Origin of the sequence: Paenibacillus sp. FSL A5-0031, from assembly GCF_001956295.1 — a bacterium.
Taxonomy (GTDB): domain Bacteria; phylum Bacillota; class Bacilli; order Paenibacillales; family Paenibacillaceae; genus Pristimantibacillus.
Window position 1 is genome coordinate 57,672 of record NZ_MRTD01000015.1, and the last position, 115,343, is coordinate 173,014.

Genomic DNA, 115,343 nt, shown 5'->3' on the forward strand with positions numbered 1-115,343 from the left:
TTTTGAAATTCGAATCTCGCTCCAGCGTCTCAAGCAATCGATCGATAAGCGCAATTAATCTAACATGGTGCTTCTCATATGGCAAGTACCATTCCCTGTCCCAATGGGTGTGTGAAATGATATGAACAGTAGTAGATGATATCAAAGTATCCTTCTCCATTCTCTGTTTGGGATGAAAGCAAAGACGCTGCTCCACGTGCTTGCCTAATGCCGATTAATGCTCACTTTGCTTGCGTTAGCCTACGATGCCTGTACGTTCTACACTTTCGACGAAATAGCGCTGTACGAACAAGTACATAATAATAAGCGGGAGCATAAGCAGGAGAACGCCCGTATTCAGCAGCATGGATTGATACACAAGATCAGGTTCTTTGCCAAGCACAGAGCCCATGTCTGCTAACTGAGTTGACAATACTTTTACTTTGCTGAGAAACAACGAGACATAATAGCTGTCATTCCACTGCCATACGAAGGAAAACAGCACAACCGTAACAATTGCAGGAACGGCATTCGGCAGCATGATCTTATAGAAGGTTTTAAAAACACCTGAGCCGTCAACAACGGCCGCTTCTTCAATCTCCTTCGGAATGCCTCGGAAAAATTGCCGAAAAATATAAATATAAAGACCGTTTTTGAGCCCCATTCCCGTTGCGGATGAAATCAGGAAAGGCCAAAAGGTATCAATTAGATTAAAGCTGTCCCTCTTCGAAAACAAACCTACTAAACCGAACATATCAAAGTACCTATACGTTAAATATAGCGGAATCATAATCGTCTGCGGCGGTACAACAATGGTGAATATAACGAATCCAAAGAGGATGCCGCTGCCTTTAAACTTCAATTTTGCAAAAGCGTATGCCGCTAGCGCACAGGATGCGAGTTGAATGGCAGTCGTTCCCGCCGATATCAAAAACGTATTCAGTAGAGTAGCCCAGTAGTGGGTCGCTTCCATCGCAATTTTAAAATTATCCAACGTGAAGTTTCTAGGAATCCACAGCACCGTCGGATCATAGATATCAATTTTGTTGCGGAATGCGACCGAGAAACGAAGAAATAGCGGAAATAATATAATAAAACAAAAACCAGAAACGAGTACTGACCTTAGCAACGTCCATAACAATCGCTTCGATCTCTCGACCGGATTATAGTGGCGGTGAAACCTTTCCGCGTGAATGGCCGGCAGCTTCATGGCCTCTCCTCCTTCTCAATCGTAGTAAAACACTTTTCTCGAAATGATGCCCGCTGATAGGCTAAGTACTATTGCGACAACGATAAAATACACCCAAGACATCGCTGCGCTCTGCCCGAACTCAAACGTTTTGAATGCCGTTTCTGAAATAAGTGCGTTAACCGAATTGTTATTGAATGAATCAATAATGGAATAAATTAAATTCGTCAGAATAAGCGGCGTCATCATTGGGAATGTAACTTTCCAGAAAATCTCATAGCCCGTTGCCCCCTCAATTCTTGCAGATTCGTACAGTGAGGGAGAAATGGATTGCAAGCCCGCAAGAAAGATAAGAATTTGGACGCCGGAGGAGCTAATAATTTCATAGATTCGGTCAACCGCATCCGAAATATAATTTACGAATACAGGCGCCAAGCCGGACTCCATCATCATCTTTTTCAGCTCAAAGCTTTGCATGAGATTTCCGCTTCCGCTAGATGAAGAAGAGCTTCCGACAAAGCTGCTAATGTCCATATTGGCTATTGCCGCAGATGCTAGAATGACGGGTAGAAAAAAGACTGCCCTTGCCATCGCTCTTCCTCTGAACTTCTGATTCAGCAGCACCGCTGCAAAGAGACTGAATACGATGATGATTGGCACATTAACGATCATATCTGTAACCGATTCAGTCAGTCTGCGCGGAAAATCCGCATTGGTCAGAAATAAATGACGAAAGTTTGCGAAACCCTCATACTTTACTGCGAAGCCGCCTTCAACCAAACTTATTGAGCTTAAGCTGAATCGTAAGGATTGAATGAGCGGCATGATAAACAGCATGACTAATCCCAGCATTAATGGCGTGGCGAACAGCACGCCGCACCATGCTTTTTTCTGCGCCAAGGTCAATGGCTTATTGAACATCTGCCTCACCGCCTACCTGATAACTTTGAGCTGCAAGCTGCATGCCCTCTACTGCTATCGCCTTATTATTGTAGTTGATCGTAATGACATAACCGTTCTGAAATGTCGTTTCCACGACGCCCGGCACGATTTGTCGATGCTTCACAATGACCTGATTCCGAACCTTCGACAATACGCCATTCGCTTCCTTATAGAGCTGCACCGCTTCATCAAGCCAATCTTTGTAGTTCAAAGCATAAAGATTATCGTAGTCGGTGTCCTTCACTTTCGTTGAGTCACTGGCGTACCATTGATAATATAAGCTCGAGCCCGTTTCCAGCGCCTTCAGCATCGATAGACAAGGATTTTGTTTATCATCCATGTTGTAAGGTGAGCCAGCCAAATCATAATAGCCATGCAATGCAATTTGATAAAACGGAATATCCTGATCTGTAATATTCATCAGACTGCTCTTGGTCGGTGCGTTAACGATTACATCTGCATAAGGCAAGCTGTATGCGTTGCCGCCATTCACCATGATCGATTGCGCCTGAAGGCTCAGCTTATTCGTCTGTGTCTTGATCATTTCCAGCGCTTCCTGACGGGTTATCGTTTTATCTGGATTGTAATCGGAATTAACCTGATTTCCCATATCTCTTAGCGATAATCCCTGCAGCCCGAGCGCTTTGTAATCCGCCAAAAAACCGTTTATTTGCTTCGGCAGCGCAGCAGGCGATAAGATATAGTGGGAAAATTTCGAAGTATCCTGATCGTACATAACCGGATTATATTGATAAACCTTTGCTTCTCCGCGATCAAGCCATGTAGCCGATCCGCTGGAACCTTTGTATTTTTCCAAAAAGGCTGTATCCGGGTAGAAGCCGATCCCGTTTTTCTGTGCAAAATCAGCTAGCTCACGAAGCCCTTCTTTGCCTCCCAGCTTATTCACTACTTTGATACTTGCTGGCGAGCTGTGTCGAATACCATCATTAAACCACCCGACATAACGCAAATCGATATGTTGGATATCCGTATCCATCAGCTCTTGCAGCAAGTTTTTCGCTTCAGCAAAGCTGGTTAGCGATTGTGTTGCTTCATACGGTATTCCGAGGAATGATTTATCTACCCGGAATGCTCCTACCAGCTCCATCACAAACGGCGAATCCTCGACTTTATCCAGCTTTTGTATATTGAATTTTTGGATTAAGTAATTGCGATATTCAGCAGCCATTCCTACATAATCGGATGTTTCACCGCTAAGAAAGGAATATCTTATGGATAAGTCGCCTTCGTACCTTTTCTTTTGGAACATCGGCACGGAGCTCGTTTTTGTCCCCGACGTAAGCGTGTAAAAGTCCATTGATGAAATTTGAAACTTGCTGCCAACGGTATTATAGGAGTCGTTTCGTCCGCTTACATCTGCTGTGATGCTTGCCATCGCATCTCCATTTTCAATGATCCCAAACAAAGCATGGTCGGATCGCTTAAGCCCAAATACCGGCAGCCTTGTCATCTCATTCGTCTGTATTTTCTCTTTCACATTGTACGTACCGTCATTGCCGTACACAGGCAAATTATAGGGTTCCGCTTGGTGCTTTCCGCTGTTCAGCTCAATTAGAGCGCCTGCGCCGTCAGGCACGAACAAGTATCCCGACTCCTTCACACCAGCAGCGCCAAAATGTTTAAGCACCTGTACGCTGGCAATTGGATATTCCGCATTGAATTGCAGCTCCTTGCCCGGAATCGTTACCACAAGCTGCTCATTATCCAGCGTGTACTGAATTGGAATCGTAAACTCTGCCCTTGCGGCTGATGCAGCGTCGGCTGCGCCGTTCTCTTCGTTATCCTGCTGCGCATCCTCCGCTGTGTAGCCCGCAGCTTCCAGTGCCGCAGAGATTTCCTCCGCTACGTAATCCTGCAGCTTGCGGACGACATAAATTTGTTTTGCCTCATCGAAGCTGAATTTGTATTCAACACTTTTCCTCAGCTCTTCATCGGCAATCTGATCCAAGATTTGCTCTTGAAATCTTTTTTTGCTGATTACCTTTGGAATATTAGCGAAACCTTTGGCAATATTGCCTAGTCGATAAACGACTTTGATCCCGTTCTCTGCGTCCGTTATTTCAAATTGCTGCTTTGCGACGCTATCATCATAGCTGTTGAAAGCGTTGACCTGCCCTTTTTCATTGTAGTAAGTAAGCAGCACCTGTGAGGATAGCTCTGAATGGTACAAAGGCGAAGCTTTCTGATCCTCGCTTCTCTCTACCGGGTTTGAAAACCAGACGTAGCTGTCGCGTTTGTCCTTTAGGGCAATTTCTGCCGTTTCACGGTTGATATAGAGCTGAAGCGCGTCATTTTCTTTCACTAATTCCATCGCTGACAACGCTTGCAGCTCTTTATCCGTGTTGACCGCAGTTGATTTACGTCCTGCCCCAATCACCCGGTCTTCCTGCTGAGCAGAGACGGCCTCGGCTTCATTTGTACCGAGGTTTATCTGCACTCCAGCTTCTTCCTTCTTGCTGCAGCCTGCCGCACTTGCAGCAACAACGCTCGCAAGCAGTGCCGCGAACAGGATGCTGGACATCTTCCTCTTACCTGTCACGACCATCTCTCCTTCCCGCACGCTACAATCTGAACGATAATTCCTTATAGACAGAAATGGCGAAGCTGATCATCTGCTGAAGCATGCTGAATAATAATACCCCGATAAAAACAATAATTCCGATGACAACGAGTGTAAGCAGCATCGTCATAACCGTTTTCCCAGCTGAATATTGATGCACTGTCATCGTACCTGTGAACAGCAGCCATGCTGACCAAATCAGGGCAACCCCATCAAGCAAATAATAGAACGAGCTTTCGCTGCCTGTAATTAAATTGCTGTACAGCGTTTGAGGCAAATAAATGATAACTAATGGCATCATCGCATAAGCTGTCGCCATCACAATTTCCTTGAATTTACCTTCACCATCCATCAAGGTCGTTAAGGACCAGTTCGCAACACACCACAGAACAAAAGGCAATACGATAAAAGTTAATTCGTTCAAGCTGTTCAATTGGCTTGGGTTGTTGAAATTGACGACGAAGCCGCTGTATTGCCGCTTAATAATGGTGAAGATGACAAGCAGAAACACAATGCCGAAAGCGAGCTTGAGCCTGCCCTTCTGCTCGTATTTCATTTCCCAGAAGCCATTAAAGGGATGCATCATCGTGTAGAAAGGGTTTTTGATAATGCCGAACTCCTGAAAGTGCTGGCCATTCACCTTTCTCCGATTCCACTTCATGAGGGCATAACCAAGTACAACAGCTAGTGCAACAACGAGAACAATAGTGCCAAAATGCGCGAGCACGATGCTTTTTCGATAACCCTTAAAGGCTTCGGAGTAATACTCCCTGTTGTTCCCAAGCTTGAAATAAGACATCGCCTCATGATATTCGCCTTTTTTGAGCAACGATTTGCCGATACCTAAATAGGCCACCTCCACATTTCCGTTTAGCTGAAGCACCTTCTCCCAAGCGGCTGTGGATTGCTCTGTTTTGCCATGATAAAGCGAAATAACGGCTTCCCTAATCAAGCTGCCATACCGGGTTGGCTCGAATGCCGTCAACCGTCCGTTATCTTTATCCAGCACAAGTATATGATCATCCATAATTTCAATGGCAGAGGGGGTACGGAAATTCTCCTGCTTGCTTCCTAATCCTCCAAACACGTACAGCAGATTTCCATCCTTGTCGTAAGTAAATATCCGTCCCCGCTTAGAATCAAGCGCACTGTACATGCCTGCTTGATCCGCAGCCACATCGATGAATATGGAACTGCCCGGATTGGTCCCCGTCTTCAGAGTGCCAATATCACCCTTGGGCGGAAAATAACCCTTGCTCCGCAAAATATCAGCTCCCGATGGATTCAGCCGTTTGATCGGCCGGTTCGAATCCTCTTCTGAGGTTGAGGTGTAGATGAACCCGTCCTCATCAAGATCGAGATTGTTAAATTCAAGCGGTATGAACTGCTCCATTTGCTGTCTCTGTGCTTTGGTCGATATCCGTTTCCAGAACAGATCAATTGGGCTGAACTTTACGCGGTTCGTTCCAATAAAGCCGATAAACTGCCCTTCATCGTCAAACTCCATCATTCCTTCGTAAGACCCGCGGCTAACGACTAATATTCGCTTCGCTTTATCAACGGCCACCTTGATTGGCGCGTACTGAAACCCTGGCCGCAGCAGCGTTGATTTAGGCTCGCCTATTGCTCGTATGAACTTACCCGCAGTATCAAATACGGCAAGTCTTCGGTTGAGTGTATCTGCCACATAGATGAGACCATCGTTTGTGCCAAATACCCCCTCCGGCTTATTCAGCGCATCCTCTTTTCCTTCATTATCAAATTTGGAAATGACCAGTTCTTCTTGAAATTCCTTGTTTAATATAATGATTCGGTTATTGCCCGTATCCGCAATGTATATTCGCTCATCCTTGCCAACGAACATATCCATTGGCGAAGCAAGACGCCCACTGCTCCAATTGTCACCGTAAATGACTTGCTCCATTTTGTATGCATTCGGCGAGGGCACAGCATCTCCCCAATAGGAATACTGATAGGTATCTATTGCGGCTTCTGCAACAGGAGCGGCCGCACCGATTATGAGCGATGCGATAAATAACGCGGCGATGATTCTCTTCATCCGTTGCTTCCCTCCTGTTATTCCTTCAAGCCTGATGTAGACATGGTTTGAATAATATTGCTCTGCGTTACGATAAATACGGTGATCGGCACAAGCATCATCAGCAGTGTAACCGCAGCTACCGGTCCTGTTCTAACAAGTCCTCCGCTTGCGATTTGGCCAAAGACATAATCAACTGTTTTTAATTGCTCGCTGTAAATATATTTGTGGCTCGTTACTGAACCATTTGTCCATAAGCTTTGCAAGGAGAAAATGATTAACGTCAGCCAAGCTGGCTTAACGATCGGCATAATAATTTGCCAATAAATTCGGTATTCACTCGCTCCGTCAATTTTGGCTGCTTCTAATAGAGCATCCGGGATTTGCTCCATGAATTGCTTCATGAGATACAATCCTAGAGTCATGCCGAAAGCAGGCAGCAAGATCGCCCAATACGTATTAATCAGACCAAGCCACGATATGATCATGTAGTTCGGCACTTGTGTAACATAGGCGGTAAACATCAGGGAGAGTACAACGAGCGAGAACAACACTCGTTTCCCCGGAAATTTAAGCTTGGCAAGAGGATACGCCGCTGCCGAAGCAAAAATGACATGCCCCACGGTGCCCACGATAGCAATGAAAAAAGTATTGAATACGTATCTTGAGAAGGGCACCCACGAATCACTGAATATACCAAGCAAATCTCTGAAATTTTTGAAAGTAGGATTTCGAACGAACAGCTTTGGAGGAAAGGAGAAAATTTCATCCAACGGCTTAAATGCATTGCTGATTGTGAACACAAGCGGCAATGCCATAAAACAAGCGACGCCGCCAAGCAGCAGAAACAGCAGTATATCGACTGACAAGGAACGATTCAGCCTCTTTGACACTTTAAAAGATCGTTTCATCCCTCTACTCACCCACTTTTCCCAGCAGCTTCTGCGTTAAGAGATTTGTAAGGAGCATGATACTGAACAATACCGTGGCAATCGCCGACGCATAGCCCATCTCATACCGAATGGAGCCGTAATCAACCAAATGGGTAACAATGGTGTGTGCTGCGTAATCCACACTTGGGAAACCGATCATATAGATGGAGATCTCTGCGATGGAGAACGCCAACGTAATTTGGATAACCGCACCAAACATCAGCTGTGGACGCATAGCAGGCAGTGTTATGAACCACAATTCCTGCCAGCGGTTGCGAATGCCGTCAATGCTTCCCGCTTCGTACAGGGTGCGATCTACATTTTGCAGCCCTGCGATAAAGGCTAGAAAGGATGTGCCGAGGCTTAGCCATAGCTGAACGAGAATAAGAATGCCCAGCACATACCTTGTATCTTGCAGCCACTGAATCGGCTCCATAATGAAGCCCCACTTCATTAGAAAAGAATTCGCATAACCATAGGAGTCGCTTGCGAACAATAGCTGCCAAATCAAATAGGTATTGCCCGCAATCGATGGCGCATACAAGACGAGCGTTAGAAAAGCTCTTATCTTCGGCCTTAGCTCGTTAATAAGCCATGCAAACAAGAAGCATGCCAAGTAACTAATCGGCCCCGTAATGGCCGCGAACAAAAACGTGTTTTTTACCGCAATTAGAAAAATATCGTCTTGAACGAGTAGTCTTGAATAGTTTTGCCAGCCAATCCACCTAGGCTTCTCAAGAAAATTAAAATTCGTAAAGCTGAGCAGCAGCGATAATAGCACAGGGAGTACAGTAAATGTGCAGAAAATAATAAAGTATGGTGCCAGCAGCACATAAGCGTGTTTACTTTTTTTCATTTCAACAAACATGCGCGTTAATTTTGGCTTCAGCTCTTTCCCGTGAGCTAGAATACGTGAATCGCCTTTCCCCCTTGTTACGGGGCGGGCTGCTACCTGCTGTTTCATTTAAGCCCCTCGTTTCTAATAAGGAAGATTAAATTCCTTGCGCTTTAATGTAATTTCCTCATTCATCGCCCTTACATATTTGTCCATCGTTTCACGCGGATCTTCTCCTTGAACGACAACACGGCGGAATGCATTATCGATGTTTCTGCCTGTCAAATATCCACCCGGAACCTCTGGAATGCCCTTAACCCATTTCATTTGCTCCTGCAGCATTTGAAAATCCTTCGTTGGCCAAGGAAGTGAAGCTAACGCTTCCATATTTGCCGTTGGGTATCTAGCAGCAGCACCCATTCGAATTTCCATTTGTCTGCCAAAAGCAACCTGCGTATCTTTGCCTGTCCACCATTTCAAGAAGGTCCACGCCTCTTCTTTGTTTTTCGCTTGCTTGAACATAATCGATGCCGAGCCTCCGCTGCCTACCTCGCGGTGGAAGGAACCATCGGCAGCAGCAACGCCTGGAACGGGTGCAAATGACCACAGCCCTTTGATCTCAGGTGCAAAAACAGTCAGCTTGTTATACATCGTATAATCGACGATACCGATTGGCATTTCGCCTGTTCGGAAGCGGTTTGCGAAATCAGCTGCGATTGGAATCTTATAATTGACATAAAAATCGGTCCACTTCTTGAACTCCGAAATCGATGTCTCTGAATCCAAATCACTCGATTTACCACCGTCCTTATAAAACTGGCCGCCTTGCTGAAGCAGAAACATCGCAAATGCAGGATTGGGCGGAAGCGTCATAATATTCGTCGTTGCAAGCTCATTGCCAATGGAATCAAGCGGTTTTTGCGGTAAACCAAACTGCAAGTTATGCTTCTGGAGCGTAGGCAGCATATCATAGACATCCTGCCAAGTTTCCGGCACTTCCAAATGCAGCTCATCCTCCAATATATCTTTTCGGAAAAACATCATCGGAAACGTTTGCTGCTCAGGCAATGCGTAGTAGCTTCCTTTATATTCATAAGGCACCATGGCGCTGGCTAGAAACTGCTGCTGTACTTCCGGATAATCTGGAAACGCAGATAAATCCTGAAGAGCGCTGCGGCTCGCGTAATTCATCGGCAAGTCGTTGCCAACCTGCAAAGCAACATCCGGCCCTTTCCCCGAGACGGTTGACGGTAGAAGCACATCCGCGCTTACGAGTTTTAAATTCACATGTATGCCCGTCGTACTCGTAAAACGATCATCTATCAATCGTTTAATGACTTGTGCTTGGTCACGAGCCGATGTTACCCATACAGTCACGCTTTGCTTCGTCTCTTCTTCATCCGAGAAATCATCGTAGTTTTCACTAAATGATGCTGCGAACGATTTGATCCCTGTTAACATCTTTGCCCATCTGGTTGCTTCGGGCTTCGGAAGCTTTACTTCTGGCGAGCTAACGATTAAATAATCCAAGGCAAGCGGCTGTTCATTGATCGTAAGCATCCATGAGCCAAGCGCGCCTACATTCGTCTTAAATGCTTCGATCCGTGATGGTACGGATTCCGGGCGGCCCGCCATGTCCTTAAGCTGATACGCTAGTCTATTAATAATCGCTGTACGGTCATTTCCACTCTCGGATGGTCCTTCCATACTGCTCGCAATGCTATAGAGCAGCTCGCTTTGTTTCTCAAACACTTCAATCATTTCAGGGATGCGCTGTTCCAGATTGTAATCACGGAAGGTATCCGGAACGGTACCTGTATAGCTGATGATTTGGCGATACAAGGCATTTAACTCAAGAATGCTCGTTTCCACCGATCGCAATATTGGCGCCAGCTCGCCCAACGTCACTTCCATCCGCAACCGATGCTTGCCTTTAGTAAGATGGAATAAATAAGGCTCATCTTTGCTCGTTCCCAAAACATTCATTTGCCAAGAATGGTTATATGGAAACTGAACCTCTTTCAACTCCTTAAAGGGCAGCTTCCCATCTATATAAATGGAGCGCAGCGCAGACATGCCATTCAAATAGTTTTGACGGTTTTTCAAAGCGATTTGATAGAGCCCTTCTTGCTCTACTTCAATTTCCCATTCCATCCATTGTCCCGGCATTCTCCATGCCCATCCACCCATTGCATTATTGCGAAGCTTTGATACATGGTAAGGTTCGACCGCGGGAGAAGAACGATCATTATAAGGCAGCAAGCTTGGCGTAGATTTGTATAAAGCTTGCTCTGCTTGAAGCTTGATCGAAACGTCTGCAGCCGGCTTTAGCCCATCTTCTTTATACTTGCTGGCAACCTCTGCATATGTAGGAGCAATTTCCGGTGCAGACAGCTTTAACCAATCGATGACGAGCGGCTCTTTAACCGAAGTCAGCGTCAGTGTATGCTGGCCTCTCGAGAAATAAAATAAAAAAGGCTCATCATAAAAGCCCGTGTTGTCTTTAATTAAGCTTTCCTGCCACATATACTCTTCGATTTGGTTAGGCAGCAGATCATTTCCCCTTGCATCGCGATCGAAGCTTTGCTTCTCGTTTTTCCATATTCGATTGAAGGTTATGCTTCTAGCTTCATTAAATGGCGATTGCCCATCCACTAACAGCTCCCGTTCAATATCTGAATCCTTGCCCGGCTCGCTATAAAAATGTATACCGAGATTGTATAGTCCTTCTTGCTTAACCTCGAATGCCCAGGAAATCGCACCTGAATCCTCCGTGAGAACCGCTTGCCCCTGATTGCCCGCTCTATTCTCAACGATAGAAACTTCCATTCCTTTAACTTCGCTGTAGCTCTCTCCTTCGATTACAATCGTATCGCTAGACGCCAGTTGAATAGGATCATATTTAGACAAGTATTCGTCATAACCACCCTTTACATATGGCGTATCTAAAGCCGTCGGATGGGTATTCCGATTGCTTGCCGATGTTCCTTCAGCAGTAACCGTGCCGTTTAGTGCGGACTCTTGAAAAAACAAGGAGACGCAAACAGCTAGTGACAGAAGCAATAACGAAATGACTTTAACGCTTGGTCGCCGCATCGTTTCCCCCTCCTCCCTAGCAGGCTCTCTATTAAAATAGGAGCCTGCTGAGAGTTTTTGACAAAATTTTATTTGTTGTCTTGAAGCAATTTATTCATGTTCGCTTCAAACTGCGGTTTAATTTTGTCAACTGCAGTAGACGGCGATACTTTGCCTTCTGTAATTTCTTTGACGACACCTTCAAAGAGCTTCTCGCCATCTGGAATGCCATAGTAGGAGATATACTCAATGTTGTCGGCCATCTGTTTCCGAGTATCGAGCGACTCTTTGCTTGGGTAAGAAGTTTCCCATGACTCATTGGCTAGCTTTCTGCCCTCTTCATGAAGACTAATCTCATCAAGAATTTTCACAGCAACCTCAGCATTTTTCGAATATTTAGCTACCATGAACATATTGCCAAACGGTGTGTAGGAAACATAACGATCAGCCTTAGGGCCTTTCGGGAAGAAAACATAACCAAGTTGTTGATCCTTCATGCTATCGACAAACGTGCCAAGCTCCCAGCTGAATCCTGCATAGATAACGCCTTTGCCAGCGATGAACTCTTTCGCTGCATCCTCAGGAACCGGCTGCATGATCGATTTATCTGTGTTGTAGAGATCAGATATGAACTGCAAGGACTCAATCGCATTTTCACTGTTCATAGCGAATTTGTATTCTCCACTGGCATCCTTGTCCAGAGCCCCGTTGTTCGTGTAGACCATCTGCTCTGCAAATGCTTTAACTTTACCGTAAGCGCCGGTTACGCCAAATACATCTGTTTTTCCATCGCCGTCTGTATCCTTTGTTGCGGTTTTTGCAAATTCACGGAATTTATCCCATGTCCATTCGCCTTTTTGTTGAAGCTCGTATGGATCCTCTAGGCCAAGCTTCTGAACGAGCGTTTTGTTATAAAACATGCCGTACGGAGAAGGAGCTGAATCCGTCATCCCGTATTGCTTGCCGTCATAACTTCCTCCAACCTTCATCCAGCTAATATATTTCGGATCATTCAAATCCAAAAACTCATCAACTGGCTGAATGAACTGTTTGTTCACAAGCTGTGGAAACGCCCAGAAAAGCTCGATCCTAACGATATCCGCAAACGGTGTGCCTGAGAGAGAGGTCGTCGTGAAATTTTCAATATACTTTCCATAGTCGCCGAACTTTACAAATTCAATTTTGCCGTTATATTTTTTCTCCGCATCTTCAATCAATTTGATTTGCGCTTCTTCTGCGGGACCTTTTTCTTCTACTAATCTTGGATCAGCTCCGTCGTACCATACGCCGATTTTAATCGTCTGACCTTTTAAATCGTATTTGTTCTCTTCCGGCGCCACAGTCGCTTCTGTTGTTGGTTCAGCATTTGTCGGAGAAACTGCATTCGTTTCTTTCCCTTGATTGCTGTTAGCACCATTTTTTCCGGAGCATCCTACAATCGAAACCATAAGTATTAAAGCAATGACTGCAAACGAGCGTAATTTTAGCTTTTTCATTTAAAATCCCCCATCATTCATATTGGATTGAAATTTTAAAAAGACATGATTACGAAACGCTTTAACAAAGCTCTAGACAGAAATACCGAACAGCCCTCCTTAACGGCATAATAAAACCAGTTATAAAGCGCTTACATTCTTCGCAAGCAAAAATAACCGATATATCCATTGTTGTACAATCGGTTCGTTCTCAAGGTGCATCACTTCAATTACAAACCAACTTGGCTATGTAATTAGATATACCTTTTAGCCTGCTTACAAAAGTTATTATAATCGCAATACTATTTTTTGTAAACAATGAATATACTTAATATAGTAAAATACATTATTGATTATACCAAATAAAAAAGCTGGCCATTAGGGCCAGCTTTTTACACTAAAATGAATGACGCAGAACAATAGATTGTCTATACCGATTTGACCGAGGCTTGATCATCTGCCGTCTGCACGCCAATGGACTCTCTCTCAACCACACGAATGGGAACCTGTAATTTTTGCGGTGAAAAATCAGCTCGTTCAATTCGATTAACGATTAATTCAGCCGCTTTACGGCCTATTTCGTTATAATCTTGGGCTACGGTCGTAAGCGGAACCTCCACATGCTGCGCAATGATATGATCGTCGAAGCCGGCAATTGAAAGCTGTCCTGGAACTTGCAATCCCATTTCAATCGCATTTTTAAGAAGTTCGACGGCAAGGTGATCATGCTCAACTTGAATCGCTGTTACTCCAGCCTGAATCAGCGAAGCAATCATTGTTTTATAAAAGGTTTTGCTATTTGTTTCATCTACTTGTCTATAGAAATCCGAAACGATTAAGTCAGGATCAATCGGAATTTTGTAATCCTTCAGCGCATTGCAGTAGCCTTGATACCGATCGCGCACCGAACTGCGAAATTCGATGCTGATGCTGGAAACAAAAGCAATTCGCTCATGACCAAACTCAAGCAGCTGCTTCGCGATCTCATAACCGCCTTCAAAGTTATTTGAAGTAACGCTCGTAATCGGAATGCCTTCAAAGTACTGATCAATCGTTACAATCGGATAGTCGTTCCAATAAATAGCATTGATCAAATCGATATTGCTAATGGTGCTGATCGGATACAATATGATGCCGCTTGAACCGTTCTTAGGAATTCGAACGAGGAGTTCCTTCTCTTTGTCTCTGCTCCAATTGCTGTTATGAATGCTTAAATAATAACCTTTATCGTCCAAATAGTCCGATGCTCCGGTTATATAGTCCGATTCATGTGTCGCCATATAAGGAAGAATCATTGAAATAATCCGATTGGCATTTGAGGTGCCTGTATCGGATTCAATATAAATCTCTTGTTTTTTGACGAAGCTCCCGCTTCCGCGTTTCCTGTATATTAGGCCTTCCCGTTCCAGCTCGATTAATGCGCGCTTCGATGTAATGCGGCTAACCCCTGACTTCTCCGCCAATTCCACTTCTGTTGGAAGTTGTTGATCAGGCAAATATTCTCCCGATTTTATCTTTTCCTTGAGATCCTCAAGAATGACCATATACAAAGGTTTGTTATCGGACTGCATGTTCATTCACTTCCAGTCTATCCGTAATGCATTTCTTGTATTGATTATACCAAATCAATTCTTTATAATGCAAATTAAATATACCAACTTCATTCGAGTATACCTGCAGTATTTAGGAGAGGAATGATCATAATTATGAATTCAGACTGGACAACACAGGTTCTAGAAAAATTCGCCTACAAAAGGAGCCTAGCCAGCTTGCGTGAAGAGCAGCTATTTAGCGTTTTTCAGCAGCCCTTAAGCGCGGATGAGCAGTTTGCGCTGCAATTTTTATATGCCTACATGCCTCTTAATGACTTAGCTGATTATAACGGTGAACTTTTTCTTAGCCATGTACGGGCTTCTCTTGCTATTCGAAATAAAGTGCCATGGGGCAGCACGGTGTCCGATCATTTATTTTACCACTTTGTCCTCCCCTACCGTGTCAATAACGAGAACATCGAAGATATTCGAAACTTGTTGTTTAATGAATTGTTCGATCGCGTCCGAGGACTGTCCATGGAAGATGCCATTTTGGAGACTAACTACTGGTGCCATGAAAAAGCTACCTACATAGGAAACGACCAGCGCACCGTATCTCCTTTAACCATTATCCGTACCACTCTCGGACGCTGCGGAGAGCAGTCCACACTTGCAGTTGCTGCACTCCGCAGCATCGGAATTCCTGCAAGGCAGTGCTATACACCACGCTGGGCCCATTGTGATTCCAATCATGCTTGGGTTGAAGCTTGGGCTGACGGTCGATGGCATTTTCTCGGTGCTTGCGAGCCAGAAGCAAAGTTAGACCAAGGCTGGTTTAGCGCCCCTGCAAAAAGGGCTATGCTCGTTAATACGAGAGTTCCCTCCAACTATGCAGGCCCCGAGGAAATTACGCTGCAGCATCCTTGGTATACCGAAATTAATTTACTAGATAACTATGCCGTAAACAAGACCATTACGATCAAAGTACTTAATCAAGCTGGTTCCCCATCTAGTGCTAAGGTACACTTCCAGCTGTATAATTACGCCGAGTTTTCTACTATTGTGACAAAGACGACAGATCAAGCCGGGCAAGTTACCCTTACAACTGGACTTGGCAGCTTATATATACATGCTGTTGGCGAAGAAGGCTGGGGCTCTATACTTATCCATACGGGAGACGCGAACGAATTTACAATGGTTATGAGCAAAGAGGAAGTTCGAGGCGGCATTTCAGATATTGATATGATCCCCCCGCTATCTGTGGACAGCAAGCTGACTTCAGCCGCCACTGAGCAGGAGAAACAGAAAAATAGTGAGCGAATTCAAGAGGGTTCCCAAATTCGTGCTGCATATGAAGCAACATTTGTTAGCTTGGAGCAGTCTTCTCAGCTAGCTGATCAGCTCTCCCTAAATGGAGATCGGGTATGGAATGTCCTCCAAAAAGCTAGAGGCAACAGCCATGAGATTTATGCTTTTTTACAAAATCAATCGCCTATATATGGAGAATGGCCGCTTTTGCTGCTGGAATCACTTCATGAAAAGGATTTGACAGATACGTTTCAGATCACGTTAGATGATCATCTACTTGGTTCTTTGCCGCTGATTGAAAGTCAGGATACCGATTTAGATAAATCTTTTACCAGCAAGTATCTTCTTTGTCCGCGTATTCATTATGAGATGATTGCACCCTACAAGCATCGTTTCCAAGAGCGTTACTCGGAAGCAGAAAAGGAACTGTATCGCGGTCAACCTGAGGCCATGTACGAGCGGCTTGCGGGTGAATTTGAAATTATCGAAGGCATGAATCATTATAACGGCTCTGCCACGCCGCTAGGCAGCTTTGAATTACAAAAAGGCGATCGGCTTTGCTTCCACATTCTTCTAATCGCAACAGCAAGAAGCTTAGGAATACCAGCTCGCCTTGAACCAACTGATTTAAGGCCACAATATTTTATGCTAAGCCATTGGACTGACTTTTGTTCGGAGGGCACCTCAGCACCAGCTCTAGGTTACGTTCATTTCATCAAAGACATAGCAGCAGATGTAGAAGAAGCAGCCTATTTCCATAACTTCACGATTGCACGCTGGACGAAAGGCATGTATCACACACAGATGCTCCTTTTTGGCAAAAAGGACGTATTCGACACGCCAATCGAATTGGTGTGCGGACAATATCGGCTAATAACCGGAACAAGACTTCCAAGTGGTACTGTAAAGGTCCGGCTTGCTTATTTCGACATTTCTCCATCAACTACAACAAAATTGACATTGAGCTTCCGCAGCAAGGATATGGAAATTCCAATTCTAGCCTCACTCTCCGCTGATGCCATGGATAAGGAGTTATTCTTTCCACAGATTAGCATGAAGGCAGCCGTTCAGCCACGAGGCGCAGTCATCGCTTGGATCGAGCCAGACCGTGAGCCTTCAAAACATCTGCTGAGAGAGCTTCGAGAGCTGGCTCCTGCATTTGAGGCATGGAATGGCCAAGTTATATTGACAGCGGGTGAAGATAAGCTGACCGCATCCTTCTCATTAGAACAAGATGCTGCCTTGCCACGAAACGCTTCTTTCCACCTTGATCAGTCATACGCTGGCCTTAACCTCTTTCAGCCCTTGGTCGTGCCGAAGAGGATGGAACAGTTTCCCATCCTGTTTGTTTTGGATAATGTAGGACGAATCCGTTACATGTCAGAGGGATACAAGCTTGGAATCGGCAAAGAAGCGCTTGATGCCATTCATGCGATTGCTAATTCTCATCAGGAAATAGATTAAGCCGATCCTCTGATGCTGGTGTATAACTATATGTACGGCTTAGCTTCACTACCCGGCGATTTGGTCTGCGAATAACGACAGAGGACTCGTCCCATGCTACAACGATACCTTTAACGTCATTTGCTTCGATTGCATCTCTTACAACTCTTATCGTCTCACCGCTTACGCGATATTGATCCAATTGCTCTTCACTTATCATTGCAATTCCTCCTGCTTCTATTCTAACCTATATGATTATTGAAAAACCTCAATGGATGCTTACGCATCACATTGAGGTTTACTTCAAAATATAAAATAATAATAAGGTTTAACTTATAGTTATATCAATCTTTAAGTTAACCTGCATGCTCTTTCGCGTCATTCGTTTCATACCACTCATCCAGCACGCGCGATGACATCACTCGTTTGCCGATATATTCGCCTTGACGGTCAGTGAATTGCTCCCGCCATTCAATAGACAATTCGTCGCAAAGCTTCACGATGGTGAGCAGCTCTGACCATGCGACATAACGTTTGTACCAGAAAAATTGCGGATGCTCAATCATATAAGGATATAAATCATCAAATTCCGTATGTTTACAATCTAGTGCACGCTCAAAGTGGACTTTAGCATCGCTTAGCTTTGTATACATAAACTCTGCAGACATTTCCCCCATAATATGTGCCTCCCCTCGATCACTTCTGTACCATTATAAGCGATAATGCCGGATGCGAAAAGAACATTTGTACTGGAACTTATTACTCAAATTTAATTTCACCGTTATCAAGCGATGAAATGCGAACGAGCGGCTCCACACGAATTCCTTGTTCCCGCAATGTTCTTCCTCCAGCTTGAAATGACTTCTCGACAACGACGCCAAGTCCAACTAAAGCTGCTCCCGAGCGCTGAATAATTTTTATCAATCCACGCGCTGCATCGCCGTTGGCAATAATGTCATCAATAAAGAGTACCCGATCTTCAGCCGTTAGAAACTGTTTGGACACCATAATATCAGTCACCATTCCCTTTGTAAAGGAAGGAACACGTTCTACATATGCATCCGGATCAGCAATTAATGTCTTCTTGCGGCGAGCGAAAACGAGCGGCACTCCTAGAGTATATGCGGTTGCAAAGGCAGCGGGTATTCCCGACGACTCCACCGTTATCACCTTCGTAATTTGCTCCTCCGCGAAGCGCCTTGCAAACTCTTGTCCCATTTCCATTGTCAATGCTGGGTCGACCTGGTGGTTGATCAAAGCATCCATCCGCAGTACATTGCTAGACAATACGGATGATTCTGCTAAAATACGTTGTTTTAAACTTTCCATCTTTCATTACCTCCACCAAAATCCTTTTTGATACCGTACCATAGGTCAGGCAAAAAGTGCAACCCTATTGAAGGGATCGTTTTTAATCCCCAAAAAATCTAGCGAATTCGAGCGGGAAATTTCATATCTACAGTAAAATAGAGAAACTTTTACCACATTTTACACGTCTAATTTAATAACCTAACTTTTGAACGAATTTAGCTGCACATTTATAAATATTGTTCATTATACCGATGATATTTCCTATAGGGAAAGGAGTGTAAACCTTGAAAACCAATCGATTATTTACGAAAAAAGCGGCTATGCTCGCGGCAACTTCAACGCTTGCCTTATTGCTTGCCAGCTGCCAGAGCGCATCGACGATCACGCCCGATACTTACACGGATGACACAGCTCCTCTTCTGACCAAGCAGACGAGCAAGCCTAACAGCCCTCAGAACTCTTACTCTGAGCTAACGGAAAATGAGATTCAAATGGACGAGCCTCATGTGAACAAAGTGGATACGAGCAGCAATACAAACGCTGAAACCTCAGCAGTCAGCAAGCCAGAGAATCCCAAAGCGCCGGTAAAAACCGAAAGTGAGGATGCATTGTGGCAAGCAGACGCACCTCTTCTCCATGGCGTAGCAATTGGCGATACCCATGCTTCTGTTGTTAAGCAGTTTGGCAATCCGCAAGACAGCTACAAGCTTGAAGAAGATACGGATCCTGTTACAGTGCTTGAATATGACGGATTTGCAGTTGGAATCAATGCTAAGAAAAAAACACAATTTATAGAGCTTTTTGAAAAAAACATTCAAGCCGGCCTAAGCGGCCTGCAAATTGGGGACAATCCGGAAGCTGCACTGCTTGCACTTGGCAAGCCTGAGAAGCAAACCGCCTATTTGCTCACTTACAAAGCAAACAAAGCGCTGCTTAAGCTGGATCTTGATCCCGAGCATAACGAAATCATTTCCATTAAGCTTCTCGCTACCAGCTAGACAGAATTTAGCATACGTAACTAATATAAAGAGCAAACCAAGGCTCCATTGAAGAAAATACACCACAGCACTACCGCCGCTACTAAATTAAGGCCCTCTCTGCTTCTAAATATCCCGTAGAAAATCGTAATATTTTGAAAAAAGTCATGCCTGTCCCCGTTTGGACATACCTTCTAATTATAGAGGGTTTTCGAACGGAGGACGGTAGACGATGTGGAAACGTACTGGGAAAGTATTGCAAATCGCTTCAACTTACATGGGGACAATCGTGGGGGCCGGTTTTGCCACCGGCCAAGAAATACTTCAGTTTTTTACCCGCTTCGGTTACTGGGGTACGGTCACGATTGTTATATCTACCATTTTGTTCATTTGGCTAGGCACCAAGATGATGCTCATTGCAAGTGAAATTAGAGCAAAGTCGTACGAAGACTTAAATAAAGCATTGTTCGGCGACAAATATGGACGACTTATCAGCCACTTCATGTTAGTCGTACTCCTTGGCGTAACCGCTGTTATGCTCGCAGGTGCCGGCACCATCTTTTATGAGCATTGGAATATTTCATATCAATCAGGTCTGCTTATTACGATTGCCGCTTGTTATTTTTTGCTGCGCAAAGGAATGAATGCTATTCTAACGGTCAATGCGATCGTCGTTCCTGTTATGCTGCTGTTCACTGTACTCATCATAATCAATACATTTCAAACGCCAGGCGCAGACAAGTTCATTACTTTATCAAGCGACCATTCCATCTGGGCCGCTTGGGCTTCACCTTTTTTATATACCGCCTTCAACCTCTCAATGTCGCAAGCTGTGCTTGTACCGCTGGGAGCAGAAATTCGTGACCGCAAAGTCATTATTGCTGGCTCATGGGTCGGAGGAATCGGTATCGGGTTCATGCTGCTGGCTGGTCACATCGCGCTTTCCGTTCATATGCCAGGCATTCAACAATTCGCAATACCGATGGGCGGGATTGCTAGGCAGCTAGGGCCTAGCGTACAGTTTATTTACGTTTTCATTATTTTCGCTGAAATCTTCACGACACTCATTGCAGACATCTACGGCCTCACCCTTCAGCTTCATGAGCGTTTGAAATGGGCTCGGAGCTTGATTGTACTTCTTATCCTCGCGATTTGTTATGTAGCCAGCCAAATCGGATTTGGTCCGCTGCTATCAACTCTTTATCCGTTATTCGGCTTGGTCAGCTTGGGCTGGCTCATCTTAATTATCCGCAAACGTGTTATTACTCATTAGAGAGCAGCTGGCTGCTATAGATCATCATATTTGTACGAGTAACGCACCCTCGCAATGCTCAAGCATTGCGTCTCGAACATGCTCATGACAAGTCATAACTATCATTTGCCTTTCACTCGATAAGGATGCGAGCAGCTTGGTTACTGCATGCAGCCTGCCTTTGTCGAAATTAACAAACACATCATCCAGCATAAGAGGAAGCTTCGCTCCACTTGTTGCTTCCTCCGCCAAAGCAAGGCGCATCGCCAAATAAACCTGCTCCGCTGTTCCTCTGCTTAACATTCCGCTGTCGATGAGACGGTGCTCCGCTGTTTCCAGCCTGATTCCCTGTTCGCCTGGCGTTGTAAGTACCCGAATATATTTGCCACCTGTCAGCTCCATCATATAGCGCGACGCATTGCGAAGCACGACAGGCTGAAGCTCTTCTTCATAAACACGTTTTGTTCGGCTAATTAATGCTGCACTAATAGAAAGGACCGCATACCGCTCTGCATCCTTCTCGATCTGGGCAACCGTCATCGCTTTATCAGAAAGCAGCCTTTGATGCTCCTCTTCCTGCAAAAGATGGTCTAACGACTGCCGCACTCTCCCCCGCTTTTCTAGCTGCTCCTGCTTTTGCCGCTCCAGCTCTTTCAGCTCCGTCTGCGACTCCAAATGCAGCTGCTGCAGCTGCTCTTCATCATAGCTGCCAAACAAATGCTCGAGCTCGGAAATTCTCTGCGCTGACATGCCTGCCGTTATTTCCAACGCAAGCTTTGAAAGTTCAAGCTCAAGTGCCGTCCATATCCTATGATGCGAAATGGCCAGCTCATATTGAGCTTCACTTGATAGACCAGCCGCTTCCACTGCAATCAACACTTGGCTCTCTAGCTCAAGCTGCCGGGATTCAGCAGCCTGCTGCGCCATGCGCAGCTCATCGCGGCGCGCAATAATAGCGCGCGCTTCTTGTTTGGCTGCAGCATGGCGGCGAATTTCGGCATGCAGCAGGCGCAGCGCGAGGGCTGGGTCAGCAGCCGCCGCTGCGGCCGCTTCCTTGAAATGCCCGCACAGCTCAGCTGCTTGCGCAGCGAAAGCAGCCAGCTGTTTGCCTGCGGCGGCTTGTTTCGCCGACAGCCGGTCATAATGCTGCAGCCGCTGCAAAGCTTGCTCGGCAAGCTCGAATGCTTCGAGCGCAGCGGCCGGCGACATTCCCGCCGGCAGTGAGCGAGCTGCAAGCCAGTCAGCCCACTGATGGGCGATGGCTTGCCTTGCTTGTGCAGCAGCAGCGGCAGCCTCGCTGCGTCCTGCAGCGTGCGCGCGCAGCCGCTCTAGGCGGCGGGCGAGCTCGCTGCTATGGTCGATGAGGCGCTCGCTGCGCTGCAGCGCCTCGAGACGGGCTTCGACTGCGGCGCGCAGCTGTGTGCGCGCTTGTTCCGCAGCGAGCAGATGCTCTGGCGAGCTGTAATGCTTTGCCGCAAGCAGGGCAGCAGCTGCCTCTTGCGGATTATGTACAATCATCTCTAAAGCTTGATGCACTCGTTTCTCTCGTTCATTAAGTTCCGTACCAGTGAGCGGAGCTGCTCCGCCGCGCCCTCGCGAACGCCCGCGTCCACGCAGCTGATCGCTGCTCTCGCCTGCTGCTGCACTCCCAGCGCCGCGACTCCGCAGCAGCGCCACAACAACAAACGCAAGCGCCGCTCCCGCCAGCGCCAGCGCAGCAATACCTGCACCGCGCCCTGCTCCGCCAAGCGCGGCAGCTCCAAGCGCCAGCGCGGCTCCGCCCGCTCCTGCCGCCGCAGCCCACCAAGGGCCGGCTCCGCTTCGGCCCGAAGCTGCCGCGCCGCGGCCAGCCGACTCGCTATCGCTTGCGGCTGCAGCGGCTCCGGCAGAGCGCGCCCGCTCGAGCTCCCACTCGCGCAGCGCGCTATCGAGGGCGTTCCACGCCCCCTTCAGCGCATCTCGCGTGCGCGGCAGCACCTCAAATCCGGTGCTGCCCTCCTGCTCGCTGCGCTCCTTCTCCCGTGCGGCGGCTGACCTCGCCTCCTCCAAAGCGATAGACGCTTCCTGCTCCTGCTGCTTAAGCGTCTCAAGCTCAGCCGCGAATCGCTCCTCTCCTCGCGCATGCTCCAGCTCCTGCTGCTTAGCGCTGCGCACAAAGTCACGATCGGCTATCGTAACGTGAAGCTCCCTCAACTGACGCTCTGTCCATTCCGGCGCGATGCTGGTAACGAGCCTCGCAATCATCTCATCATGCTCGCGCAGCTCTGATTCCAGCTCCATGCTGTCCTGCTTCAGCTGGCGCATGCTCTCAGCTGCCTGAAGCAGTGCTTCCGTCTCATCTCCAATACGAAGAAGCTGCTCATCATAACTTATCGCTTCAAGCTGCAGCTCCATCAGCAGCGCTTTCTGCCTTTGCTTCTCAGCTTCTTCGCGCAGCTCAGCTCTTTGCCTTTGCAGCTCGTCCCATTCCTTCTCCGCATGCGGCGACAGCTCTGCAGCGTAAGCGACTTGCTCGCGCTCAATCATCAGCTGCTGCTTGCGAATCCACAAAGGCCTAGTCGTGCAAGCTTTATGAAGCAGCATTTGCCTTGCTTCCTTTGCTGGCAGCTCCAATTCCAGCTGCTGCAAGAATGCATCCAGCTGGCCCGTCTGCTGCGTCAACTGATTGTAGGACACAATGGCATCTGCGCGCTTCCGAAGCTGCACATCTATTTGCTCAAGCGTTTTCAAATGCTGATTAATTTGTTGATTAGCTCCGCGAGGCTTAAAGAGAAGGTCCATCTCCTGTGCTAAACGCTTCTCAGCTGCTGCTATCGATTTTCCGTTGTCCCACCCTGCTTGATACAAATATTGTCCAAGCTCTTCTCCCGACAATGCGCCGATTGCTTGCAGTTCAGTCAGCGTAATGGCGAATAACTGTCGATACAATTTTTCGCTAATGCCTCCTAAAAACTGCCGTTCCCATTCCGTTTGTGTGAGTGCTGCTTCTTCGAGAGCTTTATCTGCTGCAGCAATAACGCTAATGAATGGTTCATTTAACAATTCGTCATTGCCAGCTGCATGGCTTAGAGCGCGAAGCTTAAGCTTGCCTAATCCATCAGCCGCATACCGCTCAACAACGTATGCTCCATCTTCTGCACTTTGAAAAAACATCCGACCGCCATGCTTGCCGCCATTCACCGGTTCTTGCCGCTCATTCGACTGTCCGCGTTTGGCAAAACCAAAAAGCATCGATCGGATAAAGCCGAATATCGTGCTTTTTCCCGCTTCATTTGGACCATATACGATAATGACCGCCGCATCGAGCGGTATTTGCTTCCTATATAGCTGTCCGAAACCGTCAATTTCAGCCTTCAAAAGCTTCATGCTACCTGTCATCTCCTATAGGCATTTGCAGATACAAGCTGCAGTAGCCCTATCATCATCCGCCACGTTCATGATCATGAAGCAAACCAAGCGTCAGCTCGCGCGCTTGCTCTAGCCAGCGCTCGGGTGGCTCGTCCCATTGGTTAAACATAAGTCTGCCAAGCTTCGCATGCCCTGCTGCCGGGCTCACAGCATTTTTGGCAAAATCCTGCCATAACTTCTCATCCTCCGTTAATGCTGCGCTAAATCGAACGAGCTCTCCGGTAAAGCTGTCTTCCACCGCCAGCTCCTCCCAGTTGATCGCAGCCCCTGTATTCACCTCTAGCCCATGCATGAAGATCCATGGTTCAGTTGACGATATCGCCCTGCCCTCCTGCAATTGCTCAAGCAGCGTTCGAACAACCGCTGGCTCCGATAGCTTCTGATGCAGCAGCCCGCGACCTGTCAAGCAAAGTCGAAGCATAACCGAGCGGCCTTCCGCTTCAGCTAATATTCTGTCAATCAGACCTTCCAATTGCTGCAAAAGCTCCTGTTCTGTACTCAGCTCAGAGATGGAGCAGTCATACTCGTGCCACCTGACTTCATCCAGCGGCATAAAGGTCAGCTCTACCGCTCTTGCAGCGGTTACCTCCACCAAATAACAGCCCTTTGCTCCTACTTCACGCGGATTTCTTCCTTGTGTGTTGCCTGCGTATACGACGTGAGGGTATTCATGCAGCACCCTTCGTTTATGGATATGGCCTAGCGCCCAATAATCAAAGCCCTTGCCCCCGATAAGCTCGCCCAGCGAGCATGGAGCATACGGGTCATGCGTTCCATCGCCATCAACATTTCCGTGCAGCAGCGCGATATGAAAGGGCGCTTCCTGCTGTATTTGATAAGCCGCAGCTATATTTTCCGAGACGACGCGTTTTCCGTATGACCTGCCGTAAACAAATGCAGCCAGCTCACCGTTAGTACGGTAAGCCGGCCGATATTCCATTTGATCCGCTCCAAATATATGCACGTTTGTCGGCAGTTCTAAGTCTGCTCGCTCGCCATTTAACGGGTCGTGATTTCCATGGATCACATATACGGATATTCCGTGCTCCTGCAGCTTTTGCCACTCTCGTACGAGCATAAGCTGTGCTCTAAGCGAGCGATCTGCTTCATCGAACAAATCGCCAGCCAGCACGATAAAATCCACCTGCTCGCGTATGGCGGTCTGCGTTAGCTGACGCAGCGCTGCAAAGGTGGACTCGCTGAGCACCTCTCGCACTTGATCCGGAGCCTTCGCAAGCCCTCGGAAAGGGCTGTCTAAATGCAAATCTGCTGCATGGATAAATCGAAAAGGTACCGACATTTTATAACCGCCTATTCCGATAGAATGAGCCGTTATTCCGGCTTCATATGAATATAAACTTTTTTCAGCTGTGCAATCACTCGTTGAAGTGAATATACCTTTTTGGCTTTATCCGAACCAGACCTTGCCAGATGATAACGATAAGTGGGATCGGTTACGACCTTCTCCAGCGCATCAGCAAGAGCTGTCGCATCTTCCGGCGGTACTAACAATCCATTAACGCCATCTTCGATTTGCTCGGCGATGCCTCCTACATTCGTGCCGACAAGTGCAAGCGAGCATAAAGCAGCTTCTGCGAACACGGAGCCGAAGGCCTCAGCGCGAGAAGGCAATACAAATACATCAAAAAACGGCATAAACTCTTCCGGATGCAGCATATAGCCGTAAAAGATAATATCGTCATACAAATCAAGCTCAACTGCTAATGCTTCAAGCTCCTCGCGAATCGGTCCATCGCCAATGATATGAAGGACAAACGGATGACCCTTTTGTTTAAGCTCTGCGCATGCGCGCAGCAGTACATCGAGCCCTTTGGCAGGGACGAGCCTACACACCGTAATGAGCTGCGTTACCGCATTCTCATGGGATATTGGTTTAAATCGTTTCTCGTCAAAACCATTTGGAATAACCTTTATTTTCTCTGGATGCTTGATATGAGGAGCGATATAGGTACGGAAGGACTCGGAAACGGTCAGCAATTGATCTGCCTTCGCTTCCAGCTCGCCATAAAGACTCATAAGAAATCGGTGTTCAGGCCCGCCCTCTTTAATCTTGCCGTTTAGAATCAGCTCCCGTTCATAGCTGGAATGGATCGTCATCGCAAGCGGAGTATCTGGAAATAGCTGCTTCATGACAAGTCCAGCTATGGGATGATGCGCGTGTATAATATCGTATGGCTTTTTGATGCGCATCTTTGTCCACCATACGTAATCTTTATACGTTTGAATATATTTATCGACCATTACATTTCCGCTGTAGATCGTGTGATCAAAGGTTTCGAATGTCACTTCATCCTGCCCTTTGCTTCTAACCCGCTTAGGCAGAGAGAACAATTCCATTTGCCAACCAAACTTAATGAATCTATCTTGAATATACGGGATCATGGAAGAAACTCCGCCCGGCTGCTCCGGTGGAAAAAATAACGCTTGTAAAATATTCATGTGTCCCATCCTTTCAACGTAAAACATGTATTCCAACTATTCGTTCACCGTAAAACATGATATATTAGAACATATGTTTCTGTAAAGCTATTGAAACTAATACTAGATAACGGTGGGTAACTCATGACTCTTACACAATGGCTTTCAGGCCCAAATGGACAACTGCTCTCTTCATCGGCGGTCATCGTCATTCTGATCTTAATGCTCTTCATGTCGGTTCGGCTTTATGTAAGCTACCGCAACAAACGAATTTATCGCTTGCTCATTACAGCCATCCCAATCATTATTATTAAGCAATGCCTGCTCGTCGTGCTCGCTTATCCAGGCTGGTCATTATCACCATTTCTACATTTAGCCTTTACCATACTTCAAATCCTATCTTTTATTATTATAAACTTTGTTTTCATGAAATTATATACTCATCGAACGGCACAGCTTAAAGTCATTCCCTTTATCATTATGAGTATGATGACATTCGTTATTGCAGGCATACAATTTGCGATTATGCCCAATTCAATGGACACGGTCGTTCATGCGCAAGCTTTTACATACCCGGCACTCGATTTCTATGGTTTGATCGTTATTTTCATGATTATGCTTGATACAAGAAGCGCCCACATGAGCTCCAAATATTACGCGAGCTTAATCGTGTTTTTTGCAAGCGAGCTTGCTAGGCTGTCGAATGCCTATGTATTTCATGGCTCATTGACTTGGTTGCTGACGATTAGCCAGCTGCTGCCAATTGTATATTATACCCTGTTGTTTATCCTCTTGTTCGAGTGGGTAATCGAGAGGTTGATGTTTACCTATCAATCGTCAATTATGGATGGTTTGACTGGATTGTATAATCGGCGCCATTTCTCTTCAAAGGCGGAGCAGCTGCTTCAAAGCAACAAGCCGATGGCTATTATTTTTTGCGATATCGACAACTTTAAGAAATTGAATGATACCCATGGCCACCATAAAGCCGATGGCGTACTGAAGCAGGTTTCCGAGATTATTAAGGAAGAATCGAGCGGCATCGGATCAGCGGGCCGTTATGGCGGAGAAGAGCTGCTAAGCTGCATTAGCACGGAGCGAGTAAAACCTGAAATTGTAGCTGAATCCATTCGGCGCAGAGTCGAGCAGGAAACGATGGTTACGATAAGCGTCGGCTTCAGCACCTCCAAAGAAAGCAAGGTTGTTCAAGAAATGATTAAGCAGGCTGACGAAGCGATGTACTATTCCAAAACGACGGGCAAAAATAAAGTAACCCCGTTCAAATCATCAGCTGCTTCCAAAAAATCAAAAGCATAAACAATGAAAAGGCACTGATCATGAGGCTTATAGCCTTGATGATCAGTGCCTTTTCATTGTTTGCTTCTGGGAAAAGCGTAAGTACTCAATATTAGTCATATGCTTACCAATTTCAATAGCTGTCCTGCCTTCTCGCTGTACCTAACAGCTGCCAAGCCCAATCGTTATCGCTTTGCCGCAGTTGGCTTCTCTAGTGAATAAAGCTCGTCTTCCAGCGTTTGCATTCGCTCAAGCACCGTTTGGCGTGCATCTTTAATCGCATGATTATAAACATGCGGCCCAACCGCTTGTATCATAAAATCGAGCAGTTGCTCCGCCGCAATCGATCCAAGCGTCTCCGAACGCTCCAGCTCGAAATACTGCTGAATGCTAGCAATCAATTGCTCCTTCTGCTCTTTTGGCAGCTTCAACATTAACATTTTATTAACCCTCCAATTGCCCTCTCAGAATAGTCACTGCTTGTCCTTGCAAATACACTCGCTCGCCATCCGGTCTTACCTTCACAATCCCTCCGCGCTCCGATGCCTGATAGCCAGTTAACTCCTGCTTGCGGAGCCTCTTCGCCCAATATGGCGCGAGCGCGCAGTGGGCCGAACCCGTTACGGGGTCTTCATCGATCCCTGTGCCAGGAAAAAATGCCCGCGATACAAAGTCATACGCAGCATTTGTTGAACGGCTTGTAACGATAATTCCTCGAGCGCTCAAACGGGCAAGCATCCCAAAGTCAGGCCGCAGCGTACGCAGTGTATCCTCACTGTCTAGCTCAACAAAGTAGTCCATTCGATTGCGGCCAACATATCTCGGAATGAGACCCAGACCTTGAATGAGCTCCTCAGGTGCAACAGCTGCTTCCGGCGGCTCGGATGGGAAATTCATCTCCATCCAGTCCCCTTTATGCACAGCGGTCAATAACCCGCTTTTCGTCATAAATCGCGCTGTTTCGTGCTGTGGCAGTCTTCCCGTTTCCCATAATATATGTGCTGTCGCAAGCGTAGCATGTCCACATAAATCAATCTCAGCAATCGGTGTGAACCATCTTAACTCATAATGCTCTGCTCCCTGCTCAATAAATGCCGTCTCTGAGAGATTCATTTCCGCTGCCACCTGCTGCATCCAGCGTTCAGACTTAGGTTCGTCTACAATGCAAACGGCGGCAGGATTGCCTTTGAATTTTTCATTCGTAAATGCATCTACAATATATAACGGATAATTCATTTTTCCAACATTCCTTTCCTACTCCATGTCACGCCAAACAACGATAGTACAGCGCCATATAAGAGATGACCAAGCAACCACCAAATCAGTGCTTGTACATCGCTAGTCGCTGGAGTACGCAATGAGAGCTGTGTAAGTGGAATCCACGTACAGCATGCGACTGCTATACTCATGCCAAGGCTTAGTCCTATCGGAGCTCTCCAAAGCGACAACAGGGATAAATAAATAATACCGAGTGGAAGTGCAACAACCATATGAAGGATAAATTCAAGCGTCTCCGTTCGTTTATAAGGCAGCCATTCTATGAAATCAATATTAAGAAGCAATACATATACCGCTGATCCGGTAAGGTGCTCAAGCAGCTTCATCGTAAAGCCTAACACGATTCCACTCACAGCACCAGCCGCAATACCAGCAATTACTAGCTTGCTGGCATACTGCCAATACGAGCGCTTATTCCAATCTCTCATAGCTGACATTTGAAATCCTCTTCTCTAAATCTGTTTCAACCACAAACAAAAAAGTGCTTGCTGTCACAAAATGATCCGGCTCGAATGTTATCCATTCCATACTCCGATTCGTTTGCGTGCAAGCACTTCATATAGGTTATCCTTTGAGCGGAATAAGCAGCTCTACCGGCTCTTCCTCCAAATGATGCTCGTCAATATAAAACAACTCCAGCGATACGGCGTTTTCTTGCTTCTCTAGCCGCAGCTCATTTATCCAAGCATGAAGTTGCTCGTACCCTTCGCCGATTCTTTTATTGGAGCAAGCGACCATCGCATAACGATGTTCAGGAATCGTGAATTGTACCATGCCAGGAGGCAATTCCTCCAGATGCTGGACTTCATAACAAGCCCAGTAGGTAGCAAACACTTCATTGCCGAAGTACGGACTGTACAATACGGTCGATTTTGTTGCATCATTCAACTCGTGCTTGCGTGTCAAAAACTCGGTTTGCAGCCGAATGGCTTCATCCGGAAAGGATGAATATGGACCGCAGTAGCTGATACCCGCCAAATGAAGCGCAGGTTTTGTTACGATTGAGCAGTTTTCCACGCGATTTCCTCCTTCGAATCTGTCAGGACTTGTGCGCTAGGATGAGCTTTCTCTGCCCATAGTGTAACATGATTTGCAAGTATTTGGATAGTCGTTTGCATGTTAATCCTTTATCCGGATTATTGACAAAGCCGCTAGCCTTGCTCCAGCCGCTTCATAAATTCTTCTACCGCACTATAGCCTTGCTGCTTTAAGTACCAATTATTCGCGGCTGCCTCAATTAAACCTGCAACGTCTCTGCCCGGCTGCACTTGGATTTCAATATGAGGAATTTTCACGCCCATATAATCTGTAAATTTGGTTTCCAGCTCTAAATCATTATTGAGTTCATTATCACGCCACTTCGTTAATTCAATATCGAGTACAATTCTCGTCTCATCTTGAAACGCCTGTCTGCCATACAATCTCACAACATTAATAAGACCAATGCTGCGCAGAGCTAGAAACTCCTTTGTTTTCTCATTATGCGTGCCAAGCAGCGTTTGGGAGCTCAGCTTTTTTAGTACAACGATATCATCAGCAACTAACCTAGAGCCCCGTTTGATGAGCGTATGGGCTGTTTCGCTTTTGCCAATGCCTGACTTGCCGCGCAGCAGCACGCCAATGCCAAGCACATTTAAGCAAATCCCATGAATCGATATTTCCGGAGCAAGCGTTTTGAGCAGATAAGCATCCAGCATGCCAAGCAATTGCACCGTTGGAAGCTTCGTTCGCAGCAAAGGAATGCCTTCTTGATCGCAATATTTGGTCAAATATTTTAGACCTTCCTGACCCGCAGTGACTACAAAGCAAGGCGGATGATATTTAACAATATTGCCAATATGGTGATTGCGTTCTTCTTCACTTAAGGAGTGCAGGTATGTAATTTCCTTCCTGCCCAAAATTTGAACATGCTCCTGTGGGAAAAAATCGTAGTATCCAACAAATTCAAGTCCTGGTCGATAAGCTCTTGCTTTAACAATCTGTCGATCGAGCTTATCGGCTCCTGCTAATATTTCTAATGATAATTGCGCTGCTAATTCCCGTACCGCTATTGATTTCATAACATTACGCTCCTTTGCTGTTATCATAAAGTGCTGTTCATATTAAGAGCCTGTCGAGCGATAATGACGAACACCGATGTTCCATACAAGCAGACAAGGCAAAATAAAGAGGATGCCGGCTATTGGCGAAATCATATAGAGCAGTTCATTCCCAGAGGTTCTGTCTAACAAGTAGAGCAATGGCAAATAATTGACACTTCCAAAAGGGATGACGAACGTAAAAAAACGAGTCACCCATTTCTTATAAATGCTTAACGGATACTGGGCCATCTCCCGCCCTCCGTCCGTAAATATATTTGCAATCTCAAGACCTTGAACCGTCCAAAAACACATCGTTGCAGCCAGTATAAAGATACCAGAGAAAACAAAGACACCGCTCAAAATCATAAAAATAAGAGTTATTGTTTTAAGCAATGTCCACTCGATCGTAAGCTCACTTAAAGCCCACGTCAAGATGATTACGCTTTGCAGCAGCCGTCCCACACGTGAAAATTCGAATTTCGAGCCGAGCACCTGAAGCACGGTACTGCGCGGCCTAACCAGCAGACGGTCAAAATCTCCATTAACGACCAACGTAGAGAACGAATCGAAACCGCGTGCAAAACATTCACTAATCGCAAATGACATATGAATAATAGAAAAGCATAACGCTACTTCTTGAAAATTCCAACCCTCAATTTGACCAAAACGCTCAAACATAAAATACAATCCTGCAAAAACAGAAAATGGGACAAAAAATTGACCTAAGGAGAGCAGCCAAAATGAGGTTAGGTACTGCGTTTGCGACTTAAACATGATCAAAATATATTTACCGAACAATCTCATAAGGGTTACCCTCCATTCACAACGACTCTACGTAATGCTTTTGCCATTGCCAGCCTGCCTAAGCCCACTAGTACAACAAACCAAACCAGTTGAACACCGATACCGATGAGCGCTTCTTCCTTAGCAATATGTCCCGAGTAAACCCGAAATGGGAAATCCGCCGTCCATCGAAACGGCAGCACATATACAATGTTTTGCAGCCATGAGGGCATAAGCGGCACGGGTATAACCATGCCTGCCAGAAATTCGCCGATTACACCAAACATGAGAAGCGAGCCAGCCGGCGAAAGTGTAACGAACACGGATATGTACATCAACATAGAAAGGGCAACAATCATAAGCAGTCCAAGCAATAATGCAACGATAAACAAAACAAAGGCTGCTGGATCTTCCGGCAGCGGCATCCGGTAAGGCTCTGGCAGAAAAAAAGCTACGATTAAAACAGGGATACTTTTTAGAATGGCGCTCGCGAGCCGCTGTGCAATAAGCTTGGCATACCATAATCCGTAAATGCCGCTAGGTCTGCAAAGCTCGTAAGCAATATTGCCTGTCGTTATAAGTCCGAATAGCTCATTGTCACGGAACCACAACATAACGAACGAAAGAAAAGCCTGCTGCAGCCATACATATGTGATAAGCTGCTTCAATGAAATCGGAGGCGGAGTTGTTGTGCCGCTATAAAACGCTTCAAACACCATAATGATAATGAAACCCCAAAAAAATTGAGTCGCAACTCCCGCCAGCGCTGCGGTACGGTATTGCAATCCGTATGTGAGACGCAGCTTAAATACCGAAATATACGCTTTCATTATATTTGATGCTCCTTATACAGCTGAACGATCATATCTTCAATAGGCAAGGTATCAATCGTGACATCGAGAAGCTCCACCTGCTCGGACAGACGGATGAGCACATCGCTTATGACAACCTGAGCTGTATCGACGCTTAGCACTGCACGCTCAGGCGACCATTCTTCAACGACAGCACCAGCAATCTCAAGCGGCTCAGCGCGGTGGCTGTATACGACTGTAATCGTTTTTTGTGTTCCGAACTGGCTGCGTATCGCACTAAGGCTGCCATCATAAAGCAACTTTCCTTTGCCAATGAGAATAATCCGGTTCGCCAGCGCTTCAATATCATTCATGTCATGTGTGGTCAAAATGATCGTTACGCCTTTCTCTTCATTAATCCGCTTGATGAAGCTGCGTACAGCGATTTTGGATACGGCATCGAGGCCTATTGTGGGCTCATCCAGAAATAGTACACTTGGGCTGTGCAGCAGGGAAGCCGCAATTTCGCAGCGCATCCTTTGTCCAAGACTAAGCTGTCTTACTGGCATTTGAATGATTTCCTGCAGCTCAAGCGTTTCTGTAAGCAATGCTAATGTGCTTTGATACTCCTGTTCTGGCACCTTATAAATATCCCGCAGCAGATCGAAGGAATCGATGACGGGCACGTCCCACCACAGCTGAGAACGCTGACCGAAAACAACACCGATATGCTTCACATACGCGACCCGATCCTTCCACGGCGTAAAACCCATGACCGTACATGTACCGCTGTCTGGCACAAGAATACCGCTCATCACTTTAATGGTCGTTGACTTGCCCGCCCCGTTAGGTCCGATGTAACCCACAATCTCACCCGGCTCAATCGTGAAAGAAATATCGTTAAGCGCTTCCACAACTTTGTATTCCCTTTTGAATAATGCCTTTACTGCTTGCTTAACGCCTGAAGAGCGTTTAGCAACCTGATACGATTTACTTATCCCATGAACTGTAATCACTATTTTTACCTCCGCGCAAGTTTTGAGAGGGAAATACTAACATCGAAAGAATAATGTGTCAATTGTTTCCTCAATAAAAAAATCAAAAATCGCTCTTTTCCTGCCTAGAAGGCTGAATAAAGAGCGACTCGTATGTTGTATTTACATTAAGTTTTATTAGAAGTTGAAAACAAAATCGTCATCATTAAGCGGCTCAACGTGAATTGTACGTACGTAGCCATTACCTTTTTTGGAGAAGAAATCATGCTGCTTCGTATGCGTACTGATACCATTGAACACGATTGGATTTACCGCTTCCTCAGGGAAATGCGGCTCCATACCGAGATTCATAAGCGCTTTGTTCGCATTGTAGCGGACGTAAACATTTACTTCCTCAGCAAGGCCAAGCGGTGCATAAAGATGCTCTGTGTACACAATCTCATTCTCGTATAGCTCGTTAAGCAATGCATAAATTTCGATTTCCAGCTGTGCTTGCTCCTCAGGGCTAAACGTTTGGAACAGCTCTTGTGCTAGAACGCCAACGTACAAGCCATGGATGCTCTCGTCACGCAAAATCAAATCGATAATTTCGCCGCTGCTCGTCATTTTACCTTGTCCAGCCAAGTAAAGCGGATAGAAGAATCCGCTATAGAACAAGTAGCTCTCCAGGAATACAGAAGCAGCCATCGCTTTGTAAAGCTCTTTCGGGCCAGTGATGTTCGAATACCAAGAAGAAATCAAGTTTGCTTTCTTCTGAAGCTGTTCGTTCTGCTCGACCCACAGGAAAATTTCGTCGATCTCTTCGCCAGAAGCAAGTGTAGTGAAGATGCTGCTGTACGATTTGGCATGGATTTGCTCCATCATCGACATAAATGACAATACTGCTTTGCGCTGCAAGCCATCCACATGCTCCAAAATCTTCGGCATGCCGACGCCGCCTTGAATCGTATCAAGCAAAGTCAGACCGCCGAGCACGTTTTTGTACAACGTGCGCTCCGCGTCCGTCATTTCCATCCAGTCCATTTTATCATCTGATAACGGAATTTCTTCATCCGTCCAAAATTGCATTACATTTTGCTGCCAGAATGTTAACGTGAAATCGTCATCTGGGCGGTTCCAGTTTACTGCTTTCATTTGGTGAGCTCCTTCTTTGCTACGTAAGCGTCATTTAAATAGTACTCAAGCGTAAACGGCTATGCCGTCTTTTAGAGGCATAGCTTTCGTTTCGCGGAGAAATATAAGAAAAGTATATGAAAAACATATACTTTCTTATATTTTAAACTGCGCAGCTCGTGCATTCCTCAACGGAAAGCCGCTTCGTTCTTGTGTAATAAAGCGATTTAAGACCTTTTTGAGCAGCATAAACATAGAAGCGCGCCAGCTCACGTGTCGTCACATTGCTGTTAACATGCAGTACAGTCGAAATACCTTGGTCAATATGCTGTCCGATCTCTGCAATAAGATCAATCAGCTTGAACTGATCAATGTTGTAAGCCGATTTGTAGTAGAAGTAATTTTCCTGCGCCAAATAAGGCATTGGATAATAAGTAGTTGAGTTTGCATACGTACGTGTCTCGATATGCTCAACAATCGGCATTACGCTTGAAGTTGCATTTTGGATATACGAAATGCTTTGTGTAGGCGCAATCGCCAAACGATAAGCATGGTACAAGCCGTGTTCTTGGACTTTTACTTTAAGTGCAGCCCAGTCCTCAGGTGATGGAATTTCCATACCGTCGAACAATTCCTTCACGCGGTCTGTTTTTGGGCGGTAATCATTTTCCACATAACGAGTGAAGTATGTGCCCTTCGCATACTCCGAACGGTCGAAGTCTTTGAAAGTAATCCCGCGCTCTTTGGCGATCTCCATGCTTTGCTCAATGGAGTAGTAGTTCATCATCATAAAGAATACGCCGGCAAAATCTTTCGCTTCTTCACTTTCGTAAGCGATTTTGTTTTTCGCAAGGTATCCATTTAGATTCATCGCGCCAAGTCCTACGGAGTGAAGCTCCTCATTCGCTTTGCGAACGCCTGGTGCATTGTCGATATTAGACAAATCACTAACCGTCGTCAAAGCTTCGATACCAACATGTACCGATTCCTTCACCTTTTTGTGCTCCATTACGTTAACAATATTAAGAGAAGCAAGGTTGCAGCTAATATCACGGTTAATGACATCCTCGTAGCCGTAATCCTTAATTTCAGATGTCTCCTGAAGCTGGAATATTTCTGTGCACAGGTTGGACATTTTGATAGAGCCGATATCCTTCAAAGCGTGAACGCTGTTAGCATTCGATTTGTTCATAATATATGGGTAGCCAGATTCTAGTTGAATCGAAGCGATTTTTGTCAACATGTCGCGTGCGTTCATTACTTTTTTCTTCGTTACAAGCTCATTAGCCAGCAGCTCTTCGTACATCTCGTCCATATCCATATCGTCGAGATGCTTGCCGTATGCTTTCTGAACGGAATGTGGACCGAACACGAATAGCGGTTTGTTTTGAGCAGCTAGCTCATAAAATTTATTCGGAATAATTAGGCCGATCGAAAGAGTTTTAATGCGTGCTTTTTCGTCTGCGTTAATTTTTTTGCAATCTAGGAATTCGATAATATCCCAGCCGAAAATATTGTAGTAGCCTGCACCAGAACCTTTGCGTTGTCCCATTTGGTCTGCGTAGGAGAAAGCATCCTCCATAAGCTTCAGCACCGGCATAATGCCTTTTGCTGCGCCTTCTACGCCTTTAATAGGCTCACCGCGTCCACGAAGCTTCGATAGGTTGACGGCTACGCCACCACCGATTTTGGAGAGCTGCATACATGTGCCGAGTACATAGTTGATGGAGTTAAGAGAGTCGTCCATTTCTAGCAGGAAGCAGGAAACCATTTCTCCGCGGCGGCTCTTGCCTGCGTTGAGGAAGGTAGGGGTAGCTGGCTGCAAACGTTGGTCAATCATCGCTTCCGCAATTCGAAGTGCTCTAGCTGCATCGCCTTCGCCCAAATGCAAGGCAACGATAGCTACACGATCGGAATATTGCTCCAAGTATTGCGATTTGTTGTTGGTCTTCATCGCGTAGTCCTTATAGAACTTCGATGCTGCCATGTAGGATTGGAATTCAAAGCCGCTGTTTGCCGTTAGTGTAAATACAGCTTCAACCTGCTCATATGTATACTTTTCGTATACATTATCGTAATAATCGTTTTCGATTAAGTATTCTAGCTTATGTTTGAGGGAGTCGAACTTCACGCTCTTCTCAGCCACTTCTTCCATAAAAGCAGCGACAGCCTCTTTATCTTTATCAAGCTGGTAAAATCCGTCTGCACCGCGCTGCATCAATTCGTTATTCAATTCAATATGCTTCAATGGTTCGCACCCTTTCGACAAAATGTTGCGTATCTTGATTCGTACCTGACAATTCAAACTTCAAAATCACTGGAACATCGTACATTTGTGAGATCGTATCCGCGCTTTTAGCGAACCCGGTTCCCCAGTTGCGGTTGCCGCTCGCCGAAACGCCGCGGAGCATGCCAGAGTTGCTTTCTAGAAACGAAGTTACCTTCTCTGGAACTTGGCCGAACCCTGTTGTGTATGTTACTAGCACGAACGGCTCGTCAACTTCTTCCCTCTCATCAATCGGCACCGCCCGCATATTCAATTTTTTAATGAAACGCTTGACGTTGCCTGTTTTGGAATCATAGACGACTAGCATAACACGTTCGCTCCCTTACTGTAATCAAGCAATTAAAAAGCGCTTCTGACTAGCAATTCCGTCAGCTGCGCTTGTTCAAGATATACCGCTGGTAATCGTTGAAGGCACCAATCCACATCAATATGTAGTTGATGTTTTTGATTCTACATCAATATATAGGAGTAGTCAATGAAAATTATGGAGAAAATATTAATCTATTTTTTTGGCGCACTCGACTATTTTAACAGATGAGGATATGATGTGATAGTGACATTTTATTGCTATTTTGGGGGTCCTGAAAATCGTAAACACAACTGCAGAACAAATAAGAGCATTGCTAGAAAAACTGTTTAAAGATGCTGGATATACAGTGCCGGAGCTGCTTGAATACATCGAAAAACTTGAAAAAGATCAAGATCTAATGGCCGAAACAATCAAGAAAATGAAGCTTGAATCGATACGAAAAGCATCTGCTTCCACAGGCATGAACACCCGATTAAAAGATGCGCTTCGGGAATAATCGGATATACGAGTCACAAGATCTAGATATATACAAGCGAATAATTCAAGAAATCGATAGCACTTCTCGTTCACCAAAACGCTGTTGATAAAATTTTACAATCAGAATACTTTTCGTCAATCTTCGACACTCACACTAGATATAGATGTCGATTGCAATGTTTCTACTTCGACATTGCAATCGACATCTATACAGACCAACTCATACTTCGATCCTACTCATTAAGCACATATCTGTGCTTAACCACCACAAACCAGGGTTGCTTTTCCTTTATAAGCGCATATGTGTTATTACAGCGAACTTTCGAGCATACTCTCACCACGATCCCACTCTGTAAGCACGTATGTGTTCTTACAGACCACAAACCAGAGTTACTTTTCCCCTATAAGCGCATATGTGTTCTTACAGCGAACTTTCGAGCGTGATCTCACGACGATTCCACTCTGTAAGCACGTATGTGTTCTTACAGACCACAAACCAGACTTACTTTTCCCCTATAAGCGCATATGTGTTCTTACAGCGAACTTTCGAGCGTGATCTCACGACGATTCCAGTCATTAAGCACATATGTGTGCTTAACCACCACAAACCAGAGTTACTTTTCCCCTATAAGCGCATATTTGTTCTTACAGCGAACTTTCGAACGTGATCTCACCACGATTCCACTCATTAAGCACATATGTGTGCTTACAGACCACAAACCAGAGTTACTTTTTCCCCTATAAGCGCATATGTGTTCTTACAGCGAACTTTCGTGCGTACTCTCATGACGATTCCACTCTGTAAGCACGTATAGGTACTAACGCACCACAGTCACCTATTGTCGTCTCTTATAAAGCGACGTTTTCTGCGAATAGCCGGACAGATCAAAAAAGGGTTTCCCATAAAGTCTATTAGACTCTATGAGACACCCATCTCTAGTGGATCATATTATTTGATTGCTGCGAAGAACAAACGCTCTGATTCGCTGTCAGCTGGCTTCAGCTCAAAATCTGCGTAACGGTCAACCGTTTTAAAGCCCGCACGGTACAGAGCTGACTCGATCCAGTCTGGATCGTAAGCGCGCTGCACATGTGATTCTTCAAACCGATAAAACTTTGAATCGCGGTCACGCGAGAATATCGTTAGGTTATGCTCAATCTCGCAGCGCTCCTCTTCAAAGTCGCATGTCCATATATAGGCTACATCGCGCTCATCAAGCACAAAGGGCTGTTCTTCCGCATAACGAATGAGCTGCTTTGGCGGATGCATATCGAATAAAAAGGAACCGCCGCTGCGAAGGCCCGCATAGGTAGCGCGGAAAGCCGCCTCAATATCCTCTTCCTCCGTCAAATAGTTCAAGCAATCACAAAACGAAATGACCGCATCAACGGGCTCTTGCAGCTCCCATTCACGCATGTCCTGTTGCAGCCACCGAATCGAACCGGAGCGCGGTCTCGTAACAGCCTGAGGCGTCTCATCCCACTTGCTGCGTGCGACGGTAAGCATGTCCGATGACAAATCGATTCCATACACATGGAAACCCGAGCGTGCTAACGGAATCGAAATGCTCCCTGTACCGCAACCAAGATCTACGACAGTAGCAGGCATGCCATAGCGCGACCAGCCGGCCCTTGCGAAGCCCAGCCACTCTGCATAGGGCATATCCTCCATCAGCTGATCATAGACAGTCGCGAACTGTCCATAAGAGCGTGTCATTGCCCGTCAGCTCCTTCAGCTGAGGAGCCCTTCGCTTGCTCTCCTGCTTGCTCCGTCGTCTCGTCAGACGGTTCAGCCAAATATGTCCAGCTGCCTTTCTGAGTGACAAGCCTTTCTCTCATCAGCTTGCCTAAAGCGCGTTTGAAGGCACCTTTGCTAATCCCGAATTTTTGTTTAATAATGTCGGCATCTGTCTGATCAGAGTAAGGCATTCCGCCGCCTGGTCTTTCTTTAATGAAGGCAAGCAGTCGATCAGCATCCTCCAATCGTCCTACTTCCTTACGCTGCGCCATGGAGAGGTTAGCTCTGCCATCTTCACGAATAAAGGTTACACGAGCGCTTACACGCTCACCAAGTCTAAGCGGACGGATTCGTTCCGCGCTTGGAATAAGCCCATAAACGCCAAACCCTACAACGCCGCCATCAATCATGACGAACGAGCCGAGCTGCAGCGTTTTTGTTACCCAGCCTTCAACCCATTGATTATTCCAGCTCTCAGGTGCATGGAAGACAAGCTCCGAGAGTTCCTCTTCAAAAGCAATTTTCGCTACAAGTCTTCCTATTTTGTCATGCTTCATCACAACAAATACTTCATCGCCAGGAAGAGGCCTGTATTCTATACTCTCTGGCAGCTCCGATAGCGGAAGCAGCAATTGTCTGCCAAGCCCCATTTCTAGGAAGCAGCCAAGCCTCGGATGAACATCCGCTACTTTCAGGCGAGCAAGCTCACCTAACTGGAGAAGGGGCTTCTTCATCGTAGCAGCCAATCGATCCTCTGAATCGTAAAAAATGAATACTTCCACTGCATCGCCGATTTTCGGCTTAGAGCCTACAAGCTCGGTATAATGCATGAGCACATCCGATTCTTCATCGCTCAAAAAATAGCCGTAGGGCGACACCTCGCGTGCCACCCTTAAAGTCAAAGTTGTTCCGGCTACAAAACTCATGCAAACTCCACAACCTTCGCATCGGACCATAGCCGCTCAATGTTGTAATATTCACGCTCATCGCGATGGAATACGTGAACGATAACGTCGCCGAGGTCAATCAGCACCCATCTTGCCGAATCCATACCTTCGATTCCGCGCACGCGATTGCCATTTTTCTCAGCTTGTTTCCGAATTTCGGTTGCGATAGCTTGTACTTGTGTATCCGAGTTACCGCTGCAAATGACGAAGTAATCCGCCACCAAGGAAATTTCTTTTAAGTTCAAAGCAACAACGCGCACCGCTTTTTTGTCTTCTGCTGCTGCGACTGTGATTTGAAGCAATTGATCCGAATGTAACGCCATAGCTCAGCCTCCTGTTAAATATTATTCTAATAAACTATTTCTTGCTTCTATTGTTAGCGGAAATATTCGTTTTCCTTTTTCTAATAAGAAGGAAATTGTAGAGTTAAAGCCAGCAAGCAATGCTAGATCCAATGAATGCTCGCTAAGCTCGCGAATTTTGTCTACTCCTGGAAACTCTCGCCCTGGTTCCATATAATCGGCAAGGCAAACAATTTTCTCAAGTTTCGACATGCCGCGGCGACCTGATGTATGGTAGCGAATAGCGTCAAGCACTTCGGTGTCCGCCACACCAAATTCATGTTCGGCTACCCACGCCCCAACAGGGGCATGCCATAATTCTTTATCATAAAGCAAAAGCTCTGCTGGCAATGCTTGATCGCGAATGACCTTCTGCATACGATCGACATTCCAGTACTTAGAAACATCATGCAAAATGGCAGCAAGCTCAGCTCGTACAGCATCTTCGCCAAACCTATTAGCTAGTATGACCGCAGTTTCCATAACTCCCTGTGTATGCAGCCATCTTCGCTCAGGCATTTCCGCTCTTACTTTTTCGATCATTTGCTCACGATTCATACAGGTTGTACCTCCTCATGTAGCGATTCACCGAATCAGGCACTAAGTATTGAACAGACTGCCTAGCTTTCACCTTGCTCCTAATCGCTGTTGAAGAAATCGCAATGGCAGGCATGTGAACCAAGCTGACCCGCTCCTGCAAATAAAACGGCAGTGCAGAAATATCGACCGGATTGCCTGGACGCTCTAATCCAATAAATGATATTCGAGCAGCTAGCTGCTCAATTGCATGCCACTTCGGCAGGTCGTTGATGCGATCTGAACCGATAATATAGGAAAAAGAATGGTTCGGATAACGTCCCTGCAGCTCTACGATCGTATCGTAGGAATAGCTCACGCCACCACGCTGCAATTCAATATCAAGCGCTCGAAAGGCCTTGTTGCTCTCGATAGCATCGCATACCATTTCGTAGCGCCGCTCTCCGCTAACGCCTGGCTCATTCGCTTTGAGCGGTGGTCCGTATGACGGGATGAACCACACCTCGTCCAAGCCGCTCTGCTCTCGTGCAGTTTCTGCAGCAATCAAATGACCGATATGGATGGGATCGAAGGTGCCGCCCATAATTCCTATCTTACTCACTTGTTGAACGCCTCCCTATCAAGCAAAGTCGAAGCGTTAACAGCTATCGTGTCTTCTAGTATGCCCTTTATGACAAAAAGCTGCATTCGCCGCGCAAGTCTCGGTCCATATTATTTGCGAGCAGCTGTAGGAAGCTCGATTTGTTTGTTGTCCTTGGATTCTTTGTATAGAACGATCGTTTTGCCGATCACTTGTACAAGCTCCGCGCCCGCTGATTTAGCAACTTCAACGCCGATTTCCTTAGGATCGTCTAGACAGTTGTTAAGAACAGAAACTTTGATAAGCTCGCGCGACTCAATCGCCTCCTCGATATGACGAACGAGGTGATCGTTAGTGCCGCCCTTTCCGACTTGGAAAATCGGTGTCAAATGATGAGCTAGCGCTCTTAAATATCGTTTTTGTTTGCCTGTAAGCATAATAAGTGTTCCTTCTTTCATCTCAATAATTCGTCTGTTTGATTGCTTCAATAAATACGTTTAACCTTGCAATGATGCAAGTACCGTTTCGCGCATCGCTGTGACGGGTGCTGGCTGGCCTGTCCAATATTCAAAGGCATATGCGCCCTGATAAATAAACATGCCAAGCCCGCCATGAATGCGGCAGCCGCGCAGCTCTGCTTGCTGCAAAAATTTCGTTTTCAAAGGATTGTATATTAAATCACTTGCAACCGCGCCCAGCTTCAGCCAGCTTGCATCAATTGGCGTCTCCTCCGTATGAGGGAACATGCCTACTGATGTCGTGTTAATCACGATATCGGCTTGCTTGCATGCGGTTTGCAGCCCATCATTCGAAATCGCTTCAATATCTACTTTATTTTGCAATGAATCTACAAGCTCTTTTGCCCGGTCTACGGAACGGTTGGCCACCGTAATTCGCGCAGGATTCTCGCTTGCTAGAGCATAAATGATGCCGCGGGCTGCGCCGCCTGCGCCGATAACGACGATTCGTTTCCCGGCAAGCTCACGCTCCGCTTCTTCCTTCAACGAACGCACATAACCAATGCCATCGGTGTTGTATCCGATTAGACGGCCAGCGTCGTTGACAATCGTATTAACCGCGCCTATCGCCTGCGCGCTTGCATCGATCTCATCAAGCACGGACATAATGTCCAGCTTATGGGGGATCGTAACATTGACACCGCGAATGCCCATTGCACGAACACCAGCGGCAAAATCTCCGATTCGATCGCTCGTAACATGAAAAGCAGTGTATACACCGTTAATTCCCGTTTCCCGAAAGGCACGGTTCATCATAATAGGTGATTTCGAATGCCTTATCGGATCGCCGATGACGCCGAACAAAAGAGTATTGCTGTCAATCTGGTTTCCTGCGCTCATATTCGTCACAGTGAATTCCCCTTCCAAGTGACATATGTTTAGATCATCGAGTCGCGAAGCATGACCTTAACGCCCTTCGGCGCATAAATGTCAATAACAGCTCCACCAGTACCGTTCACTTGAATCCAGCCAAGACCGGATATAAATACGTCCTTATTCAAGCCGCGCTTAACGCGCAGTGAATGCCTAGTCCAAGCAGGAATCGTTTCTAGTTCTTCAAGCGATGGTCCTCCGAGCAATTGCCCACGGTGATCTGCATACAACTCATCTGCCCGCTCCAGCTTCGTACGATGCATGTTGAGCGCGTTTGAAACATAAAACGTAAAGGATTGGCGATCACCCTCGACAAAATCGAATCGAACAAGGCTGCCAATAAACAGCGATTGACCCGAGTTCAATTGATAGACGAGCGGTTTAATTGGCTTGTCCGGCAATAGCGAGCCAAGGAAGCTCCGCGGTACAACCTCTGTCATACGTGTCGTATAGACTATACCTGGGGTATCAATAATCGCTTTCCCATCCTCAAGCGGAATATGAACGGCATCAAGCGTTGTTCCCGGATAACGAGAAGTAGTCAGTTCACGTTCCATGTCACTGTAATCTCGAATTAGACGATTAATCAAGGTTGACTTACCGACATTCGTCGCGCCAACCACATAGACATCTCGGCCATTCCGGTACTGCTCAAGCGCTTCAATAACCCGCTCGAAGCCCATATTCCGCTTCGCGCTGCATAGGACCACATCGACTGTGCGCAGTCCCTCTTCCTTTGCTTGCTTCTGAACCCAATTCCGAAGTCGATTGACGTTCATCGCTTTCGGCAGCAAATCGATTTTGTTCACGACAAGCAGCACTGGATTGTTACCGACAAAACGCTGCAAGCCCGAAATCAAGCTTCCTTCAAAATCGTACAAATCAACAATATGCACAACGAGGCTATCCGTATTTCCGATGCTGCCAAGCAGCTTTAAGAAGTCATCCTGATCAACCGCTACGGATGAAGCTTCATTATAATTGCGAATTCGGAAGCATCGCTGGCAAATAACCGGTTCGCGACCGACAGCCGCCTCCGGCAAATAACCTGGCAAATCAGAACTTTTAATCTGAAGCGCCACTCCACAGCCCGCACATGATCCATATGCCTGACTAAGTTGTTGTTCCATCACTTTGTTTCCCCCTCATACCATAACCCTTTTTTCCTTAAACGCACTAACGCTATTCGTTCAATACGACGATTCACTCGTGTCATTATACCTTCATCAGCAGGAGCGATTGGCGTGACAAGGATGGTGTATAACCCCATACGGTTACCCCCAAGCACATCCGTCAGCATCTGATCTCCGATTACGACGGTTTCCTCAGGTGCAAGGCGGAGTACACTAAGCGCTCTCTTGAACGATTTGCCAGCTGGCTTGCGAGCAGCATGAATATATGGAATATTCAACGGCGCAGCAAACTTCCCGACGCGTGTCTCGTTGTTATTGGATACGATAACAACCTGAAAGCCCCGAGAACGTACGTAATCAAGCCACTGCACAAGCTCAGGCGTAGCTAACGCCTCCTTGGCACCGACAAGCGTATTATCCAAATCCGTAATGATGCCGCGAACGCCTCTTGCATGCAGCTCATCTAAGTTAATTTCATATACTGTATTGACGCGCATATGCGGCAACAGCCGTTCAAACATAATGGATATCCCTCTGCTTTCTGCTTGCTATCTTACGAAACTATACCATACAAACTAATTTTGTTGCAAAAAAATACCGCTACCAATTTCTCTGGCGAGCGGTATTTGTTCGTATGTTATCTTAATTGATCAATGAGTGAGCGTACTTTAACGACGAAACGATCTGCTTCTTCGGATGACGCCATAACGGGGCTATATTTCGCTTGTTCAAACCCATTCAGCACAATCTTAAAATCTTCACGCAGCCGCTTCTGATTTTGCGACCAGCGCAACACTGCCTCGCGCAGCGTCTCATGGTCTTCGCGCTCCATTCCACGCTTTTTGCAAATGCGCAGCAGTTTTTGCGTCTCAAGTACGATTCGATCATTTGTTGTGTACGATCCATGGCGGAGCTTTCTCCAAGAAAAGATAAGCTTGTCACGACGAATAATGAGCCATGCAATTGCAGCAACGATGAGTAGTGATATGGAGCTCCATAGCCAAACCTGCGAAGTTGATGAGCCTTCTGTATCTCCAGCTGCTGCAGTATCGTTATCGCCGATTTCTAGATCCGGCAAAGCAGCAACCTCTTCTTCAGGCAGCGTATATGGGAATGAGAAACCCGATGTTGCTTCGAAAGGAATCCAGCCTGTACCTTCAAAATAAATTTCTACCCAAGAATGAGCATCTGAATTTCGAACGGTGTACGTGCCTGCACCGCTTGGATTTACTTCTTCCTCCCTGTAACCGCCTGGAGGACCGAAGTCGCTAGCAGGAAGCGCACCTGGAGCAAATCCTTTAACCCATCTCGTCGGAAGGCCTAAGCTGCGCGCCATAACCGCCATTGAGGTTGAAAAATAATCGCAATAGCCTTCTTTCAGCTCGAACAGAAATTGATCAACGAAATCGCTGGTAGCTCCTGTGAGCTTCGATTCATCAGGCAAATTATTGTAGTTGTAATTGAGCCTTAAATACGACTCCAACAATCTAGCCTTATCATAATCATTAGCTGCCCCTGCGGTGACCTGCTCTGCAAGCTGTCTGACTCGATCAGGCAATGATTCAGGCAATTGCAAGTAAAACGCATTGCGTGAAGCCTCTTGTTTATCTGACCAGCCAGCTTTAGATGTCCTCAACAGCGCTTCATCTAGAACAGGTACAGACGACGTGACCGAATACGTTTGCGGATATTTACGGTTTTGCATGGACCAGTTCAGTCGCAGCTCGCCTGAGCTAGGCTCCCATCTGAAGCTAGATGGAATAGCTGCCTCTTCATTTTCAATCCAGTTGATCTTCGAAAGTGGAGCCGCTGCAAAAAGAACCGGATAAACATCCTTTCGAATCATCGTAACAATCTGATTGACTTGCTTAACTCCAGCTTTTGGCGGATCATCTAATGAAGCGAATGCCTCACCCTTCACCACACGAATATTTTCTTCGCCAGCAAGCCCGGGATCAACATCGACCCACCCGTTACCCGTGTATAAAGCTTTGGACTCGCCGCGCCAGTAGCTGCGATGCGAGGTCGTAACGGTCATCATCGGTGAATAATCAAATTCAAATCCACCGCCAAGCTCATTGTCGTCTCTACTGTATCCGGAGCTCGCATTGCCTGAACGGTTCGGCGATATAACATCTGTGCCTTTATCGCCTAAAAACACCTGAACCCTCTCCCCTTTAGCTTCCTTCCAGATCGTATAAGGATCCTGAAGAATAGGAGCAATTGAAGGCATATTCAATCCTACAATCATGAGAATCGATAATACGAGTGCAATCGGCACCATTAATCGAAGTGGATACTCGATTAGCTCTTTCCAGCTGTTCGGATGCTCTCGCTTCAGTCTAGACAAATGGCCAGCGACGAGCCAGAGCAGCCCGATAAAGACGACCATCCCCACTTCATCCCACAGCCAGATCGGCGTAAAGGAATCTGCGATAGTTAAAACCAAAATGCTTACGCCTACAAAACCGAACATTCGAACTCTAGTAACCGTCCACATTCCAAACAGCACGTAGAGCAGAAGCATAGCTCCACTTATCCATATAAATGGATTAAGCTGAACGAGATGTACTTGCAGCCACCACAGCCACTCTTGCCAGCGCTGCGGACTTGCAACGATCCATTCCATTCTGGCCCATTGCGATGTAATGAAAATAGCTGCTATCACTTGAAGAAGAAGCTTCAAATATTTCCTGCGCATAGGAAGCAATAGATCAATTGCCGCTGCCGCAAATAAAGTGTAATAGGCAATGGAGTACGTTTCGTCCCACCAATAACCTTCAAATATAGTAATTACATTGGCTAGAATAATTGCAATAAATATGAATCTAAGCTTCTCAAACCAGTCCGTTGTTAAATACACACCAATTGATCGTATCAGCTGTTTCATGCAATTCCACTCCCTTCTAAAACTGTTGGGAGCTCTTGCAGCTGACGAACTTCAAATACCGGCCAGCCTCGTTCGCGCAAGACACGTTTCCAAGAAGTATTATGGCTTAATAAATCAACCGACGAGGAGATATGAATCAAGCAAGGGGTAATTCCTTTTCGTGAGAGCCACTCCATGCTTCGAATGACATCCGCGCCAGTCTCGGGAGTAATAAGGACTGCAAAACTTCCGGCTTCAATCGTAGAATCAGCTTGCTGAAGCGACGGATACAATGGCCGCGCTGCATTTGCATCTACAAAGGTTAAATGCCTCATCACCATATTTCGTTGATCAATGCCTGATTTGGGTGTAACGAATGTCATGGCGTCTCCAATGGAGAGCAGCCCCATTGCCGTATCACTTTTGAGACCGTTCTCGAGCAATGAAGCAGCAACAGATACAGCTAATTCGAAGCGAGTCGCGAGTTCACCTTTGTAGCTGCTTGAATGTCGATCAAGGATGACTAGCGTACGCGGCAATGACTCACGCTCGAAAGCTTTCGATTTCCACTCGCCCGTCTTCGCCGTCGCATTCCAATGGACACGTGATAAACGGTCTCCGTATAAATATTCACGAACGCCGTTAATCTGTGTCGTTTCCTTCGCTGAGCGTGACGCGATGGCATGAGAGTAAGGACCGCGAATCCCGCGCTGAATGCCATTCCACTGCCTAAGCGGAACTGTCTGAGGCAGCACATTAAGCACTGTCTCTGATCCAAATTTACCTGAATGCTCGAACAAACCGAATACATCATAAGACAAGCACTCTGTATGAGTAAATCGGTACTCGCCGCGCTGCAGCGGAGGCGTTTGATAAACGACATGGCCCGCACGCTTCCAATTCGGCACAAAGGAAGTCTCGAATGCCAGCCTTTGTCCATTATGACGATGCAGCTGATCTCTAACAATGACGTATGGAAGCGGATAATAGCCAGGAATTTTCATGGAAAGGCTTACTTCTAGCGTGCTGCCTGCTGATAAAGATTGATCGATTGTTGTTGCTCCAGGCATCGCATACACTCTGCTGCCCGTCACCTTGTTAATTCCGCTCCACCTGCCAAGCACTAAATAAATAATTAATAAATTCAAAATCATGAAGAGCATCATCGCGGTTTTGCCGCCTTGAAATAAAAAGTAGAACAGACTGGTCAAATAAATGACTGCGACAAGCTGCATCCGCAGCTTCGAAGATTTGGCCGCTGTCATACGACTAACGCTCTAGCCGAACCGGTACTTTCGTGGACTGAATCACCTGCTCGATGATATCCTCCGCTTTAAGACCGTTCATTCTAGCTTCCATTCTGAGAAGAAGCCTGTGCGAAAGCACGTAAGGAGCAAGTTCCTTCACATCATCAGGCGTTACAAACTGTCTCTGCTGAATATAAGCACTCGCTTTAGCCGCTCTTGCCAGCGCTAGCGCTGCACGAGGACTTGCACCGAGCATTACATTCGCGTTTTCTCTCGTTCCTCTTATTAATGAAACTAAATATTTGCCTACGGCGTCATCAATATGCACTTTAAGCGCTTGGTCCTGAATTTGGATCATATCGGATATATTAATCATTTGCTGAATGCGATCAGATGGATGTATTCCTTCATTAGAGAGCACCATTTGCTGCTCATCTGTTTCACTAGGATAACCGAGCGACAGCTTCATCATGAACCGGTCCAGCTGCGCCTCTGGGAGCGTATACGTGCCTTCAAATTCAATTGGATTTTGGGTAGCAAGCAAAACGAACGGACGAGGCAGCTCATATGTATCCCCATCAACCGTTACATGTCCTTCTTCCATCGCCTCAAGCAAAGCAGATTGTGTCTTCGTTGTCGCGCGATTGATTTCATCAGCTAGCAATATATTAGCCATAATTGGACCTGGACGAAATAAAAAGGTTTCTTGTTTGGGATGGTAAATGGAAACGCCTGTTATGTCAGTTGGCAGCAAGTCGGGATTGCATTGTATCCGGCGGAACTGGCCGCCTATTGACTTTGCCAACGCTTTCACTAATTGTGTTTTGCCCGTGCCTGGCACGTCTTCAAGCAGAACATGTCCACCTGCAACGACGGCAATTAACAATCTTTGGATCTCTTCCTGTTTGCCGAGGATACAAGATTCTAAGTTTCGGAGAATAGTAGAACATAATTGCATGTCTGCAGGACGAATATCCATATCATAACCTCCCGAAATAACGCATGAGTTAGTATTCAATACTACTATTTTACAGTACTTCCTTTACAGTACACAAATTTTTTCGCTACAAAAAAAATTGGAAGATCCCACAGGACCCTCCAACTTAAGTGCATAAATGGTTATCCTTTTGGCCTAACGACAAGTGCTGCCAAGAAGGAAAATATAATCGCTGCCGAAATGCCGGCACTAGTTACTTTAAAGATACCCGATATAACGCCAATCCAGCCTTGCGTATGCAATTCGGTTAATGCACCGTGTACGAGAGCATTACCAAAGCTTGTTATCGGAACCGTAGCTCCCGCTCCAGCAAACTTGACGAGCGGTTCATATAAGTCAAAACCATCAACGATAGCGCCTATGACCACTAAGGTCGACATCGTATGAGCAGGAGTCAGCTTAAGAACATCAAACATCAGCTGACCGATCACACAAATTCCTCCACCAACTAAAAAAGCCCACAAAAAGATCATATATGCTTGCTCCCTCCTGCGCTAATGGCAACAGCATGTGCTATACATGGAATACTCTCGCCTTGCTGGAACGAGAGCGGCGATAATAATGCGCCCGTGGCCACGACTAAAATTCGGTTTAATTCGCCTTTCTTGATTCGTTTGAGCAGATGCCCGTAAGTAACGACGGCTGAACAACCACATCCGCTGCCGCCTGCCTGTACCTTCTGCTTCTGAACGTCATATACCATAAGGCCGCAATCGCCAAACACTGTTTCGTTCATCGGAACGCCATTTTTCATAAGCAATTCCTTGGCAATGGGATGCCCTACTCCAGCCAAATCACCCGTTACAATTAAATCATAATCACGAGGAGATCGGCCTGTATCGTTAAAATGGGCTTGTATCGTATCTACAGCCGCGGGCGCCATTGCTGCTCCCATATTAAATGGATCTGTGATGCCAAGATCTATGACTTTCCCGATGGTTGCACATTCCACGACTGGGCCGTCACCTTCTGCCGCGACAACTGCTGCGCCAGATCCCGTAACCGTAAATTGTGCGGTAGGCGGCTTCTGTGAGCCATATTCCGTTGGATAACGAAATTGCTTCTCAGCTGTGCAATTGTGACTGCAAGTGCCTGCCAGCACATGAGTGGCTGAGCCAGAGTTCACGAAGAGCGATGCAAGCGCCAATGACTCCATCGAGGTGGAGCATGCACCAAATACGCCAATGTATGGTACTCCGAGTGATCGAGCAGCAAAGCTATTGCTAATAATTTGATTCATGAGATCTCCGCCGACAAAAAACTGAAGCTGGTCGCGTTCGATGCCGGCATTTTGAATTGCAAACTCCGAGGCTTGCTCCAGCAGCAGCCGCTCTGCCTTCTCCCAGCTTTTTTGCTGCATGTCTAGCTCAGGATGGACGAGATCAAAATCGGCTGCAAGCGGACCATCTCCCTCATCAGGACCGACCACGGTCGCTTCGCCGATTATTACCGGGCGTTTCTCAAACCACCATGATTGTTTCCCTCGCAGCATATTACTGACCCCCAGTTCCGAGAATAAGATGAGCGATACCTACGAAGAAAGCTGCCACTGTACCGAAAACAATAACTGAACCAGCCAGTTTAAACATATTGCCGCCAACACCAAGCACTAGGCCTTCGCTCCGATGCTCCAAAGCGGCCGAACACATGGAATTAGCAAATCCGGTTACAGGCACTGCTGAGCCAGCACCAGCCCATTGCGCAATTTTATCGTACACGCCTAGGCTCGTTAAAATAACGGATATCAAAATAAGCGTTGCAACGGTTGGATTGCTTGCCGCTTCTTCACTCATTCCCATCAAATGGACATAAAGCTCCTGTATAACCTGTCCAAATACACATACTGCTCCGCCGAAAACGAATGCTTTCAAACAATTTCCAAGTACAGATCGAGGCGGCTCCATCGTTTTTGCGAACGATTGATATTCTTTTGGTGACATGGACATTTTTTTGTAATGACTTTTGCTTTTGGTCGCCACAAAACCATCCTCCTTTTCCGCTACGGTTTTTCTCTATGCCTGAAGCTAAAGTTCCGTAACCGCTTTGCTTTCTTCTGGTTCATTATTTGTAATAGCAGGTTGCAATATTCCAACACAAACAAAAACGCCATCAATGTCCTCTGGATGCTGCATCAGCTTTGACGGAGATATATAAGATAATCTGGAGCAAATAATATCCTTTCTTACATTAAAAAAAGGATTGCCCCCGACTAATGATTTCGTCGCTGGCAACCCTTTATTTAAAGAAATATGGCTAATAACAAAAGAACGAGTAAAACATACAAGATGAGCACGAGCAAGCTCACTAAATGACGTTGCCGCTTCGTAGACAAAAGTGCAGCTCCCCTCACACCGGGCTTTTAACAACAGCATATGCCAAACACCCAGCTGCGGAGCTTATCCAGAGTCATTTCAATAACGATTTCAATAGGCAAATGTTTTATTGTTCAATAATCATAACGCCTTTAGCAGATAAGCTGTAAGCGCCGCTGACAATCTCACCCGTGAGAAGCTCTGTTCGCTGCTGAGCGCCAAGCTGAAGCTCAGAAGGCTCGGAGTTATGGTTCAAAATAAAAGTAAAGAATTTCCCATCTTTATTTCTGCGTGTCACCTCGACCCCTGTAGGTACGGACAAGATAGGCTCAATCCCTTTGTCCTTGCATAAGTTCGTGAGCAACGACTGCAGAAACTCTTTATCAGGACTGGAAGCTATATACCATGCTTCCCCGCTGCCATATTTATTGACGGTAACCGCTGGCATGCCTTTGTAGAAATCCGAGCCGTACTCAGCAACAACCTCAGCGCCTTCAGAATGGATTAAATCACATAGCAGACTGCATGTATAAGTGCCGCTGAGAGCCCCGTCAACTTTTTTCATCACCATCTGGTTGTGTTGGCCCGGCAGCAGCGCGTCGATCTCCTCCGCCCAAATGCCGAGAACCTTGCGCAGCTTGCCTGGATAGCCGCCCGTAGTTACGAGATCATTTTCATTAACGATGCCGCTAAAAAAAGTCGTAATGAAGGTGCCGCCGCGTTCCACGAACGCTTCAACCTTCTCCGCAAAACCCGGTTTAATCATATACATAACCGGTGCAATGACGAGATCATACTGCTCGAAATTTTCTTCAATGCTGATCATATCGGTTTGTACATTCAATTCAAACAAGGCATCGTAATACTTATGAACCTCATCCACATATTTTAAAGCTACGCTAGGTCCGCTGGATAGCTCTACTGCCCAGCGGTTTTCCCAGTCAAATACGATGGCTGCCTTTGCATCAATTCGCGAATCAAGCAGCTTATCTGAAAGCTTCGTCAGTTCATGGCCAAGCTCCGCGCACTCACGAAACACGCGCGTATGCTCATGGCCCACATGCTCAATGACAGCGCCATGATATTTCTCGCATGCTCCGATCGAGCGGCGCAGCTGGAAGAACATGACGGTATCCGCGCCATGCGCTACTGCCTGATAGCTCCAAAGCCGCATGACGCCAGGGCGCTTCAAGGCGTTGTAGGCTTGCCAGTTCTGCTGGCTCGGCGTTTGCTCCATCAGCATAAAGGGCTGTCCACTTTTCAAACCGCGCATAAGCGAGTGCGTCATTGCTGTATAGCTTACGGGAGTGTCGATCGACGGGTAATTGTCCCACGAGATGACATCCAAATGTTTTGCCCACTTGAAATAATCAAGCTCAGGGTAAGTTCCCATCATATTTGTCGTAATTTGAATGTTAGGCGAATGCTTGCGAATTTCTTCGTGTTCAATTAAATAACAATCAAGCAGAGCATCCGATTGAAATCTGCGGTAATCAAGCGATATGCTTTGGAAGTTGGTTCGATTGCCGCCCCATTCCTCGCTAAGCGCATTAGGCGGTTCAATTTCATCCCAGTCATAAAAAGTATGGCCCCAGAAATTTGTATACCAAACCTTATTCAATTGTTCAATCGTGTGATAACGCTTTTTCAGCCATATTCGGAAAGCGTCGGCGCAGTTATCGCAATAACAGTAGCCGCCATATTCATTCGAAATATGCCAAGCGACAATCGCAGGGTGATCCTTATAACGCTCTGCCAGCTTCCCAGCTATGCGTCCCGAATGCTGCCGGTAGGTTTGGCTGCTCGGACAGGAGTTGTGGCGTCCTCCAAATTTACGTTTGCGGCCCTCATAATCGACACGAGTGACATCCGGGTATCTCTTCGCCATCCATGCCGGATGAGCCCCCGTACTTGTAGCAAGGCAAACAGCGATTTGGTCGCCATGAAGTCTGTTTATTATGTTATCCAGCTCAGTGAAATCATAGGTTTCTTCACTTGGTTGAATCCGCGCCCAAGAAAAAACGTTAACCGTTGCGACATCAATGTTCGCGAGCTTAAACATGCGAAGATCCTCTGTCATCGTCTCATCATCCCACTGCTCCGGATTATAATCTCCGCCGTACCATATTTTCGGAAGTTTCTCGTTTATCATTTCTATTTCATTCTCCCTTCAGTTTATGTTAATTAACAGCAAGGGAGAGAGCTCATTAGATGAGCCCTCTCCCTGCCAATTCACTTTGAGTCTTATTTCGACCAAAGTTCCACACGATCCTGCACCATTTTTGTAAATTCAGCATTCAATTTTGCTACACCTGCATCATCAAGATCTTTTAGAAATGCATCATAGATTTTATCGAAGTCTGCTGGTTTAGCAAGAATCGCTTCAGGGATACGTTTTTTCATAATATCTTGTGTTTTTTGGAAAATAACGTTTGCTTGCGAGCCCGTCTCGAACGGAAGTGTCCAAGCTGCGCCGTATTTGCGAACTGGGAATGCATCGTCAGCAGGCCATAGGTCTCTGTAGGTTTTCGCATTGTATTTCGCTAGCGTCTTCTTGTCTTCTTCAGAATAAGCCGTTTGAATTTGCTCTGGGAATGTCGTCGTATAGTAGTTTCCAGAAGGATCCTTCACGCCATCGCCGTAGCGAGCAGAAATCAAGTAGTTGCCAATACCTGTCGTTTTCTTGAATGTATTGCCGTCATTTGATTTTTGAGCTTGAACATCTGCAGGAATAACACGTTTTCCGCCTTCTACATTGTAATGCTTGCCTTCAATACCCCAGTTAACTAATACTTGACCTTCATCAGATGCAAGGTAATCAAGGAATTTGATTAAGCGTACTGGATCTTTTGCATCCTTTGTAATTCCAATTCCATAACCAGATAGATAACCTGTGCCTTGGAAAGAGTGATCTTGGAATGTATCATTCAGCGTTACAGGAAAACGAGCGTAAGTTGATTTAAAATTGCCAGCTGCTTTCAAAGCGTTTTCTGCTTCGCCATAATCCCAGTTTTGGTCAATCAGTCCAAGCACACGGCCGGAAGCAATTTTTGATTTATATTGATCGTATTTTTGAACGAAGCTTTCTTTATCAAGCAAACCGATATCGTTCATATGGTTCAACCAACGGAAATACTCTCTTTCCTCAGGACGCTGGTAATGCATGATCGCTTCATGTGTGTCTTGATTAACGAAAAACTCGCCATCATCTGGAGCGCCTGTTGCATAGAAAGCCGGGTTTGTAACTGAAATTAGAATTTGCCATTCGCCGCCGTTAAGCGACATGCCGATTGTCGGCTGGCCATCAGCTGTTTTAGGGTTCTTCTCAATATAAGCTTTAATTGCAGCTTCATAGTCTTGTACCGTTTTGATTTCCGGATAACCTGCAGCTTCAAGCACTTGGTGCTGCAATTGGAAACCGCCGCCAGCTTCGAAGTAGGTTTGCCCTACGCCGTCTTGGGGAAGCACATAAATCGCGTCGTCATCTTTACTCCAACGAAGACGGTTAAAGTATTCGCCGTAAATCTTTTTCAAGTTTGGTGCGTGCTCCTCAATCAAAGGTCGAAGATCGATCAGTGCGCCAGCATCAACCAATTTGCCTGCGCTGCCTTTTGGCATAACCATATCGGGAAACTCGTCGCTTGCTACCATAAGGGCAAACATATCTGTGTCACTGCCGCCGACAGGGAACTCTTGCTTAATCGTAATGCCTGTTTTATCTACAATAAATTGCCCTATATCCGACTTCATATCATCCCAACTCGGGTTCGCGTCGCCAGAAGCGATACGAATCGTAATCGGATCACCCTTCTCCGGCTCTGCTGCATTTGTTGGTGAATTCGCGGAATTGCCCGGCGCGTTCGTTTCTTTATTTTTGCCGCCTTCATTATTCGAATTGCCGCATGCCGTGACAAATACGAATACTAGTGCCAATACCAAGCTTAAAGCCATTTGCATTTTTCTTTTCATTGCTTGAAAGCCTCCCTTTTTCTCGTTCATCATGCTCGTGTATATAACAGGAAACCTGCTATTACCAATATTAACTTTTTACTGCGCCAAGCGTCATGCCTTTGACAAAATACTTCTGAAGGAAAGGATACACTAGCAAAATCGGTACCGTAACGACGATCGTAATCGCCATCTTGATAGATTCCGGTGAAACCGACGCCAGCGTTTGCTGCGCATTAGGATCACGGTAATTACTGCCCGTTTGCGTGGATAGCAGCACCTTCATCAGCTCATACTGCAGTGTCGTATTCTCTGGACTCCTATTATTGAACAAGTAAGTATCAAACCAAGCGTTCCAGTGTCCAACAGCAATATACAAAGCAATTGTAGCGAGTACAGGCTGACAAAGCGGAAGGATAACCTTCCAAAATATAGTCCAATCATTTGCCCCATCAATTTTGGCTGATTCTTGGAGTGCATACGGAAGCCCGTCAATATAAGAGCGGACGATGAACACGTTCCAAACGCTCAAAATAGCAGGAATGATGTAAACCGAAAACGTACCAATCAAACCTAAGTTTTTCATAAGCAGAAACCCTGGAATGAGACCGCCTGAGAAATACATCGTGAGTGCGAATACAACGGACATCCATCTTCTTGCTTGGAAGTCTGGACGACTTAAAGTGTAAGCCATCATGGATGCCGACAACACCCCAATGAGCGTTCCCAAAACGGTACGAATAACCGAGTTTTTGAAGCCTACAAGCAGTCCCTCAAAGCCGAAAATCGTCTCGTAATTTTTGAGTGTAAATTCGCGAGGGTATATAGTTAAACCGCCTCTTACTGTATCTACCGAATCATTAAATGATATCGCTAGTACATTCAGGAACGGATACAACGTTACGATAGCAACGATGATCATGAATACATAAATGCATGTGTCAAAAACTTTATCGCTTGTACTTCTTCTCATAGCTCCTTGCATGTACCGCACCTCCTATATGATTGATTCTTTGGTGACTCGTTTGTAAATTCCGTTCGCGATAAACACTAATAGGATGCTGACGACGGAGTTAAAGATACCGATTGCCGTACCATACGAATATCGGCTCATTTGAATACCGTACTTCAGCGCATACAGATCGAGCACTTCTGAAAAATCGGATACAAGAGGATTTCCTAACAAAAACTGTTTCTCAAAGCCAATGCTGATTAAATGCCCGATCGATAAAATGAATAGCACCATAAAGGTTGTTCTAATTCCCGGTAATGTAATATGCCACATTTTGCGGAATCTTCCTGCCCCATCGACAGTCGATGCTTCATAAAGCTCAGGATCTATTCCCGCCATCGCAGCTAAAAAGATGATGGAATTCCAGCCCATTTCCTTCCACAAATCCGATAAGGTCACGACACTCCAGAACCATTCGCCCTTGGCCATAAACTGAATCGGCGTATCAATGATGTTAAGAAACATCAATAATTGATTAATCGCACCGCCGTCTGTTGACAGCATCTTCGTTACAAGCCCCGCAACAACAACCCAAGATACAAAGTGCGGCAAATATGAAATGGTTTGTACAGAGCGCTTAAAGAACTGCCCTCTTATTTCATTAAGCAATAGCGCAAAAATAACTGGAATCGTAAACCCTACGATAAGCCCCATCGTACTCATGGCCAGCGTGTTTCGCAAAACGATATAAAATCTTTCGTCTTGAAACAGCTCTATGAAATTATCAAGACCTACCCATTTTTGATTCAATATCCCGTTTTTTGGCTTATAATTCTGAAATGCGGTCAACCAGCCCCATACCGGCACATAGCTGAATAGGAAGATCCAGATGACGAACGGCAGCGACATCATGTACAAGTAACGCTGCTGAATGGCTTTGAACCAAAATCGATTCCTTTTGTTTGTCGCCCTTAACTGCTTAGGACTATCTGTTAGCGGTTTCATAGCTGCTCCTCCTACTGTTTCTGCTTCGTGCAAAAACGTCTTCGCAAGCTACCTTATGTGGTGAGTAGCTTACCCTCTCTTATCTGTACTTATCATAAACGATAGAACCTATCCTCCGGCACCCATATAATTAGACCTAAAATCATATGAAAATACGTTCTTTCAAGCGCTTTCATAACCATTGGTTACATAAAAATAAAAAAAAACATCTAGCTCGCCAGCGACTCTATCAGTCCTGTGAAATAGATGTTTGTAAGTATAAAAAGATTATAGGAACAACAGCTTCCTATTCCAAAGCCGTTCTACCAGAAATACTTTTAAAGGATGAGGGAGATACTCCTTTATACTTTTTAAATTTGCTATGGAAATAATCAACATTCGCATATCCGACCCGTTCCGACACCTGATGAACCTTCAGCCCCTCCTGCAGCAGCTCAATGGCATGCTGTATTCGCACTTGATCCAAATAAGTGTTGAAATGCTCACCCGTATAGTTTTTGAACATTTTACCTAAATAGCCGCTATTGTAATTAAATAGATCAGCCAGCGTTTCCAGCTTAATATTTTCACTATAATGACGTTCAATAAAATCAGTCATTTGTTTCATGACCGACAAGCTGTCTGATTTCGAGGTTTTCATCGCCAGCTCCGATAGACGGGTTTGCAGCTGCGCAATCATTTCCTCATAATGATGGGCAAGATACAAGGCGGTAATCATCGACAGATCCTCATGAAGCGATAGCTGCGGATTAGACAAGGCCGCTTTATTAAGTACAATCGTGAGAAGCTGCGCCCAGCTCGATTTGACGAACGGCTCGGAACAATCAAAAGCGATAATTTGCTTTGACGCCTCCTGCAGCGCTTTTTCCATTCCCTCTTTGCTCCCGATATCCAGCATATAATAAAGCTTTTGAGCAAGGCTATCAATTGATAATTGATTGCTAGGCTCAGCCTCCGCCTGCTGTCTCTCCTCGGCTAAAGACGCCATATGGATGAACTGTCCTTGCAGCATGAACCGCTGCTTCAATAAGTCGTGAATGGGCATGGACCATTTTTGCAGCTCCGTGGGTTCACGAACGGGTTCGCTTGCCGCAGCTGCAAATCTCACCTTCGTTCCGCAGCATTCCTCGATCCACAGCTTCATTTGCTCGCGCGAGCCATTTTGAAGCATATAATCTTTAAGCAATACCCCAATATAAGGCTCGGCAGAAAAAACCCAGCCGATTTGCTTCTCTTCAACAATGTCGGTCAGCTTCTTCTTAAGCGTTGCATTCAGCGTAAGGGAATGCTCCCTGCTATAGAGCTCGATCAACATCAGCTGGTAATATTTCGCCGGCTCACCCAATAAAGTTTTCAGCTCGTGGCTGTTAGCCGTAGTTGCATCTAGCTTCCCGCTTGAGAGCTGATACAGCATCTCCTCACGCAGTAAAGCAGTCGATTGCTCTGTATTTTGACGCTGCTCCGACTGACTTTGTAGCTGTGCAGAGACACGTTCGACATAGCTCTCCAGCTCATCTTCATCGATCGGCTTTAAAATATATCCATCCACATTATGCGCGATCGCTTGCTTAGCATAATTGAACTCCGCATAGCCGCTCAAAATTAAAAAATGACAGCAATTGTCTGTTTTCCTTATTTCCTCAATCGCTTGAAGACCATCCATGCCAGGCATGCGGATATCTATCAGAATCAAATCAGGACTCAGCACGCCGTGCTTCTCGACTGCCTCGCGTCCACTTGCTGCTGTCCCTGCGACGGCAAAGCCGTATTTGCTCCAATCAACTAATGTTTGCAGTCCTTCTCGAATCATCGGTTCATCGTCTACAATGAGCACTTTATGCAAGCGAATGACCCCCTATTGGAATTTCAAAAGTAATGCGTGTACCCGCTCCAAGCTCGCTCGTCAGTGTCAAGCCATATCCGTCCCCATAGATCATGACCAGCCGCTGATGGACATTGCGCAGCCCGATTCGGTATTCTTCCTCTTCTTCCATATCATGCAGTGATTCGTTGATTTCATTAATCTTTGCATCGCTGATTCCTACGCCATTATCGGATACCTCAACCCGAAGCATATGATCACTGACCTCTGTCTTTAACCATACGAATCCGCCCTCAGCAACATTTTCAAGACCATGCACAACAGCATTCTCGATGAGAGGCTGAATAATAAGCGGCGGAATTTCGATCTCCTGACCGTTCGCATCGATATCGAGACGAAACGTCAATCGATCGTTGCCGTATCTGAATTTTTGAATTTCCAAATAGCAGCGCACCATTTCGAGTTCATCCTTTAATGCAATTTTGCGCGCGCCTATTTCTAAATTTCGACGAATCATTTTACCAAGCATACGAACGATTGAAGAAATCTCTGTCTCTCCTTTGATATGAGCTTTCATTCGAATCGATTCAAGCGCGTTAAACAAAAAATGAGGATTAATTTGGCTAGCCATCATTTTCAGTTTAATTTCCTTCTGTCTAAGCTGCAGCTGTGCCTGCTGTTTATGCGATTCCGCTACCTCATCCATTAAGCCGCGAATACTAACGACCATGTTGTTGAATTGCTTGGACAGGATGCCAATCTCGTCATTGCCTGTCACATGCGAAATAACGTTCAAATCTCCCATCGCTACTTTGTTCAAATCTTTATTAAGGACCAGCATCCGCTTCGATATAATCGCAGAAAAAATATAAATCATAACGAAGGCTATAACTAAGCTTAGCAAAATAATGCCTAGCCCAAGCAAGCTTATGCGATTAGCTCCACTTACAATACTATCAATTGTAAATACCGAGACGATTTTCAACCGATTAAAGCTTGATTCAGGCTGAAGATCCTCGATAACAATTTTCGAAGGTTTTCCATCGTATTTGAATTCATAGGTGCCTGCTGCTTTATTCGTCAGTTTACTGGCAAAGTCTAATTCAGAAATATTTTTACCTACCCATTCGGGGTTTTTCGCTGCAATCATATAACCATTGTCATCAATAATCATCGTGTCAAACGGCTCTTGGCTGATCATCGCATTAAGCTCATCCTGATTCACGCCTATCACTAGTACACCGCTTGTCCGGTACGTTGGGAACGTGATCTTTCGAATCAGACTCAAATAACGGCGGTTATTTTTGGTTTCATCCTTAATGTATTCCCAGTGAATGCCGTCGCGCTCCATTGCTGACTTATACCAGTCTGTTTCCGCAATGGGATCCGTAACTTTCAGAAACTCCCAATTGTCGAGTATCGTCATATTCGTCGTATAAAAGCGTATATTGTAGATCTCACTGTATAGTTGAATGTAATCTTTAAAATCACGGTAATCCCAAAACGCCTTAACGACATCAAACGTGGAGCTGTATTGCGTGTTGACGACGTTCGTTAACCTGCTATCGACCAGCAGCTTGTCGGAAATTTCGATTGGCATGCGTATAATATCCAAGGTCTGCTTCTTAATTCGCTCGACGTTATTCGTAATTTGCTGGGTCGCTTGATCAAGTACATTTTGCCTAAAAGCGACGGTAAGAAAAATGCCTACGATAAGCACCGGTACAAAAACAACGAGAATAAAAGAAATAATAAGTTTCTTTTTGATTCGAATATTGTTCATTCTTTGCCCCATAGTTCGAATGCTCTTTTTCATACAAACGGCTCCTCCTTAAAGCTTTGCGCAGCAAACTTCATTCGTTAGTATCGGCTGAGGTAAGCGTTTACTTTTTTGCGTAAAATTTTAAGGCATCTACATTATAATGCTGGTAATCTACCGTGCCTACATCACTAATTCAATATTTTATCATATGAAAATTAGACAAAATGGAAGCGCTGCCTATACGATGCAAAAATCCCGCTCTTAAGAGAGCGGAATTCGATAGGATGAGTGCTCTTCAACGATATGCTCGCCTTTGTTGTACAACCATTTGAAAGCAAAACGATCACCTGCATAATTTGTTCTGCTGCGAATATCCGGCACAATAACCGTTTCAAAATGATCGATGATCGTCTGCTGCAGCGAGGCAAGGCGTTCTTCATTCGCATCCGCCTGCTGCGCTGCTTCCTCTTCCGATTGTGCAGTCTGCGAGAAGTAAGCCAATGCTGCCTCCCGATCGCTAATGGATTCAGGCAAAGGATGTCCTGACCCCCGGAAGATTTCTTTCACTGTATTTATCCAATCTTTATACAAGTTGATTTCAATGTCGTTTGCCATATGGACTAGCTCCTCTGTCGATGCTCATTGTTCATTTAAAGAATAAAGCTGCATTACATAAAAAGCAACCATAACCGCAAAAACGGAGCTGCAACAAGCGCTATACAGCACATGAAGACAGCTCCGTATGAAGTTGCTCTTATTATTGAAAGCGGAAGAAGCTCAGCTTCACACTTTCCGTCAAACCAATTATCAGATCGCCTCTCAGCTTGCAGCTTGGCAGATCAATACGAATCGTTTGCCATTCTTGCTCACCGCTTGTCTCAACCGAGCATGAGCCTCTAAAAACAGCGGCTGGGCTGATCATCTGAATAGACAACTCTCCGCCTTGAGCGCCGCCGCAAACGCGAGCTTCAAATACACTTGGGCCGCTTGACCAATCAACATCATTAAATTTGATCCAGCCCTCTGCTTGCGATAAACGGACTGCCGTTCCGCCTTCCTTGCTCTCATCCAAATAAACATGCGCATAATCATCATAGTTTTCCGCGCGCGTCTGCAAGGATAACTGACGTGGTGGAATGGTCTCGCCTGCGATTGTTATTGTACCCTCCGCAAGGAGATGTGCAGAGGAGGCACCAGCTGCAAACGTATAAACCGCTGATTCAAGGCAGAAACGGTCCCGTGTTACATCCCAAATAGCAAGCTCTTCTGCTGGAACTACAAGCTCTACTTGCTTCGTCTCTCCAGGCTCGAATGAAATCCGCGTGAAGCCAACCAGCTTCTTAAGCGGACGCTGTACCCTTGAGCCCTCCACTCGAACATACAATTGGATAACCTCATCCGCTGCGATGTCGCTCTCATTCGTAACCTGCAGCTCCACCGTTACACTGCCGTTCATACACGCAGCGTTATTCGTAATCTCAAGCGGACCGTATCGGAATGAACCGTAGCTGAGACCATAACCAAATGGATACAACGGTTCGCCATCGAAATAAAGATACGTTCGTTTCCCTTTCAAAATATCATAATCCATTAGATCGGTTAACTGCTCTTCTGATTTGTACCAAGTCATATTCAGTCGTCCAGCCGGGGAATAATCACCGAATAGAACGTCAGCAATGGCATTGCCCAGCTCTTGACCCGCATGTGATAAATAAACAATCGCAGGAACTTGCTCATTTACCTTATTAAGTGCAAATGGGTAACTTCCAATAACTACGACGACCGTGTTTGGATTAGCAGCGAATACCGCGCTAATTAATTCATTTTGCGAAGCGGCAAGGTCAAGGCTTGGACGATCGATTTCTTCCTTACCGTTAATAAGCGGATTATTGCCTACGAAAACGATTGCCGTTTCCGCTGCTTTAGCAGCAGCTGCCGCTTCTGCAATTCCGTTCGTGATGACATCTTTAGTGAACAGCTCGTTTGCTCCAATTTCGGCTGATTCCGTAACTTGAAGGGAATCTGCGCCGCCATTAGGGGCAGTGACCAGCTTGCCGTTCCAAGTTCGTATGGCAAATTTCTCATCAGATTGCTCATCAAACTTGAACACTTCCTTCACATACCAGCCAAAAGCTTCGCTTGCAGCAGCTGCAATATTGACATCATCTGCGCTTGTAAGCAGCTTGCCGGAATCCATGCTCTCTAGCGTATAACTGCCCCAGCCCCAATCCGTCACCTCAAATGTATCGCCTTCCTCATCCAAATCAGTCGCTTGCAGGCGGTTTGCATGGTCTGTGGATGCGCGCAATGCTTTTCCATTCGCAGCTGATTTCAATCGAACGCGATCATTGCCGCTGCTGAATGTTACTTCTTTGCCGGCAAGCTTGCTCTTGATGCCTTCGAGTGGTGTTACTTTGTATGGCAATGAACCAGAGTACCAGTCTCGGTATACAACGTCGGCAAGCGGCCCGATAACTGCTACACGGCTTAGCTTTTCTTTATTCAACGGCAACGTTTTGTTCTCATTTTTGAGCAAAACAATCGACTCTTTTGCAGCCCGCAGCGACAATTGTCCATGCTCCGGCGCACATAGTTTCGATTCCGGCATATCCGCGTAAGGATTCCGCTCAGCGGGATCGAACTCTCCCAAACGGAAACGTACACGGAAGGTGTTAATGAGTGCTTTATCCAAATCCTGCTCAGACAACAGCCCTTCTGACAAAGCTTCGCGAATAGCCGCGCATGATTTTTCTTTATCATCCGTTATGCTGTCGATGCCTGCTTTGATGGAATATGCGACTGCCTCTTTATAGGAATCATAATAGTGATGATCATTGACGATACCAAGCAAATCTCCTGCATCGCTGACGATGAAGCCGTTCATGCCCCATTCCTCTTTCACTACTTTGTTTACATCCTCGTGCAAAATAGTAGGCGTGCCATTAACCGAGTTGTACGAGGTCATCATCGAATGAGCGCCGCCCTTGACGAAAGCAGGCTTGAACGCAGCTTGATAATATTCCTTCATGTTGCGCGGATCGATGCTTGCCGAGCAGCTGCCGCGATTGATTTCATTGTTATTGCCGATAAAATGCTTCAAGGTCGCTACCGCTTTAAAGTACAGCGGGTGATCGCCTTGAATGCCCTGCACCAGCGAGGCTGTTAGCTCACCTGTCAGCTTAGGATCTTCTCCATAAGCCTCTTCTGTCCTGCCCCAGCGCGGATCTCGCTCCATATCCACCGTTGGCGCCCACAGCGTCAAGCCATTGATGGCCGGGTTTCGCTGAAAGTAAACGCGTGCTTCGTCACCGATTGCAGAGCCTACTTCCTTCAGCAGCACGGGATTCCAAGTGCAGCCAAGCCCGATGGGCTGAGGGAACGTGGTCGCTTCGCCTAACCACGCCATTCCGTGAGCTGCTTCCGTCCCATGTTTGTACGACTTTATGCCTAATCGCTTTATTTCAGGCTGGTATTGAACCATCGATTCAATTTTCTCATCCAGCGTAAAACGTGAAACAAGGTCAGTTACCCTTTCTTCAAGCGGAAGCTCTATATTTTCAAATGGAAAACGTATACTGGTCGTCATAATGCTTACTCCCCCTCTATCGTGGATGTTAAAATGCTATACCATTCATTCTTGTTTGTAGGAAATGGCTTTGACGCATCGATAGCTGTACCGTCAGAACCGACAACGGTAATGGATTCCTTCGTTCGCAAGCTGCAGATCGAACCGTGTGTAGATTGCATGCGGCCTGCCGTCAGCTTGCCATTTGTCCATTCCATATCGACAACAAACCCTCCACGCGCTTTAAGACCTTTCACGCTACCTGCCGGCCATGCACCCGGAAGCGCTGGCAAAAGCTCGATATAACCCAAATGGCTTTGCAGCAGAAGCTCTGCAATGCCCGCCGTACCGCCAAAGTTTCCATCGATTTGAAACGGTGGATGATCATCAAACAAATTCGGATGCGTAGAGCGTGCAAGCAAAGTATGGATAAAGTGATAAGAAGACTTCGAATCCTTCAGCCTCGCAAATAAGTTAATTAACCACGCACAGCTCCAGCCTGTATGGCCGCCTCCGTGGTTTATGCGGTTCTCAAGTGAAAGGCGGCCCGCTTCCACAAGCTCCTGAGATGTTTCTTGATTGATGGACGTACCTGGATATAAGCCATATAGATGGGATACGTGACGGTGCCCAGGCTCGTGCTCCTCAAAATAATCATGCCATTCCTGCAATTGTCCATTAGGCGCAATTTGCAGCGGAGGAAGCTTGCTCCTCGCTGCTTCTAGCTGCTGCTTGAAAGATGCGTCGATTCCGAGCAAGCTCGCAGCTGCTGCGCAATGATCAAACAGCTCGCCAATTAAAGTAATGTCCATAGCAGATGACTCAGCAACACTGCTAACCTCGCCTTGTGCCGTCAGAAATTTATTCTCTGGCGACGTGGATGGCGAAGTCATCAGCTGCCCTTTGTCGTTCTCCTGCAGTAAGTCCAAACAAAATAAAGCTGCGCCCTTCATTAAGGGATAAGCTTTTTCTCTCAAAAAGGCTTCACTCGGATGATATAAATAATGCTCCCATAAATGCTGCGTCAACCAAACGCCGCCAAGCGGCCAGAAAGCCCAGCTTGGATGACCCGCTGTTGGCGTTGATGTCCGCCATAAATCCACATTATGATGCGCTACCCAGCCTGCACTGTTGTAATGAATAGCCGCGGTACGGGCGCCCGTGATGCTGAGTTCCTCAATCAAGCGAAACAAAGGCTCATGGCATTCGCTCAAATTTCCTATTTCCGCCGGCCAATAATTCATTTGCGTATTAATATTCGTCGTATAGTCGCTGTTCCAAGGCGGCTGAACCCGGTCATTCCATATGCCTTGCAGATTAGCCGGCTGCGTGCCTGGCCGCGAACTTGCCATAAGCAAATATCGGCCATATTGGAAATATAGCGCTTCCAATTCTGGATCTTGTTTGCCTTGCTTATAGTTTTCCAGCCGCTCATCTGTCGGCAATTGAGCTTGTGCCGTCCGCCCCAAATCGAGCTGCACACGTTGAAACAAGCTTCGATGATCCTCTACATGGCGCTCTCGCAGCTGTTCATAGCTGAATGCTAATGCTTTCTCCAATACGCGATCGTTTTGCTCGGTCAGGGCAGCAGCAGTTTTGTCTGGCTGAACATCAAAATTCACAAAGCTTGTTGCTGCGCTTAATAGAAATGTAGCCGACCTTGCCCCTTGAATATTTATTTGCTTATTGCTGTTTATCGAAAGTTTGCCGCCTTCTATCTTGACCACCAGTTTTCCTTGAAACGTAATGCCGCGATCATTCTCATACTGTACAGCCAGTGGATGATCGCCCAAATAATTGTCCGCTGCATGACTTGGACAACGACCGTGAAGTATGATAGCGTCGCTGCCTGCTGCCTCGATTCCATACTGTACGGAGGAAGTCATCGCTGCTGTAAGCTCTAGCAGCTCTTCTCCTTCTGTTTCGTATCTAACGCATAATACTTGATCCACCGCGCTAACAAACATCTCGCGCGAGTAAACCGTTTTACCCACTTGAAACCGTGCAGCAGCGATGCCTGCATCGATATCAAGCTTGCGAATGTAATCTGTGGCCTGATCATGCGCGTGTTCAAAATGCTGCTCTATAAACAAGTCGCCCATCGGTTGATAGGACTCTGTGTTCGTTCCGAGCATCTTCGCCTCGATTAACTGTTCCGCCTCAACAAATTTTTTATCTGTAATGAAGTCCCGGGCTCGCTTTAAATAGCGCAGCGCTTCGTAATTGTTCGTATCCCGCGGAAAGCCCGACCACAATGTATCTTCATTTAATTGAATGCGTTCTTGTTCCACGCCGCCAAATACCATACCGCCTAATCGGCCATTCCCAATGGGCAATGCTTCCTCCCATCGTGAAGCCGCCTGCTTATACCAAAGGTTTAACGGATGAAGCTGCTCTGCTTTATATCCCATGTTTTTGGTCTCCTATTATCGCTCTGTTCACAGCGTTTTAAAAAACAGTTATTATTCATCATACCGGAATAGCCCTGCTCAACAGTACCCAATACATTTCATGAAAAATCATGTCAAAATTAGCGTTTTTTCAAATTCTCGCTAAATAATAAAAAATCGCTGCAAGCACGATGATATGTGCTTGCAGCGATGTAATTAACAGCCATATTATATTTGAAGAAGTATTTCTTACAGACCCGCTGCGCCAAATACTTTATCAAAGCCTGCTTTGGAGCGCTGCGCCAGCTCTTCCGGCGATTGCGATTCCGCTTCTGAAGATAAGATTTCCTGTGAAACGGCACCTTTATAGCCAATACGATTAAGGGCTTGCAGGAATCCTACTAAATCAATTACACCCTCACCTGGATATACGCGTCCGTTGTCGAGTGCTTCCTCAACCGGAACATCCGGCGCGTCATTGATATGAACATGGACGATTTGCTCTGGACGAAGCGCTTCAATATCAGCAACAGTCAGGCTGTTCGTATACCAGTGATAGGCATCAAACAACAATCCAACATTGCTCTCACCAATTGCGTCGATCCACTCCAATGTTTCCTCGAGCGTCCAAATAAATGGATTCTCCCAACGCGTCCGCAAATGATGCGGACCAACAAATTCTAGGCCAAGGCGAATGCCATAAGCGCCTAAAATTTGAGCGCAAGTACGCAATCTGCGAGTTGCAAGTGCCATGAAGCGAGCTGCTTTCAAATCTGTTGAAGGCAAAATATAGGTGCAGCAGCTTGTACAGCCTAGAGCCGCAGCCGCAGCTGCTGAGGAAGCTAGCTTCTCCAATCCTTCAAGAAAAGCTTCTTCCGTTGTTCTCCATTCTACTGGAAGACCAATAGAGCCAATTACTACGCCATTGCTTGCAAGAAGCTCACGCGCTTGCTCTACACCATAACGATTAATTAGCGACGCCGCATCCAAATCTACAGCTTGAAATCCGTACGCACCAGCGAGCTTAATTAGATGCTCATCACTTTCGATTCGACCAAGACCCGCTCCAGTTAAACCTCTCAACATACAAATTCCTCCTCATTCTACAATCAACTATGATTAATTTAGACTCCAGTCCAGCTTCACTTCATTGCCTGTGCGCGATGATTCATAAATTGCATCAAGCACAAGATTGTTCGTCAAACCAGTCAATACGGAAGTAATCGGCTGTTTACCTTCACGAATACATGCAAGGAAGTGACGGCTAAGACGAGCGCGCTCACCTTCATCATTGTCGGCTTTGCTCAAAATACTTTCAATCGGGCGATCAAATTTTTCTGTAAGCAGCTTGCCTTCAGCACCGCGGTAGCTAGCGCCACCTTCTGAGCCCATTACATGGATAAACGGTGAATTGTCCGTATCCATATGAACAGCCCAGCTCACTTCAAGCGAGAGTGTGCTGCCGTCTTCCATTTTGATTAGCGCCGTAGCCAAGTCCTCAACATCATACGTTCCGTCCCAATCCGGTGTACCCCATGTGCCAATCCCTTTACGGTTTGGGCCAAACTCTGCATAGGTTGATCCATATACGGAAACCGGCTTTGGATTGCCCATCAAATACAGCGCAAGGTCAAGCATGTGAACGCCGATATCGATAAGCGGGCCGCCGCCTGATTGATCCATTTGTGTAAACCATGTGCCCCAGCCCGGAATGCCCTTGCGGCGAAACCAGCCTGTTTTGGCTGTATAAATTTTGCCAAGCTCACCACGGTCGATTTGCTCTTTAATTTGCATCGCAACAGATTCCCAGCGCATTTGATGAGCGACCATGACGACACGGTCTGCTGCTTCGCTTGCTCTCCATATTTGACGAGCAGCATCGCTGTTAATGCCCATCGGCTTCTCTATCAATACATGCTTGCCCGCTTCAAGAGCTTGAACGGCAAGCGGAGCATGGAATTGGTTAGGTACACCGATGATGACCGCATCGATGTCAGCTCGCTGAATCAACTCTTCATTGGAAGCCGCAACATGCTCAATCCCATATTGCTTGGCTGCTTTCTCTGCTCGCTTCAAATCCAGATCAGTAATCGCCGTAATGATACACTCTTCGCCAAGCTTAGAAAATTCTCCTGCATGGACGTTGCCAATATTTCCTGCACCGATAATACCTATTCTAATCTTATTTTCTGTAGTCAATGAAATTCCTCCTATAATTTTGAATGAACCCTTGCTCAGCAATAAGCACTCGTTTTTCGTAACGCTTGATCTCTTCATTTATGTTAGAATAAACGGGATGAGAAATCGTGCTTGTTTTTCGATAAAAGTCTCAGATTTTCGGAGGAATGCATTCATTCATGACCTACATACCTGACTATTTGAAAACGTATCCAAATATGAATACCTCTTCTCCCCTCCATATTAGCCTAAACCGTCTTTACCATGGCTTTAGGCCGCATCGCCATGATTTTTTGGAGTTCTCTTATGTTATTGACGGAAGAGGCTCTGAATCGATCAACGATGCAAAACATCAAATGCTGCCCGGCACCTTTACGTTTGTGCTTCCTTATCAGGTGCATGAACTATTTACCGAGCCCGGGAGTACACTTGTTCTTTATAATTGTATGTTTAGCATGGACTTGCTGATGGAGCCTGGACAAGAGGAAGGCCTTATGGACCTCATCGATCAGAATACTCTGCCGCCATCCGTTCAGCTTAGCGGTGCTGATAATGAACGAATGAAGCATTTAATAGAAGATATGTTTCGCGAGTATGCGGGGCAGGAGCCTTGGCGCCGAACGATGCTGCAAGTGCGGTTGAAGGAAATATTAGCTTTCTTTGATCGTTATCGCCGCAATATTGCGCCGTCTGCTCCAGCCTCAAGGCTTGCTTCCAAATCGAGTGCCTCGGTTTGGCCAATCATTCATTATATTCATCAACATTATCAAGACGAGCTTGCGCTATCTGACCTTGCTAACCGCTTTTCACTGAGCATGTCTCGCATAAGTGAAGTAATTAAACAAACAACTGGGCAAACGTTCGTACATTTCCTGCATGATTTGCGCTTGCGGCATGCCTGCAGCCTGCTTGTTTCTACCGATATGAGCGTCGCTGAAATTGCGCTGGAGGTTGGTTATGGCTCATACAAAACCTTCTCCCGTATTTTCCGTGAAACCAAGGGCGTCGTTCCGAAGGATTACCGTAAAATGAAGCTTAGTCAGGAGCAGCCAGGCAAGTAGCCGAAGCTAATAAACAAACAAGGGCTGCCTAGAGTAGATCAATCTACTCCTAGGACAGCCCTTGCTCTGTTATGTGTTTAGTGAAAAATAGACAAAACGAGGAATAAGATAGCTAGCAATACATAAATGACAAGCGAAACAATCATTAGAGTCCGCTTATTCACAGCGTTACTCCCCTCCCAGCACCATTTAGGCTATACACCAACATTGTATGTGGGCGGGGAATGGGCGGAAATTGTCCTAATGAGAAAAACGTCCACTCGGATTAAACGGCTGCTTTGGCTTTGCGATCCGACGGCAGCAAAATCGTCAGCATGCCGAGCAAAGGCAAATAGGACGTGCAGCGAATGACAAACTCAATACCCATGGAATCTGCCAAATTGCCGAGCACCGCCGAACCAATGCCCCCGAGACCAAACGCCATTCCGAAAAACACACCTGATACGAGGCCAACCCGCCCAGGCAGCAATTCGTTCGCATAAACTAAAATAACGGAAAACGCCGAAGCCAAAATTAAACCGGCAAAAAAGATTAAAATAACGGAAAATGTTAAATTAGCATAAGGAAGCAGCAGCGCAAATGGTGCAGTTCCTAGGATTGAGAACCAAATCAAGCTGCGACGGCTGAACTTATCTGCGAGCACCCCGCCGAGCAGCAAGCCGATAACATTCGCTGCAAGAAAGACAAACAATACGATTTGAGCATGACTGACGGATAGTCCAAAATGCTCGATGGCATAAAACGAGTAATAGCTGCTGATCGCAGAAATATAGACGTTTTTGGAAAACACAAGAATCATTAAAATCGTGATGGCAAATACAACTTTACCGGTGGAAACATTAAGTTTGGAGACCGGCTTTGCCGCTTGCTTCGTGCTCTTGTTTGGCTCAAGTGCGAGCTGCTTGCCGTACCATTTCGCTACATTAAATTGAATGACAATCCCGATAGTTACGACCAGAGCAAACCAGATCACACCGCGCTGGCCTGTGTGCACGAATAGAACAGCTGTCATAATTGGTGCAAGCGATTGTCCAATATTTCCGCCAAATTGAAAGATCGACTGCCCTGTACCTTTTTTCGTCCCAGCAGCCAAATAGGAAACCCGCGCAGAAGCAGGATGAAAAACGGCTGAGCCAATTCCAATTAACATAACTGCGACCATAACCATCCAAAAATGTGAAGCATACGAAAGAGCAGCAACGCCCCCCATTGTGAACAGCATGCCAATAGGCAGCAGCATCGGCTTCGGATGTGAATCAGATAAAATGCCGACAACAGGCTGAAGCAGCGCTGCAGTTAAATTAATCATCAAAGAGATCAATCCAATTTGAGCAAAGCTCAGTGAAAGCGAGTCTTTCAAAATAGGAAATAATGCCGGTACGACCGATTGAATCGTGTCATTAATCAAATGCACGAAGCTAATGGCAAACAACAATGGGTATATCGTTTTTAAAGCGGACGGTGATGTTGCGATTGAAGCTTGAGTACTAGACATACAGTTTTCTCCTTACTCCAAATAGAATGTAATATGTAATATATCGCATATTATATTTCCTTAAGCAAATAAAAGCAATAAATTCCTTTTTAAAATTTTTGGCATTTGCTTCAATGAATGAACCTGCGATATATTATATATTGTCGAAACTGTTATCCTATCACTTTCATAATGAAACCAAAAAATAAAGGAGGATCCCCTCTGCCTATTCCAACTGATTATTCAACACCCGTTAGACTATCCGCCAAGGAGCGTACCTTAAGCCAGCTGCAAAAATGGATTATCGACGGCACGTTTCAGCCCGGAGAGAAGCTTAACGATTCAGAGCTTGCCGAGGCACTTGGCGTCAGCCGCACACCGATTAGGGAAGCCTTTCAGTTGCTTGAGGTTCAAGGACTCATTCAAATGTTTCCTGGCAAAGAGACGCGAGTCACGACGCTAGCCAAGGAAGATATCCTTAAGCTGTATGCACCCCTTACAGCCCTTCAAGCATTGGCAGCTGAGCTTGCTGCCGACAATATTCAACCAGAGCATATTGAACAGCTGCGTGCTATTAATGCCAGCTTTAATGAAAAAGTTAGTGAAGAGCAGCTCTATGAAGCGATGGAATATGATGAAGAGTTTCATGAAACGATTCTGCAAATTGCCAATAATCAGCATATACTCACCTTCTGCTCCTCGCTTCAATTACATATAAGAAGATACAAATATATTTTCTTCAAACGGCCGAGCTGGGAGACCCATACAGCTGCAGCGGATCATGAGTACATCATCCAAGCGCTTGAAGCACGTAATGGTGAAGAAGCCTCACGTTTGATGAAGCTTAATTTAAATAGGCCTCTTGAGCATCTGGACAAAATTCTTTGAGCGATCCGTACCACATCTGATTATAACCAAAAAAGTGATTAAGCTGACCAGTAAGTCGCTTAATCACTTTTTTTAGATAAACCGATCCTTCCACAGCGTGCTCTACGTCTGAATCCGTTGCCCCGTCTGGAATGATTCAATTGCTGCATGGGCTAGCTGAAGCGCTCTGCGCCCCGCCGCAGCGTGAATAGGCGGTGCTTCACCCGCACGAAATGCACCGAGCAAATGGTCAAAATGTTTGTCGAATGTAAGGTGGAATTCTCGCTCCTTATCATTGAAGTAACCCGCCTGCCACACTTCGGCTGTTTCGCTGCCCGAGCGTTGAAACGTAAATTTCTTCACTGTATCTTCAATGGTCACTCTGCCCTTTAAGCCATTAAGCTCCATCGCATGAGTCTGTGCGTATGCATACGAGGAGTCATAAGATCCGAGCAGTGTTCCTACTGCGCCGGATTTAAATTGCAGAGCTAATGCCATGGTAGAGAAACCGTTTCCGGTTTTATCTGTCATTTGTGCCATCACCGATGCAATCGGGCCGCATAAATGCTCAAGCATATCAAATCCGTGGCACTGGGTTTCTATTAAGTTGCCGTGCGGATGATCACTTGTTCCTTCACCGCCAAATCGCCAAGAAGCGAATATAAGCTCTCCTAACCGTCCCGCATCAATAGCTTCTTTAGCCTTCTGAACAGCTGCCGCATAGCGGTGATTAAAATTAATCGCAAAAAACAGCTCCCGCTTCGCTGCTTCCGCAAGCAATGAATCAGCTTCCCCTAGATCAAATACGAGCGGCTTTTCCACCAATAATGGAACACCTGCTTGAATAACCTGCATGGTCGCATCAAAATGCCCTTGATTCGGCAAGCATAAGCTGACGAGGTCAGGCCGTTCCGTCTCCAGCATCTCCGCGATGCTCGTATAGGCATTTGTCCCAAACTCATCTGCTCTTGCCCTTGTTCGGTCAGCATCTCGTCCAACAACGGCACAAAAATCAACATCCTTACGCGCATTAAAAATACGAGCATGATGGTATCCCCAGCCGCCAGCCCCGATTAAGGCAATCTTCACTCGCCCCTCACTGCTCATTGCTCAATGACCACCTTTCCCGTATCCCCTTTGAAAAACAACTCAAATGCTTCTTGCATCGATTGTGGTCCAAAACGGTGCGTGATGATTTGACTTAAGTATGGCAGGTGTTCACCCATCAAACGATGATTAGCCTCTAGCTCGCTAAACGGAAAATACTCACTGCCAAGCACGGCTCTCTCTGTTGCTATCAAATCGGAGGATACTTGCAAATTTAGCTGCTCGCCATGACCAATGCATACGAGTACACCACGATGATTCAGTGCATGCAAAGCTGCTTCGCGAGCTGTTGTTCTACCGCTCGTATCGAATGCTGCATCTATACGGTCCAAGCCTGCGGCTGCCAATCCTGCTTCAAGTGTTGTTTCCCCCAAATGGATCGGAATAGCACCCATTTTCTGTGCCAGTTCTAAACGGTAAGGTGTAAAATCCATAATGAATACAGGCAGCTCTTTGCCCAGCAGCAGCTTCGCCATCGCCAGCACCGCTAGACCAATCGGACCTGCACCGGCAATAAGGATGGATTCGATATCGCCATGCACAAGCTGCGCTCTGCGAATCGCATGACCGCCTGTCCCCATGATATCAAGCAATATCGTTGCTTCTGTGAGCGGAAGGGCAGCATCCACAGCAAAAAACACATTTTCGTTCACGACCATGTAAGATCCGTAACCGCCATCATGTGAGAAGCCATAATCTGCACGCTTGCTTAAGCATTGGTTCGTGTACCCTCGCTTGCAGCTGCGGCATTGCCCGCAAAAATCCATTAAAAACACAACGCCATGTGTACCTACATCCGTTTTTGTATTTGTGCCTGCTGCGACAACGATGCCTGCTGCCTCATGACCAGGCGTTGCTTCGGAACCGTTGTAGAACTGTCCACGCTCTGATCCGCATAAAGCGTTTGCTTTGACCTGGAGCAGCAGCTGGCCTGGTCCAGGGATAGGCACCGGTTTTTCGATATAGTCAATTTTCCCATTTCCCAAAAATCTTGGTGCAGTCATCACGTCAGGTATCGTTAAGCTCATTCGTACACCCCTCCATTTTCATGTCATTATCCTCGATAGTTTCTATTGCTTACCTCTATAATAAAGCTAATAATAAAGGTAATCATGTAAAAAACATTGAAATAACTTGTCAAAAACAATGATAATGATCGCACTAATCATATGAAATGGAGGCAATTAGGATTGAATGCACAGCTGCATAACTGGAATGACCATCCCGTCCTGCCGTTTATACGGCTTTGCTATCGCTTTAAAGAAACGTCATTTTTTCAAGGTGAACGGCGTCTGCTCGATTATTTGTTTTTATATATGGAAGAAGGCCGTTATTTGCTTACGGTTGAGGGGGTTGAATATGAGCTGCTACCTGGCGACTTTGCACTTATTCAGCCTGGAACGCTCTTCACAACAAGAGGATATGGGAGCTGCGTAGTACCAAACACTCATCTTGATTTCTTTTATAATCCGAACCGAGAAAGAAGCTTTGTAACGACGCCTGGTCAGACGAACTTGGAGCCGTATTCGGATTTGAAGCAGCCGCAGTTAAACGAATTTCCAAACCTGCAGCTGCCCGTCAAGCTGAAGCCGCGACATCCGGAATCGTTCAAAAAGCTGCTGAACCAAATGATTGAGCATTTTAGCCACAACGACATACAAAACGTGCTTCATGCTCAAAAGCTGGCAATGGAGCTCCTCCTTCTATTAATCGGCGACTTTGAGACGACAGGCTCTTTGGCATTCGAGGATCAGCAGTTCGTAACGAAGATGAAAGCCTTTATTTCCTTTCATCTATCTGGAACAATCACGGTAGAGTCGATGGCGAAGCATGCGGGTTATTCCGAATCCCATTTCAACGTTATTTTTCATCACTATTTTGGAGCAACGCCCCATCAGTTTCTCGTTCATTTACGTTTGGAGAAAGCAAGCGAGCTGTTAGCCACAACCGGACTTAAGCTCGATTTAATTGCGGAGTATTGCGGATTCGCCAACGCCTCGCATTTCTCGAAAGCGTTCAAGAAAAGTTATGGCCTATCACCAAGACATTTCAGAAATGCGCAAGAAAAACCCTTTTCATAAAATAAAGGCAGTCTAAAACACGATTACGTGTCTAAGACTGCCTCTTCAATATATTTATACTTCCTTGCCTTCAGTACGCTCATAATAACGTCCAATTTCGATGACTAATGCGCCCATGCGCTCCAGCTCTGGAACGATGATTCTTTCCACGCCGTACTCCTTCAAAGCTGCAGCCGTTACTTTACCGACTGCGGCAGCCACGATGTGCTGATTAAAGATGTTCAACAAAAGCTCCTTGCGGCCCGATTCAATTGCATGCTTGAACAAATAGTGCACCTGCACCGCAGTCGTGAAGCAGACCGTATCGACTGTGCCGGCAGAAAGCTCACTGAGCAGCAGTTCGACTGTAGCAGCATCCGGCGGAACATGCTTATAGGGCAACACAGCTTCTATTTGCGAGGCACCCTTATTTTCGAGAAAATGTACTAGTTTTGGAGCTGGCTCACCATGAAGCTGTATCCACACCCTTTGCCCTTCAAAATCAAAGGCTTCGAGGTTTTCTATGAGTCCATCCATCGTTCCATCATCCGTGCTAACGATCGCTTTCAGGTCTGAACGTTTAAGAAATGCAGACGTTTTGTAGCCTCTTGTCGCGATTTTCGCCTCTGCCAGTCTACCAAGCACCGCTTGTTTAATGCCGATACTGTCGGCTGTGTTGACGATCTGATCCGATCCCATGCCAGTGGTCAAAATAACCCAATCCGCGCCCTGCTCAGCGAAGTTTCGCAATGGCTCTTCCAACAGCGCCTCATCAAACATCGTCAAGCCTTGAAGCGAACGAACAATTGGAACGCCGCCCTGTTTTTCAATAACCATGCACATCTCATCCGTTTTCCGAGATCCAGCAATTACGATTTGTTTCCCTTGCAATGCGTTTATCCCCATCGTTATCAAGCCACCGTACTTTCGGTAAATTTGCCTTAGCCGACGTCATTATAACAGATGATGCCATAATACGCACCCATTATGTGACAATCTCAGTTAAGCATTTTCCCATTTCTGCTTGAAGAACAGCTCATAAACTTTGCTATAAACGATTTTCAAAATCATATACACCGGAATAATAAGTAGTATGCCTAAAATTCCTGCAATATCTCCGCCCATGAGCACCAAAATGATCGTCGTCATCGGATGAATATCAAGCTGCTTCCCAAAAACATAAGGCGAAATAAGATTATCCTGAATTTGCTGCGCTACTGTAATAATGACAATAGACCAGATCGCGATTGACGGCGCTTCAATGAAGCCAATGATGACAATCGGGATAGAAGATAAAAAAGATCCGATAAACGGAATAAAGTTCAAGATGACGGCCACTACGGTCAGCAGCATCGCATAAGGCAAATCAATAATTAGAAAACCTACATACATGAGAACGCCGAGTGCTACATTCACGATAACTCTGCCAACGATAAAGCTGCTGAGCATATGATCGATATCGTCCATGACCTCTTTACCGTGGATACGGAACCTTTTGGGTATAAAGCTTACAATTTGTTCACCAAACTTCCCGCCTTCCTTCAGCATATAGAACAGGAGAATCGGGAACGTTATGAGCACAATCGCGAAATTTGAGAAAAAAGAAAAAAGCCCGGTCAAATATTCTGTAAATACCGTAAAGCCTTTGTTCAAATACTCCGTAAGCTTAGATAACAGATTCGAATCCTGCGGCAAAAAGGACGATAAAAACCCATTATGCTCAAGCTCTGCAACTTGCTCGCTTAAAGTAGTAAACAAAGCGGGGGCATTTTCGACCAAATTATTGAGCTGCGTACGCAAGGAAGGCCATACCAAGATGCTGAAGCCAACCATCATAATGGCGAAAATCAAATAAATAAGCAAAATGGCGAGCGTACGATTAACCTTATGCCGCTCCATCACATTGACGAGCGGGCGCAGCAAGTAATAGAAAAAGCCTGCCAGCATAAGCGGAACGATAATCATACTGAATAAGGAAAGCACAGGTTTAAATATAAATGAAACGCGCGACCCCAAATAAATAATAATTAATATCAAAATAATCGTGAAACACCATCTAAAAAATCGATTATGTCTGGCCATACCTGCACCTTCTTCTCTTTTTAACTGATCTTGTCATCCATAGGTTACATAACCTTTACCCTTCCTCTCATGAATTGAATCGTTTGGAGTACTGGTCATTTCTCCCTTCTGCCCGCAATAATGCTCGGATTTATAACAAAATAAAAAAAGCTGGGTCAACGGCAGTAATCCGCCGACCCAGCTTCTTGCTTTATTTTTGGAAATAAGAAAATTCACGTTATTACATCATGTTCAAGCCTGAAATTTCTTCAAAATAATTACGGCATTATGACCGCCGAAGCCAAAGGAATTGGACATCGCTATATTAATCTCAGCTTCGCGCGCAATGTTCGGCACATAATCGAGATCACAAATTGGATCTGGTTGTTCTTGATTGATCGTTGGCGGGATAATCCCCTCCTGCATGCTCTTCACGAGTGCGATAGCCTCTACTCCGCCAGCTGCACCAAGCATATGACCTGTCATCGATTTGTTAGCTGTCACCGGAATTTGATACGCGAGGTCACCAAACAGCTTCTTAATGGCTGCCGTTTCGGAACGGTCGCCGATTTCCGTACTGGTGGCATGTGCGCTTATTAAATCAATTTGATTAGGCTCCAAGCCAGCTTCTCGCAGCGCATGCTTCATCGCCTGATAAGCACCGATTCCCTCGGGATGAGTTGCGACCATATGATACGCATCCGAGCTGGCGCCATAGCCGATAACCTCCGCATGAATGCGGGCTCCTCTTTGCTGTGCATGTGACAGTGATTCGAGTATGAGAATGCCAGCTCCTTCGGCCATAACAAAGCCGTCGCGCCCTGCATCAAAGGGTCTGCTTGCCGAAGCTGGCGCTTCATTCCTCGTTGATACCGATGTTGCATTGCCGAAGCTGGCGAGAGAAATATCCGTAACTGCCGCTTCCGTTCCTCCTGCAATAACGACATCTGCGCTGCCTGATCGAATAAGCCGCCAAGCCTCACCAATTGCCGTATTCCCGATCGAGCATGCGGTAACTGGCGCCATCGACGGCCCCTGCGTACCGAACCGAATACTGATCATCGCCGCTGCCATATTCGCAATCATCATCGGAACAAGCGTTGGACTAACACGATCTGGCCCTCGATCATGCAGCACTTCAGCTTGGTCAAGCAGCGTCTGTATGCCGCCGATGCCAGATCCTACATAAACGCCAACACGTTCCCGATCTGTCTCTTCAACCTTAAGTGCTGCATCCTCCAGCGCTTGCTCAGCAGCTGCTATCGCAAACTGGCTAAACCGATCCATTCGACGGGCTTCTTTTTTTCCAAATAAAGCTTCTCCATCAAAATCTCTTACGACACCTGCAATTTTCGATTTATGTTTGCTTACATCAAATGTATCAATCGTAGAGATACCTGATTGTCCATGCACCAATCCATCCCAAAAGCGCTCCACACTGTTCCCTAGCGGCGAGATGACACCCATCCCCGTAATGACGACACGTTCCATCTTATTTCCTCCTTCGCAAAATCCTTTATGGGTAGTAGTTTGTCATACTCTTTATCCTATTACAAGTTGTTGTTTATTATAGTATAATGAGTACTACTATAAAGAGAGTACGGAGATGGAAACCATGATTAATCGAGAGACGAGATTACAAGCATTATCATCCTTTCTAAAATCAAAGCGTGCCAAAATCATGCCGGAGGACGTTGGTTTCCCTATCGGAACACGGCGGAGAACACCTGGTTTACGACGTGAGGAGGTCGCTCAGCTTGCTGGCGTCAGCACAACTTGGTATACCTGGCTAGAACAAGGCAGAGATATTCAAGTATCGGCGTCTGTTCTGGATTGTGTTGCGGCGGCTCTGCAGTTAAATGACGATGAACGGGAATACTTGTACGCCCTCGCCCTCGGTTCCGGTTATAGCGCGCTGCCTATTAATGAGGAGCAGACCGAAATTACGCCCTCTCTAAAAAGAATTTTAAAAGAGCTCCGCTTCTGTCCAACTATTATATCGGATCGGCGCTGCCAAATCGTCGGTTGGAACGAGGCCGCCTCGCATGTGTTTATGGACTTTGACCAAATTCCAGCTGAACAGCGAAATATGATTGAGTTATTGTTCACAAGGAAAGAATTCCGCAGGCTAGCGGGAAATTGGGAGCATTTTGTAGGAGGATTTCTAGCTATCTTTCGTGCCTATTACGGTCAATATGTGCAGGATGATTGGTATGAGCGGTTTATTGATGAAATGAAGCGAAGCCATCCGGAGTTTCAATATCTTTGGGAGCAAAGCCAGGTCAGCTCTGCTCCAGATGTATTGCTGGAATTTCGACATGCACGAGTCGGAAAGATGTTGTATCATCTGACCTCATTTCAAGTAAAGGGAAATACCGATCTACGATGCAGCGTCTATACGCCTGCACCTGAAACATCAACCGAAGCTAAACTGCGCAGACTAATGGGCGGACAAGATTAGCATTCGCTTGGAAATGAAATGGTTCGATTGCAAATTTTGTTTACAAGCGCATGATCATGACTAATGATAAGCAAGCCCATTTGACGAGCACAGACAATTTCAAGCATCTTATGCCATATTTGCGCCTGCGTAATTGCATCTAGCATAGTCGTCATTTCATCTGCGATGAGAAATTTGGTATCTGGTCCGAGAGCTCTCGCAATACAGCAGCGCTGGAGCTCTCCGCCTGACAGCTCATTTGGATAACGACGCAGCCACTGCTCCTTAATGCCTAACGCTTCAAGCAGCGCAGCATCCGGGGACCAACCTTCAGTCATTGTTTTTGCCATCCGCCATTTTGGATTAACCGCGCGCTCTGGATGCTGAAAAATCATTTGGACAGGATCAGAGCCTTTATTACTTTTGCTCCGTCCATCAACCGACACCTCTCCTGCAATAGGGTTCAAATAACCAGCCAATAACCGGCCTAACGACGTTTTTCCGCTGCCGCTAGGTCCAATCAGGCCGACGACCTCTCCTGACTGTATCGAAATGTTAAAATCTTTAAACAACCAAGGACCGTCCGCATAACGCCAGCCGAGATTCCTTCCATCAAGTCGCATGAACACACCTCACCATTCCACTTCGAAGGCTGCGAGCCGCCGGCCTGCTGTCAACGCATCGTTCTGTAGCCAAGCTGCAGCGTTCAGCAAAGAGACAGCCTGAAATCGCAGAACTCCTTGCAGGCTGCGTCCCGGCCAGCGGTTCGAAACCATTTTGAGGAAGCGCACGCCACAAGGCGCGGCTGTATGGATGCCTAAGCTGCTCACCATTTCCGTGGAAATCTTTGGCCGAAGCGACCTCAACAGCGGTTCCCGCATAAAATATAGCGACCTTATCTGCAATTCGTAGAGCTGCTTCAATGTCATGTGTAATAAACAACACGGCACAGCCGCCTTCAGCGAGCTGCTTGAAGTGACCGAGCGCCTCTGCAACATCATCCGGATGCATGCCTGGCGTAGGCTCATCTGCGATGATCAGCCTTGTTCTTTCCAGCGCTGCCGTAGAGACAAGCACTTTACGAGCCATGCCTCCTGAGAGCTGAAATGGAAACAGCCTCTCCACATGTGCTCCAAGCTGAAGCCGCGCAAATAACCCTCTCCGTTCCTGAAGCTGCTCAGCGCCATCTTCGCGCGTGCGAAGCTGCTTGCCTACTCGCATTAACGGATTAAGGAAGCTTACCGATTGCGGTACTAAGGCAATTTCCTTACCGCGGTAGCGCTTAAGCTTAGCTTCATTCAGCACTTCTCCGCCGTATGAGATGCTTCCGGTCATCACAACATTTTTAGGCAAAATGCCCATAATCGCATGAGCGAGCAAGCTTTTTCCCGATCCGCTCGCTCCAACGACGGCTACGATTTCACCTTCATTTATCGCGAAATCCAGCTCATCAATAATCGAAATCTGTTCCTGCGAGCTGCCTTTCACATAGTGCATAAAGGAAATGGATAGTTTATTCACCTCCAGCAGTGGCATAGGGGAACCTCCCTCCATATTGAACAATATCGCCTTCCATTAGCGTCATAGCTGAGCATTCCGCGGGTCAATGAGCAGCCGCAAATGGTTGCCCAGCTTATCAAACGCGCGTACAGTCAGCAGCAATCCGAGTCCCGGAAATACCGCAAGCCACCACATTCCTGTCGATAAGTAACGCATGGATTCAGAAAGTATAATTCCTATTGCGGGCTGATGCGGTGACATGCCAAGGCCTAGGAAGGTTATCGCCGCTTCATGCAGCACAGCATGTGGGAACAACAGCAGAAAACCAACCAACAATTGCGGAAATAAATGCGGTGCTAAGTGCCTTGCAGCAACGGACAAACGTGATCTTCCGAGCTTCCTCGCAACTAGCACATATTCCGCTGACATGAGCTGCATCGCCTCCGCACGAATCACTCGAGCAAGGCTTGGCCAATGCGACAGCATGATGCCGATGGCTACCCCTTTAAGGCCGCCCCCGCAAACAAAAGCAATCAATATAAGCAATACGAGATGAGGTACGCTTAGAAAAATATCAATAAGCCAGGAAATAATGCGATCAGCCGTCTTCCCAAGCGTTGCCGCCATCAATCCCATCATCGCTGCAATAAGTACGCTGGAAATCGAACCGAGCAGCCCAACTTGAATGCTAAGTGCCAGTCCCTTCACAGTGCGGGAAAGCATATCCCTCCCCAGCCAATCGGTTCCGAACAAATGAGCTAGCGAGGGAGGCAAGTTCCGATTATTCAGCTGAACTGAAAGTCCCGATGAATCAAGAAGCCAGCTGCCTATGCCGATGCTTACAAGCAGAAGCGCTGCTCCTATTGCCGATATAAGCATTCGTCGCCGTTCGTTTGAACGCTTCCGAGCAGCTGGTTTCTGTAGAATTGTCAGCTGATTCATCCTTGCGCCTCCTTCCCGTACCTCAGCCTTGGATCAACCATACGGTAAAAATAATCAGCTATCGCATTGCCTGTGAATACAAAGATTGTACTGCATAAGACAAGTCCCATTAGCAGCGGCACATCACCGCGAAGACCCGCTTCTACCATCGCTTGACCGAGTCCCGGATAAGAAAACACCTGCTCTGCAAGAACGGCTCCCCCGAACAATTCGCCAAATGAAGCAAACTGCAGCGTAATCGCAGGCAATGCAATGTTGCGAAGACCATGTCTAAGAAACAAACTCACACCATATTCGCCTCGAGCTCTGGCAAACAAATAATAATCGCTTTCCATCACATCAATCAGCTTCTGGCGTGTATGGAGTGCAATCGGTGCGATGCCCACGACACTCAGAGTAATACCTGGCAAAATCATATGACGAATATAATCGGCAGCCGTTACGCTCCCTGCCAATACCCCAGCAGGAACACCGAGCCCTACTGGCAGCCAGCCGAGCCATACAGCAAATACCATCATAAGCAGCAGGCCGATCCAAAAGGCAGGCGTCGAAGCTAGTGTATAACAATAGCTTTTGATCAACCGATCCAACCATGAATCCTTCTTTATCGCTGCGGCCACGCCAGCGGCAAATCCAATAATGCCTGACAGCGTCCATGCGAACGCCATGAGCAGTACCGAGTGCAAGAAACGATCCGCAATCACCTTCGTTACAGCCTCTCTGTATATCATTGAGGTGCCCATATCTCCTTGCAGCAGAGCAGACGCCCATTTTATAAATCGTTCAGCGAATGGTCGGTCAAGTCCCCAATAAGCAGCAATCTGCTCCCTTTGCTCTGCGCCGACACGCATGACATCTGCTCCGATATACGATTGCACGGGATCAATAGGCGATAAAGCAACGAGCGCAAAAGTAATGATGCTGACCGATGCAAGCAGCGCAATTAATCGGATAAACTTTTTCCCTACAAATACTGCAACTCCCTGTAGCATGTTGACAACCTCTCCCGCCCGTTACTCTTCCCAGCGCCAGCTCTCAATATTGTCCGTTACAGGCCATCCGTGACCATGCGGCTGAATTCGCTGCTTTCCGATATTAAGCTTGTCCTTCACGAGAAACAAATGATCAATATTTACGAGCCATGCCCATGGAGCATCGCCTTTTGCACTCAGTCCCGTTTGTCCATCCCATTGCGCTTTTTTCCAATAGGCCAGTGCTTCTTCCTCCGTGCGTGCGTCCAACGCTTGTTCAAACAGTTGATCCACGGTCTGGTTGCTGTAATAACCCGTATTGTAATAGTCAACGCCACTGAATGTGCTGCTGTATAGATTGTACATTTCGAGCGGGTCATGACTTCCCCAGCCTAGCAGCATAGCATTCGAATGCATCAGCTTCTCAAGCTCGTCCCAGCTTTTACCTTCAACCAAAATGTGAATGCCGGCAGCTTTCACCATTTCTGCCGCAGCCAGCGCTAACGATTGCCGTGTAACGTCACCTGAAGGATACAGCAGTGTAAGCTGTGCTTTTAACGTCCCTTTTTCGACGATACCATCACCATCGTTGTCCACCCAGCCTCCATCCGCTAATATTTTTGCAGCTGCAGCAGCATCATTATCCTTGATCTTCGTCTCGTCATTCCACCATGGAAGACCATCATTCGCTGTAAAGGCAGGTGAGCCATGTCCGTCCAAAATGCCATCGACCAGCTGCTGACGATCGATTACCGTATTGATAGCCAGGCGTATTGTTTTATCTGCGGTTACATCATTTCCAATGGGATAACCTTTTTCCGTTTTGCCGCCAGCTTTGACATAGGGGAATGCGATTCCGCGGTTATCTACTGTTTTTACTGCTTCAATCCGCATGCCAGCAACCTTTTGTTTGCTAAACGTGGACGGTATATAAGCAAGATCAACGCTTCCAGCCTTTGCTGCCGCGAATGCGCCGTCTTCATTTAAAAATAAGAAAGTCAGCTTCTGAAAATACGGCTTGTCTCCGTAATAGTTCGCGTTTGCCTTTACGATTAGCTGCTGTCCGCGATCCCATTGTACGAATATAAACGGACCTGAGCCGATCGGGTTTTCCGCATAACTGCTCGAATAAGCATGTTTAGGTACAATACCTGTCGTTATAAGATAATAAACAAATGTCGATTGCGGTTTCTTTAAATGAAACACAACTTCGTTATTTCCTGCTTCTACGTTTGCTAAATTAGTTAGATCAATCGCAGCTCCATTGCTGGCAGCTGTATCGAATGTAAACTTCACATCCTCAGAAGTTAACGGCTTTCCGTCGGAGAATACGACATCCTCCCGCAGCTTGACCGTCCACGACTTGCCATCCTCGCTTACGTGATAGTCAGCAGCCAAATCCTTCACAATATTCAGATCATCATCTCGTTTAAGCAGTGTACTCTGGAATAGCGGAGAGCCGTATCGTCCCCAGCCTTTAATCGGATCAAAACCGGTGTCCGGCTCTGATCCTACCGCAACAATTAGCTCATCTGTTTTGGCAGCGGTGTCTGCCGGCTTCACACTGCTGCATCCTGTGATGATGAATATAACAATGATTGCATAAGTGATAGCTGAAACGATAGTTTTCAACCCAATCCCTCCTGTTGCGTTACATTAAGTAACACGATTATGTGATATTGTAACACGACTTTGATAGAGTTTCATCCTTTTTCTTCAAAATTCGCTCAAAAAACGCCAGAAAAAAAAGAGGACCTAACATCGACAGCGTCGATATGTTAGAAATCCTCTTAATTGTACAATCCTATTGAAAAATTCAAATATAACAGCTTCCGATCTCAAGTATGAGTATGCTCTTTGGCAGAATCATGTTTGTCCGCATAAGTAACGGAGAGCTCGGCATAAATGACGCCCTTCTGTGCTTGAATCTTCTGATGCAGCGACCGCAGGCGCGACAGCTGTCCTCTCACGACGATGACCTCCAAGCATTGATCATGGTTTAAGTGGACATGCATGTTGGAAATAATATCGTGATGAAAGCGATGCTGCACCTCCATCAGAACAATGGGTAAATCACTGACATGGTGATCATATACGAGAACAATCGTACCTGCAACATGCTCCTGACCGTTCATTCGGGTTGGCTCAAGCAAGGCTCGCCTAACCAAATCACGAATGGCCTCCGATCGATTATGATAGCCAAGTTCGTCTGTATATCGATCAAATTGATCAATCAGCGGTGCCGGAAAGGACACGCCAAACCGAACCAGCTCTTCCTTTTCAGCCATATGTTCACCCTGCCTGCTTCAGATTCGACATCTAGTTGATCGGTTTATTCAAGATTGGATAATCAACAACGATTACGTTATCAAGCAGCCCGTCCAGCAAACCTACAAAATGCTGATGTGCAGGATGCGGACCGTAGTCGAGCAAAGACTGCTGATCCTTAAAGGTAACTCGCAAGCCCAGTGTGTAACCTTGAATATTATCCGTTTCTGTCGTTGCATTACAGCCTGCAGTCAATTCAATGATGCCTGGAACTTCTGTTTGCAAGGAATAAAGAGCGCTCAGCAGCTCTTGTTCTTTGGTGCTAGAAAGCTTCTCTTTAAACTTAAATGATACGAGATGCTCGTACATATTCGAATAACTCCTTTCTTTTGTAAAATACGACGTTCTCCCTATCATATCATGGACTTCTATTCTATTGTTATCACGAATGTATTCACTGCCTTATGCTTACCTCGGCCATCGCTCATTAGCCGGGGGCATCTGAGGAAATGGGGCATGCGGCTCCATCTGATACCAATAGGCTACGGATGAGATGTCGTCGGAGCGATCGAACAGCTTCGTATGGTCGTGACCGATTTGCTGAATTGTCACACGCAGATCATTTTCAAATCGAATCGGATCGGGCAGATGCCAGCGGTACATGCCGTGCATGGGTACATTATGACCATACCACGGGTCGACCTCCGTCGTTTCCTTGTAAAACTTATAGCCCAAATACGCCGTGGAATACGATTCGGGTTCGTTTGTCCGCGTATTGCTGAAACACCATGCGCCTCCCACATAGTCCTCCGTGCCCGTTCCACAAATCGTTGGCCAATCTTGATCGCCATCCATATAAAATTTGATCTCGCCTTCTCCCCACCAGTTCCGCTCAAGTGCTGCCCAAGCTAGGTATGTGCCAATATATTGTCCTGCACCTTTGACATTATCCAGAATCGTATAGTCTTTGCCTATTACTGTGACCTTCTCACGGCGCCACTGCGCGTGAAAGTACGCTGCATTCTCTGGCAGCTCATCGACGAGCGAATAATTAAACGTATAGAAAAAACCATCAATGTTAGCGGCATGCTGATTTACAATCGTGATTTTCGCCGATTTCCGGAACGGCATTGGAATATAACAGTTCATGCCGCCCGTCGGGACGACAGCAATCGGAAGTGAATGAACGCTTGCTCGCATACCGAAGCCATTGCAGAAAAAATCACCGAGCGGAACGTCCACCGATGGGCTCGTCTCATCATCCCAGTACATGCGCAGAATAAGATCACGAAGCACGTATTGTGCCGCATGCCCTCTGCCCGTTTTGTCCGCGACAGTAATCCAGAAATGTTGGATTACTCCCGTCCCTTGAATATGGGCAAGCGTCACTTCTTCACCTTGACCCAGTGTTATGGCAGGCCTGCCTTTTCTTCCAATGCCCAAGTTGCTCGCTTCTTTACCGCCCTGCCCCTTCTCACCATTCACATTTTCTGCTGAAATGGATCGTGTACGCGCATTCGTGACGAGCGGAGCGGAGGATAAGCCAAATCCTAGTCCGTGCTGCTGCAGCATAGTCCATCACCTCATGTATCAATTATTGTTTATTATCGAGCCTATTATATAATGATAGATATGATTATCCCTTACCTTTTATTGTTAAGTTGTTTATCATAAATTGCTGAGGTGATCGATATGCAGGTCGATAAACTGTCCCCCTATATTCGGGTGGCTATGGACAGTGTGCTGGAGCCTACGTGGAAGATGGATGAGCGGGTTATTTGGGATTATGAGCTGCTATACCTCATGGAGGGTCAAATGCTCGTAACCGTGGAGGATGTTGTCTATCACGGAAAGGCTGGAGACTGCTTCTTCTTTAAGCCCGGGCAAAGACACGCTATTCAAAATATTGGCGGAACGAGAGTTCGCCAGCCCCATGTTCATTTTGATCTGTATGTTCAGCCTGACAGCCAAGATGTTGGCGTTTCCTTTAAACCGCTCCATCAGATGAATACGAAGGAGAAGGACTGGTTTCGTAATAATGAGCTATCCGCATCACCGTTTCTTATGCCTGCTCATTTTCGCCTTGGAGATCCCTTTCCTTTGGAACAATCGCTCTTCGAATTGATTCGCGAATTCGAAACGAAACCTCCCTTTTATGAGATCCGTATCAAAGGCTGTTTGCTGGCGATTTTGTCCCTCATCATGAGGGAGCAATATTGGGGCAGCAAAACAAAAAGTGATGGACAGCTGGGCCTGCTTACGGATATTCGTTCATACATTGAGCATAATGTGCACCGCTGCATCAAGCTGGATGAGCTGTCTGAGCGATTCCATATAAGCAAATTCCATTTGATTCATTTGTTCAAAAACATGTTTCAGAAAACACCGATTCAATATCATCAGCAGATCCGTATAGAAAAAGCTAAAATGATGATTCAGTTTACTTATTTGCCGATGCAGGATATCGCTGAGCAGCTCGGCTATTCGAACATTCATGCTTTCAGCCGCGCATTCAAAGGGAGTGAAGGCTGCAGTCCTTCCAAGTACCGGCAGGAAAAATAAATAGAGGCTGCCCCTGAAGTAGAATAATCTACATTGGGGACAGCCTCACTTCATTTTACATAATCTTGTTCATAAACATAACTTATACGCGGTGAATATTGAATTCAAACGCCATCTCTTGATTTGCTGGAATGAGATATTCGTCATGGACTGGCGCACCCCAGCTGTCGTCACCGCCAACACCCATTTGTCTGCCGGCTACGGTAACTACCGTATAATGCACGTTGGGCAGCTCGTAGTGATGGCTGGCACTTTCAAGCTCAAATGCTGTATAAGGTGAAATATTGCATTCTACCGGCTGCGCTGCAGGCGCTGAAATTCGAATGCCGCGACCATAATCATTCGTAATATTTACACGGCGAACGCCCGTGCGATTACCTGATTCTTGCGGTACGACATAACCGGATACATTTTCTGCGGCATTGTTGCTGAACTCACAAAGCTTAGCGCCAAATGCCCGGTCAATGTAGTTCTCTTCCGGCCCCATGGCATACCAATCCAAATGGCTATAATCTGCGGGAACCTTGAATGATAATGCGAATATTGGCAGCTTCGGCAGCCCTGCCGCTCCTGTGTAGCGGGATTTGACGTTCAAGCTGCCGTCTGCGAACACGGTGTACGCTACGGTGACAAGCACTTCCGAGCTAATGCTCAGCTTGTACTTGAAGGTAACGGTTGCACTTCCAGACTGCTCGGTAAGTTCAACTTGAGTACATTTGCGTGTCAGGCTTGCCGCAAACCATACGCCGGAATCGAAGCCGAGCGAGAAGCCTTTATCGTTATCCGTAGTTGCACGCCAGAATAATGGCGCCGGCGGGATAGCAATCATCTCTCTGCCCGCATAATTGACCGATGTGAGCGTGCCTGCCTGCTTCGAGAACATGATGCTGAAATCGCGGCCATGCATGCCAATGTTAACATCACCTTCGACAACTCTAAGCGAGCCTTCCGGCAGCATGGCCTCCGCACGATTTTCCACTAAAAACACAAATTGTCCGAAGGAAATCTCATAGCCAGCTTGTGCCCATAAATGATCTTCTTTCAATGTAAGCGCAGCATGCAGTACATATTCCCCTTGCTCCGCTGCCTCAGGAAGCTCAAGCTTCACATATGATTCGCTTTGTGCAGCCACATCAACGGATAATGTACTGCGGAATATTTCTTTCCCGTCAAGATGGAGGCAAACAACTAAATCATATGCATCCGTACCCTCGAACAGATTCTCATTCTTAATCGTCACGCCATGGCGATCAGGAATAAGCTTCAAGTTCTGATAAAGAAATTTTACTTCCTGCATCTTCGGCGATTCCTTACGATCCGCATAAACAATACCATTCGTACAGAAGTTATAATCCGTCGCGCGATCATCGAAGTCTCCGCCGTAAGCAAGAAACTCTTTACCATAGCGGTCCTTCTTCACGATTACCTGGTCAATATAGTCCCAAATGAAGCCGCCTTGATACATCGGATACTTTTGTTCAAGCTCCGTGTATTTATGCATGCCGCCTACTGAATTGCCCATAGCATGCATATATTCACAGCTAATATATGGCTTTTGCGGGTCATCGTTCAAATACTCTTCGATATCAGCGGGCTTAGCATACATCCGGCTCTCCATATCGCTTGTGTCATTATATTTGCGGTTATGGAATACACCTTCATAATGAACTAAACGGCTAGGGTCCGTCTCGCGGAAGTAATTCGATACGTTCAAGAGCACCTCGCCAGCATAAGCTTCATTGCCCACTGACCAAATGAGAATAGACGGATGGTTCTTATCGCGTTCAACCATGGAAATCGCACGGTCCATCACGATAGGCTGCCATTCCGGCTTGTTTTCCGGGATGTTCCACGAAGGCTCAACCGCGCCCATTTTCTGCCACGAGCCATGCGTCTCCAAATTCATCTCATCGATGACATAGACGCCATAAATATCACATAGCTCATACCATAACGATTGATTCGGATAATGAGAGGTTCTCACCGCATTCAGATTGTTGCGCTTAAGCGTTGCAATATCCCAAAGCATATCATCCTTCGAAATCGCTCTTCCCTTGCGGCTATTGAATTCATGGCGGTTAACGCCCTTAAATACGATACGCTTGCCGTTTAGATGCATGATTTTATTGATCATTTCAAATTTGCGGAAGCCAACCCTTTGAGGAATCGCTTCAATGAGATGGCCTGCTTGATCATAAGCCGTAATATAAAGCATATACAAATAAGGTTTTTCTGCACTCCAAGGGATCACTACACCTGCATCCAATGAAAGGGTTAAGGATGAACCTTCGACCGAATCAGAGGAAACCGTCGCAACAGATAAACCGTCTGCATCCTTTAGTTCCATCCTTATTCTCGATGGCTGCTGCCCTTCGAGTTTCATATCGGCTTGAATACTGCCAGTAGTATAGTCATCATTTAAATCTGCATGTACAAATAGGTCACGGACGTGGATACTTGGAACGGAATACAAATAAACATCACGGAAAATGCCTGAGAAACGCCAGAAGTCCTGATCTTCCAGCCAGCTGCCTGTACTGCGCTGATAAACTTCAACCGCAAGCTTGTTTTCGCCATCTACCAAATAAGGCGATAAATCAAACTCCGCTGGCGTAAAGCTGTCCTCGCTGTATCCAACAAATTTACCATTCAACCATACATAAAACGCTGACTCCACACCTTGAAACGAAATGTAGACTGGTTTTTGCTGCATATTAGCTGGTACCTGAAAATATTTAACGTAGCTGCCGACAGGGTTATGATCCTCCGGAATAGCTGGCGGACGAATATCATGATGGCCGTCCCAAGGATACATCGTGTTTACATATTGCGGTTTGCCGTAACCCTGCATTTGGATATGTCCCGGCACGTTAATATCTCCCCAGCTATCGCAAACATAATCCAATTGGTAGAATCGCTCTGGACGATCCTCCGGTTTCACGGCATAGCTGAATTTCCAGCTTCCGTTTAGATCATAGCGAAGTGCCATTTGGCCATCAGCGGCTGCTTCCTCTATTGATTCGTAATAGCGATGATCAGAATGTGCTGGCAGCCGGTTCACAGCAAATACGCTTAAATCGGTAAGCCAATTTATCGTCGGTTTCATTTCATTCATTTTATTTTCCCCTTAAATGGATTTAAAAGTCAGGCGGGCTGCGGTGAAACAAGCAGCCCGCCTGACTCTGATTATGCTTATTTTACTGAACCCGTCATTCCTGCTACGAAATGCTTCTGCATTAGGAAAAACACTAGCGCAGTTGGAATCGTGGATATAACGATCGCTGTCATAATAATGCCGTAATCCGGTGAATAGCTCGATCCTAGATTGGATATGAGCATCGGAATTGTTTTCTTCTCCGGCGATTGCAATACAATGAGCGGCCATAAGTAGTTGTTCCAGCTCGACATGAACGTAATAATTCCTGCCGCTGCATAGGTCGTTTTCATTGTAGGCATGAAGATACGGAAGAAAAGACTGATTTCGTTAAGCCCATCAATTCGGCCCGCCTCCAGCAGCTCCCGCGGAAACATCTTCGTGTTCTGACGGAAGAAGAAAATAAGAAACGCTGTGGTAAAGGTCGGAAGAACTACACCAGACAACGTGTCTATGCCGAGAAAGGGTACAGCTTGCGATATGCCTGCAAACATTTGATACAACGGCACCATGATAGCCGCAAAAGGAATCATCATGGATAACAGCAGGATGTTAAATACAACATCCTTTGCTTTGCTCTTATAAATCTCAAAGCCATAACCAGCGAGTGAGGCAATAACCATGGCCAATATGGTTGTTGTGACCGATATTTTTGCCGAGTTCAACAATGCTGGAACAATATCTACCGTCTCAAATAACTGACTTAAATTTTCAAACAGCTGGCTGCCGGGAAGCAATCTTCCCTTCGTTACGTCAGCCGACTTATTCGTAGCGCTGATAATCATCCAAAGAAATGGAAAGATGGACACGAACGCAGCGACACTTAGAAAAATATAAACAAAGATGCGTTTTAATTTATCCATTTTTATCACCTGCCGCTTTAAACTGTACAAATGCCAATATGATGATCATGATGACGATGGAATACGACACGGTTGCAGCATAGCCGAAATCGGACGAATACTTGAATGACAAATTGTAAATATATTGCGAAATGGACATCGACGCATTACCTGGTCCACCCTTCGTAATATTGACAACTTCATCAAACAGCTGCAAGGTTCCGATCGTTGAAGTAATGGATGTAAACAATATGATCGGTTTAAGCAATGGCACCGTAATGCCAAAAAACTGTCTCGTAGAGGAGGCGCCATCAATTTTTGCTGCCTCATAAATCGAGTGATCAATATTTTGAAGCGCGGACAAGTAGAAAATCATATTGTAGCCAGTCCAGCGCCATGTGATTGCAATGATAACTGTTATTTTCGCCCAGAAAGGGTCCGTGATCCATTGAATCGGTGTCGAGACCAAATGGAGATTAGTCAGCATTTTATTGACCAATCCGTCTGTAGCAAACAAGTATTTAAAAATAACGGAATAAGCAACGAGTGAGGTAACGGCCGGTAAAAATATTGCCGTACGGAAAAAACCTTTAAATTTCAGCTTGCTGTCATTTAGCAATACAGAAATAAACATAGCCAAAACAATCATGACGGGTACTTGAATAATCAAATAAATAAATGTGTTTTTAACGGCAGTCAAAAACGTTTTATCGCTGAATAGCCGAACGTAGTTATCAAATCCTGTAAATGATAGATTCATACCTTTACCGGATTTAAACGATAAAATGAGCGCTTGAATCATCGGATAGAAATAGAACGCCGCAATCATAATGACGGCTAGTATAACGAACATCCATCCAGTTAAGTTGGCTCTCGTGCGAATACTCACGCCAGGCCTCGCTGCTTTCACGTTAGCCTAACCCCTTTCTTTACGGAAAAAATAAAACCTTTAGACTCCTCCAGCTCCTGCTGCCGGAAGCCGAACATGCGAATCAGGAGTAGGAGAAGCCCCAGGTTTTATTCACTTGCCGTATGCTCTGATTTATTTAACTTGCGTTTCTGCTTGTGCTTGAGCATCGCTTAGTACTTTATCGATTGTTTTGCCGCCTAAGAAATTTTGCATTTCTACAACGAGAATGTCTTCAATCGCGTACGTGTGCATGCCGTAGTTCACTTTTGGAATTTTTTCTGTCCATTTAGCGAAATCTTCAATGACCTTTTGTCCGCCGAAAAATTCATCCGCTTGCTTGTACGCATCGCCAGCAGCTGCTGCTTTAAGAGTACCGATTGCGCCAATCTCTGTTACAAGCTTCTGATAAAGATCTACATCCGAACCAAAAGTTTGTTTCAAGAATTCTGCCGCTGCTTCTTTGCCGTCAACGTTCATGACATACCATGAGCTGCCGCCAAGGTTAGAAGCATTTACGGAATTCGGGTTGTTCGTTAGTTTAGGGAATGGCACGACTGCCCATTTGCCGGATTGTGATGCTTCAGCCTTAACGGAAGCTGTAATCCAGTTGCCGGTAGGGATCGTTGCTACATCACCGCTATTGAATCCACCAACAAATTGGCTCCAGTCAGAAATAACCTTCACAATGTCAGCGTTCATAATTTCTTTGTATGTTTCAAAAGCTTCTTTAAGCGCTTCGTTGCCTGCTAAATTAGGTGTAGTGCCGTCTTCCTTCAAGTACCATGAGCCAGCAGATTGGATCATCATGCGAATGAGTCCAAGGTCATTCGGATCTTGTGTAAGAAGTGCTTTGCCTGTTTTGGCTTTCACTGCTTTACCGATCTCGATAAACTTCTTCCAGTCAATATCTTGAAGGTCAGCTAGCTTATAGCCGGCTTCTTCTAAGTAATCTTTTCTTACGTACAAGCCAGCAGCGCCCGTATCAAATGGTACGCCGTATTGCTTGCCATCTAGGCTTGTTGGCCCGATTTTGTAATCGGCAAAGTCGCCTGGCTTAATGAAATCTGTTAATTCGAAAAATGCTTCTGGGTAAGCTTGCAAGAAGCTTTGTGCACGGTAATCTTCAATCAATACGATGGTTGGCAAGCTTTTTGTTGTACCTGCGTTCAAACCAGCATTCAATTTTTGAATAATATCCGCTTGCGCATTTTCAACGATGTTGACTTTTAAAGTGGAATCCGGATTTTTTGCTTTGTAGGCTTCGCTTGCGCGCTCCATAGCACCGATGTTAAAAGCTTTATCCCACGCCCATACTGTAATTTCCTTCGTCCCCTCAGCAGGTGTACCGCCATTGTTAGGAACATTGTTTTCTTTACTAGAACATGCGGTCAGCAGTACGAAGCTGGCCAACATAATTGCAAGTAGTTTTTTCAATTCATTCAACCCCTTGAATACTTATTTGAAAGCGTTTGCCGGCTAACGATTTTAATTATATCAACTCGATAAATTGACCCGTTAGCAATATATTTGTGTGCTTTTGTCATTCTATTGTTACCTTTCCAATCGTTATTATGTAATTGTGATTTATTTTGTTTATTGGTATTTTTTTTAGGAGGATTTGAGCGGAAGCCTAATTTTCACTCGTGTTCCCTCACCGATATCACTCACAATTTCAACGCCAAATTCCTCTCCGTAGAGCAATACGATCCGATCTTGAACGTTTCGAATGCCAATTCCAGAGAAAAAATGGCTGCCGCTGCTCGAGCTGTTGTCCTGATTTTCATGGTCATAATCCTTCATGCCAACCCCATTGTCGACGACTTCAATCACTAATGCATTATCCTCGCGCGAGAAAAGCACATAAATATGACCGTCATTTCGCTCTTGGAAGGCGTGAAAAAAGGCATTTTCAATAAATGGCTGGATGATGAGCTTCGGCAAATGATACCCATAACAATCATTCGAAACAAAATAATTAACGACAATTTGCTCTCCGTAACGAACATGGTTAATGAAAACGTAATGTTTTAAATTAACGAGCTCTTGCGCTACGCTGATTGTCTCGCTGATGTTGCTTACTGTATTTTGCAATAATGAAATAAGTGAATTGATCGTGGCTGCTGCTTTTTCCTTGTTGCCCTGCTGCACTAATATTTTGACGGATGCTAACGTGTTATAAAGAAAATGAGGATTAATTTGCATTTGCAGCGCTGAAAGCTCTGCATTGCGCTGATCCTTCTGCGTTTGAATCAGCTGCTTAATATAATCATTTAGTTCATCCAACATATAGTTGTAAGCATTTCCGAGCTGCTTAATCTCATAACTGCCTGTGACGTTAATATAATTATCGAAGTGATTGGCAGTAATAACCGACATTTGTCTAGCCAGCATCGTCAACGATTTCGTCAATCTTCTAGAAATAAGAAATACGATAATAAGTGCACTGAAAACAATGGCAATGCAAATAAGCGCGACAGTCTTAAAATCAACCATCTCGCTGAGCACTGCTTGCTTGTCGATTAAATTAACGAGGTAAAAATCATAAACAGGGAGATATTGAGACAGCACCAAGTTGCTTTTCCCCAACACGCTTACATCTTTAAAATCTAATTTTTGCTCGTCAATTTCTTTGGCGTAACCGAGCAGAGCATCTTCTTGTTTTCCTATAAGCTCATGACGATTGCTCGAAACGACCAAACCAGATCGATCCAAAATAACAACATCGTTGCCTCTGCTTGTGAAGCTTGAATAAAACCGTTTAAATTCACTTTCCTTTATTGCAAAATAAACAATGCCGTATTTTTTCGCGCTCGTTTTTTCCATAAGTGCCCTTGATGCAACAATGATCGGATCTTCTGCTGACGTATCAGCCATGTTCTCAAGATCCAACTGATAGATTAATCGCTTTGGCGCGACTAGCGTATTCTCGGTTAAGCGGCTATTTCTAAGCTTCTCCAAGGAATTTGGCCAATAATAGCTGTCTGTCGAATGGCTTTTGCCATTAATCCCTGTGATCGTAATGGTAACGGGGTACGCAGCGACATTGGACTGAATCCGTTTCATTTGCATACTGGCCTCATAATAACTGCTAACCGACGAAATAGCGTTTTTGTCCGGCTTTGTGAGGAAACCTTTTATCGAACCATTTTGCAGCACATTATTGGAGGCGGTTACGATCGAATAGTTGAAGGATTCAAAGTTCGCTTTAATTTGACTGATGATTTTGGAATTTGTAATGCTGAAGGTATTCATGAACAGCTTTTCTGACATTTGTATCATGACGGTAGAGGTAAGCAGCGACACGGCAATGATGCTGACAAGCGTAACCGTAAACATTTTTATAAATAGGCCGTGATATTTAAATTTGTCCAAAAAAACTCTCATAACCTAATCCCTCTTCTTGCCCATGTATTGTTTTCTATAATGACTAGGCGACAGACCCGTCAGCTTCTTAAATACTTTCGTGAAATAACTGTGATCTGAATAACCAACCATGCCGCTAATCTCAGAAATGGACGCTGCGTCTTGCTGCAGCAGCTCAGCCGCTTTCTCCACTCTGATTTTATTCAAATATTCACTAAAACCTTCTTTGTTATGCGCTGTGAAATAACTAGACAAATACGATGGATTAAAATGAAAATGCTTGGCGATCTCTGTCAGACTAAGCGGCTCAGCATAGTTCTCCCGAATAAATTGCAGCAGCAGTGTCATATTCGGATTGCTGCTTGCTGCGCCTCTCACCTGAACCACGTCATTCACTTCGTTAATAAATGACTGTAAGAGCGCAGCTGCCTCGTTAACATGAGAAGATTCACCAATGGATTTGAAATAGGCGTACTTCGTTTCATCTAGTTTTTTCATCGCTGGGTCAAGGCGGCCCAATAAAATCGTTATATTGAAAATGACATTTCCTAAGAAGGATTTAAACTCGAAAACATCGGTTTTATATTGGCTTGAACGGCTATTCACATAATGGAGCAGTTCGCCAAACGCTTCATCGAACTGCCGTCTGTTCAAAAGCTCAGTAAATTGATTCATGTTGAAAACATCAATTTCATCCGAGGTTTTTGGAAGTTCGCCATGTACGATCAAACGATTGGTGGACGGAAGAAAGTAACGGTAAGAGTTTAATTTCAGAAAACTGTTCTTGTAGTTCGAACCAAGCTGTCTCAAATCATCAAATGTCTCACCGATCGTCCAACCAATCTCATTCAGCCGCTCTCCCGTCCAAGCAGCAAGCTCTCTGCCTGCTCTTACCAAGCTATGCTGCTCGCTTTGATCCATATTGACGAGTAGTGCTGCCAAATTAGGTTCTACCGGCAGTGCAAAATAAACCGCCTGCGGACATTCGCTGCTGAGCACCGCTTTCATTTTGTCGAGCCAATAGGAATCATCATATCTTTCCCTGCTCATGCTGTTTAGAGACTTCAAATCTGCCCCAATCAGCCGATAGCTGTTATGCGGAAATGCTTCTGCAAGGACGTGGTCATCCACATCGATTTCGTAACCGGATATTAGCTTCTCTACAATATGTTTAACGGATAAAGCCTCGTTAGTTGATTCCACTAGCTTCAGAGACGGAATTTTTTGCGCCGTTCGTTTCACCGTGTCTAATAGCTGAATAGCTTCAAGCTTAGGTTTTAAAATATAGTCGACTACGCCGCTTTGAAAGGTCGATCTCACATAATCAAACTCGCCATAACTGCTCAATATGATGACTTCAATCTCTGGATATCTTGCCTTTATTGCACGAGTTAACTCTTCTCCGCCCATAACAGGCATAACGATATCAGTGATCACAATATGAGGCTCGACGCGCTCGATCAGCTCAAGTGCCTCTTTTCCATTGGATGCCTCTCCTACTATCTGGAAGCCCTCCTGCTCCCAATTCAACAGATGCTTAATTCCCTGCCTGACTAATAGTTCGTCATCTACAATAACAACACGACATGAAATTTCCATTCGTAAACCTCCGTCATCCCCGTCATTTTTTTCTGTCAAATAAGAAGGCAATCATTCATAATAGCTGCGAATAACAATATCTTGGTCATAATTCCCGAATCCTTTTCCATAAAGGGTGAGACCGCCGCGGCCCTGCGATGTATCATCCGCACTTATGCGGAATGTCCACTGCGAACGATTCCATGATACATCATCAATTGTCATATCAGAAATTTGCTGACCATCGATAAAGGAACCTTTTTTATTTATTCGAAGCACCTTTAATAGGCCATACTGATTAACGTCAGAATGCCACCAATCTGGTGAATAACGGCCTCTCATCCGGCCGAAGTCGCCAGGACTCGTCCACATGCCAAGCTTTTGCTCATTCAGAGCAAATTGAATATCTGACGGCCAATTCTCATTGACATAGGGTGCCTCTGATCCAATTTCAAATGATATTTCAATTTCCTGTACGACCTGATCCTTAAATAAATAATTAGGAATTTTGTATTCAACAAAACCTCTAGTGAACCATAAAATCCCTGCTTGAACACGCTCAGGATCCATAAAATAAGTGGGCATGTCATAATGCCCAATCATCTTCTCCTTGGATGCTATGCCGCAGGTCGGAGCAGCTTCAATATCTGTATAATGTCCAACCGGCATGGACACTTCCTTATATTTTCTAGAACTCTCTGCATATTTAGACAGTTTAACTTGGAGATACTCCGTCGACAAGGAGCAATATTTATAAGTGCCTCCATTTATTCTGCGCATTCTATAACTAACGAGGCCGGCATTTTGCAGCTTGTTGACATGGGTGCTTACAATTGCGCTGCTCAAATACAGCTCTGCAGCAAGCTCCTTTATATGCATCTCTTTGTTGTTCAGCAAATCAATAATTTGCAAGCGCACTTCGCTCGCAAGCGCTTCGTATACTCGCAGCGACGCTGCATCGGTTGATAAATACATCTGAAACTCACCCGCTTTTACAATTAGTAATTTAGTTAATCCTAAAGCAATTCGCAACAATAGTATTGAATGTATTTATTTATTATGATAAATATTAAATATTAAATCAACAAATATGAATTAGTTAATATATTAATTCAATTAGGAGGAATATAATTCATGTCTATGAAATCCACCATGCATATTGATAAAAACTTCACACTTTCCGCAGTCGACCCACGGCTCTATGGATCATTCATTGAGCACTTAGGCAGAGCGGTATATGGCGGAATTTACGAGCCCGGCCATCCTACCGCAGATGAAAATGGCTTCCGCAGCGATGCGTTGGAGGCCATTCGCTCTTTGAATGTGCCAATTATACGTTATCCAGGAGGAAATTTTGTATCCGGCTATAATTGGGAGGATGGTGTCGGGCCTAAATCCGAGCGCAAACGTCTTCTTGATCTTGCATGGTGGACAACAGAAACGAATGAAGTAGGAACAAACGAATTTGCAGATTGGGCGAAGCTTGTCGGCTCAGAAGTGATGATGGCTGTAAATCTTGGAACACGCGGCATTGATGCGGCTAGAAACCTTGTTGAATATTGTAACCATCCATCAGGGTCTTACTACAGCGATCTTCGCATTTCGCATGGCTATAAAGAGCCTCATAAATTTAAAACATGGTGCTTAGGGAATGAGATGGACGGACCTTGGCAAATCGGAGCAAAAACTGCTGTGGAATATGGAAGACTTGCGAATGAAACGGCCAAAGCAATGCGCTGGGTCGATCCATCTATCGAGCTTGTTGCTTGTGGCAGCTCTTCCAGCGGCATGAGCACTTTCGCGGAGTGGGAAGCAACCGTGCTTGACCTTACCTATGATCAAGTAGACTTCCTATCGCTTCATACGTATTACAACAATAACGAAAACGATTCCTCCAACTTCTTGGCAAAATCGCTTGATATGGATCAGTTCATTTACAGCGTAACAGCCATTTGCGACTATATGAAGGCAAAGAAACGGAGCAAGAAAAAGCTGATGCTCTCGCTTGATGAGTGGAATGTATGGAACTCGATCGGCTCAAGCCGAGCAGAAGAGCTTTGGCAAGTTGCTCCACCTGAATTCGAGGATGTGTATACACTAGAGGATGCACTGGCTGTAGGCTGCTTCCTAATTACACTGCTCAAACATGCGGACCGCGTAAAAATGGCATGTATCGCTCAACTGATTAATGTCATCGCCCCAATTATGACAGAGACCGGCGGGCCATTATGGCTGCAAACGACCTATTATCCTTATCTTCACGCTTCCGTTTATGGAAGAGGAACCGTGCTTCATCCGATTATTTCATCACCGAAATACGATTCCAAGGATTTCACTGACGTTCCTTATTTAGAAGCAATCAGCGTTTTTAATGAGGAGCTAGGCGAAATTACTATTTTCGCCGTCAATCGTCATTTGTCTGAAGGGCTTGAGCTTGATGTAGATGTGCGCAGCTTCGGCGATGTGAGCATTATCGAGCATATTGTTTTGGAGCATGATGATTTGAAAGCCAATAATACGAAAACGAACCCAAGCAACGTCGTACCTCATAACCGCGGCACTGCCAGAGCTGATAATGGAAACGTTAAAGCGATGCTCGGCAAAGCATCTTGGAACGTGATCAGACTTCAAACTAACAGAGGTTAATTCTGCCTCTCAGAATGATAGAAAACATACTAAAAAACCGCCGAAGCTATAGCTTCAGCGGTTTTTTTCTGGTTCTATTGAATATGAAGCATTCGCATTCGCATAGCTCCAGCTGGCGTCTCAACCGATATAATATCTTCTATGCGGCTCATCAGCAGCTGTCTTCCGACAGGAGATAGGAACGAAATGTTGTTCTGCTCCGGATCTGCATCATGCGGATAAACAATTTTGAACGTATCTGAGGTAGCGTCATCCAAATAAGAAATGGTAACCTCGCAGCCTATAAATACGGTTGATGGCAAACGCTCATCCGATGATTTCAGCTCTTTCTCAACAAACTGTACATATTCGGTAATAAATTGATAGATTTGCTTTCGCTCTGACTCCTGTTTAGGCGCGTGTGCATCAAGAAAAGCTTGCTTCTCTTCACCCAAAACTACGAGCTGAAGCCTTAGCTGATCTCTAAGGGTATCTAAGGGAAGACTATGGTTCATAGTATACTTCACCCCCTAAAGACGTATTGCGCAGCGGCAAGGTTTCGACGATGATTCGCATCATTTGCTGCTTCCTCCTTATAAAAATATAGGCCTCTAAGAGTAGAGGCCTTGCTCCCATATTATCAGACTTCAATCAGAAGTCCAATCTCTAGTTATAATTGATTGAACCATTGCATTAACCTAGCGCTTCTCAATCCTCATTTGTCTCGCAAGGCAGCTGCACAAGCATTGTATAAGGGAGTTTCATATTGTATAGAAGACTACTAGGAAAGGAGCTGACAATATTGTCTTGCAGACCATTTTGTCCGACAGTCCGGGTATATGATCCTCCAGTAACGGTTACCAGAGATGTTTTCCATCCACAAATCGTAGAGGTAGTTCATCAAGTAAACGTTGTTACACGTCATCACTGTGTTCCTTGTGAAAAACACCTTTATCAATACTGCTATGTTGATGAAAATCAAGTATGTGGCGAACAAGAAAACAGATCAAACCGTTCGCATAAACGCAATAAAAGCGAGAGATCCTATATTTCGAGAGCAAAAAAGAAAAATTCAAAAAAATAGTTGAAAAGCAAAGGGGCTGTCCCATAAGCATCAAGCTCGCTGAGGAATAGCTCGCTTTGAACGGGGGTATTGGTAGCAGTACAGGAGAGCTATTCCTGTACTGCTATTTTTCTATTCTGGTCTATGCTTGCTTCATAGGATTATGGGCAAGCGAAAGCCACCCGACCTCCAGACTTACCTTAGGTAAGCTGCGAAGCAGAAACGCCGGAATCCTTGGTTATTCTTTATCTGCCCTAAAATACTTTCGGGTTCAATCATTCGTCTTACCGACAGCGAATATCCTTCCTCGCTATTTCCCTTGCTTGCTGCTTGTAGCGCATAATAACTCAGACTGACCATATCCAGCATCAGCGATGATCGTCGTATGATTGTAATGTGCGCGAACCGATAGTGGAGCTTGAGGTCCTTTTTCTCGATGAAAGTAAGTTCTAAGTAGTGCTCAAAAAATCGCAAAATGACTTTTGAGACAGCCCCTTTGTTCATTTTTACATAGAAATGGCGCATTTAAGGTGTTGTAACATCATCGTTTGTTATGGCATCATCCGTCGAATCAGGGGTGTTATTGGCGTCGTCTTCAATCACGTTGCTGTTGCCATTGTTATTAACATCCTTATCATTATTGCAAGCGGAAGCGGTGAAAACAACAACGATACTCATCATCGTTATCAAAAGCAATTTATTAAGCTTTTTTGTAGGTTTATTCATGCTTAGTGCTCCCTTCATCTTCGTTGTATGATTATTCTTAAACAATACTTACCCCGCAGGAAATATTTGAATCAACAAAAAAAGACCGAAATCGGTCTCTTTTCTTTGAAATCGCCTATGAAAACGATATAGAGTCAATAAAAAGATCCTTTGCGCATCTCAGTAAAATGAAATAATCCAGATCGATGATTCGATTCTCTTACCTTGTCGATCATTTCGCACAAGCTTACCATCGTATCCGTATCTCTTGTTGATGAAGCGATCTGATACAGCGTGTTAAAGCTTCCTAAAGCATTCTCTTTATTAACTGCCCCGCTCTTCAAATTACTTAACACTCGTTCGCTCTCACTGTTAATGAACCAAACTATCCGCTTTCTGAAATTCGAATTAGTCATGAGCAACCCTCCGCTGTCAATAAAATAGCACCTGTTTAGTATAGCTTCATGCATAATAAAACGTTGTCGAAGTAAGAAGTCGAAAAAAAATATTTCACAACAAAAATCCCGCTCCTTCACGGTTAGTGAGAAGAGCAGGAATATTGTCATGCTACTATTAGCATATATTCGTTCTAAATGATGTATGGATTCGCTGCCATTTGTTCAGCTTTTGCAACTGCATCTTCTAATGTCATTCCTACAAAATTTTGCGCATGAAAGAATCTACCACTTTTCTTATCATCTACAAAGGCACCAACTGCAATACCAGGAATAACAGTGTCTACTGAACTAGGTGCATGAGGGCCTCCCAGGTCCGTTCTGCACCAGCCTGGATCTGTTATATTAATCATGACGTTGGTTCCTTCCAGTCTGGAAGCCAAATCCTTCGTAAATTTATCAAGAGCGGCTTTACTTGCAGCATATCCTGCCTGCTCCGGCTCATTTTTAATACCGCTTGTCGTATTAATGACACGTCCGAATCCACGTTCAATCATCTTGGGAATTAAGCGGTGACAGATCGTTGCTATTGAAATGAAGTTAATACGGAAGCTCATCTCAAAATCTTTAATGGGTGTTTCCCAGTAATTGGTACGGTAGGCGATTTGAACTGCAGCATTGTTAAAAACGATATCTACAGGAGTATCCTTAGCTTCGATTTCATTAAGCATAGCAACTACTTCTTCATGATTAGCCAGCTCCGCTTGGACGCAATACGCTTCTACACCAAGTGCCTTTACCTCTTGTTCCACCACTTTTGTATGTTCAATATTTCGACTATGCAAAATCAAATTACAGCCTTGTTTGGCCATAAAAATTGCCGTCTGATAACCTACACCTCTGCTCGCGCCAGTAATTAGCGCCCATTTCCCATTTACGTTAACCATGAATAACTCTCCTTCAAACAAAAATAATTATATAAATTTATAGCTAACAAAAGCGAGCTCGCTGCTATCCGGAGACCAAGAGTTCACATTGATTGTGCCCTGACCGCCAAATAATTCAGCAATGACAGCATGTGGTCCGCCTTTGCTTGGCATTAGACGAATTTCAACATCTTTATTGGCAGGATGATCGTTCGGCTCAACATCACCCTTGCGGTAAGTAATATAAGCAACAGATTCTCCATCTGGAGAAACATGTGGAAACCAATTATTGCTCTCATCAAATGTCATTTGAGTCTGCTCGCTTCCATCAACGTTCATGCGCCATACTTGCATCAAGCCAGTTCTAGTCGAATTGAACCAAATATGTAGGCCGTCCGGCGAAAATTCCGGTCCATCATCCAGACCTGGCGTATCGGTCAGCTGTGCTTCAATCCCGCCGTAAGCCGGTATCGTATAAATGTTGTACTGACCATTCCTTTCTGCACAGTAAGCGAGCGAGGCGCCGTCAGGAGACCAGCCGTGCAAATAGCTTGGTGCTAACGGTGTAATTAGGGCAGGCAAACCTTCAGATAATGAAAATATATAAATTCGTGATTTTCCATCCTCCTGCGTGTGATGGCTTACCGCTAACTGTGTATTGTCAGGTGACAAAACATGATCATTGTTGCAATGATTGGCATACCCCGACTCGATCAGCTTGCTTTCCCCAGTTGCTAGCTCAAAGGTGTAGAGCAGACCACCGCTGTTATAAATAAGATGGTTGCCATCTTTGGTCCAATTTGGCGCTTCAATTAAATGATTAAATTCAGCCAAAACCTTGCGTTCGCCAGTTTTCACATCGATCTTTTCAAGCATGCTGACTAATGTGCGCTTTTCATTATTTTTGGATTCTTGTGCAGCTTCCATCTCATATCTACCGCCTTATATAAGTATAAATTCAAAAATCTGCATTCACATGTATCACGGCACCTCTTTTGTGAACGCGTGTTTATGTATGCTAAAAAATAAATCCTATTTCTTAAATAGGACTTATTTCTATGTTGTTTTGATCATTATGAACACGCGTTAACAGGTACATCATACACAAAACGTGAAATCGCTGTCAATCCTTTTTACTCTCAAACGCCTTATTTCATTACATCATCTTTTACTTGTGTCTTCTTATATTCCAAATAACTCATAATGGCCACAGGCAAATTCAAAACACCCATTGCCATCATACTGTATATCGGCCATAAGTCTCGGAAAGTAGGCATATGAACGCCGTTGCCAACAGGTCCAGTTTTGGGCTGACTCGCATCCCATAGCGCGTACCAAAGTAAACAGACTGACATTACGATTATAAAAACACATGTGACAATGTAAATTACATGCCTAGTCATACCGTTATTTTTTCGCCTGGTTTCAGAACTTTTCCGTTAATCCCTCTTTCTTGCAGCTGCTGCACGAAGCTTTCAGCCTCTTGGCGAATGGCAGGAAAAGTATTGTAATGAACAGGCACAACCAGCTTCGCGTTATACCATATTGCCGCTTGCAGCGCATCATCTATCCCCATCGTATAATGATCGCCAATCGGAATAAAAGCGATATCGATCGGATGACGGTCACCAATCATTTTCATATCGCCAAATAATGCGGTATCCCCTGCATGAAGAACATTTAGTTGTTCCATATTTACAATGTAACCGGCAGGCATGCCGCCGTACAAAATGGTTTTATCCTCTTCGACAACGATCCCTGAAGAATGGAACGCTTGTACCATTTTAGCTTTGGCAAATCCCAAATCTAACGTTCCGCCAATGTTCATGCCGATCGTTTTTACACCTTTCCATGACATATAAGCCGCGAGCTCCGGGTTCGCCACAACAGGAGCATCATTGCTTAATGCAATCTGATCCGCATCTAAAATATGGTCCATATGAGCATGAGTGAGGAGTACGGCATCCGTCTTTATCTCCTCCGCTTTCGTAGTGGCAAGCGGATTGCCTCTCAGAAAGGGATCGATAATAAGCGATTTATCCCCCGCGATCAATTGAATACAAGAGTGTCCATGATAAATAATATCCATAAAAACATCATCCTCCTTCGTTTTAGTTGAAAGCTTGGGCTTGCTGTATGTCTCATTATATCGTTATTCTTTTACGCGTGCGATCACTCGTGCTATAGATGAGTCCGCTTGAATAAGGAGCGGCAGCGCTATAATTTCAAAGGCTTGAATGCCAATCAGCCGCTTCACATTCGCTAAATTTTCTATAATAAAAATATTGCTGCCAAACAAGCTTTTATGAATGGAAAACGGATAGCGATCAGGCGAAGGCGTATCTAAACCGATCATTTTCACCTTTTTTCGAATAAGCAAATCAACAAAATCGGCGGTCAACACCGGATAATCGCTGAAATAATAAGGTTTCCCATAAAAATCGCCGTGCCCAGTATGTAAAATAACGATCTGTCCCTCATGAATACGTGTTTCGTACTCTTCTTTGTAATCAACTACTGCAGCCCCAGTTACATCCAGCAGTACGCCATCTCCAACAAATTGCTCAACTGAGGTTTCTGTCATATATTTCTGAATGTCCAATAAGTGCATCGGGCCGTCGATATGAGTACCTGCATGCATATTAATCGATAATTGGTGGTTATTGTACCCATCACTTTGAAAATGACTGCTTTGCACCAGAGTCGTCTCTGTGTGCCCCGGAAATACCGGCATCCCTTCATGAATCATATGCGTCAAGTCTATGATCATACTGCCACATCCTCCTGCATGAATTGTCTTTATCTTACATAAAAAACTATATCATATCAGTGTTGTTTACGAAAATGGGCTTTGCGGCAGGATGAGAAAAAATCCAAATTGGACTAGGAGTAAAATTGATTTAGGACAAGCAACGAGGAGAGTGAAGCATAAGTTTGAGGTTTATTGTTATTTTGTTAAATTGAAGTTTGCATCTGTGAAGCTTTAATGCCCAGCGATATTTTCATAACCAATTGTTTCAATTGCTTCTGCTGGAGCACGGCTTCCTTAACAAAAAAAGCTTCATCACGAATCAATGCTGCAAGTGTATCCATCGCTGCTTTGGCTGCAAGGAACTCATCTTCAAGCAAATAATAAGCCGCTTGATAGGCATATGTTTCATGCTGCTTCAGGATGGATGCTTTCCACTGCAGCTCACCATTTCTTATTAATGTTGTATTCACAGCAACTATTCACCCTCCTGAAGTACCTATTCCACGCGTTGTATGGATAAATTAACTATACACAACACCTCACCATCCACCTAGTACCATGTTTCTGTAGTACTTGACAAACGTGAAGGAAGATTAAAAAAAGGATGGCCCCTTCACATAAGGAGCCATCCGCTTAAAATCTATTATGCATTAAGCCAAAGGCACCCGCTTAGCTAAGCTTTCAAACTTAATCAAATGCGTGTTTACTTGCGATTGAATGCCTTGTAAATATTTAAGTGTCGCTTTGTTCTGTTTTACCAAAGAAGGGTTTTCGTTAAATGCGACAGCATAATGCTTCATCACTTTACCCTTCATAAACTGAATGGTTGAGAAAGTACCATTTTTCCATGCTTCCTTCATCTTCACATTCGTACCGATCACTTGAAGATTCATCGTTGCATCTTTGTAGTTAAAGCTATATGCTGGCTCATCTTTCACATGCAATACGGAATATCCTGCTGTGAATTTGTCATTCGTAAACTGACCGAATTGAATCTTATGAGATTGTACACTGCCATCCGAGCGGATAGTCTTCGTATTCAATGAACCATTGCCTGATTTAATATCGTTTTTCCAAGCGCCATCGTATGTAATTTCTGTGCCTTCGCTTGTAGATCTGCTCACAAATTTACCAAGCCCGCTTCGTTTGCCGTCCACCCAATCACCTGAATACGTTTTTGTTTGGTACCAGGACATTGTTCCCTTTCCATGCGGTTTGCCGTTTTTCAATTGTCCGTAATAGACGACGTTTTTTGAAATTTCAAGATACTCTTTTTTGACTGCGGCTTCTGCGGTGGTTCCTCCACTTGTTCCTGCAAAAACAACGACTACCAGAAACAAACTTAGCATAAGTGAACACATTTTTTTCATTGAACATCACTACCCCATTCTTTGTTTGTTTAAATTCATTCTATTAGGCTAATACACACCCTATGCGAATTTGAAACATTTCCCAAAAATGAGGTTCAGCTAAGCGGATCATTTTATCTTTATATTCTGGAATTAATTGAATTTCTGCATCAATTTCTACTGAGCAGCTTCCCTATCCTCAGTAATAATCGCATAGATCGCATGGTCTTCCCAAACGCCATTAATTTTCAAATATTTGGTGGAAAGTCCTTCGTATCTAAAGCCAGCTTTCGTAAGCACTCGGACCGATGGCAAGTTTCTTGGCATCACTCCTGCTTGAATACGATGCAAGCCGATCTGATCAAACGCAAATTTGACACATAATGATACGGCTTCAGTCGCATAACCTTTGCCGTTATGCTCTTGATCAAGGAAGTAACCCAGATACGCATTTTGAAAAGGGCCTCGCGCTATGCCTGATAATTCGATTCTCCCTACAAGCCTATTCGACTCGTTAAGAAACACGCCAAACACAAAACCTTGATCATTAGCCGCAGCTTGCAGGCTTGATTCAATCATTTTTTTCTGTTCTTCGATCGTAAAATAATGCTCTGGCCTTATAGGCTCAAATGGCTGAAAAAAATGAAAATTCCTTCGTCTAATTGCAAGCAGCTCTTCGGTATCCTTTATTTCTAATGGAGACAGATATATTTTCTCACCTTTCACAAACCATCACTCCTAAGCTTTTTATTTGCGTATGAAATGCCATTTTCCGCATCAATGCAATACTCATTATACTCATCTTTGTGAGCATTGTAATTTTTTCGAAAAATCTGTTTTTAAACTTGCATACATTTACAATTTACAAACCATAATAACCTTACATCCCATGAAGGAGTGATAAAACATGAGCAGAAGAAGTTCGAATACTTTAGTCGTACCGCAAGCAAGACAAGCCATTTCACAATTGAAAACAGAGGCAGCACAGCAATTAGGTGTACAATTCTCGCAAGATGGTTATAACGGTAACTTATCGACTCGTGATGCAGGCTCAATCGGTGGATATATTACGAAGAAGCTCGTCCAAATTGCTGAACAACAATTAGGTCAACGCAACTTCTAAACAACAGCCAAAGGCCCTCCGCTTTGTGGAGGGCCTTAACTACGGGGTGGTAAACCATGAATCAACCATTATCCATGAACTTATATGATCAAGTAAACCAATATTTCGAAGAGAGCTCAGACTTCGTCAAAGAGGAATTTCTCATTCATAACAAAAAAATTCAACTTTGCTATTTTGAATCTCTAGTAAACATTAATGAGTCTAGAAATTCTTTACTTCTGCTCGAGCCCTATTCCAATGAATCGATCGATGTTTTCGATCAGATTTTTTCTACTTTTGGAGGGGCTTATGTGAAATCTCTAGATGAGATCGCACAATCATTATTACGAGGGAGAATTGGCCTCTTTTCTGAAGACGGTTCCACCATTTTAATGCTTAATTTATTACATCCGCAAATCTCCCGAGCGATCAGCCCCCCCCAAACTGAAAGTGTACTATTATCATCATTCGATGCGTTTACGGAAGATATCAATACGAATATCGGGATGCTGCGATCCAAGATAACAGCTAATCATTTAATTGTCAGTTCTTATTCAGTAGGCTCGTTTAATCCTCGCCAAATCAGCATGTTTTACATAAAAAGCAGGTCTCAAAAAAAATTTGTAAACCATATCAACTCTCTTTTGGAGAAACATAAAGACACTGAAATTGAAAGCATTCAAGATTTATCAAAAATACTAGGACTGCCAAAGTACAGCCTTGTCCCTCCATTCCTTTCAACTGAGCTTCCTTCAGAGTCCGTTCGGCATTTAATGGAAGGCCGCATCATCATTTTTTTGGATCATCACCCCTTTGCAATGGCTATGCCTGGTTTTGTGACCGATCTTTGGAGTATGCAAGGGGATCGCAACTATCCATTCGTTTATATGATTACCATACGCATGGTACGGATTCTCGGATTGTTCGTAAGCCTACTAGCACCAGGTCTTTATGTTGCCTTGGTCGCGGTCAATCCAGAGGTTCTTCGTATTCAGCTGGCTTTATCTGTGGCACTAAGCAGAGAAGGTGTACCTTATCCCGCACTCATCGAAGCTTTGTTCATGCTTGGTATTTTGGAGATGGTTATCGAAGCGAGCATAAGGCTTCCAAAGAGTATAGGACCCACCACTACGATGGTAGGGGGAATTATACTTGGCCAAGCCGTTGTTCAGGCAAAATTGGTCAGTAACTTGTTAATCATTATTTTAGCTGCGACAACAATAGCCAATTTCACGTTAGTCAGCTACCAAAATGCGTATATGATTCGAATCCTAAAATACGTTATTTTGTTAATCAGCGCGGTTTATGGCCTGCTAGGCACGCTCGTCGGGGTCGTCTGGATATGTTTTTACTTATCAAGTATGACTACTTTCCACTACCCGTATGTGAACTCGAGTATAAAATCTGGAGGTTCTAATGAGTAAATTCGCACCATTAACTACATTTTTTTTAGTTCATCTTGCTACCATTCTTTTAATTTTTCCTGAAAAAACGATCGCGTCTACAAAAAGCGGTCATTGGGAGCCTATTTTAATCGGATATATGTTGGAATGGATCTTAATGTGGCTGTATCTAAAAGGTCTTGCTGGTTTTCCAAAAATGGATCTTGCCGATATTTTTAATGAAATAACAGGAAAATGGGCTGCACGCATCATTCTTGCCCCGTTGCTCCTGTTCTTCTTTATCGATGTTTGTGTCATTCTCCGGGTTCACTCCGAAATGCTGACCGTGACCTTCCTTCCAGAATACCCGCTATGGTCACTTGCATTATTGGTACTCGTGCCTCTATATGCGGCTTGGAAAGGAATTCAGACTATTATAAGAGCAACTCTCATTCTTTTTATTATTTGTATGCCTGTGACACTTTTTTCGTTTTTCACTTCGTTTGGCAATTTTGATTTAAAGAATGGTTATCCACTGTTAGATAAAACCTTCTCATTCATGGCCAGCGCTGATTTCTACTCGAGTTTTATTGCACATTCTGGTTTTTTGTTCTTAGGTTTTATCCCTCTCTATAAATATCCAATATTAAAAAAAAGCAAATCCATTTTTTTAACTTATGTGAGTTTGCTATTTTTTTATATTGCTCTCGTTTATATTCCGCTTTTTATATTCGGCCGCGAAACCTCGTCTCGCTTTCAATTCCCAACCATCATATCCATGGATTCCATTGATATCAGTTGGATTATGTTTGATAGACTGACTTTATTTTTTATTACCTGTACGCTCATTTCAGTTTTTGTTTATGCTGCTCTTTTACTTTGGATGATGATCCAACTAATTCAAAAGCTTTATTTAATTTCCTCTCTACCCGTCATCGTGATCATTCTTGCTATTTCAGTCGTTGCCCTTGCAGGGTTTCTTCCCACTTGGAATGCTGTTCAAGTTCTCATCAATATAGATACATGGTTCCGCTTTTACTGTATTTTCGCGCTACCTTTAGCTATTTTCATTATGGGTATGGTAAAAAGGAGGAAGCTGGCATGAAATATAAACCTCTTATTGCGTTCATATTGCTATGCTGCAGCTTCGCCGTATTAGGAGGCTGCTGGAATAATAAAGACATTAATAAACGTATGCTTCCTGTCATTATGGGAATAACGGAAGGCAAAGAAGGCAATGTTCAAGTTTTTTTACGTATTCCAAACCAACAAAACAACTCAACAAGAACGCTGCAAGCAGAAGCCAAATCGATCGACAAGGCTGTTGACATGCTCCGAACCCATGCAGAGGAAAGTGTTGATTTATTACACTTAAAGCTGCTGCTTATTAGCGAAAACACGGCGAGAAAAAGCATTAAAGACGCCATCGAATTTGTTATCCGTTCAAGAGAAATTTCACCGAAAGCATTAGTCGCTATTGTATCTGGAGATTTCTCACAGCTAATGCACGATAAGAAAAAGGTGAATATCGGTTTATCCGCTTATGATTTTTTTGGCAAGGAGTCAGGTTGGACACCGAATATTTCCATTATTCACATTTGGGAAGCCTACCGCGGAATGTATGTACAAACAGAGGATACTGCAATCCCTCTTATTGCGAAAGGGGCTACAACGCCCTTTATGTCCCTCGGTTCGGCCATAATGAACCGGGATCGTATGGTCGGGAAAATGTCAATTGAAGAGACTCTAATTTACAACCTTTACCAAGGTCAATATTCAGGAGGAACGGTTGAACTCATGAATAATGCAACCGTTATGATCGATAGCGCTCGTGTTCACAATGAAGCGAGTTGGTCTGGTTCCATCCCAAACATCAAGAGCCATATGAAACTAATAGGCGTTATTGAAGAAGAGGAGGGAAACCCTACGAATGCAGAGGTTGAAAAAGAGCTGGAAGCTTTAATGCTTAAGAGATACTCTAATCTACTCAGCAGACTTCAAGCTCATAAATCAGATATTTTGGGGCTGGGACAATATTACCGAAATCAGATGACTGAGAATCAAAGCGAAAATTGGAAAACAGTATGGTTTCCGAAGTTAAAACAAGAGTTTACCGTTAATGTAATTATTAGAGACAGCGGTGATATCAAATAAAGCAATAGCTGTTACTTGATCAGCTTCTTCCGAACCGGATAGAGCATCGTGAAATCGAAGGTCTTGATGTCTGAATAAGGAATAGTCAAAGCATTGATTGGCTTGAGCGGAACCGTCTCCATTCCGAGCACACCATCACGTTTATCAAGCTCGTAGTCCGGTGACTGCTCCAGCCAGGAGAACATCTTCTCATAAACACCCCACATACTCGTCTCATCGCCATACACGCGAGCGCTAGCACACAGTCCGCCGCTAACTTCAAGCGTTTCAACGCCTTCGGGCACGATGCCAAACTCTTTAACCTTAAGACCGACCCAAAGTGTATCCACTTCCTTGTCCCATTGCTGCTGAGGGATGAATACAAACGCTGATTGTACTGAATTCAGCCGCTCATCGTCCAGTGGCACATGTTCAGTCAGCTTGCTCCAAGCCACCCTTGTACCACTCTTGTCTGGCGTCATTCCTGTCCGCACTGCCAGCGCCTTAAATGGCGCTACTTCGACCAGCCCTATTACAGTTTCCTCTTTCAAATGATCCTCTCCCCTCAGCCTATCAATCAATATTTCTATCTAAATTTTTACATAAAAGTAAACGAAATTGCAACTATATCCTCAAAAAAACAGTTCCAACCGCTTCATAAAAACTTTAGCCGCACGACTCAAATATCGATCATTGCGATAAAAAATTTCCAACTCTCGCGTCGGTGAATGTTTAATCGGAATCGCACAGATATTCATCGAGTTGAAGCTTTCAATCAATTGGCTTGGTTGTATGGTAGCTCCAATTCCTTCTATTACGAGCTGAAACAAAGAAGTAACAGACCCTGTCTCCATAATGGTTCGGATAGATATTTCTTGCTCTTTGCACCATGTGTCAATTAAATCACGTCCATAAAAACCTTTGGGGAACATTACAAAAGGGATCTCTATTAATTGTTCTGGCAAAATAATATCCTGCGCTGCTAAATGATGTTCTTTATTTACGTATAGGCTGTACGATTCGGTATAGAAAGGAATGCGAGTCAACCTTGGATCTGACTGAATCGCTAGACCAACACCAAGATCAACCTCATTGTTCAGCACTTTATTTGAAATATCAATCGATGGTATAACTTGAACTTTTGTATTTGGCAGTTCCCTGTGGAAATCAACGAGCAAGGAAGTTAAACGATAATCGAGATCCGATGGCAGCACGGCTACTCGCAATTGACCAGCATCCAGATTGGTAAGATCGGATACCGCCTTTTTGGCGTTTTCTAATTGTTGAACAATGTTCAAAGCATAGCTTTCAAGAAGCTCTCCCGCCTCGGTTTTAACTGTTTTTTTACCAATCCGATCGAATAAAGGAACGCCTAACTCATCTTCCATCACCCGTATTTGTTGACTTAACGTCGGTTGTGAAATCCTTAATTTGTATGCCGCTTCAGAGAAATGCAATTCATTGCATAACATAAGAAAGTATTGTAATTGTCTAATCTCCATAGTAACAACCCTTCTTTAATGATAGTCAAAAACTATCGTTTCTATTGAATATATAGTATTGAACTATTATAAATACAAAACTATAATGAGTGCAACAACCAAGAAGGGAATGTTTCCTATGCGTTATATGTATCTTATTTTAGTTATATTTCTTGTATCCTTGAATTTAAGACCATCGATTACTTCGGTCGGTCCATTATTTGATATTATTCAATCCAATTTAGGAATGAGCGGGGTCACCGTAAGTCTAATGACGACACTGCCAGTTCTTTGTATGGGGATATTTGCTGTTTTGGCGATAAAGCTGAATTCCCATCTTGGAATTGAGAAGTCATTGCTTGCGGCTATGCTCTTGATCCTGACAGCCACTTCCCTTCGTGTATTCGCAAATGGCAGTCTTTTCTTAAT

103 protein-coding genes and 2 pseudogenes (2 of these 105 cut by a window edge) are annotated in these 115,343 nt (G+C 45.2%); 16 read left to right on the forward strand and 89 right to left on the reverse strand.

The genetic code is table 11. The features are described from left to right. From BK120_RS24005 to BK120_RS24050, 10 genes are all read right to left on the reverse strand, one after another. Positions 1 to 145, reverse strand: the 5' end (the start) of a protein-coding gene (locus tag BK120_RS24005) for an alpha-mannosidase (RefSeq protein WP_256711008.1). 2,621 nt of this gene lie to the left of the window's left edge; only the first 145 of its 2,766 coding nucleotides appear in the window; it begins with the start codon at positions 143 to 145; the stop codon falls past the left edge of the window. 90 nt (positions 146 to 235) lie between these two features. Beyond that, entirely contained in the window at positions 236 to 1,189 is a 954-nt protein-coding gene (locus BK120_RS24010) for a carbohydrate ABC transporter permease (protein WP_076270037.1), read from the reverse strand. A gap of 15 nt (positions 1,190 to 1,204) precedes the next feature. Then, entirely contained in the window at positions 1,205 to 2,089 is an 885-nt protein-coding gene (locus tag BK120_RS24015; RefSeq protein WP_076270038.1) for a carbohydrate ABC transporter permease, read from the reverse strand. Then, complete coding sequence (locus BK120_RS24020; RefSeq protein ID WP_076270039.1) at positions 2,079 to 4,670, reverse strand: DUF5696 domain-containing protein; 2,592 nt, start codon at positions 4,668 to 4,670, stop codon at positions 2,079 to 2,081. Before BK120_RS24020 ends, BK120_RS24015 begins: the two co-directional genes overlap by 11 nt. A 22-nt stretch (positions 4,671 to 4,692) precedes the next feature. Beyond that, the gene (locus tag BK120_RS24025) at positions 4,693 to 6,750 is read right to left on the reverse strand and encodes a YIP1 family protein (protein ID WP_083682379.1); all 2,058 of its coding nucleotides are present in this window, start codon (positions 6,748 to 6,750) and stop codon (positions 4,693 to 4,695) included. Positions 6,751 to 6,767: 17 nt separating this feature from the next. Continuing rightward, on the reverse strand, positions 6,768 to 7,640 hold the full coding sequence (locus BK120_RS24030) for a carbohydrate ABC transporter permease (RefSeq protein WP_076270040.1): 873 nt from the start codon (positions 7,638 to 7,640) through the stop codon (positions 6,768 to 6,770). Between the two features lie 4 nt (positions 7,641 to 7,644). Further along, entirely contained in the window at positions 7,645 to 8,529 is an 885-nt protein-coding gene (locus BK120_RS24035; RefSeq protein WP_256711010.1) for a carbohydrate ABC transporter permease, read from the reverse strand. Positions 8,530 to 8,640: 111 nt separating this feature from the next. Then, a complete protein-coding gene (locus tag BK120_RS24040) occupies positions 8,641 to 11,592 on the reverse strand; it encodes an extracellular solute-binding protein (RefSeq protein ID WP_076270041.1) in 2,952 nt (983 codons plus the stop codon). A gap of 68 nt (positions 11,593 to 11,660) precedes the next feature. Then, positions 11,661 to 13,067 (reverse strand): ABC transporter substrate-binding protein, encoded by a 1,407-nt coding sequence (locus BK120_RS24045; protein ID WP_076270042.1) that lies wholly within the window; start codon positions 13,065 to 13,067, stop codon positions 11,661 to 11,663. Between the two features lie 407 nt (positions 13,068 to 13,474). Then, positions 13,475 to 14,617, reverse strand: a complete 1,143-nt coding sequence (locus tag BK120_RS24050; protein WP_076270043.1) for a GntR family transcriptional regulator — start codon at positions 14,615 to 14,617, stop codon at positions 13,475 to 13,477. 123 nt (positions 14,618 to 14,740) lie between these two features. Here BK120_RS24050 and BK120_RS24055 point away from each other — a divergent pair, with 123 nt between their 5' ends. Continuing rightward, complete coding sequence (locus BK120_RS24055; protein WP_076270044.1) at positions 14,741 to 17,350, forward strand: transglutaminase domain-containing protein; 2,610 nt, start codon at positions 14,741 to 14,743, stop codon at positions 17,348 to 17,350. Here BK120_RS24055 and BK120_RS24060 read toward each other — a convergent pair. From BK120_RS24060 to BK120_RS24070, 3 genes are all read right to left on the reverse strand, one after another. Beyond that, positions 17,325 to 17,549, reverse strand: coding sequence for a hypothetical protein (locus tag BK120_RS24060; protein WP_076270045.1), 225 nt, complete (start codon positions 17,547 to 17,549; stop codon positions 17,325 to 17,327). The genes BK120_RS24055 and BK120_RS24060 overlap by 26 nt on opposite strands. A 136-nt stretch (positions 17,550 to 17,685) precedes the next feature. Continuing rightward, positions 17,686 to 18,006 carry a hypothetical protein gene (locus tag BK120_RS24065; protein WP_076270046.1) on the reverse strand — a complete coding sequence of 107 codons (321 nt, stop codon included), beginning with the start codon at positions 18,004 to 18,006 and terminating at the stop codon, positions 17,686 to 17,688. Between the two features lie 82 nt (positions 18,007 to 18,088). Then, positions 18,089 to 18,658, reverse strand: a complete 570-nt coding sequence (locus tag BK120_RS24070; protein WP_076270047.1) for a xanthine phosphoribosyltransferase — start codon at positions 18,656 to 18,658, stop codon at positions 18,089 to 18,091. 266 nt (positions 18,659 to 18,924) lie between these two features. Between BK120_RS24070 and BK120_RS24075 the strand changes: the two genes are divergently transcribed. Together BK120_RS24075 and BK120_RS24080 are read left to right on the forward strand one after the other, a co-directional pair. Next, positions 18,925 to 19,638: a hypothetical protein gene (locus BK120_RS24075; protein ID WP_076270048.1), complete on the forward strand. Its 714-nt coding sequence runs from the start codon at positions 18,925 to 18,927 to the stop codon at positions 19,636 to 19,638. Positions 19,639 to 19,849: 211 nt separating this feature from the next. Further along, on the forward strand, positions 19,850 to 20,890 hold the full coding sequence (locus BK120_RS24080; protein WP_076270049.1) for a YkvI family membrane protein: 1,041 nt from the start codon (positions 19,850 to 19,852) through the stop codon (positions 20,888 to 20,890). Between the two features lie 24 nt (positions 20,891 to 20,914). Here the strand turns inward: BK120_RS24080 and BK120_RS24085 are convergent, their stop codons facing one another. Genes BK120_RS24085 through BK120_RS24095 form a run of 3 tightly spaced genes read right to left on the reverse strand, consistent with a single transcriptional unit; the run spans position 20,915 to position 26,737 of the window. Further along, positions 20,915 to 24,235 (reverse strand): AAA family ATPase, encoded by a 3,321-nt coding sequence (locus BK120_RS24085; protein ID WP_076270050.1) that lies wholly within the window; start codon positions 24,233 to 24,235, stop codon positions 20,915 to 20,917. Positions 24,236 to 24,290: 55 nt separating this feature from the next. Beyond that, positions 24,291 to 25,577, reverse strand: a complete 1,287-nt coding sequence (locus BK120_RS24090) for a metallophosphoesterase family protein (protein ID WP_076270051.1) — start codon at positions 25,575 to 25,577, stop codon at positions 24,291 to 24,293. A gap of 32 nt (positions 25,578 to 25,609) precedes the next feature. After that, positions 25,610 to 26,737: a glycosyltransferase family 4 protein gene (locus tag BK120_RS24095; RefSeq protein WP_076270052.1), complete on the reverse strand. Its 1,128-nt coding sequence runs from the start codon at positions 26,735 to 26,737 to the stop codon at positions 25,610 to 25,612. A 123-nt stretch (positions 26,738 to 26,860) separates the two neighbouring features. On the opposite strand from BK120_RS24095, the gene BK120_RS24100 reads away from it, so the two are divergent. Next, positions 26,861 to 28,033 carry a GGDEF domain-containing protein gene (locus BK120_RS24100; RefSeq protein WP_076270053.1) on the forward strand — a complete coding sequence of 391 codons (1,173 nt, stop codon included), beginning with the start codon at positions 26,861 to 26,863 and terminating at the stop codon, positions 28,031 to 28,033. Positions 28,034 to 28,197: 164 nt separating this feature from the next. On the opposite strand, the gene BK120_RS24105 is transcribed toward BK120_RS24100, so the two are convergent. From BK120_RS24105 to nrdI, 11 genes are all read right to left on the reverse strand, one after another. Beyond that, complete coding sequence (locus BK120_RS24105; RefSeq protein ID WP_076270054.1) at positions 28,198 to 28,452, reverse strand: DUF2164 domain-containing protein; 255 nt, start codon at positions 28,450 to 28,452, stop codon at positions 28,198 to 28,200. Between the two features lie 4 nt (positions 28,453 to 28,456). After that, entirely contained in the window at positions 28,457 to 29,248 is a 792-nt protein-coding gene (locus BK120_RS24110; RefSeq protein WP_076270055.1) for a PhzF family phenazine biosynthesis protein, read from the reverse strand. Next, positions 29,245 to 29,727, reverse strand: coding sequence for a hypothetical protein (locus BK120_RS24115; protein WP_083682384.1), 483 nt, complete (start codon positions 29,725 to 29,727; stop codon positions 29,245 to 29,247). The genes BK120_RS24110 and BK120_RS24115 overlap by 4 nt, the downstream gene beginning before the upstream one ends. Before the next feature lie 127 nt (positions 29,728 to 29,854). Further along, complete coding sequence (locus BK120_RS24120) at positions 29,855 to 30,307, reverse strand: GyrI-like domain-containing protein (RefSeq protein ID WP_076270056.1); 453 nt, start codon at positions 30,305 to 30,307, stop codon at positions 29,855 to 29,857. Between the two features lie 134 nt (positions 30,308 to 30,441). After that, entirely contained in the window at positions 30,442 to 31,350 is a 909-nt protein-coding gene (hprK, locus tag BK120_RS24125; protein ID WP_076270057.1) for an HPr(Ser) kinase/phosphatase, read from the reverse strand. A gap of 42 nt (positions 31,351 to 31,392) precedes the next feature. Further along, positions 31,393 to 32,175, reverse strand: coding sequence for an ABC transporter permease (locus BK120_RS24130; protein ID WP_076270058.1), 783 nt, complete (start codon positions 32,173 to 32,175; stop codon positions 31,393 to 31,395). 5 nt (positions 32,176 to 32,180) lie between these two features. After that, positions 32,181 to 32,984 carry an ABC transporter permease gene (locus BK120_RS24135; RefSeq protein ID WP_076270059.1) on the reverse strand — a complete coding sequence of 268 codons (804 nt, stop codon included), beginning with the start codon at positions 32,982 to 32,984 and terminating at the stop codon, positions 32,181 to 32,183. After that, positions 32,984 to 33,961, reverse strand: a complete 978-nt coding sequence (locus BK120_RS24140; protein ID WP_076270060.1) for an ABC transporter ATP-binding protein — start codon at positions 33,959 to 33,961, stop codon at positions 32,984 to 32,986. Before BK120_RS24140 ends, BK120_RS24135 begins: the two co-directional genes overlap by 1 nt. Before the next feature lie 156 nt (positions 33,962 to 34,117). After that, complete coding sequence (gene nrdF / locus BK120_RS24145) at positions 34,118 to 35,074, reverse strand: class 1b ribonucleoside-diphosphate reductase subunit beta (RefSeq protein ID WP_076270061.1); 957 nt, start codon at positions 35,072 to 35,074, stop codon at positions 34,118 to 34,120. A 142-nt stretch (positions 35,075 to 35,216) separates the two neighbouring features. Beyond that, entirely contained in the window at positions 35,217 to 37,301 is a 2,085-nt protein-coding gene (gene nrdE, locus BK120_RS24150) for a class 1b ribonucleoside-diphosphate reductase subunit alpha (protein WP_076270062.1), read from the reverse strand. Next, positions 37,288 to 37,647 carry a class Ib ribonucleoside-diphosphate reductase assembly flavoprotein NrdI gene (gene nrdI, locus BK120_RS24155; protein ID WP_076270063.1) on the reverse strand — a complete coding sequence of 120 codons (360 nt, stop codon included), beginning with the start codon at positions 37,645 to 37,647 and terminating at the stop codon, positions 37,288 to 37,290. The genes nrdE and nrdI overlap by 14 nt, the downstream gene beginning before the upstream one ends. Before the next feature lie 313 nt (positions 37,648 to 37,960). Here nrdI and BK120_RS24160 point away from each other — a divergent pair, with 313 nt between their 5' ends. Continuing rightward, positions 37,961 to 38,146, forward strand: a complete 186-nt coding sequence (locus tag BK120_RS24160) for a hypothetical protein (RefSeq protein ID WP_144376842.1) — start codon at positions 37,961 to 37,963, stop codon at positions 38,144 to 38,146. A 930-nt stretch (positions 38,147 to 39,076) separates the two neighbouring features. On the opposite strand, the gene BK120_RS24165 is transcribed toward BK120_RS24160, so the two are convergent. The 27 genes and pseudogenes from BK120_RS24165 to BK120_RS24295 all read right to left on the reverse strand — a co-directional run bounded on the left by BK120_RS24165 (position 39,077) and on the right by BK120_RS24295 (position 69,862). Next, positions 39,077 to 39,844 carry a class I SAM-dependent DNA methyltransferase gene (locus BK120_RS24165; protein WP_076270065.1) on the reverse strand — a complete coding sequence of 256 codons (768 nt, stop codon included), beginning with the start codon at positions 39,842 to 39,844 and terminating at the stop codon, positions 39,077 to 39,079. After that, on the reverse strand, positions 39,841 to 40,791 hold the full coding sequence (locus tag BK120_RS24170) for a CvfB family protein (RefSeq protein ID WP_076270066.1): 951 nt from the start codon (positions 40,789 to 40,791) through the stop codon (positions 39,841 to 39,843). Before BK120_RS24170 ends, BK120_RS24165 begins: the two co-directional genes overlap by 4 nt. Further along, positions 40,788 to 41,135 (reverse strand): ribosome silencing factor, encoded by a 348-nt coding sequence (rsfS, locus tag BK120_RS24175; protein ID WP_054027809.1) that lies wholly within the window; start codon positions 41,133 to 41,135, stop codon positions 40,788 to 40,790. The genes BK120_RS24170 and rsfS overlap by 4 nt, the downstream gene beginning before the upstream one ends. Before the next feature lie 21 nt (positions 41,136 to 41,156). Then, complete coding sequence (gene yqeK, locus BK120_RS24180; RefSeq protein WP_076270067.1) at positions 41,157 to 41,711, reverse strand: bis(5'-nucleosyl)-tetraphosphatase (symmetrical) YqeK; 555 nt, start codon at positions 41,709 to 41,711, stop codon at positions 41,157 to 41,159. Beyond that, on the reverse strand, positions 41,701 to 42,291 hold the full coding sequence (nadD, locus tag BK120_RS24185) for a nicotinate-nucleotide adenylyltransferase (RefSeq protein WP_076270068.1): 591 nt from the start codon (positions 42,289 to 42,291) through the stop codon (positions 41,701 to 41,703). The genes yqeK and nadD overlap by 11 nt, the downstream gene beginning before the upstream one ends. A 110-nt stretch (positions 42,292 to 42,401) precedes the next feature. Further along, entirely contained in the window at positions 42,402 to 42,707 is a 306-nt protein-coding gene (gene yhbY, locus BK120_RS24190) for a ribosome assembly RNA-binding protein YhbY (protein WP_076270069.1), read from the reverse strand. Positions 42,708 to 42,767: 60 nt separating this feature from the next. Continuing rightward, the gene (gene aroE, locus BK120_RS24195; RefSeq protein ID WP_076270172.1) at positions 42,768 to 43,628 is read right to left on the reverse strand and encodes a shikimate dehydrogenase; all 861 of its coding nucleotides are present in this window, start codon (positions 43,626 to 43,628) and stop codon (positions 42,768 to 42,770) included. Between the two features lie 38 nt (positions 43,629 to 43,666). Then, positions 43,667 to 44,791, reverse strand: a complete 1,125-nt coding sequence (gene yqeH / locus BK120_RS24200) for a ribosome biogenesis GTPase YqeH (protein WP_076270070.1) — start codon at positions 44,789 to 44,791, stop codon at positions 43,667 to 43,669. Beyond that, a complete protein-coding gene (locus tag BK120_RS24205) occupies positions 44,791 to 45,315 on the reverse strand; it encodes a YqeG family HAD IIIA-type phosphatase (RefSeq protein WP_076270071.1) in 525 nt (174 codons plus the stop codon). The genes yqeH and BK120_RS24205 overlap by 1 nt, the downstream gene beginning before the upstream one ends. A 116-nt stretch (positions 45,316 to 45,431) precedes the next feature. Next, entirely contained in the window at positions 45,432 to 47,684 is a 2,253-nt protein-coding gene (locus BK120_RS24210; RefSeq protein ID WP_076270072.1) for a transglutaminase domain-containing protein, read from the reverse strand. Then, entirely contained in the window at positions 47,681 to 48,928 is a 1,248-nt protein-coding gene (locus tag BK120_RS24215) for a DUF58 domain-containing protein (protein WP_076270073.1), read from the reverse strand. The genes BK120_RS24210 and BK120_RS24215 overlap by 4 nt, the downstream gene beginning before the upstream one ends. Positions 48,929 to 48,932: 4 nt before the next feature. Continuing rightward, positions 48,933 to 49,889, reverse strand: a complete 957-nt coding sequence (locus tag BK120_RS24220; protein WP_076270074.1) for an AAA family ATPase — start codon at positions 49,887 to 49,889, stop codon at positions 48,933 to 48,935. Between the two features lie 140 nt (positions 49,890 to 50,029). Next, the gene (gene spoVAE, locus BK120_RS24225; protein WP_076270075.1) at positions 50,030 to 50,380 is read right to left on the reverse strand and encodes a stage V sporulation protein AE; all 351 of its coding nucleotides are present in this window, start codon (positions 50,378 to 50,380) and stop codon (positions 50,030 to 50,032) included. Next, positions 50,377 to 51,399: a stage V sporulation protein AD gene (gene spoVAD / locus BK120_RS24230; RefSeq protein ID WP_076270076.1), complete on the reverse strand. Its 1,023-nt coding sequence runs from the start codon at positions 51,397 to 51,399 to the stop codon at positions 50,377 to 50,379. Before spoVAD ends, spoVAE begins: the two co-directional genes overlap by 4 nt. Position 51,400: 1 nt before the next feature. Beyond that, the gene (gene spoVAC / locus BK120_RS24235; protein WP_076270077.1) at positions 51,401 to 51,886 is read right to left on the reverse strand and encodes a stage V sporulation protein AC; all 486 of its coding nucleotides are present in this window, start codon (positions 51,884 to 51,886) and stop codon (positions 51,401 to 51,403) included. 45 nt (positions 51,887 to 51,931) lie between these two features. Continuing rightward, the gene (locus tag BK120_RS24240; protein ID WP_076270078.1) at positions 51,932 to 52,279 is read right to left on the reverse strand and encodes a hypothetical protein; all 348 of its coding nucleotides are present in this window, start codon (positions 52,277 to 52,279) and stop codon (positions 51,932 to 51,934) included. Positions 52,280 to 52,346: 67 nt separating this feature from the next. Beyond that, the gene (locus BK120_RS24245) at positions 52,347 to 54,371 is read right to left on the reverse strand and encodes a beta-galactosidase (protein WP_076270079.1); all 2,025 of its coding nucleotides are present in this window, start codon (positions 54,369 to 54,371) and stop codon (positions 52,347 to 52,349) included. 653 nt (positions 54,372 to 55,024) lie between these two features. Then, positions 55,025 to 56,221: pseudogene (locus BK120_RS24250) on the reverse strand (extracellular solute-binding protein); the annotation flags it as partial. Between the two features lie 37 nt (positions 56,222 to 56,258). Further along, positions 56,259 to 57,152, reverse strand: coding sequence for a carbohydrate ABC transporter permease (locus BK120_RS24255; protein ID WP_076270081.1), 894 nt, complete (start codon positions 57,150 to 57,152; stop codon positions 56,259 to 56,261). Positions 57,153 to 57,164: 12 nt separating this feature from the next. Continuing rightward, a complete protein-coding gene (locus BK120_RS24260; protein ID WP_076270082.1) occupies positions 57,165 to 58,124 on the reverse strand; it encodes an ABC transporter permease in 960 nt (319 codons plus the stop codon). A gap of 286 nt (positions 58,125 to 58,410) precedes the next feature. Continuing rightward, a complete protein-coding gene (locus BK120_RS24265; RefSeq protein ID WP_256711011.1) occupies positions 58,411 to 59,958 on the reverse strand; it encodes a response regulator transcription factor in 1,548 nt (515 codons plus the stop codon). A gap of 1 nt (position 59,959) precedes the next feature. Next, positions 59,960 to 61,762 carry a cache domain-containing sensor histidine kinase gene (locus BK120_RS24270; RefSeq protein ID WP_076270084.1) on the reverse strand — a complete coding sequence of 601 codons (1,803 nt, stop codon included), beginning with the start codon at positions 61,760 to 61,762 and terminating at the stop codon, positions 59,960 to 59,962. Positions 61,763 to 61,969: 207 nt separating this feature from the next. Further along, positions 61,970 to 62,323 carry a hypothetical protein gene (locus BK120_RS24275; protein WP_076270085.1) on the reverse strand — a complete coding sequence of 118 codons (354 nt, stop codon included), beginning with the start codon at positions 62,321 to 62,323 and terminating at the stop codon, positions 61,970 to 61,972. A 142-nt stretch (positions 62,324 to 62,465) separates the two neighbouring features. After that, complete coding sequence (locus BK120_RS24280) at positions 62,466 to 65,294, reverse strand: glycoside hydrolase family 3 C-terminal domain-containing protein (protein ID WP_076270086.1); 2,829 nt, start codon at positions 65,292 to 65,294, stop codon at positions 62,466 to 62,468. Between the two features lie 5 nt (positions 65,295 to 65,299). Beyond that, complete coding sequence (locus BK120_RS24285) at positions 65,300 to 67,684, reverse strand: glycoside hydrolase family 95 protein (protein WP_076270087.1); 2,385 nt, start codon at positions 67,682 to 67,684, stop codon at positions 65,300 to 65,302. 228 nt (positions 67,685 to 67,912) lie between these two features. Continuing rightward, positions 67,913 to 68,749 (reverse strand): sugar phosphate isomerase/epimerase family protein, encoded by an 837-nt coding sequence (locus tag BK120_RS24290; protein ID WP_076270088.1) that lies wholly within the window; start codon positions 68,747 to 68,749, stop codon positions 67,913 to 67,915. Positions 68,750 to 68,782: 33 nt separating this feature from the next. Beyond that, positions 68,783 to 69,862, reverse strand: coding sequence for a Gfo/Idh/MocA family protein (locus tag BK120_RS24295; protein WP_076270089.1), 1,080 nt, complete (start codon positions 69,860 to 69,862; stop codon positions 68,783 to 68,785). Between the two features lie 158 nt (positions 69,863 to 70,020). On the opposite strand from BK120_RS24295, the gene BK120_RS24300 reads away from it, so the two are divergent. Beyond that, the gene (locus BK120_RS24300) at positions 70,021 to 70,902 is read left to right on the forward strand and encodes an AraC family transcriptional regulator (RefSeq protein ID WP_076270090.1); all 882 of its coding nucleotides are present in this window, start codon (positions 70,021 to 70,023) and stop codon (positions 70,900 to 70,902) included. 265 nt (positions 70,903 to 71,167) lie between these two features. Here the strand turns inward: BK120_RS24300 and BK120_RS24305 are convergent, their stop codons facing one another. Beyond that, on the reverse strand, positions 71,168 to 72,397 hold the full coding sequence (locus BK120_RS24305; protein WP_076270091.1) for an MFS transporter: 1,230 nt from the start codon (positions 72,395 to 72,397) through the stop codon (positions 71,168 to 71,170). Between the two features lie 171 nt (positions 72,398 to 72,568). Between BK120_RS24305 and BK120_RS24310 the strand changes: the two genes are divergently transcribed. Then, positions 72,569 to 73,264 carry a GntR family transcriptional regulator gene (locus tag BK120_RS24310; protein ID WP_305953903.1) on the forward strand — a complete coding sequence of 232 codons (696 nt, stop codon included), beginning with the start codon at positions 72,569 to 72,571 and terminating at the stop codon, positions 73,262 to 73,264. A 102-nt stretch (positions 73,265 to 73,366) separates the two neighbouring features. On the opposite strand, the gene BK120_RS24315 is transcribed toward BK120_RS24310, so the two are convergent. Beyond that, on the reverse strand, positions 73,367 to 74,350 hold the full coding sequence (locus BK120_RS24315; RefSeq protein ID WP_076270092.1) for a Gfo/Idh/MocA family protein: 984 nt from the start codon (positions 74,348 to 74,350) through the stop codon (positions 73,367 to 73,369). Further along, positions 74,347 to 75,378, reverse strand: a complete 1,032-nt coding sequence (locus BK120_RS24320) for an alcohol dehydrogenase catalytic domain-containing protein (RefSeq protein WP_076270093.1) — start codon at positions 75,376 to 75,378, stop codon at positions 74,347 to 74,349. The genes BK120_RS24315 and BK120_RS24320 overlap by 4 nt, the downstream gene beginning before the upstream one ends. Positions 75,379 to 75,540: 162 nt before the next feature. On the opposite strand from BK120_RS24320, the gene BK120_RS24325 reads away from it, so the two are divergent. Then, positions 75,541 to 76,431 (forward strand): helix-turn-helix domain-containing protein, encoded by an 891-nt coding sequence (locus tag BK120_RS24325; RefSeq protein ID WP_179089885.1) that lies wholly within the window; start codon positions 75,541 to 75,543, stop codon positions 76,429 to 76,431. 54 nt (positions 76,432 to 76,485) lie between these two features. On the opposite strand, the gene BK120_RS24330 is transcribed toward BK120_RS24325, so the two are convergent. From BK120_RS24330 to fabF, 3 genes are all read right to left on the reverse strand, one after another. Beyond that, entirely contained in the window at positions 76,486 to 77,316 is an 831-nt protein-coding gene (locus tag BK120_RS24330; RefSeq protein ID WP_076270095.1) for a uroporphyrinogen-III synthase, read from the reverse strand. A 96-nt stretch (positions 77,317 to 77,412) separates the two neighbouring features. Then, positions 77,413 to 78,492 (reverse strand): AI-2E family transporter, encoded by a 1,080-nt coding sequence (locus tag BK120_RS24335; protein ID WP_076270096.1) that lies wholly within the window; start codon positions 78,490 to 78,492, stop codon positions 77,413 to 77,415. Between the two features lie 231 nt (positions 78,493 to 78,723). Further along, positions 78,724 to 79,962 (reverse strand): beta-ketoacyl-ACP synthase II, encoded by a 1,239-nt coding sequence (gene fabF, locus BK120_RS24340; RefSeq protein WP_076270097.1) that lies wholly within the window; start codon positions 79,960 to 79,962, stop codon positions 78,724 to 78,726. Between the two features lie 127 nt (positions 79,963 to 80,089). On the opposite strand from fabF, the gene BK120_RS24345 reads away from it, so the two are divergent. Continuing rightward, positions 80,090 to 80,932, forward strand: a complete 843-nt coding sequence (locus BK120_RS24345; protein ID WP_076270174.1) for a helix-turn-helix transcriptional regulator — start codon at positions 80,090 to 80,092, stop codon at positions 80,930 to 80,932. Here BK120_RS24345 and BK120_RS24350 read toward each other — a convergent pair. The 8 genes from BK120_RS24350 to BK120_RS24385 all read right to left on the reverse strand — a co-directional run bounded on the left by BK120_RS24350 (position 80,929) and on the right by BK120_RS24385 (position 88,164). After that, complete coding sequence (locus tag BK120_RS24350; RefSeq protein WP_076270098.1) at positions 80,929 to 81,534, reverse strand: ABC transporter ATP-binding protein; 606 nt, start codon at positions 81,532 to 81,534, stop codon at positions 80,929 to 80,931. The two genes, BK120_RS24345 and BK120_RS24350, sit on opposite strands and share 4 nt — an antisense overlap. Beyond that, positions 81,524 to 82,447 carry an oligopeptide/dipeptide ABC transporter ATP-binding protein gene (locus BK120_RS24355; RefSeq protein ID WP_076270099.1) on the reverse strand — a complete coding sequence of 308 codons (924 nt, stop codon included), beginning with the start codon at positions 82,445 to 82,447 and terminating at the stop codon, positions 81,524 to 81,526. Before BK120_RS24355 ends, BK120_RS24350 begins: the two co-directional genes overlap by 11 nt. A 45-nt stretch (positions 82,448 to 82,492) precedes the next feature. Next, entirely contained in the window at positions 82,493 to 83,353 is an 861-nt protein-coding gene (locus BK120_RS24360) for an ABC transporter permease (protein WP_076270100.1), read from the reverse strand. After that, a complete protein-coding gene (locus tag BK120_RS24365) occupies positions 83,350 to 84,345 on the reverse strand; it encodes an ABC transporter permease (RefSeq protein WP_076270101.1) in 996 nt (331 codons plus the stop codon). The genes BK120_RS24360 and BK120_RS24365 overlap by 4 nt, the downstream gene beginning before the upstream one ends. 21 nt (positions 84,346 to 84,366) lie before the next feature. Continuing rightward, complete coding sequence (locus tag BK120_RS24370; RefSeq protein ID WP_372239024.1) at positions 84,367 to 85,956, reverse strand: ABC transporter substrate-binding protein; 1,590 nt, start codon at positions 85,954 to 85,956, stop codon at positions 84,367 to 84,369. 206 nt (positions 85,957 to 86,162) lie between these two features. Continuing rightward, positions 86,163 to 86,612, reverse strand: coding sequence for a nickel-responsive transcriptional regulator NikR (nikR, locus tag BK120_RS24375; protein WP_076270102.1), 450 nt, complete (start codon positions 86,610 to 86,612; stop codon positions 86,163 to 86,165). Positions 86,613 to 86,643: 31 nt separating this feature from the next. Continuing rightward, positions 86,644 to 86,961, reverse strand: coding sequence for a Dabb family protein (locus BK120_RS24380; RefSeq protein WP_083682390.1), 318 nt, complete (start codon positions 86,959 to 86,961; stop codon positions 86,644 to 86,646). Positions 86,962 to 87,060: 99 nt separating this feature from the next. After that, positions 87,061 to 88,164 carry a glycoside hydrolase family 172 protein gene (locus BK120_RS24385; RefSeq protein WP_076270104.1) on the reverse strand — a complete coding sequence of 368 codons (1,104 nt, stop codon included), beginning with the start codon at positions 88,162 to 88,164 and terminating at the stop codon, positions 87,061 to 87,063. A 120-nt stretch (positions 88,165 to 88,284) separates the two neighbouring features. Between BK120_RS24385 and BK120_RS24390 the strand changes: the two genes are divergently transcribed. Continuing rightward, entirely contained in the window at positions 88,285 to 89,154 is an 870-nt protein-coding gene (locus tag BK120_RS24390) for a helix-turn-helix transcriptional regulator (protein WP_076270105.1), read from the forward strand. A gap of 82 nt (positions 89,155 to 89,236) precedes the next feature. Here BK120_RS24390 and lacZ read toward each other — a convergent pair whose 3' ends face one another. The 7 genes from lacZ to BK120_RS24425 form a co-directional block, all read right to left on the reverse strand. Then, a complete protein-coding gene (gene lacZ / locus BK120_RS24395) occupies positions 89,237 to 92,269 on the reverse strand; it encodes a beta-galactosidase, LacZ type (RefSeq protein ID WP_076270106.1) in 3,033 nt (1,010 codons plus the stop codon). Positions 92,270 to 92,346: 77 nt separating this feature from the next. Then, positions 92,347 to 93,171 carry a carbohydrate ABC transporter permease gene (locus BK120_RS24400; RefSeq protein WP_076270107.1) on the reverse strand — a complete coding sequence of 275 codons (825 nt, stop codon included), beginning with the start codon at positions 93,169 to 93,171 and terminating at the stop codon, positions 92,347 to 92,349. Next, entirely contained in the window at positions 93,164 to 94,003 is an 840-nt protein-coding gene (locus BK120_RS24405; RefSeq protein ID WP_372239025.1) for a carbohydrate ABC transporter permease, read from the reverse strand. The genes BK120_RS24400 and BK120_RS24405 overlap by 8 nt, the downstream gene beginning before the upstream one ends. 189 nt (positions 94,004 to 94,192) lie before the next feature. Beyond that, positions 94,193 to 95,494, reverse strand: a complete 1,302-nt coding sequence (locus tag BK120_RS24410) for an ABC transporter substrate-binding protein (protein ID WP_076270109.1) — start codon at positions 95,492 to 95,494, stop codon at positions 94,193 to 94,195. 174 nt (positions 95,495 to 95,668) lie between these two features. Continuing rightward, positions 95,669 to 97,444: a sensor histidine kinase gene (locus BK120_RS24415; RefSeq protein WP_076270110.1), complete on the reverse strand. Its 1,776-nt coding sequence runs from the start codon at positions 97,442 to 97,444 to the stop codon at positions 95,669 to 95,671. A 3-nt stretch (positions 97,445 to 97,447) separates the two neighbouring features. Continuing rightward, positions 97,448 to 99,022, reverse strand: a complete 1,575-nt coding sequence (locus tag BK120_RS24420) for a response regulator transcription factor (RefSeq protein ID WP_076270111.1) — start codon at positions 99,020 to 99,022, stop codon at positions 97,448 to 97,450. Positions 99,023 to 99,073: 51 nt separating this feature from the next. Further along, the gene (locus BK120_RS24425; protein ID WP_076270112.1) at positions 99,074 to 99,976 is read right to left on the reverse strand and encodes an ArsR/SmtB family transcription factor; all 903 of its coding nucleotides are present in this window, start codon (positions 99,974 to 99,976) and stop codon (positions 99,074 to 99,076) included. Between the two features lie 159 nt (positions 99,977 to 100,135). Between BK120_RS24425 and arfA the strand changes: the two genes are divergently transcribed. Continuing rightward, positions 100,136 to 101,647 (forward strand): arabinosylfuranosidase ArfA, encoded by a 1,512-nt coding sequence (arfA, locus tag BK120_RS24430; protein ID WP_076270113.1) that lies wholly within the window; start codon positions 100,136 to 100,138, stop codon positions 101,645 to 101,647. 74 nt (positions 101,648 to 101,721) lie between these two features. Here the strand turns inward: arfA and BK120_RS24435 are convergent, their stop codons facing one another. The 12 genes and pseudogenes from BK120_RS24435 to BK120_RS24495 all read right to left on the reverse strand — a co-directional run bounded on the left by BK120_RS24435 (position 101,722) and on the right by BK120_RS24495 (position 109,542). After that, entirely contained in the window at positions 101,722 to 102,141 is a 420-nt protein-coding gene (locus tag BK120_RS24435) for a GreA/GreB family elongation factor (RefSeq protein WP_076270114.1), read from the reverse strand. Positions 102,142 to 102,831: 690 nt separating this feature from the next. Then, positions 102,832 to 103,004: pseudogene (locus BK120_RS36525) on the reverse strand (transposase); the annotation flags it as partial. Between the two features lie 210 nt (positions 103,005 to 103,214). After that, positions 103,215 to 103,415 (reverse strand): hypothetical protein, encoded by a 201-nt coding sequence (locus tag BK120_RS24450; RefSeq protein ID WP_076270116.1) that lies wholly within the window; start codon positions 103,413 to 103,415, stop codon positions 103,215 to 103,217. Positions 103,416 to 103,549: 134 nt separating this feature from the next. Then, the gene (locus tag BK120_RS24455) at positions 103,550 to 103,810 is read right to left on the reverse strand and encodes a hypothetical protein (RefSeq protein WP_076270117.1); all 261 of its coding nucleotides are present in this window, start codon (positions 103,808 to 103,810) and stop codon (positions 103,550 to 103,552) included. Positions 103,811 to 103,983: 173 nt separating this feature from the next. Beyond that, the gene (locus tag BK120_RS24460) at positions 103,984 to 104,736 is read right to left on the reverse strand and encodes an SDR family NAD(P)-dependent oxidoreductase (RefSeq protein ID WP_076270118.1); all 753 of its coding nucleotides are present in this window, start codon (positions 104,734 to 104,736) and stop codon (positions 103,984 to 103,986) included. Positions 104,737 to 104,763: 27 nt separating this feature from the next. Then, positions 104,764 to 105,642, reverse strand: coding sequence for a TolB family protein (locus tag BK120_RS24465; RefSeq protein ID WP_076270119.1), 879 nt, complete (start codon positions 105,640 to 105,642; stop codon positions 104,764 to 104,766). Positions 105,643 to 105,863: 221 nt separating this feature from the next. Next, positions 105,864 to 106,118 carry a hypothetical protein gene (locus BK120_RS24470; RefSeq protein ID WP_076270120.1) on the reverse strand — a complete coding sequence of 85 codons (255 nt, stop codon included), beginning with the start codon at positions 106,116 to 106,118 and terminating at the stop codon, positions 105,864 to 105,866. Beyond that, entirely contained in the window at positions 106,115 to 106,804 is a 690-nt protein-coding gene (locus BK120_RS24475) for a metal-dependent hydrolase (protein ID WP_076270121.1), read from the reverse strand. Before BK120_RS24475 ends, BK120_RS24470 begins: the two co-directional genes overlap by 4 nt. A 63-nt stretch (positions 106,805 to 106,867) precedes the next feature. Next, positions 106,868 to 107,485, reverse strand: coding sequence for a cyclase family protein (locus BK120_RS24480; protein WP_076270122.1), 618 nt, complete (start codon positions 107,483 to 107,485; stop codon positions 106,868 to 106,870). Positions 107,486 to 107,670: 185 nt separating this feature from the next. After that, positions 107,671 to 107,937, reverse strand: coding sequence for a hypothetical protein (locus tag BK120_RS24485; protein ID WP_083682392.1), 267 nt, complete (start codon positions 107,935 to 107,937; stop codon positions 107,671 to 107,673). A gap of 180 nt (positions 107,938 to 108,117) precedes the next feature. Beyond that, the gene (locus BK120_RS24490) at positions 108,118 to 108,837 is read right to left on the reverse strand and encodes an MORN repeat-containing protein (RefSeq protein WP_076270123.1); all 720 of its coding nucleotides are present in this window, start codon (positions 108,835 to 108,837) and stop codon (positions 108,118 to 108,120) included. A gap of 156 nt (positions 108,838 to 108,993) precedes the next feature. Then, positions 108,994 to 109,542: a GNAT family N-acetyltransferase gene (locus BK120_RS24495; protein WP_076270124.1), complete on the reverse strand. Its 549-nt coding sequence runs from the start codon at positions 109,540 to 109,542 to the stop codon at positions 108,994 to 108,996. A gap of 181 nt (positions 109,543 to 109,723) precedes the next feature. On the opposite strand from BK120_RS24495, the gene BK120_RS24500 reads away from it, so the two are divergent. Genes BK120_RS24500 through BK120_RS24515 form a run of 4 tightly spaced genes read left to right on the forward strand, consistent with a single transcriptional unit; the run spans position 109,724 to position 113,454 of the window. Next, entirely contained in the window at positions 109,724 to 109,939 is a 216-nt protein-coding gene (locus BK120_RS24500; RefSeq protein ID WP_076270125.1) for an alpha/beta-type small acid-soluble spore protein, read from the forward strand. Positions 109,940 to 109,995: 56 nt separating this feature from the next. Next, positions 109,996 to 111,342 (forward strand): spore germination protein, encoded by a 1,347-nt coding sequence (locus BK120_RS24505; protein WP_083682394.1) that lies wholly within the window; start codon positions 109,996 to 109,998, stop codon positions 111,340 to 111,342. After that, positions 111,335 to 112,405 (forward strand): GerAB/ArcD/ProY family transporter, encoded by a 1,071-nt coding sequence (locus BK120_RS24510; RefSeq protein ID WP_076270126.1) that lies wholly within the window; start codon positions 111,335 to 111,337, stop codon positions 112,403 to 112,405. The genes BK120_RS24505 and BK120_RS24510 overlap by 8 nt, the downstream gene beginning before the upstream one ends. Continuing rightward, positions 112,402 to 113,454, forward strand: a complete 1,053-nt coding sequence (locus BK120_RS24515) for a Ger(x)C family spore germination protein (protein ID WP_076270127.1) — start codon at positions 112,402 to 112,404, stop codon at positions 113,452 to 113,454. The genes BK120_RS24510 and BK120_RS24515 overlap by 4 nt, the downstream gene beginning before the upstream one ends. Positions 113,455 to 113,465: 11 nt before the next feature. Here the strand turns inward: BK120_RS24515 and BK120_RS24520 are convergent, their stop codons facing one another. Further along, entirely contained in the window at positions 113,466 to 113,984 is a 519-nt protein-coding gene (locus tag BK120_RS24520; protein ID WP_076270128.1) for a GyrI-like domain-containing protein, read from the reverse strand. Between the two features lie 81 nt (positions 113,985 to 114,065). Next, positions 114,066 to 114,935 (reverse strand): LysR substrate-binding domain-containing protein, encoded by an 870-nt coding sequence (locus BK120_RS24525; protein ID WP_076270129.1) that lies wholly within the window; start codon positions 114,933 to 114,935, stop codon positions 114,066 to 114,068. A 118-nt stretch (positions 114,936 to 115,053) separates the two neighbouring features. On the opposite strand from BK120_RS24525, the gene BK120_RS24530 reads away from it, so the two are divergent. After that, positions 115,054 to 115,343, forward strand: the 5' portion of a protein-coding gene (locus BK120_RS24530; protein WP_076270130.1) for an MFS transporter. It continues 856 nt past the right edge of the window; only the first 290 of its 1,146 coding nucleotides appear in the window; the start codon lies at positions 115,054 to 115,056; its stop codon lies beyond the right edge, outside the window.

Bases quoted from the DNA above. Each gene is read 5' to 3' on its own strand.
- BK120_RS24085 (WP_076270050.1), bottom strand. From the start codon at position 24,235: ATGAAGCTTTTGAAGGCTGAAATTGACGGTTTCGGACAGCTATATAGG.
- BK120_RS24215 (WP_076270073.1), bottom strand. From the start codon at position 48,928: ATGACAGCGGCCAAATCTTCGAAGCTGCGGATGCAGCTTGTCGCAGTC.
- yqeH (WP_076270070.1), bottom strand. From the start codon at position 44,791: ATGGAACAACAACTTAGTCAGGCATATGGATCATGTGCGGGCTGTGGA.
- aroE (WP_076270172.1), bottom strand. From the start codon at position 43,628: ATGAGCGCAGGAAACCAGATTGACAGCAATACTCTTTTGTTCGGCGTC.
- BK120_RS24300 (WP_076270090.1), top strand. From the start codon at position 70,021: ATGACCTACATACCTGACTATTTGAAAACGTATCCAAATATGAATACC.
- BK120_RS24025 (WP_083682379.1), bottom strand. From the start codon at position 6,750: ATGAAGAGAATCATCGCCGCGTTATTTATCGCATCGCTCATAATCGGT.
- BK120_RS24415 (WP_076270110.1), bottom strand. From the start codon at position 97,444: ATGAGAGTTTTTTTGGACAAATTTAAATATCACGGCCTATTTATAAAA.
- hprK (WP_076270057.1), bottom strand. From the start codon at position 31,350: ATGAAATCAATAGCGGTACGGGAATTAGCAGCGCAATTATCATTAGAA.
- BK120_RS24015 (WP_076270038.1), bottom strand. From the start codon at position 2,089: ATGTTCAATAAGCCATTGACCTTGGCGCAGAAAAAAGCATGGTGCGGC.
- BK120_RS24110 (WP_076270055.1), bottom strand. From the start codon at position 29,248: ATGAATTATCCGTTATATATTGTAGATGCATTTACGAATGAAAAATTC.
- BK120_RS24285 (WP_076270087.1), bottom strand. From the start codon at position 67,684: ATGGGATATAAAGCAGAGCAGCTTCATCCGTTAAACCTTTGGTATAAG.
- BK120_RS24065 (WP_076270046.1), bottom strand. From the start codon at position 18,006: ATGGGGGAAATGTCTGCAGAGTTTATGTATACAAAGCTAAGCGATGCT.
- spoVAE (WP_076270075.1), bottom strand. From the start codon at position 50,380: ATGATCTTTTTGTGGGCTTTTTTAGTTGGTGGAGGAATTTGTGTGATC.
- BK120_RS24355 (WP_076270099.1), bottom strand. From the start codon at position 82,447: ATGCCACTGCTGGAGGTGAATAAACTATCCATTTCCTTTATGCACTAT.
- nikR (WP_076270102.1), bottom strand. From the start codon at position 86,612: ATGGCTGAAAAGGAAGAGCTGGTTCGGTTTGGCGTGTCCTTTCCGGCA.
- BK120_RS24030 (WP_076270040.1), bottom strand. From the start codon at position 7,640: ATGAAACGATCTTTTAAAGTGTCAAAGAGGCTGAATCGTTCCTTGTCA.
- yhbY (WP_076270069.1), bottom strand. From the start codon at position 42,707: ATGCTTACAGGCAAACAAAAACGATATTTAAGAGCGCTAGCTCATCAT.
- BK120_RS24090 (WP_076270051.1), bottom strand. From the start codon at position 25,577: ATGTCGGTACCTTTTCGATTTATCCATGCAGCAGATTTGCATTTAGAC.
- BK120_RS24350 (WP_076270098.1), bottom strand. From the start codon at position 81,534: ATGCGACTTGATGGAAGGAATCTCGGCTGGCGTTATGCGGACGGTCCT.
- BK120_RS24115 (WP_083682384.1), bottom strand. From the start codon at position 29,727: ATGTCAGCTATGAGAGATTGGAATAAGCGCTCGTATTGGCAGTATGCC.
- BK120_RS24270 (WP_076270084.1), bottom strand. From the start codon at position 61,762: ATGAAAAAGAGCATTCGAACTATGGGGCAAAGAATGAACAATATTCGA.
- BK120_RS24210 (WP_076270072.1), bottom strand. From the start codon at position 47,684: ATGAAACAGCTGATACGATCAATTGGTGTGTATTTAACAACGGACTGG.
- BK120_RS24070 (WP_076270047.1), bottom strand. From the start codon at position 18,658: ATGGAAAGTTTAAAACAACGTATTTTAGCAGAATCATCCGTATTGTCT.
- BK120_RS24275 (WP_076270085.1), bottom strand. From the start codon at position 62,323: ATGGCAAACGACATTGAAATCAACTTGTATAAAGATTGGATAAATACA.
- fabF (WP_076270097.1), bottom strand. From the start codon at position 79,962: ATGGAACGTGTCGTCATTACGGGGATGGGTGTCATCTCGCCGCTAGGG.
- BK120_RS24435 (WP_076270114.1), bottom strand. From the start codon at position 102,141: ATGAACCATAGTCTTCCCTTAGATACCCTTAGAGATCAGCTAAGGCTT.
- BK120_RS24505 (WP_083682394.1), top strand. From the start codon at position 109,996: ATGAATCAACCATTATCCATGAACTTATATGATCAAGTAAACCAATAT.
- BK120_RS24390 (WP_076270105.1), top strand. From the start codon at position 88,285: ATGCAGGTCGATAAACTGTCCCCCTATATTCGGGTGGCTATGGACAGT.
- BK120_RS24465 (WP_076270119.1), bottom strand. From the start codon at position 105,642: ATGGAAGCTGCACAAGAATCCAAAAATAATGAAAAGCGCACATTAGTC.
- BK120_RS24405 (WP_372239025.1), bottom strand. From the start codon at position 94,003: ATGTTCGTTATACTAGCCGTCATTATGATTGCGGCGTTCTATTTCTAT.
- BK120_RS24035 (WP_256711010.1), bottom strand. From the start codon at position 8,529: ATGTTTGTTGAAATGAAAAAAAGTAAACACGCTTATGTGCTGCTGGCA.
- BK120_RS24135 (WP_076270059.1), bottom strand. From the start codon at position 32,984: ATGAAAGCGTATATTTCGGTATTTAAGCTGCGTCTCACATACGGATTG.
- arfA (WP_076270113.1), top strand. From the start codon at position 100,136: ATGTCTATGAAATCCACCATGCATATTGATAAAAACTTCACACTTTCC.
- BK120_RS24330 (WP_076270095.1), bottom strand. From the start codon at position 77,316: ATGGGGATAAACGCATTGCAAGGGAAACAAATCGTAATTGCTGGATCT.
- BK120_RS24425 (WP_076270112.1), bottom strand. From the start codon at position 99,976: ATGTATTTATCAACCGATGCAGCGTCGCTGCGAGTATACGAAGCGCTT.
- BK120_RS24420 (WP_076270111.1), bottom strand. From the start codon at position 99,022: ATGGAAATTTCATGTCGTGTTGTTATTGTAGATGACGAACTATTAGTC.
- BK120_RS24260 (WP_076270082.1), bottom strand. From the start codon at position 58,124: ATGAAACCGCTAACAGATAGTCCTAAGCAGTTAAGGGCGACAAACAAA.
- BK120_RS24460 (WP_076270118.1), bottom strand. From the start codon at position 104,736: ATGGTTAACGTAAATGGGAAATGGGCGCTAATTACTGGCGCGAGCAGA.
- BK120_RS24080 (WP_076270049.1), top strand. From the start codon at position 19,850: ATGTGGAAACGTACTGGGAAAGTATTGCAAATCGCTTCAACTTACATG.
- nrdI (WP_076270063.1), bottom strand. From the start codon at position 37,647: ATGCTAGTCGTCTATGATTCCAAAACAGGCAACGTCAAGCGTTTCATT.
- spoVAD (WP_076270076.1), bottom strand. From the start codon at position 51,399: ATGCTGCGAGGGAAACAATCATGGTGGTTTGAGAAACGCCCGGTAATA.
- BK120_RS24105 (WP_076270054.1), bottom strand. From the start codon at position 28,452: ATGTTAATGTTGAAGCTGCCAAAAGAGCAGAAGGAGCAATTGATTGCT.
- BK120_RS24400 (WP_076270107.1), bottom strand. From the start codon at position 93,171: ATGGATAAATTAAAACGCATCTTTGTTTATATTTTTCTAAGTGTCGCT.
- BK120_RS24170 (WP_076270066.1), bottom strand. From the start codon at position 40,791: ATGAGTTTTGTAGCCGGAACAACTTTGACTTTAAGGGTGGCACGCGAG.
- BK120_RS24045 (WP_076270042.1), bottom strand. From the start codon at position 13,067: ATGAAAAAGCTAAAATTACGCTCGTTTGCAGTCATTGCTTTAATACTT.
- BK120_RS24470 (WP_076270120.1), bottom strand. From the start codon at position 106,118: ATGACTAGGCATGTAATTTACATTGTCACATGTGTTTTTATAATCGTA.
- BK120_RS24060 (WP_076270045.1), bottom strand. From the start codon at position 17,549: ATGATAAGTGAAGAGCAATTGGATCAATATCGCGTAAGCGGTGAGACG.
- BK120_RS24455 (WP_076270117.1), bottom strand. From the start codon at position 103,810: ATGACTAATTCGAATTTCAGAAAGCGGATAGTTTGGTTCATTAACAGT.
- nrdF (WP_076270061.1), bottom strand. From the start codon at position 35,074: ATGAAAGCAGTAAACTGGAACCGCCCAGATGACGATTTCACGTTAACA.
- BK120_RS24055 (WP_076270044.1), top strand. From the start codon at position 14,741: ATGATCATAATTATGAATTCAGACTGGACAACACAGGTTCTAGAAAAA.
- BK120_RS24280 (WP_076270086.1), bottom strand. From the start codon at position 65,294: ATGACGACCAGTATACGTTTTCCATTTGAAAATATAGAGCTTCCGCTT.
- rsfS (WP_054027809.1), bottom strand. From the start codon at position 41,135: ATGGCGTTACATTCGGATCAATTGCTTCAAATCACAGTCGCAGCAGCA.
- BK120_RS24360 (WP_076270100.1), bottom strand. From the start codon at position 83,353: ATGAATCAGCTGACAATTCTACAGAAACCAGCTGCTCGGAAGCGTTCA.
- BK120_RS24450 (WP_076270116.1), bottom strand. From the start codon at position 103,415: ATGAATAAACCTACAAAAAAGCTTAATAAATTGCTTTTGATAACGATG.
- BK120_RS24335 (WP_076270096.1), bottom strand. From the start codon at position 78,492: ATGGCCAGACATAATCGATTTTTTAGATGGTGTTTCACGATTATTTTG.
- BK120_RS24305 (WP_076270091.1), bottom strand. From the start codon at position 72,397: ATGTCTAGTACTCAAGCTTCAATCGCAACATCACCGTCCGCTTTAAAA.
- BK120_RS24385 (WP_076270104.1), bottom strand. From the start codon at position 88,164: ATGCTGCAGCAGCACGGACTAGGATTTGGCTTATCCTCCGCTCCGCTC.
- BK120_RS24510 (WP_076270126.1), top strand. From the start codon at position 111,335: ATGAGTAAATTCGCACCATTAACTACATTTTTTTTAGTTCATCTTGCT.
- BK120_RS24475 (WP_076270121.1), bottom strand. From the start codon at position 106,804: ATGGATATTATTTATCATGGACACTCTTGTATTCAATTGATCGCGGGG.
- BK120_RS24240 (WP_076270078.1), bottom strand. From the start codon at position 52,279: ATGCTGTTGTTAAAAGCCCGGTGTGAGGGGAGCTGCACTTTTGTCTAC.
- BK120_RS24315 (WP_076270092.1), bottom strand. From the start codon at position 74,350: ATGAGCAGTGAGGGGCGAGTGAAGATTGCCTTAATCGGGGCTGGCGGC.
- BK120_RS24130 (WP_076270058.1), bottom strand. From the start codon at position 32,175: ATGAGATTGTTCGGTAAATATATTTTGATCATGTTTAAGTCGCAAACG.
- BK120_RS24320 (WP_076270093.1), bottom strand. From the start codon at position 75,378: ATGAGCTTAACGATACCTGACGTGATGACTGCACCAAGATTTTTGGGA.
- BK120_RS24100 (WP_076270053.1), top strand. From the start codon at position 26,861: ATGACTCTTACACAATGGCTTTCAGGCCCAAATGGACAACTGCTCTCT.
- BK120_RS24380 (WP_083682390.1), bottom strand. From the start codon at position 86,961: ATGTACGAGCATCTCGTATCATTTAAGTTTAAAGAGAAGCTTTCTAGC.
- BK120_RS24205 (WP_076270071.1), bottom strand. From the start codon at position 45,315: ATGTTTGAACGGCTGTTGCCGCATATGCGCGTCAATACAGTATATGAA.
- BK120_RS24220 (WP_076270074.1), bottom strand. From the start codon at position 49,889: ATGGATATTCGTCCTGCAGACATGCAATTATGTTCTACTATTCTCCGA.
- BK120_RS24490 (WP_076270123.1), bottom strand. From the start codon at position 108,837: ATGAAAAAAATGTGTTCACTTATGCTAAGTTTGTTTCTGGTAGTCGTT.
- yqeK (WP_076270067.1), bottom strand. From the start codon at position 41,711: ATGAATCGTGAGCAAATGATCGAAAAAGTAAGAGCGGAAATGCCTGAG.
- BK120_RS24040 (WP_076270041.1), bottom strand. From the start codon at position 11,592: ATGCGGCGACCAAGCGTTAAAGTCATTTCGTTATTGCTTCTGTCACTA.
- BK120_RS24365 (WP_076270101.1), bottom strand. From the start codon at position 84,345: ATGCTACAGGGAGTTGCAGTATTTGTAGGGAAAAAGTTTATCCGATTA.
- BK120_RS24050 (WP_076270043.1), bottom strand. From the start codon at position 14,617: ATGCAGTCCGATAACAAACCTTTGTATATGGTCATTCTTGAGGATCTC.
- BK120_RS24095 (WP_076270052.1), bottom strand. From the start codon at position 26,737: ATGAATATTTTACAAGCGTTATTTTTTCCACCGGAGCAGCCGGGCGGA.
- BK120_RS24525 (WP_076270129.1), bottom strand. From the start codon at position 114,935: ATGGAGATTAGACAATTACAATACTTTCTTATGTTATGCAATGAATTG.
- BK120_RS24500 (WP_076270125.1), top strand. From the start codon at position 109,724: ATGAGCAGAAGAAGTTCGAATACTTTAGTCGTACCGCAAGCAAGACAA.
- BK120_RS24290 (WP_076270088.1), bottom strand. From the start codon at position 68,749: ATGTTGAGAGGTTTAACTGGAGCGGGTCTTGGTCGAATCGAAAGTGAT.
- lacZ (WP_076270106.1), bottom strand. From the start codon at position 92,269: ATGAATGAAATGAAACCGACGATAAATTGGCTTACCGATTTAAGCGTA.
- BK120_RS24245 (WP_076270079.1), bottom strand. From the start codon at position 54,371: ATGATAAACGAGAAACTTCCGAAAATATGGTACGGCGGAGATTATAAT.
- BK120_RS24165 (WP_076270065.1), bottom strand. From the start codon at position 39,844: ATGACACGCTCTTATGGACAGTTCGCGACTGTCTATGATCAGCTGATG.
- BK120_RS24010 (WP_076270037.1), bottom strand. From the start codon at position 1,189: ATGAAGCTGCCGGCCATTCACGCGGAAAGGTTTCACCGCCACTATAAT.
- BK120_RS24515 (WP_076270127.1), top strand. From the start codon at position 112,402: ATGAAATATAAACCTCTTATTGCGTTCATATTGCTATGCTGCAGCTTC.
- BK120_RS24480 (WP_076270122.1), bottom strand. From the start codon at position 107,485: ATGATCATAGACTTGACGCATATGATTCATGAAGGGATGCCGGTATTT.
- BK120_RS24255 (WP_076270081.1), bottom strand. From the start codon at position 57,152: ATGCAAGGAGCTATGAGAAGAAGTACAAGCGATAAAGTTTTTGACACA.
- BK120_RS24310 (WP_305953903.1), top strand. From the start codon at position 72,569: ATGAAACCAAAAAATAAAGGAGGATCCCCTCTGCCTATTCCAACTGAT.